The organism is Bacillus sp. AFS015802 (assembly GCF_002561455.1).
Lineage (GTDB): Bacteria > Bacillota > Bacilli > Bacillales > Bacillaceae_B > Rossellomorea.
This window is the reverse complement of sequence record NZ_NTUP01000008.1, coordinates 1-115343: the sequence shown is the minus strand read 5'-3', so window position 1 is coordinate 115343 and position 115343 is coordinate 1. Positions and strand designations below refer to the sequence as shown.

The following is a 115343-nucleotide window of genomic DNA, read 5'->3' as shown; positions in this document are numbered from 1 at the left end:
TATCAAGATCCGCTGCAAGGGACTGTCGGTTATGGATGACCGACGTGTCCTTGTCTCCTACGTGAAGACCCATATTGAAAGAATCAAATGGACCGGCGCTTATTCCGCCACACTTTGTTGTGATGCCCGCGATTAGATTGGGATTTTCTTTCGTCCATTTATCAATGGAGTAATAAGATTCTGTCTCTACTACAAAAGGCTCTTTCGACACGTTGAATCTCCTTCGTTTTTTATTAAGTGTACCATAGACGCTGAAGATTCGTCATGTATCGGGGGATTGTTTCGGTTCCTGAAGCTGTCCTTGAATGTAATGGCTGTCTTTATATCTTACAAGAATCACATCTTCCCCTATCTTTACGATACTGCTCCAAGGGATGACGATATCTTCGTCTTTGCCAAAAAAGCCTAAGATCTTCCCTCCGCTCCCTATCACGATTGCCTCGATTCTTCCGGTGTCCAGGTTGATTTCAATATCACCAATATTCCCTAATTTCCGTCCATCCGAAATACTCACAACATCCTTCACCTGGAATTCAGATATCCGTACCATATTCTTCACCCTCTTTTCATGTTGTTCCTATTGAGTTGATTATATAGTGAATTTGCATAGCTGCCTTCACCTTTTTCGAGTAGTTATTATAAGTGTATGCAGCAAAAAGAAAGGCAGACCTTCCCGAAGGAGATCTGCCTTTCTTTTGTGCTTGTCGGGGCTGAACGAGCCGCCTCCGCTTTTCGTTTTGTCCAGCTCCAGGGCTTAGAGGCTCGAGGTCATAAGTCCAGGGCTTAGAGGCTCGAGGTCATAAGACAAACCATCCAAAAAGGCAAAGAACGCCTTTCCGGATGGTTCGTCTTATGCTTGTCGCCTCTGGGCAAAGCCCTTCCGCTTTTCGTTATTCACTGAATATTTTTGTTCATTTGTTTGATTGCTGCTTTTTCGAGTCTGGAAACTTGTGCTTGGGAGATTCCGATTTCGTCTGCGACTTCCATTTGGGTTTTTCCTTGAAAGAAGCGTTTGCTGATAATGAGTTTTTCACGATCGTTTAACCGTCTCATTCCTTCTTGAAGGGCAATTTCTTCAATCCAATGGAAATCGCGGTTCTTTTCGTCGCTTAGTTGATCCATCACAAAGATGGGGTCTCCACCATCATTATAAATGGGTTCAAACAAGGAAACGGGATCCTGGATGGCATCGAGTGCAAATACGATTTCCTCGTGGGATACATCAAGAACTTTGGCAATTTCTTCTGCAGTCGGTTCCTTCGATGTTTCCCCCATTAATTTCTCTCTTACTTGTAGAGCCTTGTACGCAATATCTCGTAGTGAACGGGACACTCTTATCGGGTTATTGTCTCTTAAATATCGACGGATCTCCCCGATGATCATCGGAACCGCGTATGTAGAGAATCGAACGTTTTGACCTAAATCAAAATTATCGATGGATTTCATTAATCCGATACACCCTACCTGAAATAAATCATCAACATACTCACCACGGTTATTAAAGCGTTGAATTACACTTAAGACGAGGCGCAAATTTCCATTGACCAGTTTTTCTCTCGCGGTGATGTCACCCGCTTGCATTTCCTTGAATAGGATTCTCATTTCATCATTTTTGAGAACTGGCAATTTGGACGTATCCACACCACAAATCTCGACTTTATTACGTGTCATTCTTTCCCCTCCTTGTAGGAGCTGCTGTACAAAATTCAGTATTTCCTTGAAGAGGAAAAATATGCATTTCGTTCTGACAAGCAGTGACGGGAACGTTCCAAACCCCTTATGTAATCTGGATAAATGAGGCGTAAATTTTTTTTGGTTTTAACTCATAACAAAAAGCTGACCTTTTCAATTGAAAAAGTCAGCTTTTAGATTTTTAAACCATTTTATTGAATTCCTTCTTCAAGCGTTTAATAATCCTTTTTTCCAATCGGGAAATGTAAGACTGCGAAATCCCAAGCATATCGGCTACGTCTTTCTGGGTTTTTTCCTCCTCCCCCATTAAGCCGAAACGGAGCTCCATAATTTGTTTCTCACGATCTGTGAGCTGATGCAGGGCATTAAAGAGTAATTTTTTATCGACTGTTGCTTCCAAATCTTTCGTAATGATATCCTCATCCGTACCAAGAACATCTGATAACAGCAATTCATTCCCATCCCAATCGATATTAAGGGGTTCGTCGAACGAAACTTCTGACCGGATTTTGTTGTTTCTCCTTAAGTACATGAGTATCTCATTTTCAATACATCTTGAGGCATAGGTCGCCAACTTGATCTTTTTCTCAGGATTGAAGGTATTGACCGCTTTGATAAGCCCGATTGTACCGATACTGATCAGATCTTCTATATTGATCCCTGTATTTTCAAACTTCCGGGCAATATATACAACCAATCTTAAATTGCGTTCAATCAATAATGAGCGTGCCGCCTTGTCACCCTTAGGCAATTTATTGAGGAGCACTTCTTCCTCTTCCTTCGTAAGTGGAGGAGGAAGTGCTTCACTACCACCTATGTAGTATATTTCATCTGTCTTCAGCCCAAGCTTGATTAACAGTTTGTACCAATAGTATAAAAATTTGAATTTGAATTTTTTCATTGTTGCTCCCCCTTCTATTTCTTTAAATTGTGAGTATAGTAGTAATAATTGATTTACGAAACGTTCAGGACCGGTTTTCGTGACGCCATTTTCGGATGGACGATCGCTTGGAAATGCCCATCGGCTGCAAGAGGTTCTTCCCTGAAGGCAATTAATCCATTGGGTATTGCCCATTCCGATTCATGGTCCTTCAAAATTAATGAATCAGGCTTGATGGCTGCAAGAAGCTGACTATTCCTCCCTACCGATTGTGCAGGGACGATACGCATCCTGTCAGACCAGCGGGTGTCTATATGCTTCTCACCTGAAAAAATTTCATCAACATCATGGCAAAGTGCCTTCATCTCTTCAGGGATTTCCCCCTCTATTTCTGCTATGGATAGAATCATGACCGGACTTTTCGAAATGGGATCTTGAAGTTGATTCCCACTGTCCACAAGACCGCTTACGGTACAGTGAAAATCTTCAATCTGTATGATGACTTCCAGAAGCTGATCGTATTGAAGCTTCACATGCTCAATGCTATCCACCCTTCCTTTTGAGAAGTACCAGGCAAACGGCAGGGCAAGCATGACAAATACCCAGCTTATCGGGTCGCCAAATCCCCGTATGCTTGCCAGCAGCATGGATGATTCCCTGCTTGGATCGAAGCTTATAAAATAATGAGTCCCAATTAAAATTCCGCCCGTAAAGAAAGTGACGAAATAAAACATAAGAAGATTTGATACATAATAGCGTAATCTTCTATAGCCAAAGGCTGTATATACCATAACAATGGAAAATGATAGCTTGAAAAAGGGGTTTCCTGCAAAATGTGCATACGGTGAAAAAGCAAGGAGGATAATGATAGAACCTATCAAACTCCCGATACCGATTCTCCAGAGGGTGTATTGTCTCTTTAAGATGATCCCTGTTAACCATAATAAGAAAAAGTCTACTAACAGATTTAACAACCAGATGACATCTAAATATAAAGTCACACTCTACCCTCCTTTTTTCATCTCACCCAGTTCCACTCCATTCCACTCAGGTATGACTTATCAGAAGTATATCGTACATACCTTTTAAAGGTTGTCATTTTTTGTATGCTTCAACGGAAAACTTTTCGGAGATATGAACGAAAATTGTCAGTAAATATAGATGCAATATCTTCTTATAACGGATGGTTTTCGTATGGGATTTTTAGTGTAGGTTGGTGCATGAAAAAAAGATCCCCCATGGGCATTTTTGCCCTGGGGGATCCTTGCTGTTGTTTGACTATTAACGGCGACGGTTTCTGTTGCGAAGGAAGGTTGGAATATCCAGCGTTTCTTCCGCACCTTGATTGGAAGAGGTGCGCACAGGCTCTTGCTGTTGAGGCTGCTCTTCCCGTTTAGGCTGTTCCCGTTTGACCGATTGGCTTGGGTTTGGACTTTGATTTGGTTTCATTCCACCAAATGTAGGTCGGGTTTGCTTTGGAGGTTGAATGACCTCTTCGTTAAACCCGGTTGCAATAACGGTCACGACGATGTCATCCTTTAAATCTTCATTGATGACGGAACCGAAGATCATGTTCACTTCTTGATCCGATGCAGAAGCTACAATATCAGCAGCCTCCTGAACTTCATAAAGGCTTAATGACGTTCCACCTGTGATGTTCATAAGCACACCTTGCGCTCCATCGATGGATGTCTCGAGCAGCGGACTTGAAACTGCCTTTTTCGCAGCTTCAGTGGCGCGGTTCTCACCGGATGCTGCACCGATACCCATTAACGCTGAACCTTTGTTTGACATGATCGTCTTCACATCTGCAAAGTCGAGGTTGATCAAACCAGGTGTAGCGATAAGATCCGAAATACCTTGCACACCTTGACGTAAAACATTATCCGCTTCACGGAAAGCTTCAAGCATAGGCGTGCTCTTGTCCACGATCTCAAGAAGACGATCGTTAGGAATAACGATGAGGGTATCCACTCCTTCTTTCATTGCAGCGATACCACCGCTTGCCTGATTTGAACGCTTTCTGCCTTCAAATGTAAATGGTCTTGTCACGACACCGACTGTCAATGCCCCGATTTCACGGGCGATTTGAGCGATGACCGGGGCTGCACCAGTACCGGTTCCCCCACCCATTCCAGCAGTTACAAAGACCATGTCTGCTCCTCTAAGTGCCTCTTCAATCTGTTCTTTACTCTCTTCGGCGGCTTTTTTACCTACTTCAGGATTCGCACCTGCTCCTAATCCCCTGGTTAATTTGCCACCGATTTGCATCTTTATTTCAGCTTTTGATAGATTCAAAGCCTGTGCATCCGTGTTGACAGCGATAAATTCAACACCCTGTACGCCGTGCTCGATCATGCGGTTTACGGCGTTGTTTCCTCCGCCACCGACACCAATAACTTTTATTGTCGCTAATGAATCTAAATTTGTATCAAACTCCAACATGACAAATCCTCCTAACTCGTCGAATCTATGGATTCCTTTATTTATTCAAAGAAGTATCCAAAGAACTTTTTCACTTTTGACATGGCCTTTTCATCTTCATGTTCTTCTTCTTTTACCTTTGCAGGCTTTGGCTTTTTATTTACAGGTTTTGATTGACGCTTCTCAGCGGCCTCAACAGGCACTGGTTCAGCACTTACAGACCTTCCTTGCAATCTAGCATTCTTTTGAGCGTATTTAATCAATCCGACTGCTGTCGTATACTGAGGTTCCCGTACACCAATATAATCGGGAATTGCCACACGTACACGATTTTGGAAAACGATTTGTGCTAATTCTAACACACCTGGAAGATTTGCTACACCACCAGTCAGAACATATCCACCTGGCAGGTCCCTGATTCCCAATCGTTTCAGCTCGTGGCTGATGAGGTCCAGGATCTCTTCAAGCCTTGCTTCTATGATATCAGAAATTTCTAATTGATTAAATTGCTGATGTTGATCACTGCCAATAATTGGCACGCTGAACACTTCATCTTCTGACGCGTGGTCATAGAAAGCATGTCCATATTTTGTTTTGATTTTTTCTGCATCGTCTGTCGATGTCCGTAATCCAATCGATAAATCCTTTGTAATATGTTCCCCACCGACAGGAAGCACCGTCGTGGCCTTTAAATGACCTTGCTCAAACACAGCTATGGTTGTAGAGCCGCCGCCAATATCGATTAATGCCGCTCCAAGGTTCTTTTCGTCCTTTGATAGAGCCACCGTACCTGCAGCCAGTGGCTGAAGCACGATATCTACTATTTCAAGACCGGCTTTTTCTACACATCGGAGAGTGTTATGTAAAATCGTCTTAGATCCCGTAATGATCGTGCCTTCCATTTCCAGCCGAACACCGATCATACCCCTTGGATCAGTAATCTCATCCAATCCATCAACGATGAACTGCCTTGGGATTACATTGATGATTTCCCTTTCAGGGGGAATAGAGACAACCTGTGCTGCATCCATCACTCTTAGAACATCTTCGTCGCCAATTTCCCTATTGTCACTCGATACTGCCACCACTCCATGGCAGGATTGAAGTGATACATGGTTTCCTGTAATTCCTACGATGACCTGGCTTATGGATAAACCGACCATCCTTTCAGCTTGTTCAACTGCCTTCTTGATTGTATGAACAGTTTCGTCTATATCTACGATGGAACCTTTTCTGATTCCCTCTGAGTTCACATTTCCTACACCGATTATGTTTAAGGAATCATTTGTCATTTCACCAATGATTACTTTCACTGTGGATGTACCGATGTCTAGGCTAACGTAAATTTCATTGCTGTTCACTCTATGGCACCTCCTTAAAGAATGTTTATTTGGAACAACAATCCTAGAAAAACATGATTCTAAGTATATCTTAATATGATATTCGTCGTAACAAAAACGATTCCCTTTTAAAATTCTAATTTTTTTCTCTTTTTTCTTGATTATTTGACCAATTGCTAATCATTATTCGTCTTATCACTGCAATGTTCTGGAATAATCTCACTCCAAAAGCAAAAACAGCCGCCAAATATAAGTCTACACCAAGATGTACGCCTAGAAAAGCTAAACTTGCTGCTAGTAAAATATTAAAAAAGAATCCAGAAACAAAGACTTTGTCATCATAGATATTTTGGAGGTGGGCACGAATACCGCCAAATAATGTATCCAACGCTGCGAGGACCGCAATCGATAAATAATTTGAATACTCTTCTGGAATTCTAATATCTGTCAGAAGCCCCAGGACGACCCCTACTAGCAACCCTAAGACGGGAAGCCACATATTATTCGTTCCCTCCTCTTTCCTTAACCGGTTCCATAAAACGGATCCGGATTGTATCTTTATACTCTGGGACGGTGAGCTTTTCTAAGGGCTTTGAAATGGTGACCCTGAGGTTATCGATGAAGAAATCTTCCACTGACCTGGAAACCTGCATGCGGTTATACAAGTCCCTGGCTGCTTTAACATCTTTGGTCAGCACCCTGACTTCAAACGGGACCTTCTTAATTGAATTGCCGTCCACCTTCGTTTCCCCGTTAATATCCCTGATGACTGAAGTATTGATTAATCGATGACCATCGATCGCAATATCCTCTGCATCATATTGGTTCAGTTCATTGACAAGTCTTTCCAAAAGTTCCGGAGAAACATTTTGAACCTTTTCCCCGAGCAGGATTTCTTCCATTGCAGGCTCTATTGTCAGAATGAGACCGGGACCGGTTTTCTCTGTGAGGCCCATTTCCGTCTTCAATTCCTCCAAGGTTTGCTTTAATGCCTGTTCGGGACTCGATTGCTGTTCCGTCTTATACTGTTCAAGCTTTGCTTCTACAGAACGCGTTTCGGATAATAAATTGGAATTGACTTCCTTTTCTTTCAATAACGCTTCCCTCAGTTCCCAAATATCTCTGGTATCCCGGACAACTGGCTCTTTGACAGTCTGGAACTGGATGGCAATCATAAACCCGATTATGACCGTAATGACGGTAAAGCTGATTTTAAGTTTGTTGTCCATTTATTGCACCTTACTTTCAAAACTGACCCTTACCCTGAAAACCGCCCGCATCATTCACATATAGCGAAGGTTTTTATGATTCACCGATCGTGGGTTCCAGGATGACCGAATTCTCTTTTTTCATTTCAAAAATGATATTCTCATTGACAAGCTGATCTTTCACCCCGCCTGTGATATTCATGGCGGACGATAATACGTCAGGGTCTCCGATTGCCGTAATTTCGAACGGAGCAGGATATTCGATGCCATCTATCTGGATGACCGGACCGTTACAAAGTATGTAAGAATCATGCTTAAGCCTCTGACCGTTGATGGCAACAACTGAAGCCCCCGCTATATATAATTCATTAATCACCTTAAAGACATGGTGTTCATGGACAATATAATTATTTGCGTTTTCTTCCTCCGGGTCGTATTTCGCATCGGATAAAGTTACCGTTACCCCCGGTCCCTTCACTTTCGTCTTGCCTAAATACATACGGTACTTCTCGGCATCCTCTGCCAGGTTAAAATAAATTTGTTTCTCTTTGGAGAATTCCTTCTCCATATTGCCGACCTTCTCCTGTTTCTCATAAAGCTTTTCCTGAAGATCATTATTCTTCTGCTGATACTCAAGGATTTGATCTCTTAATGCTTCTTCCTGTTTCCATTGACCATTTGTCCGATTCCCAAGCTCTCGTTGTTCTGTGTTTGCCAGACTGAATGAAAAAGCAAGGATGAAACCCAAAACCAGACACACAAGAGAGAGGATCACATGCTTACCTCTCACCCTCATCCTCTTCATTGCTTTGTTCACCTTCCGTTTCGTATGCTCTGAAATAAGAACCAACCTCTAAGTCAATGACCCCTTTTACTGAAGGGTCCAATTGGCTGACGATTGATGGATAATGCACCATCTTTTCTGAGAAGCTTCGGATGGTTGCGCTCACTTCGAACCCATCATTCATAAATAGAGTCAAGTGATATTGATCCGTTTTCTTAGGAACAAGGTTGATCTCGGATATGAGATGTTGAACTTCTTTCGGAAGCTCACCTAATTCCTTCACCATTTTGGCCAGGACCTTATCTTCTTCAAATCCCCTTAATAAAGGTGCATCGACGGGAATCGCCCCGATCCCCTTGTCCAACACCTTTCCGTTTTCCAATATAACAAAAAATTTATTCCCCTTAGAGAGGTACGCTTTTTTATCATATTCCTGAATGGTTATCTCGTAGGAGTTCGGAAAGGACAATTTCACACTCGCATCCTTCACTTCAGGCAGCTTCTTTAATTGTTCCACAGTTGTCTCTCTGTTTACACTCCACACATTCATACCAGCGTCAATTCCACTTTTTTGAAGAACCGTCTTATTTGAAATAAGTTCATTCCCGTGCACCGACACTGTATTCACATGACTCAGAGGCGATTGAAAGTATACAACCGACAAAATCATGAGAAAGAATAAAGAAAGTAAAAACAGAAGCCTCCGATTTGCCTTCTTTTTCCTGTGTTGTTTTAATTTAGGAATACGATCTTCAAGGGAAACAACATTTTCTTTTTTCATTTCGTTCTCCTCAACTTCACTTTGGATTCATTATGCCATGAAGGAGTTGTACTCCTCACGTCTTATAATGAAAGTACTCTTTACATTGGGATACCTTCTATTCTATACGAAGGAATAACATGTTAAAAGAGGAACAGAACGTTATTTTCTGCCATATACCATTTTTTGAAAATAAAATAAAAAAAATGAGTGATGCAGGGTGACTGCAGGGACTACGCAGCCTGTTCCTGGAGAAGGATAAGATTCCCTAAGATGGATTGTTCATACCACTTTTTGCATATGTACTTTCATTCACTTTCCAAAAGAAAGGCCATCCTATGTATTTCACTCTTGAACCCTATTTTAAACAACAATTTAAACATTATGAATGCATGTCATTGAATTGTAAAAGTTTTGGTTAACAAAAGTAACAAACTCTCCTTTATTTTGAAAAGGTATGATTATAATGCATTACGTATATGTAATTTATTGTAACATCGAAAATACAAATATCCTATCGTTATTTCTTTAAAAAGATGGAAATTCTTCCTCATTCTAAAAAAAGAGCCTGACGAGAAAAAAGGGAAAGCTGCGGCATGTGATGATCGTTTACCACCACTCGCTTCTTCCCGCTGTTTTTTCTGACGTCAACCTCTTTAAATGTATTTTTAATTCCTTGAATAGCGACTGATATTCAACAAGACTCCCACAGCCATCAGCATGAGGGTCAAGGATGATCCCCCGTAGCTGAGGAACGGCAGTGTGATGCCCGTCACCGGCATTAAGCCCGTTACCACACCCACATTGATCATTACCTGGATGGCAATCATGGAAACGATCCCTACAGCGAGGAAGCTTCCAAATAAATCTGGTGCACCTAGAGCGATCCTGATACCCCTCCACAAGATAAGTGAAAACAGGATCAATACCAGTGTCCCCCCGATAAACCCTAGTTCTTCTGCTAATATAGCAAATATAAAATCGTTTTGTGGCTCCGGCAGGTAAAAGAACTTCTGTCTGCTCTGTCCGAGGCCCAGTCCGAATAAGCCTCCCGGTCCAATTGCATATAAGGACTGAATAATCTGGAATCCGCTGTTTAACGGGTCCTGCCAGGGATCGAGAAAGGACGTTATCCGTTTAATCCTGTATGGAGCAGAAATGACGAGTCCGACAAAACCCAACACCCCGATCATCCCAAGCCCTACGAAATGTTTGATCCTTGCTCCTGAGATGAAAATCATCACGACGGATGTCCCGACCATAACGGTACCCGTCCCGAGGTCCGGCTGAAGCATGATCATCCCGAATGCTGTAAACACGAGCAGAAGGGCCGGCAGTACTCCTTTTCTAAACGAAGTAATATACTTCTGGTTTTCAGATAAGTATTTTGAAAGAAAGGCAATCATGGCAAGTTTCATGAACTCTGAGGGCTGAATCGAAAAGGCCCCCACTCCTATCCAGCTCCTCGAGCCATTCCGGAGCACGCCGATCCCGGGAATGAGGACGAGTACAAGGAGGACGAAACATATGATGATAATGACCTTTGACCAGTTCCTCCACGTCCAGTACTCCACATTCATGATGAAGAACATGGCGAATAATCCTACACCGGCAAAGAGCACCTGCCTCTTTGCAAAGAAAAAGGAATCATCAAACTTGTAATCTGCCCATACGGCGCTCGCACTGTATACCATGACCAGTCCGATCGCTAGTAAAGTGAGTGTAACCACAATGAGTATAAAATCGGGAGTCGATTTTTTTAAAGGCAATCCTAAACACCTCGAATAGACTAAATTAGAGCCGTTCGAGCACAGGTAACTACTTATACAGGATTGAATGACAGGTTGTGAAAGTATGGATGCTCTATATGGACAAGCCCTTATTAAAGCTTATGCACGGCCTCGATAAAAATGTCACCACGTTGTTCAAAAGTTCGATATTGATCCCAGCTTGCACATGCCGGGGACAATAGCACGACATCCCCTTTTTGGGCGTGCTCAAAAGCAACCGGAACTGCCTTTTCAACATTATCGACAGGAATGATGGTTTGTATCCCCGCTTTCTCCCCTGTTTTCACAAACTTCTCTGACGTTTCCCCGAAGGTGATCAACGTCTTGACATTGGCCATATATGGAATCAAATCATCAAATTCATTTCCCCGATCCAGGCCTCCTGCAAGCAATATGGTGGGAGATTCGAATGCTTTCAGGGCACTTTTCGTAGCCAGGCTGTTGGTTGCCTTGGAGTCATTATAAAACTTGATTCCATCCACTTCCCTTACGAATTGAGTGCGGTGTTTCACTCCTCCGAACGTATTCAATACTCTCCCGATGCTGTCGTTGGATACGCCATAAATTTTACAAGCTGCAATGGCACAGAGGATATTTTCAAGGTTATGGGCACCCGGCAACACGATCGAGTCCAGTTCAACGATCCGTTCGTCCTTGAAATAAATCGCGCGATCTTTGATATAGGCGCCGCCCTCTACTTCTTTTTGGGTAGAAAACCGAATCACCCGGGCTTTCGTAAAGCTGACCGCTTCTTTCACATGCTCCTGGTCCCCATTAATGATCAAGTAGTCGTTTTCCGTTTGGTTTTTCGTAATGTTGGACTTTGCTTTCCAATATTCTGTCCGATCTCCGTGGTAATCAAGATGGGCATCATACAAATTGGTGATAATGGCAATGTGTGGAGCGAAGTCCTCGATTCCCATCAGCTGGAAAGATGAAAGTTCCACTACCATTTTCTCGTCTTCTTTCGCATCCTGTGCGACTTCAGACGCAACCGTTCCGATGTTCCCTGCAATCAAAGGCTTCTGATTATCCTCTTTCAACATTTCATATAGAAGTGTCGTGGTGGTAGTCTTTCCATTTGTTCCCGTAATGCCGATCATTTCCGCTTCGGAAATTAAATAGGCGAGCTCGACCTCTGTTAATACGGGGATATTCTTTTCCATCGCCTTTTGAATCAATGGGTTGTGATAAGGGATCCCCGGATTCTTGACAACATATTGAAACCCTTCATCCAGCAGCTCGATGGGATGACTTCCGCATATGACCTTGATCCCTTCCTGAAGGAGACCCTGAGCTTCAGGGTTTTCTGACAGGGGCTTTTGATCATTCACCGTTACAAATGCTTCTAACTTATGTAGGAGAGAGGCAGCACTTACCCCACTTTTCGCCAAACCCAGTACCAGTACTTTTTTATGTTTGAATTTCGTCAACTTTTTCACTTATAACCACACCTCAATATAGATTCCTAATACGGCAAAAAGCAATCCGACAGTCCAAAAGGTGACCACGACTCGCCACTCCGACCATCCGACCAACTCATAATGGTGATGCAACGGGCTCATTTTGAAGATTCGTTTTCCAGTTGTTTTAAAGCTTGCCACCTGTAGGATGACGGAAAGAGTCTCGATGACGAAAACCCCTCCAATAAGGATCAGAATGATTTCAAGCTTGGTTAAAATGGCAATCGTGGCGATCGCTCCTCCGAGGGCAAGAGAGCCTGTATCCCCCATGAATACTTTGGCTGGATGGGCGTTAAATACAAGGAAGCCAAGTACCGCCCCTACTACCGCCACGCCGAAGATGGCAACATCATATTGCGATTGGTTCCATGCAAGCACGGCAAGGGCACCGAATGCAATCGCACTTGTTCCGGATACCAATCCGTCCAGGCCATCCGTCAAATTGACGGCGTTTGAAAATCCCACTAGCCAAAAGATGATAAATAAGCAATAAAACCAGCCTAATTCAAATGAAATATCCGTCATCGGGATCGACACCGAAGTCGGGAAGTCATTCTGCTTGAAGATAAGATAAAAAATAACCGATATGACAATCTGTCCCAGCAGCTTCTGCTTTGAGGTGAGTCCTAAATTCCTTTTCATCACAACTTTAATAAAGTCGTCGAGGAATCCCAAAAGGCCGAAGCCGACGGTCACCAGGATCATTAAATACGTTTCAGGACCTGGCTCGGAATACTTTCCGGTCATAACAAATGTCGTAATGACAATGGAAACTAAAAACACAATCCCACCCATCGTAGGTGTACCGGTCTTTTTTTGATGTGACTCGGGGCCTTCATCCCGGATGCTTTGTCCAAACTTCAATCTCCGGAGGAAAGGGATGAATACGGGGGCAAGCAATACGGTTATGAGAAAAGCCATTATGATCGTAAAGAGAATCACTTGTTCCATCATCATTATTCCCCTCCTTTTTCACTGACCGTATCCTGTTCATGAGCGGATCCGTTCATTGTTTGATGCTTTTCAGATTCATTGCTAAAAATAAACTTCGTCATAATTTCCCACTTTTCTTGATTGTAATTTTGTTTGTAATTCTCCTGTAAGTCCAAATAGGCCTGGTAAACATCTTCGACCATAAATAATGGAAAGTGATTTGGAACAAATGAGGGTATTGGACGACCCTTCGGCCATAGGGAGGCAATCGCTCCTATTTCAATGCTCCTGAAAAGATTTACTTCATCACCAAAAGGGACATATAGTCCCTTCTCCATTCCCATCCTAGTTGAATTTGAAACTACTAAAAAGGTAAAACCCGGCAGGTGTATTCCTCTTGTTTCGGGAAACAATTCCTTCACATCATCATAAGAGAGCATTCTTACATCCCCTTTATGAAGTGCCGTGCCACTTCCCGGTCATCAAAATCGTATACATTGTTCCCTATGATCTGGTAGGTTTCATGACCCTTCCCGGCAATCAGGACCACATCTTCCGGTTTTGCAAGGTTCAATGCTTCCTTGATCGCCTCTTTACGATCAACGATTAGTTGATATTCTTTACCGAACACTCCCGATTCCATATCCTTCAAGATACCCATGGGATCCTCGGTCCTTGGATTATCAGAGGTGAAAATGGCATAATCACCATAATCACAGGCAATCTCCGCCATGATCGGCCTCTTGATCCTGTCCCTGTCCCCTCCACAACCGACCACTACAATCACCTTGCCTTTTGTGATCGTCCGGATCGTTTCCAGTACATTTTTTAATCCATCTGGAGTATGGGCATAATCAACGATGACCGAAAATGGCTGACCCTCAGAAACCGTCTCAAAACGCCCCCTGACACCTTTGGCGTTTTCCAGGCTCCTGATGCTTTCATCGATCGGGATGCCTGCAGCAAAGGACGCTGCGATGGCAGCCAGGGCGTTGTATACATTAAATTTCCCAGCATACTTTAAAACCATCTCCCGTTCCCCAAATGGGGACACAAGGGTGAAGACGGACTCTGTTGCCCTAAGGACCATTTCTTTGGCATGGAAGTCAGCTGAAGGTGACAGACCATATGTAATGACATGGGCGGCTGTGGATTTGATAAAATAATCAGCTGCTTCATCATCTTTATTGATGATGGCGTATTTAGGGGATTTCTTAAAATAAGTATTCCCTAATTGAGAAAACAATAAGCCTTTAGCGTTACGATAGTCGTCCATGGACTTGTGATAATCGAGGTGATCCTGTGTAAGGTTCGTAAACACCGCGATATCATAATCGCAGCCGTGCACACGTCCCTGATCCAATGCATGGGAGGAAACTTCCATGATGGCGGAACGCACCCCTTTATCGCAAAATCGTTTAAATGTCTGTTGCAGGGTTAAACTGTCAGGGGTCGTATTATGGCTGACTTGCAACTCTTCCCCCACTTTTATATGCAGCGTTCCGATTAATCCTGTCTTCATTCCACTTTGAGTAAAAACATGATCAATGAGGTGGGTTGTGGTGGTCTTCCCGTTGGTCCCCGTGACACCGACCAGGAGAAGCTGATGGGAAGGCTGTTTATAGAAATAGTCTGCAAGAATCGCCATCGCTTTCTTTGAATCGGGAACAATGATGACAGGAACATTCGCATCGAGTTCCCTCTCTGCAAGGATGGCTGCTGCACCATTCTTCTCTGCCACTCCGGCAAGAGAGTGACTATCGACCTCTAAACCGTTAATACAGATAAATAAATCACCATGCTTCACTTTCTTATGGTGGTTCGCGATGTCTGAAATATCTGGATCCCCTTCACCCTGTACTGAGAAAAACGGTAGTACTTCCAGCAAAGTGTACAATCTCATCTTTTCAACTCCTCACAGGTAGAAAGCAACCTTTTTATATTTTACAAAAAAAAACGTATGAAAGCTATCAACCTTTTAACTTAGTTCGATATCTTTATCGCCATCTGAAAGCCGATACGTAAATCCCGGGGCTAAATCCCATGCCAAAGCCCCGGCATAAAGAAAAAGTATATCATGAAACACCCATTCATGTGGACCTATGTCCAACATAATTATTCAGATAGATAAACCCTCACTTTCGAACCCTGTTTGATTTTCACCCCGGGGTCAGGTGACTGACTCACCACTTTTTCCCCGCTTCCGCTTACGTCCAAGTCCAGATTGACCAATTGTTCCTGTAGTTCCTTTTTTGTCAATCCGACTAAGTCCGGGGTCTCGACCATAGGAGTGTCGGTCCACGTCATCTCTTTTTCAATTTGACCTTTACGCTTCGGTACGCCCATCGCTTCCAGACTATCACCTATGATACTCCCTCCGATCGGGGCAGCCACCACACCTCCGAATTGAATCGTCCCCTTCGGATTATCTACCGCCACATATACCACAATTTGAGGGTCATCCGCAGGGGCTACTCCCATAAAGGAAACGATATGATTGTTTTCCAGGTATTTACCATCCTTTGCTTTTTGAGCTGTTCCCGTTTTACCGCCTACCCGGTAACCGTCTACAAATGCTTTCTTACCGCTACCCTTTGCAACAACGCTTTCCAACGCTTCACGAATCTGTTTTGACGTTTCTTCGGATATGACCCTTTTCTTGATTTGAGGAGTCTTTCTCATAACCACCTCTCCCGTTGAAGGATCGATAAGCTCTTTGGCAATATAAGGCTGATACAACACTCCCCCGTTGACCGCTGCAGATACAGCGGCTACCTGCTGTATGGGGGTTACGGCCACACCTTGACCAAATGCGGTCGTCGCCTGCTCTACCGGCCCCACCCGGTCAAGATTAAAGAGAATCCCCTTCCCTTCTCCTTGCAGATCAATTCCCGTCTTTTGACCAAAACCGAAATCATGAATATAACTGAATAGTTTTTCTTTCCCTAATCTCTGACCCAATTCGACAAAACCGGGGTTACATGAGTTCTGTACCACTTCTAAAAACGTCTGGGTCCCGTGTCCCCCCCGCTTCCAGCAATGGAGGGTAGATCCTGCCACTTCGATATGACCTGGATCATGGAATGTTTCTTTGTAGAGATCCACCTTCTTTTCTTCCAGTGCTGCGGCCAGGGTAATGATCTTGAACGTAGACCCCGGTTCATAGGTGCTCCAAATCGGTAAATTACGGTTATATATTTCCTGTGGTACATTGCGGAAGTTTGCCGGATCGAACGTCGGCCGGCTCGACATGGCCAGTATTTCGCCATTTTTAGGGTTCATGGCGATGGCAATGATGCCATCTGGATTATAGGTCGCCTCAGCGATATCCAATTCACGCTCCACGATGGTCTGAACCTTGGTATCGATCGTTAACTTTAAATCCAGTCCATTTTCCGGTTTTTCAAAATCATCTGCCATATCAGGCATTCTCTTTCCTTTGGCATCAGAGAAAAACTTCACATATCCTTTATCTCCACTAAGCTCTTCATCATATGAAAGTTCGAGTCCCATCAGTCCCTGATTATCAATTCCGGCAAACCCAAGCACATGGGATAAATAGCTTCCATATGGATAATACCGCTTAGAATCCTCTCCTAAATAAACACCCTTTAAATTTAAATCCCTTACTTCTTTCGCTTTTTCATATGAGATCTTTCTTGCTTCCTTTATCAGGACCATATTGGCTTTCTGTGTTACATATTTATATGCAGATTCTACTGAAATATTAAGAACGGCCGCCAGTTTATCTGCTGTTCCCTTAGGGTCAGTGATCTGCCGGGGAACGACAAATATTGTTGGTGCACTTTGATTCCCTGCAAGTTCCACTCCATTCCGGTCTACTATTTTCCCTCTCTCGGGTTGAAATGGGATGTTTCGACTCCAGGAGTCTTTTGCCAGGCCGGTCAGCCAGTCCCCTTTAAAAAACTGAACATACCCCAGCCTGATATCTATGATGGAGAATATGAGGACTCCTACAATAAGTGCTACAGCCAACCTCTTCCTTACCGTTACATTGGATACTCTTTTCACAAATGGAACCTCCCCTTCTATGGCTCGTTCCATTATATGCTTGTACTTAATGTGGTATGTTTGAATTCATCGAAAGACTCATGACGGCCATTGCATTTGGGAATCTCTGGTTAACATGATGTTATGACAACATAAATAAAAGGGATGACTAAGATGACAGTCCTCCCTTCTCCTTGCCTGTTTCAAGGGAAACGGGAGAAGGAGGGAGGTTGTATCATCGATTAGTCATCCCTTTTTGCTAATTAAGAGGCTGTTCATTTTCTTCTTTCGGGATCGCTGCTTCTTCAGGGGTCTTGAAGTTGACGACAAGCGGCTCATCTTTCTTGACCTTTACTCCAGGCTGAACGTTTTGGCTGACTGCATATCCATTTCCAACCATATTGATCTTCAGACCGGCGATACCCGCTACCTTAAAGACATCTCTTACAGACCATCCCTTCATATCCGGTATGGTGATGTCTCCGTCGGTTCTGATCACGACTCTCTCACCTTCAAGGATGGCGCTTCCACCTTGAGGGAGCTGTTTGACCACTTCAGAACCATTTCCGACTACAACGGGAGTCACCCCTGCTTTTTCGAGCTCCTTCTTCGCTTCTTCCACACTCATTTTTCCTGTGTCAGGAAGAGACTGTTTTTTCAGGCTCACTTTTTCCTGAGGTTTGATGTTCAGGTATTTTAAGCTATTCTGCATAACTGGATTGAATACGGCCGATACCGGGTCCGAGCCGATTTCAGTCGGCTCCAATTCAGGCTGCTGCACCCCCACATAGACAATTAATTGAGGGTCATCGATGGGAGCCATGCCCATGAAGGAGAAGAGATAATTTTCTTTCCCGACCATATACCGGCCATTGGCAGGATCCGGAATCTGACCTGACCCCGACTTACCGCCGACACGATATCCTTCTATCGCAAACTTCTGTCCTGTACCATGTTCAGAAGTGACGGTCGTTTCAAGATATTCCCTGGTCTTGATCGCCGTTTCTTTCGAGATGGGACTGCCTGAAACTTCAGGCTTTGTCTCTTTGATTACTTTATTCGTGTTCGGATCGACGATTTTAGAAATGACATAAGGCTTCATCATTTTGCCATCATTGGCAATCGCAGACTCTGCCTGGATCATTTGAAGCGGTGTGACGGTTGTACCCTGACCGAAGATGGTCGTGTATTTTTCAATCGGGTAATGATAAAGGATCGACCCCGCTGCTTCATTCGGTAAACCTACATCTGTCGCTTCACCAAATCCAAAATCATGTAAATAATTCTCATATTTCTTGAACCCGATTTTATCCAGGAGGTTGGCAAAGGCAACATTGGAAGATCTTTGTACACCTTCTAAGTATGTAATGGTCCCCCAGCCTTCCCCTCCATTATGGTCGCGGATGGGATTGGGAACATTCTCTACGTAGAACTTACCAGATTCATAGGTTTCATTCGGGTTGAACTTGCCTTCATTCACGGCAGCTGCCAGAGAAAAGGACTTCATCGTTGAACCGGGTTCATAGGTATCTTCGACGATGATATTGGTCCAGTTATCCAATAATCCCTCTCTTGTATCCGGATGAAAGGTGGGTCTTTGACTCATCGCCAAAATCTTCCCTGTTTTCGGGTCGGATACAATGGCAAACATTTTCTTCGGCTTGTATTTTTTTTGAACTTCATTCATGGCCTCTTCAAGGAAGGTCTGAATTTTTTTATCGATCGTCAGATAGAGATCGTCCCCATCTTCAGGCTTAGTCACATGTTCGTCTGCATTCGGCAGAAGATAGCCCCATACATCACTCTTATATTGAACAGAACCATCCTTGCCCTTTAAGACATCATTGAAGCTTGCTTCTACGCCCATTTTCCCCACTGTAGTGGAATCGCCGTCATCATTGGTTGTTTTTTGGGCAAATCCGATCAGATGTGATGCAAAGGAGCCGTTCGGATAAAAACGCTTCGCTTCTTTCCTGAATGTGATACCAGGAAGGTCCGCATCTTTGATTTCAAGCATTTTTTGGTGTGATAAGTCTCTGCCGGGAGCCCCGAATTCCACTTGATATGGTCCTTTTTGATTTAAGCGGTCATAGATTTCGCTCTCTTTCATATCAAGATATTCAGCGAGAACTTTGGCCGTCTTTTCAGGTTCCGTCACGTGCTTCGGTTTCTTCGGATCACTCGTGATGCTTGGATCCAGTATTGCAACTAATGTATAAGCGGACGTATCCTCCGCAATCACTTCCCCTTTACCGTCAAATATCGTCCCTCTATGTGCTTCTAAGATATGACTTTTTATATATTTTTTTGCGGCTTGTGAAGCTAGGACCTTCCCCTCCGCTTCCCCAGTGACCTGAATGGTGACGAAGCGGACCATTAATACAAAAAAGAGCAAGCCGAAAATCCCGAAAAGGATGGCTGCCCCTATGTTCATGCTTGGTCTCTTTTTCATTATTGTTCAACAACCTTAACGTTCTTTTCTTTCAGGTTAAGCCCAAGTTCCTTTGCTTTTTCAAGGATGCGCTCATACGTACTCAATTCGCTTACTTGAAGCTTCAGGTCATTATTCGCCTTTTCTTGTTTTTCAATAGTCGTTTCAACGTGCTGAACCTCTTTGTTTACATCATAGATGGCGGCCTGGGTTGATACAATTTGAACGGCCAGGAAGCAAAATACCATGGCGAAGATGGCCACAAGGATTTTCTCACCCGGTGTGACAACGGATCTTCTTTCCTCATTCAACCTTTTGGGTTTGGCTTGAACGGACTGATAGGATTTCTCAACTTTTTGCTGCTCGTAATTTCTGGCTAGGTTACTCAAAATTCTCCCTCCTGTTTCCTTCTATTTATATATTTTTTTCTGCGATTCTCAATTTAGCCGACCTGGCTCGATTATTCTCTTCCAATTCTTCTTCGCTTGGCAGGATCGGTTTTCTTGTTACAAGTTTAAGTTCTGCCTCATACCCTTCTGGGATAATCGGTAATCCCGGAGGCAGGTCAGGGCCTGACGCTTTCTCTTTGAACATCGTTTTACAAATCCGGTCCTCTAAAGAATGAAACGTTATGACACTCACTCGTCCACCCTTATGAAGAAGCCCGATGGCTTGTTCGAGCGAATCCTCGAAGGCTCCAAGCTCATCATTGACGGCAATTCTGATTGCCTGAAAGACCCTCTTGGCGGGATGACCGCCCTTTCGTCTTGCAGGAGCAGGAATCCCATCCTTGATCAGTTCCACCAGTTCTCCCGTCGTTTCGATTGCTTTCACTTCACGTGCTGCTTCAATCTTCCTGGCGATCTGCTTTGAAAACTTTTCTTCTCCATATCGATAAAAGATCCGGACGAGGTCTTCAAACGACCAGTGATTGACGACATCATAAGCACTCACTTCCCCTTGTAAGTCCATTCTCATGTCGAGAGGGGCATCATGATGATAACTAAAGCCTCGTTCTGGAGTATCCAGTTGAGGTGATGACACACCAAGATCGTATAGAATCCCATCCACACTATGTACTCCAAGATGTTCAAGCTCTTCCTTGATATTCCGGAAATTTGATTGAACGAATGTCACCCTGTCCTGATAGGATGAAAGCTTTTCTTTTGCGTGGCTGATGGCTGTTTCATCCTGATCGAAGCAGTACAGATGTCCCTCAGGCGATAGCTGACTGGCAAGATATTCACTATGCCCGGCTCCGCCTAACGTACAATCGACGTATACTCCATCTTCCTTGATATCCAAGCCATCTACGGTTTCTTTCAATAATACGGTTGTATGTTTAAACATGTTGACTTCACCTTTCCAATCGAACGTTTTGTGGGGGTTAAATATCAAACCCTGCCATATTCTCTGCAAGTTCTGCAAATGAATCTTCAGACTGTGTGAAATAGTCTTCCCATAATGATTTACTCCAAATCTCAATTCGATTGGAAACTCCCAAAATAATGCATTCTTTATCCAATTTTGCATAATTCACAAGTGTAGCAGGAATATTCACCCTGCCCGTCTTATCCAGTTCACTCTCGGTTGCTCCAGAGAAGAAAAACCTTGTGAAGGCTCGGGCATCTTTCTTAGTCAGCGGCAGGGCTTTGAGCTTTTCCTCTAGGGATCGCCACTCATCCATGGGGTAGCCAAATAAGCACTGATCAAGTCCCCGGGTAATGACAAATGAATCTCCGAGGTGATCACGGAACTTGGCAGGTACAATTAAACGGCCTTTATTATCAATGTTATGTTGATATTCGCCCATGAACATATGCACTGCCCCCACTTTCTAACACAAATGTACCACATCCCCCCACTTTTCTCCACTCTTTTCTATATTCTTTCCCTGCAAAATATTTCCTCTATTTTTCATTAGTGTTTTTCCCGCTTTTCCAGACAAATTTCCGGGGGTGAAATTTGTCTTTATCCAACAGAAAAAGGACCAAATCCGCAATTTAAAACGAATTTGGTCCTTTTTTATTGAGTTTATATATAAATCACTTTATGCGTTCCATCAAAAGAATAATCCTGCATGGTCAAATCCCTAATAAAAGTGGGACCGTATTTGTTCAGGAAGTAAAGGACGTTCCACGTTCTCTCCTGTGGGCCCTCATTCGGTCTGATACTGTTTTCCACTTTCATAAATTGAGTGAAAATTAATGAGTGCTTATCTTTCAGTGCTTTATCCACTTTTTTGCGTAAATAATCGAACTGACTCAGATGGAATTCAAGGTTCTTATCGATGATCGGATTTAATCCCTGATCGATCGTTAGGGCTTCTTCCCTGATCCGTCTATATTTGCGTTCGAGGTCATCCTGGAGGTCTTTCATTTCTATCTCTAACCCGGGGCGTTCAAGTGATTTCCAAAAGGCATCCCTGGCAGTTGATACGCCTTCTGTTATCACTCCGTGAAGCGTCAATTGGAGCTCCTGGATCCGTTTGCTTATCTCCCTCTCCACGATGGTGATATTCAGCCGCGGGACGACCGGAGGCATCTTCAAGTCTACGCATTCAAAAGCTTTTTTCAATTCGCCCCAATAAGCGATTTCACCCGGACCAGCAATAAACGCCAGGTTCGGGAATAACCATTCCTGCATCAAAGGCCTGGTGACGACATTATTGCTGAAGGTTTCCGGACTTTCTTCCAAAATCGCCAAAAGCTCCGCAGAGGAATACGTCTTCCCGCTATTTTTCTCAAAGAAAGTATCCCCATCCCTATCCAATAAAGCTCTTTCATTCTGAATTTGAAGAAAGAGATTCGCTGCAGAAGAGGAGATTTCCAACTGGGTATTAAACCCATTTTCCCGGATCTCCTCCTGTTGCTGAAGGACCGCATCTGTGATGGACTGACTGCTTTCTATCAAATGACGGAAATGGGTCGCTTCAAGTCTTCTGAGCGGAGGGTGAGAGGAATCGATGACCAATAACCCGAAATCCTTAAATAAGCTCATAACCAGATGGGCAAATAAGCGAACAATCGTTTCCTCCCGGTCGATCATACTATTGAGCTCAGATGACAGATCATTCGTATAAGACGTTTCCCCGAACATTGCCAGGATGTCTTTCAGCCATTTCTTCATCACTGGTTTTGTATACGAGATATGAGAGGTCATCTTTTTTTCAAGAACTCTTTCAGGGTACCCGATCTTCTCGAGTCTTGATCCCTTTTCTACGTAAATATGGTTCACTTCTTGATAATCGTGATCTTCTCCCGCTATCCAAAAAACCGGTACAACAGGGTGGTTCAGTTCCGCTTCCTGCTGCCTTGCCAATTGGATGACAGAAATGATTTTATGTATGGTATAAAGAGGCCCTGTCAAAAGCCCGGCCTGCTGTCCTGCAACGACGGTTACCGCATCGTTTCCCAATTTCTCAATGGACTCTCCCACTTTATCGGAAGAAGGCAGCCCCTGCATATACGAAGATATACATTCAGTCAGACCTTCCCGGGGGAACTCACGGGAATCTAAATCCTTCATCCGCTCTCGGTAGACTGCAGGGGTGTTGATATTATAGTGAAAAAAAGAAGTGACTGGCTCTTCTTGTTTTAAATATTTAGAGGCAAACTGATTTATTGCTGGAATGTTTAAGCTTTCCAATTCCATATGAATTACTCCTTTTCTGGCTCAAGATATCCTAACGATGAGTATATCATTCCACATAAGGAAAAGGAAAAAACTTGCCTGTTAATTTTAATACAATTCTAAGATGCGGAGGATGAGGCCGGTGATCATCAATGTGATATAGGCAGTGAAAAATAAGAGGAAGTTGACTCTCCAGAAGCCTCTCAATACTTTTGGGTAATGAATCTCACCCTTCGCCTTCCAGTACATGATGGCAAACAGGACCCCTATGGAACAAATCACAAGAAAAATAAGCCACAGATAGGATGTCTGCCAAATGGCGAGGACAATGAAGTGAACGGATACAATCAACAGAAAAGTCGTAATATCAATGGCGAAGTGGACTGCCTTCCGGTGACTTTTCATGATTTCCTTTGCAAGAATAAAGCTAATGAAATATCCCAAAAATGGGATCATAACAAAAATGGCAATGATCGTCGAAAAAATGGAAGCCATTTTATCCCCCCAGACCTTCTCTTTCTATTCCTTTAACTAATCTGTATAGTACATTCATGATGGGTACAAAATGGTTTTCTTTCTGCGCTTTTTCAAGAAGAACGCCCAAGATGGATTCAATTTCCGTTCTTCTATGCGATTCAATATCCTTTAACATGGAAGACCGGTTTTGATATGTATTCCTGCAAATATCGACCACTCTATCGAAAGAGATCGTTCCTTCCATATGAGGGAACAGGAGTAGAAGCTCGCTGAATAACTCCCGTTGCAATAGGTGAAAATGAGGGTTCTCGGTCAGCTTTCCATTCGTCACACCGGTTAAAGCCGTCAGAGGATTGATGGATACATTGACAAACAACTTATTCAGGAGCATCTTCTCGAAGTCATCTTGTATGATAAAAGGGAAGGAATCGATACACTTAGTTACAACTTCTTCCACCACACCCCATTTACCTCTAATCAACGCAATATTCGTCCCAGCTTCCCCTAAATGATGAATGGTCACATCATTCTCTTTCAGTGCCCCATGCTCAACCGAGCCGGCGATCAGATCATGATGTGGCAAAGATTTCACCCATTCAACATGACCGATCCCATTTTGAACGAACAAAAGGGGCACATCGGAACCAATTTTAACGAGTGCGTCCTCAAGTGATGAGAGATCGTATTCTTTCACAGCTACAATCGCAAGGTCTAATTTCTCATGCGCTGCGATACTTTGTACTGCTCTGACTTTCGTTGTGGTCGTGGAGCCTTTTTTATGTATAGTAATCCCATTTCTCATCAGGGAGCGGACCTGGGACTCCCTCCTAACGATAAGAGTCACATCATATACACGGCCCAAATTGCCCGCAAATAAAAGACCGACAGCTCCTCCTCCAAAGATTCCTATTTTCATAAAGACTCCTTCTCTAATCATAGTGTATGACTATTTTACCAAATTTTTCACATAATGAAAATGCTTCGGTTGTAACATCCAATGCCTCATTGAAAGAAAGGGCCCGTTCCAAAGGAACGGGCCCTTATTGATACCCTTAGACAGGATATACAGGATGTTTCCTTTCACTGAAACTTACATCCTTTGTTTCATAAAGCTTATAACGTTGGATCAATACGGATCGCAATTCATTTGGAGCAGTGATTTCATCTACGATTAATTCAGATGCCAATTTGTAAATATCGATATGCTCTTTATATTCCTTCTGTTTTTCCTGCACATACTGAATTCTCTCTTTAGGATCTTCAATTGCCTGTATCTTATTTGAATACACAGCGTTCACTGCCGCTTCAGGCCCCATCACGGCGATTTGCGCCGTAGGGAGGGCGATGCATACATCCGGGTCGAATGCAGGACCGGCCATTGCATATAAACCGGCTCCATAAGCTTTTCTGACGATCACTGAAATTTTCGTTACCGTTGCAGAGCTCATGGCTGCTATCAACTTCGCACCATGACGGATGATTCCGGCTCTTTCCACTTTGGTCCCGATCATGAATCCCGGTACATCTGCCAGGAACAATAATGGGATATGGAAGGCATCACACAGCTGAATGAATTTAGCCCCTTTGTCTGCAGAGTCATGGAAAAGGACCCCGCCTTTTACTTTCGGCTGATTGGCAATGATTCCGACTACGTTCCCATCCAATCGTCCGAAGCCGGTGATCAGTTCAGGAGCGAAGAGCTTCTTCATTTCAAAGAAGCTTCCTTCATCAATCAATGTATCAATGCAGTCATACATATTGAAAGGAGCGTTTTGGTGTTCGGGGATGATATCCTCCAGCAGCTTTTCATGTTTAGGGGCAAGTCCATCCAACACCTTTGGCTTGTGCTGATAATTCGCCGGGAAATAACTTAAGTATCTCTTCGCTTCCTCAATCGCTTCCTCTTCAGATGCAGCAAGAAGGTCTCCACAGCCACTGACGGTACAGTGCATTCTTGCGCCACCCATTTCTTCAAGAGTCACTTTCTCCCCGATGACTTTTTCCGCCATACGCGGAGAACCAAGATACATGGACGCATTTCCATCAACCATGATTACGATATCACAGAACGCCGGGATGTATGCCCCACCAGCGGCAGATGGTCCAAAAAGGACACAGATTTGCGGAACCATCCCGGACATCTTCACTTGATTGTGAAATATTTTACCGGCACCCCTGCGATTCGGGAACATATCCAGCTGATCGGTGATACGCGCTCCGGCAGAATCAACCAAATAGAAGATAGGCACTTTAAGATTCAGGGCTGTTTCCTGGATGCGGATGATTTTCTCTACCGTCCTCGCACCCCAGGAGCCGGCTTTCACCGTGGAATCATTCGCCATGACACACACGGTCTGACCCCCTACTTTCCCGATTGCCGTAACCACCCCGTCGGCCGGCAGATCTTCTGCCTTATTGTTTGCAAACATTCCATCTTCTTGATAATCCCCATGATCGAATAATTGTTGAAGACGATCACGAACAAACATCTTTTTCTGTTCCTTCAATTTCTCATGATACTTAGGCTGACCACCAGACTCGATTCTTTCTCTCGTTTCTTCAAGAGTATTGATGATCGTTTTAGATGTCGACATACTATCCCCTCCGTCGTTATATGTAATCGAATACGATGCCCTTACAGATAAGCCAGAGATCACGAACGATCTCTGACTTATTGTTTACCCACGATGATTAACCTTCCATTACCAGTAATACGTCTCCTTCATTCACGAAGTCCCCTACACTTACTTTAATTTCGGTCACTTTTCCTCCCGCTTCTGCTTCAACAGGAATTTCCATTTTCATTGATTCAAGCATCAGGACAGTGTCCCCGCTGGATACTTCCCCACCTTGTTCCACCAGTACATTTAATACGGTCCCTGCCATTGTTGATGTGATTTCCTTCATGATTGATTCCTCCAGTTTGTCCTCTTAAGTTTGTGTTTGTTATGGACTTACATCCCCGCCTACGTGCGGTTGGCTGTTAAAAAGTCCTGAAGCCATTTCGTCGTATAAGATCCTTCCATAAAGCCGCTGTCTTCAATGATATCCTTGAAAAGGGGGACATTCGTTTTGACCCCTTCAATGGTTACCCCTTCAAAGAATGCCTTCGCTTTATGTAATGCATCCTCACGGCTACTTCCCATAATGATACATTTTGAAATCATGGGATCATAGAACGGTGTCACCTTATTCCCTTCTTCGTATCCGCTATCCACCCGTACACCCTCGCCTTTGCCCCATTGCAATGCCGTCAACTGACCGGGAGAAGGGTAAAAAGTCTTTGGATCTTCTGCATAAACGCGGAATTCAATTGCATGACCGTTCATCTGGATTTCTTCCTGCCTGCAAAGAGGAAGGGGCTCACCATCCGCCACAAGGAGCTGCCATTTCACAAGATCAAGGCCGGTGACCGATTCAGTGACCGGATGCTCCACCTGAAGGCGTGTATTCATCTCAAGGAAATAAAAATTCTCGTTTTCATCCACGATGAATTCTACCGTTCCTGCATTGGTATAATTCACTGCCTTACCGGCCTGCACGGCAGCTTCAAACATTTTCTCTTTTGTTTCTTGAGATAGGGCCGGGGAAGGTGATTCTTCTATCACTTTCTGATTTCTTCTCTGAACTGAGCAATTACGCTCAAAGAGATGGACCAAGTTCCCATGATGATCCCCGAATATCTGAACCTCGACGTGTCTCGCATTTTCGATGCATTTTTCAAGAAAGACTTCCTCTTTCCCAAAATAGGCTTTTGCACGGTTTTTAGTAGAGTCGAAGCTTTGAACGAGCGCTTGCTCATTTTCGCAGCGGATCATGCCGATCCCTCCGCCACCGCCACTCGCTTTCAACATGACGGGATAGCCGATTCCGGCTGCCACCTGCTTGGCCGCGTCAATGGTTTCGACTCCGCCGTCGCTTCCCGGGACTACCGGTACCGACGCTTCCTGCATCACTTTTCTCGCCTCTACCTTGTCTCCCATTTTATCGATGATCTCGTGGGCAGGGCCGATAAAAACGATCCCCTCTTCTGTGACCTGCTTTGCAAAGTTGGCATTTTCAGATAAGAGCCCGTAGCCGGGATGGATCCCATCCACCTTTTCCTTTTTTGCAACATCCAGTATATTGTCTGCTACCAAGTATGATCGATTCACTTGTGATTCACCAATGCGGTATGCAACATCCGCTTCTTTCACAAAGGGCATATCCTGATCTGCATCTGAATAAACCGCGACTGTTTGAATGTTTAACTGTTTACATGTTCTGATGATCCTTGAAGCGATTTCTCCCCTGTTTGCAATTAATATCTTCCGCACAATCTCTCCCCTTTCTTCATGGAACACATCTGTTCATAATACGAATTCTACAAAAATCGTCGAAATCCTTCTTCTCTATTGTAAACGTTTTCTTAATTAAGTGCAGAATTTTTTGTTTTTTTGTTATATAATAATAATAATTAATCGTTCTACCTTTCAATCGATTGCAACCGGATACATGATTTATCATGTTTCCCCAGGTTTATTTTTTAGCATTTTAGGAGGTCATATTATGGCAGTGAAAGTGGAAAAATTAAAAGTAAATTATAAAACTCTAGAGGAGTTTAAGAAATTTAAAGAATATGGTGTCCAGGAATTATCGATGCTTGAGGACTTGCAGGCGAATATTATCGAAAACGATAGCGAATCTCCATTTTACGGAATTTATTTCGGCGATACCCTGGTTGCCAGAATGAGCCTTTACCAGCGCAATGCCCGTTTCGATCAATACTTCGATCCACCGCAGGATTACCTGGAGCTCTGGAAGCTTGAAGTATTGCCAAAATATCAGAACAAACATTACGGAAAAGAACTGGTGGAATTCGCCAAGAACTTTGGTTTACCGATCAAGACCAATTCCCGCATCAAATCACAAGGATTCTGGGAAAAGATGGGCTTTGAAGCCGTTACGTATGAAGTAGAAAGAGATCTCGGGGAGAATCCTTACGTATGGTTCCCTGAAGGAGTCAAAGAACAAAAAATAAGTTAACACACTAAAAAAGGCTTGCTCATTGATCTATGAGTCAGCCTTTTTTCTGTATTCATTTATTCAACCTTTGCAAATTCCCGTTTTTATCCATCTGGAATTTCACTTTGTCTTCGTTTCCCTGCAATAGCGCCATTTTCCTCGCTTTTTCAAAGATGGCTAATAAAGATTTGTGATCTTCTTCAAGGAGGGTGAATTTTTCTTCATAGTCTTTTAATTCCGATTCTGCTCCCTTAAGCTTTTCTTCCAGTTTTGAGATTTGTTCGAGCAGCTGGCTGTTTTCATTCCTTACTTTCTCTTCATTTTGTATGGCTTCTTCAGCTTTTTGGAGGTACTGGATCATACCTCCCATTGAAAATGCTTCAGGAGCCGCAGTTGAGAGAGCCGGTGTACTGTCTTCTTTAGGTACTTCCTTTTGATTTTCCAAAGTTTTGATGACCTGAGAGTGCTTCTTGGAGTGCTTCCTCTGTTTTTTTGCAAGTTCAATTCCGGATTTATATTGTTTACGAACAAACGAGTTCCAGCGAAAGCCGCATGCCGCTGATGTTCTTGATAGTTTTTTTCCTACTTCTTCAAACGCTTGCAGCTGCGTACCACCTTCACGGATATGGCGCAAAACCACTTCCGCTAACAATACATCTTCATCCTGGCTCCAAGCATCCTGTCTATTTGAAGACATTTCCATCCCCCCTGTTTAATCCGTTTCTCCATACATATGCTCTTGCTAGAGAAGATAGAATCAACACCATTATTTTTACAGCATAAAAAAAGGAACAGATGCTGACCTCTGTTCCTTATGGTTCAATCGTATTTAGTTGGAAAGGAATGTATCCACGGCATCGTGGTGTTCGTCACGAGCCCAGAGCTTGGAGCATTGTTTAATTTCTTCTAAAATATTCTTTTCTATTCTTTCCTTATCCCATTTCGTAAGAAGTTGATGCTTATAGGCCTTCAGGACACCTGCAGATTTTGATGAGATCATTTGAATAAGCGGAATATCATGCAATGGTACGATGTCATCCACCAGCTCATCGATAAACCCCATTTCATAAAGGACTTCGGCTCCTTCGACACGCGCTGTCATCAAAAGCGAAAGGGCACTGGACGCAGGTAGCCTCTCCAAAAGCAGGGTCCCTCCTCCCCATCCGGTGGTGATGGCAAGATTCCCTTGGACGAACCCCATTTTTGCCGTTTTTTTCGATACCCTGAAGTCACATGCAGTGGCGATCTCGCATCCCCCTCCAATCGCAGTCCCATTAATGAAGGCTATCGTAGGTTTCGGCAGAAAGGCCAGTCTTGTCAGAAGCCCTCCCATTTTACTGAGCATTTCATAGCTTTCACTTTCCGTTTTAAGACTATGAAACTGTGACAGATCCCCCCCGGAACAGAAAGCATGATCACCGCTTCCTGTTATCATCAGGGCTTTCACATGATCGTTTTGGACACTTTCTTCCAGTGCCCTCTCAAGTCCGTCCATAACTTCATAACTCACTGCATTTCGCTTCTCAGGCCGGTTAATGATGAACTTCAATATACCTTCATCGTTCATATGTATTAGATATTGTCCCAATTCTATAACCCCCTCCTATTTTACTTACAGTGTATGGTTTTCTGATCGGGATGAACAGACCTTTCTCCTCGGAATGACAAAAAAAGCGTGAAGAGCCATGGTCTCTTCACGCTTTTTTGCAGTGGTAAACGATTATTTGTTTACAACTTCTTTTCCTTTATACGTTCCGCACTCTTTACAAACACGGTGTGCTAGTTTCATTTCACCACAGTTCGGGCATGCTACCATACCAGGTACACGTAGTTTGAAGTGTGTACGACGTTGTCTTTTTGCTGTTTTAGATGTTCTTCTAAAAGGTACTGCCATTCTTCCCACCTCCTTAAAAGAGATTCATACTCATTATGAAGCCAGTCGAGCTGGTACTTCGCTTTTAAGAGTTCTTGTTTTGATCAAGAAGTTTAGCTAAGTCAGCGAGTCGAGGATCCACTTTCTTCTCTTCCTCTTGTTCGACCTGATGAGCTTGTTCTTCCGTCATCACTTCCCAGTTCTTTCCGGAAGGCATCTCATCTTGTTCTCTCGCTTCATCACTGATTACTTGCATCGGAATCTCAAGTAGCAGCAATTCTCTGATAGCCGGTTTTAAATCAATAACATCACCTTGGATACGATGTACTTCCTCTTCCTCATACTGATCATAATCAGCCTCATTTAGAAGATACGTCTCAATCGTATTGATGTCAACTGGTAAATCAACATCCACAAGGGTTCTTGAGCAAGGTAATACTAACTTTCCTTCTATATGAAGATGGAAGGTGATTCGGTTTGAACCGATATCCGCTTTTCCAGACACTCGAATAGGTGAGACTTCAATAATTTGGGGATCGATTTCTTTCAGTTCGTCCAAATTAATCGTTTCGTCTATGGAAAGTCCCTTGTCTCTAAATTTTTGTAATTGTATTATTGACCATTTCAATGTCATCACCTCAAGGCAACAAAGGTAATTATAGCTTTCATAATACCGTTTGTCAATATTTTTTCTTTACACTCTTTACAACCATAGTGTTGTAATTATAACGTTTAAATATAACGTCTTTCAAATATTTTATAATAATTGTTATGGTTCTTTCAAAAAAAGAGAGAATCTATATCATTTCCTTATATAATGAACATGGTAGAAGTATTTGAGGATTGTAGAAAGGATGTGGGGTTTGATGAGGGCTACAGGGGTAGTAGTAGAGTATAATCCTTTTCATAACGGACATTTACATCATTTGAGGGAAACGCGGTCCGCGACAGGCGCAGATATTGTAGTCGCCGTGATGAGTGGTCACTTCCTGCAACGGGGGGAGCCAGCACTCGTTTCCAAATGGGCCCGTACCAAAATGGCTTTGGAGGCAGGAGTGGACATTGTCATAGAGCTTCCTTATAGCTTTGCGACACAGCATGCTGAAATTTTTTCAAGGGGAGCCATTTCACTACTTGACCGTTTTGGCTGTGAGAGCTTTTGCTTTGGAAGCGAAGATGGAAATATTGATGCCTTCGGAGATACGATATCGTTCATTCAAAACCATCAGGAACCATATAACAGGTACATAAAAGAATTTATCCAGGAAGGGATGAGCTATCCTTCCGCGCTCGCCGGTGCATTTCAGAAATTGGGGAATGAGGATTCAGTCATCGACCTAAGTAAGCCAAACAATATACTGGGTTTTCACTATATGGAGGCAAGGGACCAGCTTTCTTCATCAATGAAGGCGTATACCATCACGCGGGAATCAGCCGGATACCATGATGAGCATTTTTCATCCCCTTCGATCGCCAGTGCGACCAGCATTCGAAAAAGTATATTCAACAACGGAGAGCAGCAGGAGATTGCCTCTTACCTTCCGGAGAGTTCTGTGGAGGAATTGTACAGGTACAAAAAAGAGTATGGTGGATTTCACAGATGGGAGAATTATTGGACATTGCTTCAATACAAGCTTCTTTCCTCTCCTAAAAACACGCTGAAGGATCTATATGAAATAGAAGAAGGAATAGAAAACAGGATGGTGGAGTTTGCAAAATCCTCCCTTTCCTTTGGGGAATTCATGACAAAGCTGAAGACGAAGCGATACACATGGACACGCCTTCAAAGAATGCTCCTTCATATATTGACCGATACACATAAACAGGAAATGAAGAGCAGGCATCTCTACCCGGATTATATCCGTCTTCTCGGTATGAATGAGAGAGGGAGGGAGTTTATCCATTCCCGGAAAAAGAACCTGCCCCTCCCTTTGATCAGTAAGCTTTCAAGCGCGGACCAACAGGCTGTACAATTAGATGTCAAAGCGGCAGAGATCTATGCATTAGGCTTAAAGGATCCTGCGGCACGAAAACGATTACTTCGACAGGAGTGGTCTCAGCCGCCCATCATGATTTAGTCAAACAATAAACAAAGAGGCTCCCCCGGTTTCGAAGGCAGCCTCTTTGTTTATTTTCCAATCGATTGCAGGAAGGAAAGTGCCTCATCAAATGTTTTGACGGGTATCACTTTCATATCCGTACCAATATCTTCTGCCGTTCTCTTCGCAGCGATATAGTTCGATTCAAGGTCGGGATATTTTTTCTTCATTTCCTTCGTGATGGTTTCATCAGGTGCAAGGAAATATTCCGCTCCCGCTTTGTCAGCCGCAATGATCTTCTGCTCGATGCCGCCGATGCGTCCGACTTCCCCATCTTCAGAGATCGTGCCGGTACCAGCGATCCTGTGACCTTTTGCAAGGCTTTCCTCGATTAATTGATCATAGATTTCCAAGCTGAAAATCAAGCCGGCGGAAGGTCCTCCTATTTCCTCGGTATCAAGCTCCACAGGGGGGTCAGTGATGATTTCTTTATCGTCACTTAAGGTGATGCCCAGACCAATTTTATCAGGCATATCGGGAAATGCTTCAAGCGGGATACTTTCCACCTTCTTTTTGTTATCCCTGACGTACGTGATGTCTACTTTATCCCCTTTTGTCTTCCCGCTTACATAGTCGATGAATTCCTGTGAGGACTGAAATGTTTGACCATCGATGGCCGTGATCCGGTCACCAGGTTTTAGAACCTCTTCAGCAGGCATGGACGGATAGATACTTAATACATAAATTCCTTTATAGTTATATTCGAAAGATTTCCCTGCTTTTGTATACGCCACTTCGATGGCATGGCTTTGGGAGTTATTCATGAGCTGAAGTTGACGAAGATTGTATTCTTCATCACTTTCATGCGGACTCCTGATTTCCTCGACGGGAAAGATATATTCATATTTCCTTATACTCGCCATGAGATAAGCATAAATATTCGCCCTTCCCATTCTGACGGTGGTCAGCATCAGTTCCCCATCATCCTGGTCCCCATTCTTGACATGGACGATCGGATCCAGTTCATGTGCACTTCCAGGTTTCGTTACGTAGAATGGAAGATAATAAAAAGAACCGGCAACCATGATGATGGTCATGATGACCAAGGTTCTTATTAACGTTTTCGTTTTCATAGCCTTTACTCCTTCCAATTGTCTAGGGCATCCTGTATCGAAGGAATAACCTTCTTCGCTTCTTCTTCCCCCATATCGATGATTTCTTCGATGTTTTTAAAGGCTCTCGTGCTATACATTTCCACATGCGGTCTGATCATGAAGTCCGAGGCGAATTCCCGGTGAGCAACAATCTCCAATTGAAGGATATCGATGCTTTGCATGATCACATCATAAATAGTGGTGATTTCTGCATTTCGTTTTACGTGGGAGACATCGACCCCTATGACGATATCGGCCCCCATTTCCTTCACGACGGAAACGGGGACTCGGTCGATCACGCCTCCGTCCACCAAGAGACGGCCATTTATTCTCTCAGGTACAAAGATGCCGGGTATGGCAATGCTCGCCCGTACAGCACTTGAAATGGGGCCGGTGGTAAAGATGACTTTTTCCCCATTCGTAATGTCTGTCGCCACCACGCTGACAGGAATATTCAAATCCTCAATATTTTTATTATGAGTGAAGAGCTGTATGAATTCTTTTATTCTTTTACCCGAAATAAAGCCCATCTTCGGAACGGTAAAGTCTAAATAATACTTTCTTCTGAAGGTGGTGGAAAGCTTGTATAGGTCTTCCATCTTGTGACCCACTCCATAGAAACAGCCAACAAGCGCCCCCATGCTGCTGCCTGCTATCATATCAATCGGAATCTTCGCGTCATCAAACGCCTTCAATACACCTAAATGGGCAAATCCCCTTGCGCCACCCGAGCCGAGGGCTAATCCAATTTTTGGTCTATCCATGCCCTTCCCCCTTTTCCCGAGTCATCGGTCTATTCATCATATGGTCTATTTCGATTATGTATGAGTATATTGAATAATATGAGGACAAGTTGAATTAATCTCATTTTATCATTCTTTTTCCGTTTCACAAGGAATTGAGATAGAAGGAACTATTTTCTTAGGGGAGGAAGTCCGGTTGTACAAATCTAAAATCAAGACCTTGGCTTTATCCATAAGTGTGACGGTATTTGCCACATCTCTCATCCTGATGCCCGGGGAATCACTTGAAGCATCCATCAGGGGCCTGGATATGTGGTGGGAAATCGTCTTTCCATCTTTGCTGCCTTTTTTTATCGTATCTGAAATGTTGATCGGGTTTGGAGTCGTCCGGTTCATAGGCGTGATGCTCGAGCCTTTGATGAGGCCTTTATTCCGAGTCCCTGGTGTTGGCGGGTTTGTGTGGGCGATGGGAATGGCATCGGGATTTCCTGCAGGGGCTAAATTGACGGCTCGATTGCGCCAGGAAGAACAAATTACGAAATTGGAAGCCGAACGGCTCGTTTCGTTCACTAACTCCTCCAACCCTCTATTCATATTCGGGGCTGTATCGGTGGGTTTTTTCCAAAACGCCACACTTGGCATCGTCTTGGCTGCCGCTCATTATATCGGTAACATTTGCGTCGGGGTCGTCATGAGGTTCTATGGTGGAAAAGAAAACGAAGAAAGCAGGAAGAATGTTGCCACATCCGGGAAAAATGGATTCATCCTCAAGGAAGCCTTCACGGCCCTTCACGAGACAAGACTACAGGACAAGCGGCCCATCGGTAAACTGCTGGGAGATGCCGTCACTTCTTCTATCCAGACCTTATTGATGATAGGTGGATTCATCATCCTGTTTTCCGTTATTAATAAAATGCTGTACCATCTGAATATCACGACCTTTTTTGCAGAAGGCTTATCGGCTTTGTTCCTGCTGCTTCAATTACCGGATCAGTTAAGCATTCCTTTTATCTCAGGGATGTTCGAAATTACATTAGGATCCAAGCTGACAAGTGGGGTAACGGAAGCAACTCTCCTTCACCAAGCGATTATCACAAGCTTCATCTTAGGCTTCAGCGGATTCAGCGTCCAGGCACAGGTGGCAAGTATCCTGGCAGAGACGGATATACGTTTTAAGCCTTTCTTCTATGCACGCCTGGTTCACGGACTGGCAGCATCGGTCACCACCATCATCATTTGGAAACCCATTTATAAGCGATTTTCAGATGAACAGCTTTCCAATGCCATCCCCGTATTCGCCAGGCACAATGACGCATTTTGGACCGACATGCTTTTTTGGTTCAAGACAGCGGGTCCCGTTATTACAATTTCCAGTCTCGTCGTGTATATGATCCTCTATACGATGAGAACACGCGCATAAATAAAAAAAACAGGGTTGATCCACATAGACCAACACCCTTGTCACAGAAGTGATAAGGCAAGGTCACACAGTTGGATCAGCCCTGTTAATTTATTACCTTTGATATTTCTTCTTTAACGATTCTTCTACACGCTTAGGTACGAGCTCAGAGATATCGCCTCCGTATTTAGCCACTTCTTTCACAATACTTGAGCTTAAGAACGAATACTGATTATTCGTCATGATGAAAAACGTCTCGATCTCATCGTCAAGCACCCGGTTCATGGACGTGATCTGCATTTCATATTCAAAGTCTGATACCGCGCGCAATCCCCTGATGATCGCTTTCGCGTTAACATTCTTGGCATAATCCACCAATAAGCCCTGAAATGAATCGACTACCACATTTGGTATGTCCCTGGTGACTTCCCGGATCAATTCAATTCTTTCCTCTACCGAAAAAAGTGGTTTCTTGGAAGAGTTATTTAATACTACTACGTAAATCTCGTCAAACACTTTGGCACCCCGTGTAATAATATCCAGATGCCCATATGTAATGGGATCGAAGCTTCCCGGACAAACTGCTATACTTGGCATTGTGTTACCTCCTGGCTTTTATCTTATTCTTCCACCATTCATCCCTTTGAAAAAATGGAGATTCGGATGATTCCATACGTTTCTTCCCTTACCTTCTTCAATCTTCCCGTTCTATCTTCCAACGTGATTTCCGATCCATGTTCACACATGACGTAACCGCTTTCATTTAGAAGGTTGTGTTCATCGATGAATTCCAGGAGTTGCTGGAGCTTTTGCTGTTTATAAGGGGGGTCAAGAAAGATATAGTCAAAGACTATTCCTCTTTTTAATATCGCCTTTAACGCTCTAGTGGCTTCATTACGGTAAACCTCACTTTGCTCCAGCAAATCACAGTCTTTAAGATTGGCTTTTATGGTTTGAAATGCCTTTTGATCCCTGTCAACAAAAATGACGGAATCAAGTCCGCGACTTAACGCCTCAATGCCCAGTCCACCGCTTCCTGCAAACAAATCCAACCCTTCCCCGCCTTCAAAATAGGGACCTAACATATTAAATATCGATTCTTTCACCTTATCTGTAGTGGGCCGGGTTCCACTCCCCGGAACAGCCTTCAATGGCCTGCCCTTTAATGTACCTGATATGACTCTCATAATCATCCACCATATATGTATTTTTTCTTCCCTATCCTATCATATCCCGACATATATCGCCACATCCTAAATTTGTTCCAAATAGGTATAAAATCATTTAGTTGGGTGATAATGAAGGTAACAGCATCCTAACTGATGTTGTTGCCAACCGCGGAGAAGACTTACGATTCCCCATAAGTTCTTCCTCCGGTTTCTCCTCTCCCTTTGCCTTCTTTCCAGAGATGGATATAGAAGGACCCTGCAGAAAGTTCTGCAGGGCTTTTTACATTTCTTTTAAAATCTCGATACTGTTTTCCTTTTCTATGACTTCCACATTGAACAATTTCTCAAACCAGTCGACATCCATATAGACGGTGTCCCCTACCGTTTGGACCGGCTTTATGAGTAAACCGTAATTCTCTTCATTATAAATAAAGTAGTCTTCGTTTACATAGAACCTCAATGTATTCCCATTTATCGCAGTGAAGTATACACCGGGCCCGAGCTCCTTCACTTCAAGACCCAAAGCCTTGACTGTTTCGGGGAACTGGATGAATTTCTTTTGTTTAAAGGAAATATAAGACAGCTGACCTGGTTTCCGGTTGATCATAATAGGCTTATTTGCCTTAAGAATAAGCAGAGGCTTCTCTTTCCCTTTCAACCTTTCACTGAAAAAAGAAGAGGTGAAACCTGTCACTCTGCTCACTGCGTCATCGAGCATGACCCGGTCCACCGGTTGACCCTTGACCTTTTGTCTCAGATCCTCCCACTCAGCGGGACTCAGACCTTCTTTCAACTGCTGATATATCCATGCCGGTTTGGCGTTATAGGGGGGTTCATTAAAAAGAATACCGACAACCAATTCCTTCAACCATCCATCCTCATCTTTTGCCGACAATGTTTGATACATCAAACTTTGCCTGATCCCTTTCAACTGCTCGCCGGATGCATCATTCATCACGATCAGATGGGGAGATTGAAAAGGTTTGATTTTTTTTGTCAGGATGATGGTCACGAAACCGGTATGTGATTCAAATGGACCCAGTTTATCAAATCCGGCCGATTCCCCTTCCTCAGTCAACACTCTTACAGCTGAAGACTTTTTCTCTTTCCACGCTTCTTTCGTCCACACTAAATCTGACGGTTCACCGTGTCCACTGAAAAAATAATAATCGATATAATCCAGTTTCTTATGACTTGAAGATTGATACCCTGCTATCCATTTTCCGTTCCTAAGACTCTTTTCCGTTAACTGAATATCTGTATTCACCGTTGAAATATCAGAAAGGACAGGGTACCAGTTCTTTAATAGTACAGTTTCAGCTTCAGTCGACTGCTTTAAAGAATAGGTGATGGTGATTTCCCGGAGATCAGGATAGGTGGAGTTCACATAGAATTCACCGTTTTCTTTCGTCAAACAACTCTTTTCTTTATCATCCTTACAGGTAAAGTCCTCAGACCCCTCCGGCCATCGAATCGTCATGGGAGCAGTGACCGGTGCTTCTAAGCGGAGCGTCTGGGTAACATTAAACCGTCCGTCCTGATGGATGATGGAATAAGATTGATTCACCTCGACTCCACCCGCTTCCCCGGCACTTTCAGTCGTGAAGCCCAACCATTGGAAGAATAGGAGGCCAGAACTTATAAAAATCAGCAATAAACCGAATGTAATTAAAAAACGTTTCATACCATACCCCTTCACTCCGTTTGCTACTTCAAGAATAGCAGAAGTAAAAGGAGAATAGTGGCACATTTTTGTGAAATGACCAATATTTCCACAAAAGGCATAATCATATGATCCAATAATCCATGTGAGGTATTTTAGAATCTTTACTTATGGGTGGATGTTTGAAATAATAAGGAATTGATTAACTCGGTAGGAAAAGGGGAATAAAACAATGATTCAACGATTTATTGAATTAGGAGAAGGATATTCTGATATTTATGAACTTATGGAGCTTGCAACAGCCAATAAAGAACGTTTACAGCATATGATGGCATTCCATACGATCGTGAAAGATCGCGCTGTAACCTCTTTGGCTCTAGTGATGAAACCGACAGAACAAGGGAAATTCCAAGCCATCTATGTGTGCAGAGAGGGAATTCCAAACCCGAATATCACACCAAACCAGCGCTACTCATTATTTGAGGAAACGGCCGGTAAGCTTGACAAAGCCATCATCCAGATGGATGTAAAGCCCTCCACCCTATTTCCCGAAAATGCCCTGTATTATCAGCACCTGATTGCGATATTGCGGTTAAATCATTACATACTGCCTTTACAATAATCGCCCCCGGCCAGGGTGTGATATTCATTCCAATGAAAAAAGCTGCCAAAATAACATTATTTGGCAGCCATCTTTAAAATCCCATCTTGTAATCATATTCCTTCGCTTTATCCGGTCGGGAATTTTCAAAAACGGACTTAATGAAGGGTTTAAAGGAAGGATCTACTCTTTTCACATAAGAATATGTAGAGATTCTATCCATCACAGAGTCAATTTCATCCTGATTACAATATAACACAACATATTTCATTTTCTTCGATACATAGTGGACATTCCCAAATCGTCTAAGGGACTTGGCATGCTTCAAACTATGTAACCAAACAACTAAACCTTGTCTTTCTGTTAGCATATAGTTTCCCCTCTAGGAATCACTTTTTTTTAAGTCTAGCATAATCTTGTGGGCGGAAGCAATACGAAAACTTTTAAATAGAGCGTATAGTGAATACTATATACTAAAATAGAGAACGGAGGGCCTCCATGGATTTAAACGTGATTTGGGACTATTTCATCGAACACCTAATGGGGGAGGAAGGGATCGAAGAAGCATATGTCAAATGGAGCGCAGGTATTCCCTTCATCTATATTCGCTCCGTGAAAGAGAAAAATGAGATCGAGTACTTCATTAAGAAATGGTCGGCTAAGGCGATGCGGGGAAAGAGACTGCACTCTGATACCATTTTTTTCAGAGAAGAAGGATCTCTATACGTTTATCGCCACCGGTTCTATGTCCCCCAGGAAAAAATGTTTTGCTGCGGCAACCTCTGTGTGGATTGTGTCCGCCTAAAACAGTAGGTTTTGCTCCATTCAAAAAAAGAAGAGCGGGACATCCGCTCTTCTTTCGTATGATTCACGCTGAACAACCGCAACTTCCACCTGAACCACAGCCTCCCCCGCATGATCCTCCGCTTGAGAAGAATGGATTCCCTGAAGGAACCTTTACATTTTTAGAAACTGAATGACCAATCAACAGGCTCACCTGATCAAGGAGATCCTGCAGCTCGTTTTCGGCTCTGCGGAATTCTGCCACATTCTCATCAAGATCCATTTCTCTCTTTACTTCGCGGATTTCTTTCATGATGGTTTTGTAGTCCGGATGATACCGGCCGAAGCGCTGTACTTCTTCGTAACTCTCTTTCATTCGGGAAAAGGTTTGTACCTTTCGTTGAGTTTCAGAGTTATTGCGAAGTTTATATAAAGACTTACGATAATTTTCTGCCACATCGGATTCTAAAATCCACTGAGATAATTCGTCAGCTGAATCCAATATTTCCATTCTTTCTATAGTAGCAAGCATAGTGCCCACCTCCGTAACGATATTTTAACATGTTTCACAGAAGGAAGCGAATAGGCAGACGGTAATTTTCTGATTCATCCACTTATGACTTGAATTGCAAACAAAAAAATACCGCCGCAAATGTTCGCGGACGGTATACCTATACCTGGGATTATTGAATCGTTACATAAAATTGTTTTTTCATCCCCAGTGACTTGTTATTCTTCCCTACGATTTCGACGTCCAGAAGGTGGACACCTTTGGGCAATCCTTTTACAACGAAAGCGGCCGTATGATATTCCTTATACAAATTCCCTGTCCCTGATCGAACGACAATTTTCCCCTTTTTAGCTCCCTTTTTTTCTGAAGTAAAGGTAACACCAGGCACGATGCACTCTATATACACTTGACTGCCTTGAACCATATGTTTAATGGAAAGCGCTTGTTGCCCCGAATTGGCAGCTTCCACTTTTTTAGTGAACGTAAAGCTTTCCGGTTCAGGCATCTTTTCTTTGCAGCCGCTTAATAAAATCAGTGAACCAATGGTTAACAGCATCATTTTTTTCATCGTCTACACCACTCCTTACCTATAGCGTTGCCCAACCAAAGCAATTTCTACTCAAAATAATGAATGGAGTGAGTGTGTGCTGATTGCAAAAAAAATAGCACCTTAATTATCGGCACTATTCATGGATTGGAACATACTGATCATCATGGAAGCCATTTGGACTCCATTGGAGAATTTCTGCACCCGATGGGGGATGGTTTTCTGAAAATGATTAATGGATGCAATCTCGAATTTTTCCAATTCGTTGGGATTCCTGGAAAGGGTACGGTACCACTGGGGTTGATCCCTCAGGAATAACTTCAAATCTTCTTTAGCATAAATATATTCAATAATGTCTGGTCTCAATATGTCTACCCCCTAATCTTTTCGGAAAGAGAAGGGATGGGAAGGTTTGGCTGGAGCTTCCGTCTTGGTCGCGGTCCCTGATCCCCTGGCGTTTCCGGATTGAAACTGGCTGAGTACTCCCTGGACGGCCCCAAGTGCTTCACTTAAGCTGTTAATATGCTGCTGCAACTGATTTGCGTCCATTTTCTTCACCATTTCTCCCACTTGATCCATCCATCCCCCCTTGCTTTCCGTATTCGTTGAGGGCTTTTCTTTTGCTGCTTCGTCTTTGTACTTATCCCATCTGGTGTCATCTTCCCCAAGCAAATACCAGTCTTCAAAGAGATCTTGCCAATTGGCATCGCCATTCCGGACCTCTTTAACGATTTTCGGGTGTTTTTTCACAAACCCTTTAAATTCTTTGACTTTAGGATGCAATGATTTTCCCATTTTATGAACACCTCCATTACAGGCATCTACCTATTACACTTTATGAAGAAATGAAAAGAATGGTGATACATTCCTTTTTGTAGTAATATTTACATGTATATTGGCGCAACCGTTTACCCAACAGGTTGTAGAAGGCCATGAATACTAAAAAAGGATGTATGAGAATGAAAGAACAGGTACAAAAATTATTCAATGAATGTTTGGCAGGAGCTACTGATGACGACCTCCTGATTGTGAAACAGTTGCTCGAAGGAATACAGCGTAAGAAAAAAAGAAAAAATGAATCGATTATTGGCGGGATTTTCGGTATGGACGGGGAAATGGAGGACGGAAACTTCACTGTGAGCCTTCCGATTACTCCCGTTACCCATAATTCCCTGGAGATCGTGCACGGGGGTGTAACGGCTACCCTCGTGGATACAGCAATGGGAACCTTGGCGAATATGATGCTTCCCGAAGGATACGGAGCTGTAACGACAAATTTAAATGTTCATTATCTGGCACCCGGTGTGGGTGAACGCCTAACTGCTCATGCGACAGTCGTTCACCACGGAAGCAAGACGATTGTAGTGGACGGAAAGGTTGTAAGTTCCGAAGGTAAGATCGTGGCACACTCTACAGGTTCCTTTTTTATATTCAAAAAGAAGCAATGAACAAATAGGCGGATTCCACAGATTGTCTCTGGGGATCCGCCTTTATTATTCTTCAACTTCCATTTTCTCAATGAAATTCTGGGTATAGAATCGTTTGTATACCCCTACGCCAAGATGCGTAAAATTCTGCTCCAAAAGAATCTTACGGTGGCCGTCCGAATTGAGCCAGCCATGCACGGCTTCGGGGGCATCCGTATACTGAGATGCAATGTTTTCCCCCGCTGTCTTAAACCGTACACCTTCCTGATCGAGACGTTGAGACAGATCCCCAAGGGTGGGTGAGTCATGGGAGAAGTAATCCTCTTCATACATTTCTTTACTGTGTCCTCTCGCTACCTGGGCCGTTTCCTCATCCCACTCGAGAGTGCCTTCATCGAACTGATGTCTGATGACATTTGTAATGTCAAATATCTGTTGTTCACTGGCAGTGTTCACCTTATCCCACTCATCTTCACTCGGCTCCACTTCCTCAGCCAATTCACCTCGATACATCATTTCATATGGATGCATTTCGATCAGTGTCGGTCCATCCAGAAAGCGGATGCTCGTCAGCCTGCCTGAGAATTTATCCAGATAAAGCTGAGCATAGATTTTTCCGAGTGGTACTAAGAGACGGGTATTTAAATCTTCTTCGTTCAATTCAAATTGATAGGAGCCTGTATCGTCGTTTACTACAATTTCGGAATCGACTATGGTAAACCGATATATGTCCTCCAAGCGTTGACCAAGCTTATAAGGGGCCACATCCACTTGATTCCCTATTGCATAGAGGGTGACCACTTTTTGATTCATAACGCCCATTTGTATGTATTGTTTATTCGAAATCGGGTAGACCCACCATTCATAACCATAGGAACTTGGTTCGACTCTTTTGGGTTCTCCAAAAGCTTCCTTTACCTTTTTCGTGTCTTTTCCTATCCATGTGGATAAACCGGAAGTTGGTCTTTCCCCGGGTGTTTCGATTGTTTGATTCAATTGGTTATCTTTGTTTTCCTTAAGAGTTTGGGTTTCTGGGCCTTTTAAAGGTTCGTTTTCCTGCTTTTGACCTTGATAAATACCAATAATTAAAATAATGACAAGGATGATCAAAATACGCAAAACCGTTCTCAGAATTTTCCCTCCTCTCTACTTCCTCAGGTGAAGAATTTACCACCGTTTCTAGATATATTATACCACTAAATTGATTCTAAAAATTATGTATATACTAAAGGATAGCATATTTTCCTTCGTTCTAAAACTGACGCACTCTCCCACACTCATCATCCCTACAAAAAAGGGGATGATCATGTCTTATCAGATGATCATCCCTTAATGATTAAAATGGTTTATTCCTGAAGTTGGATTCCGAGATATTCTCCAGTGCCACATAAGCCTGCTTACCCAACGATTCCCTGATTGCAAGATCTCCTAAGGAAATCATACCTACCAAATGCTCACCTTCTACGATGGGAAGCCTCCTGATCTGATTTTCAGCCATGATATGGGCAGCTTCCTCAGCCGAAGTTTCAGGTGTAGCGGTAATTAGGTGCTTACTCATAATATCCTCAACCTTTGAGGAAGCCGGATGCTTTTCAGCGATACAGCGTAGGACAATGTCCCTGTCTGTCATGACTCCCACGATTTTGTCTCCATCCACAATGGGGATAGATCCAATATTATGTTCTTTCATTTTAAGTGCGACCTCATAGACATTGTCTAATAGTGAACATGTCTCAACATCCTTGGTCATAATATCCTTAAGATTGGTCATCTTGATCCTCCTCCTGCAATGAGCATTTCTCTTCTATTTTTCAGCTTTCTCATAAATGATATTCACCTTTTAAAAAAATCGCCTAATTCAAACGATTCAAGACATTGCAAGATATAGTTTTTTCCACTATTATTAAGAATGAGAATTACCGCATTTAGTATCATGTACATACACCGATATGAATGCTTCTACCATACGGACAGCATGGGGGTGACGGAACCTCGGATGTCCTCATGCAAGCCAATATAGGAGGAAAATATTATGCGTTTTGAAGCAACTGAATTTGAAAGCTTAAAAGTCGATTTAAACCGTTTGGACGAAATCATGGAATCTCATGGACTGGTCCGTGCAGGCCAATGGGATTACGAGCGGGTGACCTATGACCGTAAATTCGAAATCAGAGAAGGCATTTTCTATCTACGGATCCAGGGTCTTGCCGTCGAAGGAGACATCGGTAAGCACGACGCCGTCATCCAATTGATGACCCCGCTGCTCGGGAAACATTATTACCCCCATGGTGTGGAGTATGGTGAAGGTGAAGAATTCCCTAAACACCTTATCACTTCTTGTGAAAAGGTATTGGCGGATGTTAAGAAAGACGCAACCAACTTTGCATGGTAATGCACTCCTTTTAAAAAAAGACTGTCTGTCTTACAGACAGTCTTTTCTCTATGCTCCTCCAAGCACTATATGCCATGAATAAATGGATACAAAACCTTCAAAATTTCACTTTCTTCCCACTGTTCATTCTTCTCTGACTCTAATATAATAATAGTAAGAGGTTCCTGTTAGAAAGGGGTACACAATTGTCCAAGTTTTTCACTAAAAAAGTATTAATGATCTCGATGATCATCTTACTGATAGCATTAATCGCATTTTTTATCCTGCCTGTTTCCGTCACCTTGATCACTGCGATCATCACCGCTCTTTTTCTGGAACCTGCCGTAGGTTTTATTCAAAAACGCTTTTCAACAAAACGCAGATTCGCGGTTCTTTCCGTTTTTATTTTGTTTTTACTACTTATTAGCGTCTCCTCGTTTTTCGTCACCACTAAAGTGGTTGGTGAAGGAATTAAGCTTATCGAAGATGCTCCAAAATACGTTAATCAGTTAAGCGATATCTGGCTGGATTATGAAGACCGATTGCTGAATGCAACCGAGGACCTTCCCGATGAACTGGTGAAGAGCTTCAGCGAAGACGTTCAGAGCTTTTTAAACAGCGGGAAAACAAAGATCCTTAATTCATTCAACATTGAAAGAATAAGCCTTTTTTTATCTTATATCCCAAATTATCTGGTAAGCTTTCTAGTTTACTTGATCGCTCTATTTCTTTTCATGCTGGATTTACCCCGAATCAAGAAATCCATTTACGGTCACCTGACAGAAAAAACAGCGGAAAAGGTTACCTTCATGACGTCAAGGCTCACCTATGTCATTTTTGGATTCTTTAAAGCGCAATTTCTGGTCAGTATCATTATTTTTATCGTTTCCTTGATCGGACTTCTTTTCATAGCTCCCGAGGTGGCAATTGTGATGTCGATCATCATTTGGGTGATTGATTTCATTCCACTGATCGGGTCCATAGTAGTTCTGGCTCCTTGGGCCATCTTCCATCTGTTGGCCGGAAATATCGCCCTGGGAACCCAATTAGCCGTATTGGCCGCCATACTGTTGATCATCAGAAGAACCGTTGAACCAAAAGTGATGGGTAGCCATATCGGATTGTCTCCCCTTGCTACACTGATTGCCATGTACCTCGGCCTGAAGCTTTTTGGCGTATTAGGATTCATCATCGGTCCACTCTTACTCATTGTGTTTAACTCAGCAAAAGAAGCGGGTATCATAAAAACCAATTTCAAACTGTAAAAGGCCAAATCCCACTCGTTGGGGATTTGGCCTTTTTTTAAACTCCTTCTTCAAAAACAAAAAACCATTATGTGTGAATACACATAATGGTTTTTTGTTTAATAGCCCAGGATGGCCCTGATGACGGATGTCGTTTCTCCACCCTTATAGAAAACGTAAAGAAGCAGATAGACTGCAACGCCTGTGATGGCCGTGAAAAACCATATAAAGCTCGTTATCGGCCCAAGCTTGCGGTGCCTCTTCAGTTGGTCTTTATAACCTGTCCAGAGGCTTAAAATGCCAAATACGGCACCTGTTGTAGCTAAAGTGATATGAAAGACCAGGAAAATCGTATAATAAACCTTGATGTCATCGGGCCCACCGAATGAGGTGTTCCCGACAAAGATCGTCCTGCTTAAATAGATAACGAAAAAGATAAGGGCAAAGATTCCCGCAAGTGTCATCGTTTTCTGATGCTGTTCGATCTTCCTCTGTTTAATCTGCCACCATCCTATCGCAACAGTGACAGCACTCAACACGATAAAGCTCGTGCTAATGGTAGGTAAAATAGGTAAATCCATCTCGTTTCCTCTCTTTTCTAAAAAATTCTATCAAGTGTTTTTGACTGTTGACATAAAACCTTTCTGCTACAGGATCAGATTAAATGAAAACTATGTACATACAGGAATAACGGCATTCGACGATATCCCCGTATCCTTTTTATTGCTCAGGCAGAGTCGACTCTGACATTGGATCATAGGAGAGCTTCTCTTGCTGCTCCTGGTCCTTCCTATACCACTGGAAGAACAAATTGAAAAGGACAACACCAAACACAATTTCCTGTACGATCTTCATCAGGACCCCGCCGAGCTGTTGATCGTTAAGTGTGGACATAGAAGTGAATAATTCCGGCCCGGTCAGCGTCAAACCTTCAAGTGTATCAACAGGAACACAAAGAGATAACGATTTGAGCCACTCATTTGGATCATAATAGGTTGCATACATCGGGTGTTCGGCGAAGATGATCAAACCGCATGCCGGGGTCAATAACACGGCACTTCCCAGTATATATCCAATTCGTTTTAATCCACTCAATTCAATATCTTCATCCACTGGGTTGATCAGTGGCCACCACATAAATACTGCAAGGAAGAATAATATGAAGGTGGTCAATCCGTGTAGTGTGACATCGGTACGAACATTGTCAAACACCAACGGGATATGATAAATCGAAAAAACGATATTGAAAGACAATAGGGAGATCAGCGGCTTTGTCATAAAGTTAAAAATCTGTTTGATGACCGGCAGCTTAACTGTTGCTTTCCAAACCCAATCCGGTATCCCCAGGATCAATAACGGAGTGAAGACGAGATATAAAAATGCCATCTGCATCATGTGTGCAGAAAACAATATCCCACCGAGAACTTCGACAGGCGATCCCTTGATGGCGTAAAGCAGTACCATTGATACAATAAAAAATGCTGCTTCTTTGCCAGTCAGTTTCCTGTTATCTTTAAAACTGCCCCTCCACTTTATCGTGATCAAAAAATAGAGTACAGTCATAAACACCAACGTCATGAGAAAAAACGGGCTCCATAACGCCATAAAACCAAAAATACCCAAAGGCATCTTCTCACCTCATTTCACAATTAACACCTACCACCATTATACTGACAACCCACCCCCACTTCAATGCGAGGTCATGACAAGTTCTTGAACAATTAGAAAAGCGGAAGCGGCTTGAACATGCCCGACAAGCATAAGGCGAACCTGCTGGAAAGGCGTCCTTTGCCTTTTTGGCAGGTTTGACTTATGACCTCGAGCCTCTAAGCCCCGGAGCTGGACAACGAAAGCGGAAGCGGCTTGAACGCGCCATCCTTTTATTCACACAAAAAAGCCAGCCATATGGCTGACTTTTTCATTAAATCCATACAATTGTTAAAAATGTTAGCACCGTGATAAATGCAACAAGTGCACCAGAATACAGGAACAACGAAGGTGCTTCATGACCTTTATGACTCATGTGCATGAAGTAATAAAGTTGAAAAATCAGTTGAACGACTGCAAGTAAGAGAATGAACGGTACAATGAAGTACTTATCGAAATCTCCTGCCACTGCAATGAACGCCACTAATGTCAAGAAAATCATTAACATGAAGGATGTTAACTGCATTCTCATGTCTTCTGCATTCTTCTTACGACGATATTCGTAATCTACACTTGGGTTACCTGAATTTGATTGTTGATTCGCCATCAGTTTATCCCACCATTCCCATTAAGTATACTACTGTAAAGATAAATACCCATACAACGTCGATAAAGTGCCAGTATAGAGAAGCCAAGTAGAACTTTGGAGCATTGTACAGATTCAATCCACGTTTAGCATTACGAAGCATCAAGCTGACGATCCAAAGAAGGCCGAAAGCAACGTGTCCCCCGTGGAAACCTACAAGTGTGTAAAAGGCTGAGCCAAATGCACTACTAGTAAAAGTATGCCCGTATTCATGTACGTAATGATTAAACTCGTAAATTTCTAATCCAAGGAAACCTGCACCAAGAAGCACGGTGATTAATAACCAGGCCTGCATACGTTGGAAATTATAGTTTTTCATGTGATACATCGCGTAAACGCTTGTCAGTGAGCTTGTTAAAAGAAGCATCGTTGCTAAAAACGACAGCGGTAAATCAAAAAGATCCGTTGTAAGTGCATGACTGTCACTAGGTACTCTGTTTTTCAGAGCTAAGTACGTTGCGAAAAGAGATCCGAAAAGAACCGTTTCTCCACCAAGGAAAAACCAGAATCCCATAAATTTATTTTTCCCCTCAAGGGTAGCCTTTTCAGGGGAGGCCGGCCAGGTCTTCGGCGTGAATTTTTCTTCAGCGTGCATTATGCCTTACCCCCTTTATCGTCATCCAATAAATCTTCCTTATGAACATGATATCCATGATCATCTATAACAGAACGAAGGAACATGGATCCCAGCGTGATCAGCATACCGATGATCAGTACAGGTAATGCCCATGCCTTATCATCAACGTGATACATGGCACCAAATGCCGCAATGAATAGTCCAAGTGAAATAAAGAAAGGCAGAATGGAATTATTCGGCATATGGATATCCCCGACAGGCTCGGCTGGTGTCAATCCTTTGTTCCCTTCCATTTTCTCTAACCAATAAGCGTCCAACCCACGGATGAGCGGAGTTTGCTTAAAGTTATAGAAAGGTGGTGGTGACGGGATTGCCCATTCAATGGTACGACCGTCGCCCCAAGGGTCATTGGAAACTTTCACACCTTTAACCTGTGTAGCGATGATATTGATCACATATACAATGACGGCTACACCCATGAAACCGGCACCGATGGAACTGATTAAGTTAGCTGTCTCGAATCCTTGACCAGGCAAGAACGTCCAGACACGACGCGGCATTCCCATAAGTCCAAGGAAATGCTGGATGAAGAATGTTAAATGGAATCCGATAAAGAATAACCAGAAAGCGATTTTCCCTAAGAAATCATTCAACATTGTTCCAAACATTTTAGGCCAGTAATAGTGTGTTCCAGCTAATAGGGCAAATACTACACCACCTACGATAACGTAGTGGAAGTGAGCAACAACGAAATACGTATCATGGAACTGGTAGTCTGCTGCGGCAGATGCCAGCATGATTCCCGTTACCCCACCCGCTACGAAAGTAGGGATGAATGCTACCGCATAAAGCATAGGAGTCGTAAATCGCAAGCTTCCTCCCCACATAGTAAGGAGCCAGTTAAAGATCTTGATACCTGTAGGAACGGCAATAGCCATTGTTGCAACCGCGAAGATTGCGTTCGCTATCGGCCCTAAACCGACTGTAAACATATGGTGAGCCCAAACCATGAAGCCTAAGAAACCGATCAATACGGTCGCAAATACCATGGATGAGTAACCAAATAAGCGTTTTCTAGAGAAGTGTGGAATAATCTCTGAGAAAATCCCGAATGCCGGTAATACAAGGATATATACCTCAGGGTGACCGAAGATCCAGAAGAAGTGTTCCCAGATGATCGTGTTCCCTCCGTTAGCTACATCGAAGAAATTCGCTCCGAACATACGATCAAATAGCATTAGGAAGAGTCCTACTGTTAATGCCGGAAATGCGAAAAGAATAAGTGCAGATGTCACAAATACTGTCCAAGTGAACAACGGCATACGCATATATGTCATTCCTGGAGCTCGCATATTGATAATGGTAACAAGGAAGTTGATACCACCTATCAACGTACCTGCACCGGCTATCTGTAACCCTAATACATAGAAGTCGATTCCGTGACCAGGTGATGCCATTGATAGAGATGCGTATGAAGTCCATCCTGCATCTGGAGCCCCTCCCATAAACCATGAAAGATTCAGGAATACTCCCCCTAAGAAGAATAACCAGAACCCTAATGAGTTGACGAAAGGAAACGCAACGTCACGAGCACCGATCTGCAATGGTACAACCGCATTCATAAATGCAAATATTAGTGGCATGGCAGCCAAGAATATCATCGTCGTACCGTGCATGGTTAATAATTCGTTGTATAAACCCGCACTAACAAAATCATTGTTAGGAACAGCAAGTTGTATACGAATGATAAGAGCTTCCAGTCCTCCTACGAGGAAGAAAAATCCTCCTGCCATTAGGTAAAGGATGGCGATCTTTTTATGGTCCACTGTTGTCATATAGTCCCATACAGTCGCGCCGAAGCCTTTTTTCTGTGCATAGCTACTCACGATTAAACCTCCCTTTTACTAATCCCCAATTAATCTTGAACCTTTAAGCCCATTAAATACTCTGCAAGTGCATCAATTTCATCTTCCTGCAGGTTACCGTATGTACCTGTCATTTTATTACCCGGTTTATACTGCTCAGGATCAGAAATCCAACTTTTCAATTCTTCTTTATTATGATCCAATACCCCTGCGATACGTGAACGCTCACCGAAGTTAGCTAAGTTAGGAGCAAGTCGGGCTGATTCTGGTCTTCCATCCTGTGGTGATACTGCGTGACAGCTTAAGCATTTTTTGTTGAAGATTTCTTGTCCTTGTTGAGCTAAATCAGAAGCCGGTTTCGGTTCTCCTGCATTTTTCATATCTTCAACCCACGCTGTGAATTCTTCTTGAGGAAGCGCTTTAACTTTAAAGTCCATTAGAGCATGGGAAGGACCGCATAGCTCAGCACATTTCCCGTAGAATATTCCGCCTGCTTCTTCGGATTTATATCCGTCGAACTCAAGGAAGAATGTATTCACACCATCTACGTTGGTATCAATCTTACCTCCTGCAGCAGGAATCCAGAATGAATGTTTTACATCTGAAGCCGTCACATTGAAATATACCTTTTGATCGGTAGGGACAACTAAATCTTGAGATGTAATGATCTTTTCATCGGGATATTCGAACTCCCACCAGTAAAGGTTGGCACGGACATTTATAACCAATGCTTCACGATTTCCGTCTGCATCTTTTTTATCCATAGCCTTGGTATCGGCTAACTGAAATGTTGCGGTTACAGTCGGCACTGCCAGGATTAAAAGAAGGATGATAGGAATGACTGTCCACACGATTTCAAGTGTGTGACTACCTTCTACTTGTTTAGGGATTTTTGTATCCCCTTTCTTTCTACGGAAACGAATGATCGCAACCATATAGACGACCATGACGACAATGATGACCAACACCATAATTAATGTAGCAAGTATCATCAGATCATATTGTGTCTGTGCTACTTCACCAGCTGGCTGCAGTGTGGAGAGAAATGGCTCTCCACAGCCAGAAAGAACTAGCGCTAACATTGCTACAATCGAGAATAAGCGCCACTTTGATAGCCTTGCTTTCATAGCTTAATCAAACCCCTCTTTCATGTAATGTACTGTTGAATAATACAAGGACCCATAAAAATATCTATTTGGATTTCTTATCAGAAAGAATTCCCACTAATCTTAAAGCACTGTAACGATGACCATCGCTACGAACAAGATAGTCAAGTAATTCAATGAATAAACAAACATAAGCTTTGACCACTTAATATCGTCTTTCATTTTGTAACCCGCAAGTCCGAGTGCGAGCCAGCCGATGTTGAAGGCCGTCGCCAGGATAAAGAAGAACATGCCGAGATCCATCAAGAAGAATGGAAGCGGCAACAGTGCTGCAACCCACGCTACGATATGGTGCTTTGTCGTTGCGAAACCTTTAACTACCGGGAGCATTGGTATATTAGCAGCTCTGTATTCTTCGACTCTCTTCATCGCTAATGCGTAGAAATGAGGCGGCTGCCAGATAAACATCATAAGGAATAGTACCCAAGCGATGACATCAAGGTTAGCATCCACGGCTGCCCAACCGATTAATGGCGGGACCGCACCTGAAATACTTCCTACAATCGTGTTGCTGACATATTTTCTCTTTGACCACATTGTATATAATACTACGTAACTAAATACCCCGATCAGCCCAATGACACCTGCCGTGATCGTCGTCATGAATAACATGATGAGACCGACCGCAATCATGATTAACCCTAGGGTCAATGCCTTTGGTCCATTGATCTTACCTGTTACGGTAGGTCGTTCCTTCGTTCTCTCCATCAAGTGGTCGATGTCCCGATCATATACATTATTGATCGAACAGGAGCCCGCAATAATAAGGGAAGAGCCTATCAATGTAAGAAACATGATATCCAGGGAATTCAGAAAGTGTGTATTCGTAAAGTAAAAAGCTAACCACATACCCGTAAAGGTTGTAATTAAATTAGAATTAACGATTCCAATTTTGATGAGTGCTAAAAAATCTTTCCAAGCAGTTGAAGCTGTCACATCTGCTTTTTCAACGTCTGTCACTATTTGACTGTTAGACATTTTCTCTCTCCTCTCTATAAAAAGCAAGAGGTTTACTGCCACCTCTATACTATATAGGAAATGATTAACTATTTCTATATTCATCTGTAAATTCATCCACAGATAAGAAATAGTATATATGCTATCAATATTATATTAAACCATATATTTTTTCCTTTTTGGGGGAGAATTAGACAATTATGTGAAGAAATTGTGAAGAAAGGAAGGTGCAGAAGGTTCTTCATATTTCTACAAACATTTTAATCCCATCATACCACAAATCAGAGCTAAGCGCTTACAGATTTTGTTTTTATGCAAATTAGTCCTTCCCTACTATTACTATTCTCTATTCTCTTAAGATAAATGCTCATAATTCTGTAACATTTTATCGGTTGAGTTTTACAGACCTTTTCTGTATTATCGTAGTGGCATATATATTTTTCTACTATATTTATTTTATAGAAAGTGTGTAGAGTCTATTAATTAAGAAGGTGAATAGATTGCATAAAGGTGTTCACAAAGGATTAAAGTGGCTTGCCGTTTTAACTACATTGGGTATGTTATTTGTTTTATTAGGCGGAGCACTGGTAACGAAGACAGAATCCGGCATGGGCTGCGGGCGATCTTGGCCCCTTTGTAACGGACAGTTAATACCTACTGATATAACATTTGAGCTGGTAATAGAATTAGCCCACCGTGTCGTATCCGGCGGTGTAGGTCTATTGGTCCTCGCATTATCGATATGGTCATGGAGAGCGATTGGATATAAGCGCGAAACGAAATTCCTTGCGGCACTCTCTTTCTTTTTCCTTGTATTGCAAGGTCTCATCGGAGCAGCGGCTGTTCTGTGGGGTCAATCTGATTTCGTCCTTGCCCTGCACTTCGGTATTTCACTTATTTCCTTTGCTTCTATATTATTACTGACACTCTTGATTTTTGAGGTGGATCAGAAATTTGATGCGAACTCATTAGTCATCAACAAACGGATGAGATTTCATACGGTCGGAGTGACGATATACAGTTATCTTGTTGTGTATACCGGTGCTCTGGTAAGACACACGGAGTCGAGCTTAGTGTGTAAGGATTGGCCTTTATGCGTCAATTCCTCGCCGAGTCTTCCGACAAACCTGTACGAATGGATTCAAATGGGCCACAGGGCAGCGGCCGGCTTCATTTTCTTATGGATTGCATACATCACTTACATTGCCATAAAAGAGCATAAGCACCAGAAAGTGATTTACTGGGGATGGATCATTGCCTTTACCCTGGTTTGTCTCCAAGTGATGAGCGGTGCACTCGTCGTGTTCACCAGATTGAATCTGGCGATTGCTTTAATGCACGCTTTGATTATCGCTTGTCTGTTTGGATTATTATGTTACTTCAACCTCCTCTCTTCAAGAAGTAAGCGGAAGGAATAGAAAAAAGGATTCCGGGTCAATGTCCCCGGAATCCTTTTTATTACGCTTTATTCACTTCGATCAATAAATCTCCAGGGCTTATGGCATCACCATTTTGTACGTAGATATCTTTCACCACTCCTGCAAACGGAGCCTGAACGGTCGTTTCCATCTTCATGGCTTCCGTTATCATTAGATGATCTCCCTTTTCAACCGTTTCTCCTTTTTCTGCAATAACCCTTATAACGGTCCCAGGCATGGAAGCCCCGATGTGATTTTCATTCTTCACATCAGCCTTCACCTTGGCTGCCACTGTAGATTTAATACTCTCATCCTTAATGACCACTTCCCGCGCCTGGCCATTCAGCTCGAAATAAACAATTCGTGTACCATCAGCCTGAGCCTGGCCAATCGAAACAAGCTTCACAATGAGGGTCTTCCCGGTTTCAATTTCCACTTCGATTTCTTCACCCAGCCTCATCCCAAATAAGAATGTCGGGGTGTCGAGAACTGAAATATCTCCGAATTGGTCCATTGTTTGTGCATATTCCATGAATACTTTCGGATATAGGGCATATCCAAGGGCATCAAAGCTCGTGACGGGACGCTGCAGATCCTCGAAGAGCTTTTCTTTGAGGGCTGTGAAGTCCACATCATCCAGAAGCTCTCCCGGCCTCACTGTCAACGGGGTGCGCCCTTTCAGGATCACGTTCTGCAATTCTTTCGGGAAGCCGCCATGCGGTTGTCCCAGATGTCCTTCGAATAATTCCACCACTGAATCAGGGAAATCAATCTTTTCACCCTTTTCGATTACATCTTCTTCTGTCAAATCATTTTGAACCATGAACAGCGCCATGTCACCGACGACTTTAGAAGAAGGAGTCACTTTGACGATGTCCCCGAAGAGTTGGTTTACCCTTGCATACATGTCTTTTACTTCTTCCCAACGAGGCCCGAGTCCCACAGCTTTTGCCTGTTGCTGCAGATTACTGTATTGTCCCCCTGGCATTTCATGTTTGTACACTTCAGAATGTGGTGACATCATGCCACTTTCAAAGTCTGTATAATATTTCCTGACGTCTTCCCAATAGTGGGAGAGGGTTTCCAGTGAATCGATGTTTACATTCGGTTCTCTTTCCGTCCCTTTTAACGCATAATATAACGTGTTGGCACTAGGTTGAGATGTCAGACCGGACATGGTGCTCAGCGCTGTATCGACAATGTCTACTCCCGCTTCGACGGCTCTTGCGTATGTGTAGATTCCGTTCCCGCTCGTATCATGTGTATGAAGATGAATCGGGAGGCTGACTGTATCTTTCAGTTCCGAAATCAACCGGTAGGCTGACTGAGGCTTTAGGAGTCCTGCCATATCTTTGATTGCCAGGATATGTGCTCCGCTAGCTTCAAGCTCCTTTGCCATATTCTTATAGTAATCGATACTATATTTTGTACGGGTCGGATCATCGATATCACCGGTGTAACAAATGGCTGCTTCTGCTATTTTCCCGCTTTGTCTGACGGCATCAATCGCTACTTCCATCCCTTTGATCCAGTTTAAGCTATCAAATATCCTGAAAACGTCGATACCTGCAAACGCTGATTTCTCGACGAATTCCCTTATTACATTATCTGGATAGTTCTTATACCCTACCGCATTGGATGCCCTGAGGAGCATCTGGAATAATACATTTGGAATCCTCTCTCTCAAAGTCAATAATCGGTTCCACGGGTCTTCCTTAAGGAAGCGGTAGGCTACATCGAAAGTCGCTCCACCCCACATTTCATAGGAGAACATATCCGGCAGCAGTTGTGACGTAGGTTCCGCTATCTGTTTAAGATCATTCGTCCGTACACGTGTAGCCAGTAATGATTGATGGGCATCCCGAAAGGTTGTATCGGTGAGCAGTACAGAGTTCTGTTCCTTCACCCAGTTCACAAGACCTTCTGCCCCATGCTGATCAAGGATTTGTTTTGTACCTGGTTGGAACTCTTTCTTCAAATCAAGGGACGGCACCCTTGGTTTTGAGAATACAGGCTTTTTCTTCTTCTCGATCCCCGGGAATCCATTAACGGTTACGTTTCCGATATATGCAAGCATCTTCGTTCCACGGTCTTTCCTTTTCGGGAAAATGAACAGTTCAGGAGTCGTATCGATGAATGATGTATCGTATTGACCCGTAATAAAATTCTCATGCTTCACGACATTTTCTAAAAACGGGATATTCGTCTTGATCCCCCGTATTCTAAATTCTTGAAGATTTCTGACCATTTTGGATGCAGCTTGTTCAAAAGTAAGAGCCCATGTAGAAAGCTTTACGAGAAGGGAATCGTAATAAGGCGTGATGACCGCGCCCTGGAATCCATTACCTGCGTCCAGACGGACACCGAATCCTCCACCTGACCGGTAGGCCATGATTTTCCCGGTATCAGGCATAAAGTTATTCAATGGATCTTCCGTGGTAACACGGGACTGGATCGCAAATCCATTTGTCCTGATGTCATCCTGAACAGGGATCCCAAGCTTGTCGCTATGAAGGGCATGACCCTCTGCAATCATCAATTGCGACTGAACGATGTCTACACCTGTCACCATTTCCGTAATCGTATGTTCCACTTGAACCCGCGGATTCACTTCGATGAAGTAGAACTGATTGTTTGCTACAAGGAACTCGACGGTACCGGCATTCACATACTTCACGTTATCCATCAACCTGACGGCGGCTTCACAAATATCTTCCCTCAGCTGATCACTCAAGGATACGGATGGCGCTATTTCCACTACCTTTTGGTGACGCCTTTGGATGGAACAATCACGCTCATATAAGTGAACGATGTTGCCGTCATGGTCCCCAAGGATCTGTACTTCGATGTGCTTCGGATTTTCGACAAATTTCTCTACATAAATTTCATCATTTCCGAATGCTGCCTTCGCTTCCGATTTTGCCCGCTCATAAGCTTCTTTTAAGCTTTCAAGGTTACGGACGATACGCATCCCGCGTCCCCCGCCACCCAATGATGCCTTAATGATGATCGGGAAACCATGGTCTTTTCCAAAGCTGATGACTTCTTCCAGTGTCTCTACAGGTCCATCTGTGCCTGGAATGACCGGAATATTCGCCAGCTGTGCCTGGTGACGTGCCTTTACTTTGTCACCAAACATATTCAAATGCTCTGAATGGGGTCCTACAAAAGTGATTCCTTCTTCTTCACAGCGTCTTGCAAAATGAATGTTTTCAGACAGGAAGCCATATCCCGGGTGGATGGCATCGACATCGGCATTTTTTGCAATCCGGATGATCCCCTCTATATCTAAATACGCATCAATAGGCTTTTTCCCTTCGCCTATCAAATAAGCTTCATCAGCCTTATAACGATGATATGAACCTGAATCTTCCTTGCTGTAGATCGCAACCGTTCGAATATTCAGTTCAGTACACGCTCTGAACACACGGATGGCAATTTCCCCGCGATTTGCTACCAGTACTTTTTTGATTTTCTTCACTACTCTCTCTCCTTTAGGCTATTCATGTTTGAATTTTCTATTATGCAGTCTATGAAAAAAGGGCTGACCCGAAAGATAATTAAGAAGTATCTTAGGGGGCAGACCCTAGACTTAGAGTTTTAGATACTCTATCAAAGTGACCTACATTTTTACACCATATATTTTTTTGCTATTATCCATATTCTCCGAAGGATAGTCATTTTCCTTCTTTTTTTTATATTTTTCTTCATATTTTACAAACATCGACACATTTACGAGGACACCCATCGACAAAGATAGCACTAAAAGGGATGATCCTCCGTAGCTGATGAATGGGAGGGGAACCCCTGTAATCGGGATCAATCCTGAGACACCGCCAAGATTGATGAAAGCCTGTATACCGATCATACAGGAGATTCCGATCGCGAGCATCGTGCCGAACGGGTCCTGACATTTCACACCGGTATAAATCCCCCTGAGTACAATATAGGAAAGTCCGAGGATGACAAAGCTAACCCCGAAAACGCCTAACTCTTCGGCAATGATCGCCATGATGAAATCAGTCTGCGGTTCCGGTAAATAACCAAGTTTTTGGACACTCTGCCCTAAACCAAGGCCTTTCACTCCCCCGGATCCGATGGCCAGGTACGAGTTCACAAGATGATACCCTTCCCCCTGGGCATATTTAAATGGGGAGAGATAGGCTTCGATCCTGCTGAGCCTTTCCTTTGTGAAGATAAAGCCCCTTGCCAGGTAGATGACCGGTGAGAGGACGATCAAAAAACCGACTCCCAATCCAGCCAGCTTGAAAAACGTCTTATAACTGATCCCGGAACAGGAAATGACGATGGCTCCGATGGCAAAAATGATGGCTGCCGTACCAAAATCCGGTTCTAAAAATACCAAAAAGCAAATAAAGCCAAGAAACAGCAATGGCGGTGCGAGACCTTTATTAAAATCATCTATGTATGCCTGTTTCTTGGAGTATACAGAACCAAGATAAATAATGACGGCTAGCTTGGCAAATTCCGAAGGCTGTATGGGCATGAAACCCAGGTTGATCCAGCTTTTCGCATTATTCACTTCATACCCGAAAATATGTACGGCAAGTAACAAACCAATGATCACAATCATAAGACCCTTAATGATCTTACCGACTTGAAAGGCTTTATAAGGAAACCAGGCCGCTGCCGTAAAGGCAATGAAACCGATGATGATATTGATCATCTGCCTTTTATAAAAATGGTCGCTATCCCAGCCAAAACGTTCTACGGCCATGACCATACTGGCACTATAAATCATTACAAGGCCAAATAAACAAAGGAAAACATACACAGCGATTAACGAATAATCATATGACTTTGCTATTTTTTTAATCATGACATTTCAATCCTTTTTCTCTTATATCATTTTCATCACTCTAAGGCATTCGTTCCACTTAACAAAAAAACTCAAACAACAGATCTATGTATTGTTTGAGTTGTCATGACTATTTTACTTTTTTGTAGATGCTTCATGGAGGGCAGAAAGTTGCCTTTCCAAGGAATCAATCAAATCTTTTCCATCTTGATCATCTACAAGCCCTAAACGGACCGCAAATTCTATTTCACGAGATAATCCGAACATTTGGGTATCCAATACTTCCTCATATAGAGGACATTGGGGCATCGTTAAATTATCCATTTGCACTTTAATAAGTTGTAAAATCTTTTCTGCGTCGGCCTTTAACAGCTCATAGGCTTTTTCTCGATGATTAATTGTCATTTCTGACGCCACAGTGATCCCCCCATTCCGAACAAATAACCTTCCTGTCTTAAAATTTTATCGTTAAACCCGAGAAATTGCAAGAAAAATAAGTGTTTTCCACGGGATTCAATGACAGATTTTCGAATTATTACGGAAGGGAATATAAGGGTTATTTTCCCATCGGAAAGTGACCTGATTCTTTTCATGCCTCCTAAAAAAAGAGTTCCGTTAAAAGATACTCCACGAGTATTCATCACTGAGCATTTCAAGAAGTTTCAGCCCTGCACTGCTATTTCCGACATCATCGAGTGCCGGTCCAAAGATGCCGATTCCGCATTTGCCCGGTACAGATCCCATAATCCCGCCTGATACACCACTTTTGGCAGGGATCCCTACTTTGATGGCGAACTCGCCGGATGTATTATACATTCCGCATGTCACCATAAAGGTTTTACACACTCTTGCCACATCCCTGGTAATCAGTTCACGGCCGCTTTCCGGATCGATTCCGTCATTGGCGAAGACTGCCCCCATCTTCGCGAGATCGACACAGCTCATCTCCACGGCACATTGCTTTGTATAGAGAACGAGCAGATCTTCAACGTTTCCTGTGATCACCCCGTGCTGCTTCATGAAGTAGCAGAGAGATCTGTTCAGGTTGGCCGTTTGCAATTCAGAATAGGCCACGTCTTCATTGTAGGAGACCGTTTCCCCGGTCATATGGTTAATGAATTCAATTAATCGCTGCCATTTTTCCATTCCGGTATTTCCCTTGATCATATTCGTCACAGCAAGGGCTCCTGCATTGATCATCGGATTAAGGGGCTTCGACGGTTTGTGGGTCTCGAGTTTGGCTATGGAGTTAAACGGATCTCCTGTCGGTTCCATTCCAACCTTCGAAAACACATACTCTTCCCCATAGTCCATTAGTACAAGGGCGAGGGTGATAACCTTTGAAATGCTTTGAAGTGTGAATTTCTTCAGATGATCCCCTGCGTAACAGGAGTTATTATCCAAGGTGTAGATACTGATTGCCAGGTCATTGGGGTTTTGATCCTTCAATGCAGGTATGTACTCCGCTACCTTTCCATCCGCAGCAAAGGGTCTCGCCTTTTCAACCAACTCTTCCAGCCATTCCTGAGTTTTTATCATTGTTCCAACAGCTCCTTTTCACCTACTTATAGTTTCCCTATTTTCTTTCATTGAAAACGCTGAAAATGCTTTCAACTGAATGTGACAAACCTGGTTAGAACATATATACTGATACTATCAGCGTGAGGAGGAATCTGAAGTGGAAAGTATTATACCGATTAAAGGAAAAGTAAAATTTTCGATAACATTGGATTCAGGAGTATGGATATTTGATGATCGAAAAGTGGATTTAACTACATATTTTGAAGATAAAACAGAAAAAGTTGATGAATTAGAAGAATATACAAAGGCGGTTTCCAAGCATTGGTCCCGGGAAATCCAGGAAGGCGCTACCTATCCACCTACTTTGAAAACCGAGAAGAAGTACGAGAAAGAAAAGATTCTTAAAGGGACGTTCGCCATTCCTTTTGCACCTTTCCTAAAGAATGCAGAACCCCATTCTGATGCAACTTCTGTCGTGATTGAAACCGAAACCGGGGATCATACCCTGGATTTATCACAGGCAGATGAGCTATTGATCGGATTTTCTAAAGACGGTAAGCCGCTCAGGGAAAACGGGCCTGTCCACATTTATTACAAGGATGGTTCAAATAGAGATCAGCCGATAACCAACGTCAGGGCATTTCGAGTGGAATAATCTTAAAACAAAAACCGGTCCAGGAACATCTGAACCGGTTTTTTCATACGTTATAATCGTGCGATATTTCCAATTGTTTACAAAATATCCGCAGCCAGCTGAGCTAAGCCCGATCTTTCACCTTTCATGAGTTTTACATGTCCCGCTAATTTTTGATCCTTGAATTTTTCCACAACATACGTCAGCCCATTGTTATATTCATCGAGGTAAGGATGATCGATTTGAGCCGGATCCCCCATCAACACGATTTTGCTCCGTTCCCCTACGCGGGTGAGAATCGTTTTCACCTCATGCTTCGTCAGGTTCTGGGCTTCGTCTATGATGATATATTGATCAGGTATGCTTCTGCCCCTTATATACGTCAGGGCTTCCACCTCGATCGAACCCATTCCTGCAAGGATGTCATCAAGTTCCCCCGGTTTTTTCGTATTGAACAGATATTCGAGGTTGTCATAGATCGGCTGCATCCAAGGTCTCAATTTTTCTTGTTTTTCACCCGGAAGATAGCCTATATCTTTTCCTACCGGAACGATCGGGCGGGCAACGAGTAATTTATTGAATTTATTAAAGTCTTCGGTCTGCAATAGCCCTGCAGCGAGGGCAAGCAGCGTTTTTCCCGTTCCTGCCTTCCCGATCATGGTCACTAACGAAATATCATCCCGAAGTAATAATTCCGTAGCCATTGTCTGTTGGACATTCCGCGCTTTAATTCCCCACATATGTTCTTGGTCATACACCAATTTCTTCACCTTCAGGCCAGTGGCATCCACCATCCCCAATGCCGATGCAGAGCTTCCGAGGGCATCCTTCATGATGAGGAATTGGTGGGAATAAAATCGTTGTTTCGTTATATCAGAAAGGGTCAGTTCCCCTTTATCATAAAATTTATCCAAACTTTCTCTCTCGGTGTATAGTTCAATGAATCCGGTATAAATGTCATTCACTTCAATGACCCTGTCACTCAGGAAATCTTCCGCCTGTAAACCCAATGCGTCTGCCTTGACCCTTACAAGGGTGTCCTTGCTGACCAGAATGACCATTTTCCCATCCTTCTTTGTTTCTTCCTCAAGTGATAGATTTTTAGCTACAGCGATAATTCGATTATCATTTGTTTTCTCTATAAATATATCCTGGAGTTGCTGAAAGGAGCGGTGATTTAATTCAATCCTCAATGATCCTCCTGTATATAGGGGGATTTTTTCATGGAGCTTTCCCTCTTGCCGCAGATTATCTATCAGCTTCGATACATGTCTTGCGTTTCGTCCGATTTCATCCATATAACGCTTTTTGGAGTCCACTTCTTCTAAAACGACTGCAGGTATGACCACCTCATTATCCTGAAAAGAAAAGATGGCTTGTGGATCTTGTAATAAGACATTGGTATCTAATACATAAATTTTTTTCAAATCGATGCCTCCTGCTCCTGATTTCTTATTACTATTGTATGTAGCCAATGATGTTCCGGTTATTCCCAGCTACTCAAATAGGACGGCCCGTTTCTTAAAATATATGAATAAACGTATAAAGATAGAAGAAAATTACACAATAAGAAAAGATATTGATTCTAAATCGGGAGGTATTGACATGAAAAGACTCATCTCTCTAGTTATGGTGACCATCATGCTCGGAGCTTGCGCCAACAAAAATGAGGTCGGATATAAAAACGATGCGAACAGTAAAAACAATAAACCGATTACTGTCCAGGATAGCAACATTCAACATGTTCAACGAAAGTCCGGGCAACAAATCTCAAAGCATCTGGTCGACCTTACCACTTCTGTACCAGACGTAAAGGATGCAACGGCTGTAGTCATCGGTAAATATGCGTTTGTAGGCATTGATATCGATTCGGACGTAGAGCGTTCCCAAGTGGGATCGATTAAATACTCTGTAGCAGAAGCCCTTCAGAATGATCCCTACGGTGCTGAGGCGATGGTTATTGCCGACCCGGACCTGTATGCCCGCTTAAAGGAAATCAGTAAAGATATCCAAAGGGGCGAGCCGGTCCAGGGTATCATGAATGAGTTGTCTGACATATCGGGAAGATTGATGCCTGAAATCCCTAAGTCTTTAAAGCAGCCAGATCCCGAAAATGCACCAAATGAGCCGAAGAAAAAAATGAATGACGCGAAAGAAAAACAGCTTAGAAACAAACAAGAAGATCAAACATACGATAAAATCGATTGATTAAACCCTACATGCTAATAAGAAAAAGCCATGAAAAAGCTTAGGTATCTAAGCTTTTTTCATGGCTTCTATTACTTGGCGATCCAAACGGTCAGCGGCCGTTTTATCATATGTCTTCTCATAAGCGGGCTCAGTGGAAATTTTAGAACCATAAAACATGACATCCCTCACTTCATGAATGACAAGTTGAACAAGGGTGAGCTTCAAAGGCACTCCGGAAAGGTTTTCTTGAGTCACGGCAGCCTTCCCGCCAATCGAATAAGTTGATTCATTTGCAATTAAGTTCACAACAACAAGCGGATTACCCTTAATATTCTTAACGATTCTTGAGCGTTGATCCACAGCGAACAATAACGTTTGTTCGTCTTTGGCAAGGATCCAGGATATTGCACTTACATTAGGTCCCAGTGTTTCATGATCAACGGTAGAGAGTGTAACGAATCGCTCTGATTGCAGTTCTTCAAACAATGCAGGAATTAAGCTGGGTTCGACTTGATTAGCCATACAATCCCCCCCTGGTGACATTTTTCTAAGCGTTCTTATTTCATACGTGATTCATCTTGATTATACTATACCAAATTCCATTGTTAAAAGCATTCAGGAAAGTTAAATAAAGCGTTCGGCTATACTACATGATATACTAATGAGACTAGACTTATGATTAGAACAAGTAGAGGTGTACAGAATGAGAGTAAAATGCGCTTTATGTGAAGTAATTGAAAACATTGATGACTATTCCCTCCAGGCGAAAAAGTTGCGTAACAGACCCATTCACACGTATATGTGTGAAAAATGCCACGACCGGATCAAAGAGAAGACGGAAGAGCGAGTCTCAACGGGAAATTTCCGATTTTACCGTTCCCCTCAAGTGGAAGATGACTTTTAAACAGATCAGAGCCGGTACGGCCGTCGGAATTATTTCAGGTATCATATTAGGTTTATTCCTCAAATGGATGCAGGGACTCACAGGTATTAAAGTATATATCTTATTATTGAATGTGGATTTCATCCCGGTGTTTGCATCAAAACATCTGCCGGAATCGCTGGAGTTTTTCTTTCACTTGCTTATCTCCTGTGTCATCGGTGTGGCATTTGTGTACCTGCTGGAAAAGCTGACCATTTCAAGTAAGGGAGCATGGCTTCTTTCCCTGCTGTTAACCTTCCCCACTGTGTTCCTATACTTTCCCCTTTCTTATATGGCAGTGAAGGAAGTACCCGGTATGCTGAATGGTACTGCGATTCTTTTATGGACAGCCGGACATCTCGTATACGCCTTGAGCCTGCCTCCACTGTATAAGTTCACCACAGGATGGAAATCGGACTAAAAAAAGCTGTAGCCCCTTTGAGAGGGACTACAGCTTTTTTGCTTAAAACGTGCCTTTTTTCTTTTCGTTTGTCAGTCGGATCTTGTAAACCACCAAGATCAGAGCTGCCACGACCAATCCTTCCGCTACAGGCAGAAAGATGCCGAGAAAAGTCAGTACCGTACATCCAAGAATGAGAAACGTATAAATCAGGATGGATTTCATGACAGGCAGCTTTTTCGCAAAACCAAGCTTATAAACTAAGATCGAGAGCCCAACTATGGTTATATAAAGCAACCACATACCCATTTCCGCGTTTTGATCCACACGGTAAAGGGATGCGAAAAAGGACAAACGCTCCGTTACATCCATTTCCTACTCCCCCTTCACTTAGTTTATTGAGTAACCTTGTTTTTCTTTTCTGCTCTTTCACGTTCATTCTTATCAAGAATCTTTTTACGAAGACGGATCGATTCAGGTGTTACCTCGCAATACTCGTCATCGTTCAGGTATTCAAGAGACTCTTCCAATGTCATGATTCTTGCTTTTTTAATGGTAACGGTTTGATCTTTATTCGCAGAACGTACGTTAGTCGCTTGTTTCAGCTTCGTGATATTAACAGTGATATCATTTTCTCTCGTATGTTCCCCGACAATCATACCGCCATAAATTTCTGTACCGGATTCAACGAAGATAATCCCGCGATCTTCCACCTGCATGATACCATATTGAGATGCTTTCCCTGTTTCCATAGAAACAAGTACACCTTGGCGACGTCCGCCAACGCGGCCTTTTTGCAGTGGTTGATAGCCTTCGAATGTGTGGTTGATGATACCATATCCACGAGTAAGGGTCATAAACTCCGTTGAATAACCGATCAATCCGCGTGCAGGAACCATAAACATTAAGCGGACCTGTCCGTTACCGTTGTTTACCATATCCAGCATTTCACCTTTACGTTGACCCAGTGATTCAATAACTCCACCCATATATTCTTCAGGAATATCAATTTGAACACGTTCTACAGGCTCACTCTTCACACCATCTACTTCTTTAATGATAACCTGTGGTTTTGATACCTGTAATTCGTACCCTTCACGACGCATGTTTTCGATCAGGATGGAAAGGTGAAGCTCTCCACGTCCCGATACCGTCCATGCATCAGGTGAATCGGTCGGTTCAACACGTAAGCTTACATCCGTTTGAAGCTGAGCCAATAAACGTTCCTCGATTTTTCTTGAAGTAACAAATTTACCTTCTCTACCTGCAAATGGACTGTTGTTCACTAGGAACGTCATTTGAAGTGTTGGCTCGTCAATACGAAGGACCGGAAGTTGATCCTGATGTTCAACCGGACAAACCGTTTCACCGACGTTGATATCTTCCATTCCGGAAACAGCGATTAAATCACCGGCTTTTGCTTCCTGGATTTCTTCACGCTTTAATCCGAAGAACCCGAAGATTTTTGTTACACGGAATTGTTTAACCGAACCGTCAAGCTTCATTAACGCCACCTGCTGGCCAACTTTCATCGTCCCTCTGAATACACGGCCGATCCCGATACGCCCGACGTAATCATTGTAATCAAGCAGTGCAACCTGGAATTGAAGAGGATCTTCAGAGTTGTCGACTGGTGCAGGAATGTGTTCAATGATGGAATCATACAAACACTGCATGTTTTCGTCCTGTTTTTCAGGATCCGGATCTGTGCTCGCCGTACCATTGATGGCTGAAGCATAGACAACCGGGAATTCAAGCTGCTCATCATTCGCATCCAGTTCAATGAATAGTTCCAATACTTCATCGATGACTTCTTCAGGACGTGCTGAAGGTTTGTCGATTTTGTTTACCACCACGATCGGTGTAAGGTTTTGCTCAAGTGCTTTCTTAAGAACGAAACGAGTCTGAGGCATACAGCCTTCGTACGCATCCACTACCAGTAAAACACCATCTACCATTTTCATGATACGTTCTACTTCCCCACCGAAGTCAGCATGCCCTGGAGTATCAAGGATATTGATGCGGGAATCTTTATATTGAATCGCCGTATTTTTTGCAAGGATTGTAATACCGCGTTCTCTTTCTAAATCATTTGAATCCATCGCACGTTCTGAAACTGTTTCATTCTCGCGGAAGATTCCGGATTGCTTTAAAAGCTCATCTACTAATGTCGTTTTCCCGTGGTCAACGTGAGCAATGATAGCAATATTTCTAAGGTCATTTCTTAATTTCATATTTCCACTCCTGAATATTGGATTTCTTTATAAGGTTAAAGATGCTATTTTTCAGTTCAACTAGACCATTATATCACAGCATTGACAAAAGCCCTAATAAATATTTCACACTACCTATTCAATCCCACTAAAAGTTTCCATAAACATTTTATTCGTTCTTCCTCTTTGTCTCCGTTAGCCATTGCGCATTATTGAATTGATAGGTACACTTTAAGAAGACGGGCAGTGAGGATCTCCCGGACAATCTGTATGGTTAAGAATCATTTCATTGGGGGCTATAGAATGGCAAATATAAAGTGGATTTTCGTACTTTTTTCGGTATTAGCGGCGGTGTCGTTAATGGGCATTGCAATTTCAATCAGCTTACAAAGCATATTGCTCGCAGCGGCAAGCATCATTTGTTTATTCATTGTGATGGGATTCGGCTTTAAGACAAAGAAGAAGTACAGGGAAGAAGGAAGATTGTAGGAAGTAAAGAAGGAGTGGACGCTGTCATTTCATCAGCGCCCACTCCTTCTATTATTTATTCCTGTGAAGATAATCGTTCAGGATTGTTTCATGCAGGCCGGGCTTACCGACGAAGACCGAGCTTTTATTCAAAGGATTCAAAGGGTTTCCATCAAGGTCCGTCACAACTCCGCCAAGCTCTTCGATCATAATCTTTCCTGCTGCGAAATCCCAAGGGGCAAGGCGCATCGTCAAATATGCGTCCAGCCTTCCTGAAGCAACGTAAGCAAGTTCCATCGCCGCTGATCCATACGACCGAGTTCCCCGTACATCTTGAACCAGAGGAGCAAGGATGGAGGAATCAATCCGCTTATTCTCCGTCACCCATAATGCATTCAATGCGACAATCGCATCTTGAACAGGAACAGGGTCTAGTTCCGGAAGCTTGACATCATTCATATAGACTCCCTTGCCTTTGCTCGCAAAGTAAAGTTCGTCATGGACCACATCATATATGTATCCTAACTTCCCATCGTCTCCATCATAAATCCCGATTGAGATGGCAAAGTTCCGTTGTTGATGCACAAAATTCATCGTTCCATCAATCGGGTCGATAATCCAGGTGATTCCCGATAACTCCTTAAAGTCATCGCCATAGCCCTCTTCACCCAGGATTTGGTGATCAGGATATGTGCTCCGGATGTTTTCCGTAAAGTATCGTTCTGTCGCTTCATCCATATCTGTGACCAGATCATTCCGGTTCGATTTCGTTTTGATGTTCAATTCGGTTTTAAATGACTGACGAATCCTCTCACCGGCTTCATGTATCCATGTTCTAACATTTTGATCTAATTCAGTCCAATTTGTCATGTATTATTAGCCTCCAATGTGCATAACGAAAATCAGTATAGCTATAATATGGTCTATTCAGATAATCTTAACTCCTATATCCGATTCATTCAAGAAAAGAGACTCCATCATGAAAGATGAATTTTCCCCATAAAAAAGCGAACTCCGAAAACCACCATGAGCTCGCGTTCAAAAGTAGATTTTGTTATCAGCATACTTCAAACCGTTGAAAGATTAAAGCTTTATAGGGCCTTCATTTTCATAAGTTCTTCCCTGATGCTCATTAGTTTCTGTTTGGACTTGGTTTGGGTTTCTGTATTCTTCGTTTGAATTGCTTCGAACAATACGGCTAATTCATAATCCATTTCGAGTCTTAGTACATTCATTCTCTGCTGCTGGACATCACGTTTTTTAGAAGTGTTCATTACTTGTTTCATGACCATACACCCCTTCCGAGTTTTCGATTTATCTGATTGTTCTGATAATATTTACTACATGTTATGAAATATCCTCTCATCTTGTAACTAAAATGTGCAGACACCCATGGATAAATCGACTGACTACAAGCTTGTATTTCTTTATGGTAAGATATTGATGGAAATAAGGAGGCTACAACATGACATTTAAAGGTTTAACAAAAGAAGATTTCAACGTTTTTAAGATTGGCGGGCTCGAAGCTCGGATGAATTCCATCCAAGAACAGATCAGACCCAAATTAGACTACCTGGGTGAACATTTCGCCCCCACTCTTAGTGCCATGACAGGTGATGAGATGTTTTATCATGTTGCGAAACATGCCAGGCGCTCAGTAAATCCTCCTGATGATACCTGGGTTGCATTCGCGAATAACAAACGCGGTTATAAAAAACATCCTCATTTCCAAATCGGACTATGGGAAACCCATGTATTTATTTGGTTTGCAATGATCTATGAAGCTCCAGGAAAAGCGGAATTCGGTAAAAAAGTTGAAGAAAATGCAGATAAGATCAGATCATTGATTCCTGGTCATTTTGTTTGGTCAGGTGATCACACAAAACCAGAAGCTGCACCCTTCTCTTCTCTGTCAGAAGATGAATTCAATGCTTTGAGTGAAAGAGTTCAAAAAGTAAAAAAAGCTGAACTTCTTTGCGGGCTTCACTTAGATCGGGACACAGCCATTAAGCTTAATGGAGATGAATTAATCCAGGAAGTTGAAAGTGCCTTTGAAACACTTTTACCCCTTTATAAAATGAACTAAACCATATAACTGTAGGGAATAATGCAGAAAGGACGACTGCCGTTTAGGGCAGTCGTCCTTTTATTTCATCGATATTTTTTCAGCGTCCTGAAATTCCTTCATTTTTTTCACTACACGATAGGAAGAATAGCCGCTGGATTCTTCAAATTCATTGCATATCCTTTTCTCTTCTGCTTTCCCGGGTACAATTTCTTTAAAGCGCTTATACCGATTCATCAGGACCTCTCTTGAAACCCCTTTTTCATACGCCTTTTCGATTGCTTCAAAGAAGGCGATGACATCAATGACTTCTTCCGTCGACCAGTCTATATCGAAAGGGTATTGATATTCCATATTGTTTTGCAACTCCTTTGACGATGTATTAATTCCACTTCTTACGAATGTCTTCCCCTTGTGAAATCATTCGCTCGATCAGCTCTTTTACTGTAGGGATGTCCTGGATAAGCCCCATCACTTGTCCTGCCCATGCAAACCCCTGGTCTGCCTCGCCATCGTAAATGTACCGCTTATTCGCCTCACCGCTTATGTATGATTTTAATCCTTCATAGCCTTGGTTCGAAGTTTCAGCATCCAGTATCCGATCGGTCCAGGTGTTTGATATGGCTCTCGCAGGGGCCCCTAAAGATCGTTTAATGACTACTGTACCACTCTCTTCTCCCTCAATCAAGGCACGTTTATACACTTCTGATGCGTGAATGCATTCTTCTGTGGCGATGAATCTTGTTCCCATCTCCACTCCTTCCGCCCCGAAGCTGAGGGCAGCCATTAAGCCTCGTCCGTCTCCCACGCCTCCTGAAGCGATGACGGGTATGGAAACGGCGTCGACCACCCGGGGGATCAGGACGAATGTTCCGATATCATCTTTTCCCAAATGACCTCCCCCTTCCTGTCCAACGACCATGACGGCATCAGCGCCGAGTTCTTCCGCTTTCTCTGCCTGTCTTTTCGAGGCGACCAGAACAAGCTTGACGATATCCTTCCCCTGAAGTTGTTGAAACAGGGGTGTGGGGTTTCCTCCCGTTACGGAAACGACCGGTACATTCTCTTCAATGGCAACGTCGAGAAATCCGCTGAACGGACGCCCGTGTTGACCGATGGCAAAGTTCACTCCGAACGGTTTATCCGTTAAAGACCTGACCTTTATGATTTCTTTACGAAGCTGTTCGGGATTGTCCAGGGACATGGCCGTGATCTGGCCTAGTCCACCTGCATTCGACACTGCCGCAGCAAGGTCCGCATATGCCAGATGAGCAAGCCCTCCTTGTATAATGGGATATTGAATGTTCAATAACTCTGTTACCCGTGTTTTCCAATTCATTTGAATCCCTCCATGCATTCCTTTATTCTCGATGGAGTGGGGAAAATCCTTTTCATGTGCTTGTATAAGTAAAAAGAGATACGATTAGTCTCACATGTAAGCTTTTATCGTTCAAATAGTATGTAGTGTAGATTTTTGGCTCATTCGGGTGAAACGTACGTTTCACCCGAATGAGCCAAAAATCATCGATATCTCTTCTTTGGTTGGTGCTATGAAAAACAAATTACACAATGATGGGCGTATGACTCTATGCAAAGATTTTCTTAAGTGCTATAATTCATTTGTTTGTTGAAAAAATCGTAAGAAAATGTATGAATTTGTGGTCAGAATCCTATATAATGATATCTTTAGCATGTCTGTTGATTTATTGTGCTATGAAAGAATATAAAAAGGTGTTGAATGAATTGTCTCAGAATGAAACGCCGTTGTTTACCGGCTTGATTGAACATAGTAAAAGAAATCCCGTCCAGTTCCATATTCCCGGCCATAAGAAAGGTGCAGGCATGGATCCTGCATTTAAGGAATTCATCGGGGAGAATGCCCTTTCCATTGATTTAATAAATATCGGTCCTTTAGATGATCTCCACCAACCTAAAGGAATGATCAAAAAAGCCCAGGATCTGGCTGCCGAGGCGTTCGGAGCCGATCATACCTTCTTCTCCGTTCAAGGAACAAGCGGAGCGATCATGACAATGGTGATGAGTGTATGCGGTCCCGGAGATAAGATCATCGTTCCAAGAAACGTCCATAAATCCGTTATGTCTGCGATTGTATTCTCTGGAGCCACTCCCATCTTCATTCACCCGGATATTGATGAAGATCTTGGGATTTCTCACGGGATCACGACCGATGCTGTCGCGACAGCGCTGGAGCGGAACCCTGATGCCAAAGGGGTCCTTGTGATCAACCCGACTTATTTCGGGATTTCCGCTGACCTTAAAAGAATCGTGGAAATCGCCCATTCATATAATGTCCCGGTTCTTGTTGATGAAGCACATGGCGTGCACATCCATTTCCATGACGAGCTTCCCTTATCCGCCATGCAGGCCGGTGCTGATTTGGCAGCTACCAGCGTTCATAAGCTCGGGGGATCCATGACACAAAGTTCCGTTCTCAATATGAAAGAAGGGCTTGTTTCTGCAAAACGCGTGCAAACCATTTTAAGTATGTTAACAACGACTTCAACCTCATACTTGCTGTTGGCTTCCCTCGATGTTGCCAGAAAACGACTGGCCACCGAGGGACGGGAGCTCATCACCCAAACGATCGAACTCTCTCAGAATATCAGAAGGCAAATCAATGAAATAGATGGGCTATACTGCGTCGGGGAAGAAATCCTGGGGACGAAAGCCACCTATGCTTATGATCCGACGAAGCTGATTGTTTCTGTTAAGGATCTCGGGATCAGTGGGTTCGATGCGGAGAAGTGGTTGCGAGAGGCTCATAATATCGAGGTTGAAATGTCCGACCTTTACAATATCCTTTGTATCATCACACCTGGTGACACCGAGCGTGAAGGAAACCAATTGGTTTCAGCTTTAAAAGAGCTCGTGACAAGCCTTAAGAAACATGGGGAGATGGCGCCGGTTAAAGTGATGCTGCCTGATATACCTGTCCTGTCCATCACACCGAGGGACGCCTTTTATGCCGATACCGAAGTCATACCAATCGATGAATCCGTAGGAAGAACCATTGCTGAATTCATTATGGTCTATCCCCCAGGCATTCCGATTTTCATTCCTGGTGAGATCATCACTCAGGAAAATATCGATTATATCAAAACCAATATAGAAGCAGGCCTTCCAGTACAGGGACCTGAAGATTATGATTTACGACATTTAAGAGTCATTAAAGAGCACCGTGCCATTCGATGAACAGAAAAAGGATGAAGAAGGCAACCCCCTTCTTCATCCTTTTTATTTATAAGAACCCCTTATAGACACTATTCATACCCACTCCCCTAAGCAGGCATCAATCGTCTAATTCTTTATCGTCGTTGCAATCACAGCAGTTAGAGAATAAAACAGAAACCTTCTCATCTTCATAATGCTCAATTGTGCTAAGGCATGATTGACATACAATTGTTCCCATCTTTTTTCCTCTCCTTCACGTTGTTTTTTGTAAACGCTTTATCTTATCTGCTTCTATAATAATATAACACATTTAAAATATCAAGCCTAAATTGTATAACATATTTAACTTTTTTTACTCATAATCAACCATACTATTAATCATAAAAACTTATGTAAGCGCTTTTTAAATAATGACCACAAAAATGAAAAAAACTGCATAAATGAATGTATTCTCCTATGCAGCTCTTATTATTATTCAATTGTTTTTATCCTGTTTGGATCCAGTGTTTCGTATCCCTTGGCACGCAGCCCCTTGACGATATCTGGTAATGCTTCACTTGTCCACGTACGATCGTGCATGAGCAAATTTGCCCCATTATTAAGAAATGGGCTATTCACCATAATATCCGTAATGGCTTCCTTGTTTTGATACTGTTTCTCCCAATCATATCCGTATGTCCAATTCATCAAGGACATTTTTTCATCTGCTGCAACCTGACGGCTGTAATCCGTGTTTTGCCCGAATGGCGCCCGGAAGAATTTCGGTCTTTCTCCAGTGATGGACTCCACAAGGTCGCTGACAGACAGGATTTCCGTCTTTTGTTCTTCCGGTGAAAGGTCTCTCAAACTGCTATGACTATAGGTATGATTACCAATCATGAATCCCATATCATGGATCTTTTTTAATGTCTCCTTCTCCTCCGGTGTATCAAGGAAATGCCCGTTCACAAAGAAAATGGCCGGCGCATTCAATGCTTTTAAATCTTTTGCCATTTGAAGTGCTTGCCGGTCAGGTGCATCATCAATTGTCAGCAGTACGACTTTAGGATTGGCATCGCCAATTGGAGTGATGCTCCAATTAGCCTCATTTATCTTATAGTCCTGTGTTTGCACCACTTCTTTTGAAGGTTTCACGTCCGTCTCACTTTGGTTCTCTTCTGCTTGTGCACTTTCGCTCGGTTTCTGACTGTCTTCCTTCACTTCAGTCTGGTCAGGTGCCTTCGTCTCCTGGGTGGTGCCGGTTTGTTCACTGCCGCATGCTGTAAGGAGCAGTAGGGTTAATCCGGATGCTAAAATCTTTTTCATGTCTCTCACCTTTCCGTATTCACTTTGAATATTTTAACATATTCTAAAGGGAAACTGGGAAAGAATTAAAATATTTCCATCATATTTTCAAATGCGATTCTGAAAACAAAAAAGCAGGTCAGACTGAACGAGGTAATAAATAATGTAAGCTTTCTTGATTGAACGATTCTTTTTGCTGCCATGAAGGCAAGATAAAAAAACAGGACAAACATAATCCATTTATACTCTACGTGATCCTTCTCAGATATCCATTCCGCTACAGAAAATACACTCCATAATATCATCTGAACCAAAAAAGCAATATACGATTTCATCACCATACATCCTTTGACAGATTAATTTATTTATTCTTTTTCTATTTACCCGTTACAACAAACAAAAACCTCTTGAATCACTCGTATATTGAAATGTTCTCTTAGATCGTTGTATTAACATAGTATATTCTTTAACGATCACTTTCATTATGTATGTCTTTTCAGTTTTGTAACATTTTAATGACTTGGCCCTTTTTCCATTTTCCCTATGATAAAATGTGACGTAAGAACAGATAAATAGTCATTAATTTACAAATTCCAAGCCACCGTTCATAGCATCGTTTTAAGAAAAGAGGATGATGTATGAAACATATATTAACTTTTTTAATACTTAGTGCCCCGATGCTGTTTTTGACTTCATGTGATGATATTTCTTCGAATAAAGTAGTATTGGCAGAGGATCAATTTATTGAAAAACAGGTTATCTTTTTTACGGATGAGGGAAATGTTTCAAGAGAAATACCCTATTACGATGCGATCATTGAGCTTAAGAAACAATACCCTGAGCACTTCAAGAAGTTGAAGGTCGTCAGCTTAAACAAGGAAACCACAAACCGTATCACTGATCATCCCCCCGCTTCCCCGGCCATTGTGGTCGTTGAAAACAATCAAATTATATGTAAAGTAGAAGGGACTATGTCCAAAGAAAGGATTATAAAACCCGTTTCAAGCGCAATAAAAAACTGGGGTCAGTGATATGGGCATTTAAAAAGGACGGTAGCTTAAAATAAGCTACCGTCCTTTTTAGGCGCAAAAAAAGATGATCCCCCCTGAGGAGGATCATCTTCTATTCTTACTATTATTTAATAATATGGATCGGGCTTCCCATAGCAACTTCTGCTGCTTCCATGGAAATTTCACCTAAAGTTGGATGAGCATGAATGGTCATCGCAACATCTTCGGCTGTCATTCCGGATTCAATTGCAAGTCCTAATTCAGCGATCATGTCTGATGCTCCAGAACCAACAATCTGAGCCCCGATGATTAAACCGTCTTCTTTACGGGTCACAAGCTTCATGAAACCGTCACTGGCATTAAGGGCCAATGCACGTCCATTAGCAGCGAATGGGAATTTAGCAGCAGTTACTTCGATGCCTTCTTCTTTCGCTTGAGCTTCAGAATAACCCACTGTTGCCAATTCAGGATCTGTAAAGCACACAGCCGGAATACCAAGGTAGTCGATTTCTGCCGGTTCACCTGAGATGACTTCAGCAGCGATTTTACCTTCGTAAGATGCTTTGTGAGCAAGTGGCGGTCCATCTACGATATCACCGATCGCGAAGATGTTCGGGATGTTTGTGCGGCATTGCTTATCAATTTTGATAACTCCGCGGTCTGTCATCTCGATTCCAACTTCTTCAAGACCGATCTCATCTGTGTTTGGACGACGGCCAACCGTTACTAGAACGTAATCAGCTTCAACTGATTTCTCTTCGCCTTTAACCTCATATTTCACAACGACTCCGCTGTCACTTTCTTCAACGCCTTTAGCCATAGCTTTCGTGACAACTTCAACGCCTTTTTTCTTGAGTTCTTTTTTCACGACCGTTGTCATTTGCTTTTCGAATCCGCTTAGGATATCGTCAGCACCTTCCAGGATCGTTACTTCGGATCCAAGGTTAGCATAAGCAGTACCAAGCTCAGTACCAATGTAACCTCCACCGATGACCACTAGCTTGCTTGGAATTTCTTCCAGGGCAAGAGCACCTGTAGAATCAAGTACACGCTTAGAGAACTTGAAGCTTGGGATTTCAATCGGACGTGAACCAGTTGCAAGAATCAAGTTATTGAACTTATACGTCTGAGCAGAATTGTCATCCATCACGCGAAGTGTATTAGCATCTACAAGGTAAGCTTCACCGCGAACGATTTCTGCTTTGTTTCCTTTAAGTAGACCTTCTACACCCCCGGTTAATTTCTTAACAACTCCGGCTTTCCACTCTTGGACTTTATCGAAATTCACTTTTACGTTTTCAGCAACGATCCCCATGTCATCAGAATGTTGCGCCTGATGAAAACGGTGACCTGCCGTGATAAGAGCCTTAGATGGGATACAACCAACGTTTAAGCATACTCCACCCATGTTTTCTTTTTCAATGATTGTCACTTTTTGTCCGAGTTGTGCAGCGCGGATTGCAGCTACATATCCCCCGGGACCTGATCCGACTACGATTGTATCTGTTTCGATTGGGAAATCTCCTACTACCATTGTATTACGCCTCCATTAATAATAGTTCTGGATCGTTCAACAAACGCTTGATATGGTTAAGTGCATGTTGAGCAGTAGCTCCGTCAATCATGCGGTGATCGAAGCTCAATGATAATGCTAACACAGGTGCCGCTACAATTTCACCATTTTTAACCACTGGTTTTTCTGCAATGCGTCCAACACCAAGGATGGCAACCTCAGGATGGTTGATGACCGGTGTGAACCATTGTCCGCCGGCAGAACCGATATTCGTGATCGTGCATGATGCACCTTTCATTTCATCGCCTGAAAGTTTACCGTCACGCGCTTTACCAGCCAGTTCGTTGATTTCGTTTGAAATTGAGAACATAGATTTGCGGTCTGCATTTTTCACAACAGGTACTAATAGACCTTTGTCAGTATCCGCTGCGATACCGATGTTGTAATAATGTTTTTGTACGATTTCACTTGTAGAATCGTCAATAGAAGTGTTTAGAGCCGGGTATTCACGTAAAGCACTTGTTAATGCTTTTACGATGTATGGTAAGAACGTTAATTTCACACCTTTTTCAGCTGCAACTTCTTTAAACTTCTTACGGTGTGCCCATAGTTTTGTCACATCGATTTCGTCCATCAATGTTACGTGTGGAGCCGTATGCTTGGAATTTACCATCGCTTTTGCGATCGCTTTACGCATTCCACTCATTTTCTCACGAGTTTCTGGGTATTCACCCTCAGGGGCTTTAGGTGCAGCCGCTTTTGAATCTGCTGCTGGAGCTTTTTCTTCTGCTTTAGCTTCTTCTTTCGCTTCAGCAGGTTTAGTGTCTCCGCTTAGGAATGCATCGATATCTTCTTTCACGACACGTCCATTTTTACCTGAACCGGATACTTGACGGATTTCAACGCCGTTTTCTCTAGCGTATTTACGTACTGAAGGCATTGCGATTACTCGCTTATTAGGGTCGACTTCTGCATCGGACTTCTCTTCAGCAGCTTCAGGAGAAGCATCTTTCTTTACATCCTGGCCTTGTTCCGCAGTTGCTTGAACTTGACCTTCCGTCTTCTCTTCGGCTTTTTCTTCTTTCTTGTCTTCTTCCCCGCCTTTGAATTGCAGATCTTCATAACCAGGTGCATCGAACTTGATAAGAGTATCGCCTACAACGGCTACAGTTCCTTCGTCAACAAGAAGTTCTTCAACCGTTCCTGCAACTGGAGAAGGGATTTCAACAACAGCTTTATCGTTTTGCACTTCACATAGTACATCGTCTTCTTCCACTTTATCGCCCGGTTTCACAAACCATTTGACGATTTCACCTTCATGAATACCTTCACCAATGTCTGGTAATTTGAATTCGAATGACATGGACTCGACCTCCTGTATTGAATAATGATTAAAATAGATGAATGTGTTTGTTATATCTGTCTCTGGTTCTTTTATCTATAATTGGAAAAGAGAAGGGTGGAATGCCCTTCTGTTTTCACTTGAATATCAAAGGGGAGCTTGTTTGCCCCACCAATTAGAAGTTAAGTACTTTTTTCGCCGTTTCGATGACGTCTTTGTGGTTTGGTAACCAGATTGGTTCTGCTTGAGAGAAAGAGAACACTGTATCCGGTGCAGCTACACGAAGTACTGGTGCTTCAAGGCTAAGAATCGCACGGTCATTGATCTCTGCAACAACATTCGCTGCGATACCTGCTTGTTTTTGAGCTTCTTGAACCACGATGGCACGGTTTGTTTTTTCAACAGATGCCATGATCGTGTCAATGTCAAGTGGACTTACAGTACGCAAATCGATGACTTCAACTGAATGACCTTCTTTTTCAAGCTCGTCTGCAGCTTTCAATGATTCGTGTACCATAGCTCCGTAAGAGATGATGGTAAGGTCTGTACCTTCACGTTTCACATCTGCCTTACCGATTTCAATTGTATATTCCTCTTCAGGGACCTCTTGACGGAATGAACGGTATAATTTCATATGCTCTAAGAAGATGACTGGGTCATTATCACGGATGGATGAAATTAAAAGTCCTTTAGCGTCGTATGGAGTTGATGGAATAACCACTTTAAGACCTGGTTGTTGAGCCATCAAACCTTCTAAGCTGTCCGCATGAAGTTCTGGAGTATGTACTCCACCACCAAATGGGGAACGGATTGTGATTGGTGATGTATACGTACCACCTGAACGGTAACGCATACGCGCCATTTGTCCGCTAACTGAATCCATTACTTCGTATACGAAACCGAAGAATTGGATTTCCGGTACTGGACGGTACCCTTCTAATGCTAAACCGATTGCTAATCCACCGATTCCTGATTCTGCTAGTGGAGTATCGAATACACGGTCTTCACCGAATTCTTTCTGAAGCCCTTCCGTTGCACGGAATACACCACCGTTTAGACCTACGTCTTCCCCAAAAACTAAAACGTCTTCGTTGTTGCGTAGTTCTGTGCGCAGTGCATCAGTGATCGCTTGAATCATTGTCATTTGCGCCATGGCTTATTTCGACTCCTTCTCTTTGTAGATTTCTAATTGTTCTTTTAAGTTATAAGGAAGCTCTTCATACATGTTGTTGATGAAGTCCGTCACTTTTTGTTTAGGAGCGCTGTCTGCTTCCTTGATCGCTTTTTTGATATCTTCTTTCGCTTCTTCGATTACTTCGTTTTCTTTCTCTTCACTCCATAGGCCTTTGCCTTCAAGGAATTTACGGAAACGTACCAATGGATCTTTCTTTTCCCAATCCGTATCCATTTCTGAAGTACGGTAACGAGTTGGATCATCACCGGCCATTGTATGTGGACCATAACGGTAGCACAGTGTTTCAATCAGTGAAGGACCTTCACCATTCACTGCACGGTTACGGGCTTCCAACGTTGCAGAATAAACCGCTAACGGATCCATACCATCCACTAAGATACCAGGGATACCTGCAGCAACCGCTTTTTGGGCAATCGTGCGTCCTGCTGTTTGCTTGTCGCGAGGAGTAGAGATTGCGAATTGGTTGTTTTGTACGACGAAGATCGCAGGAGCTGCATAAGAACCTGCAAAGTTGATTCCTTCATAGAAATCACCTTGTGACGATCCACCGTCTCCTGTATACGTAATGGCAACTGCTTTCTTACCACGTTTCTTAAGGCCAAGTGCCACACCGGCAGTCTGGATGTATTGAGCACCGATGATGATTTGTGGTGATAATACATTTACACCTTCTGGAGCCTGGTTCCCTTGGAAATGTCCACGTGAGAATAGGAATGCTTTCGCAAGTGGAAGTCCGTGCCAGATGATTTGTGGAACATCACGGTATCCAGGAAGAATCCAGTCTTCCTTCTCAAGCGCGAAGTGAGAAGCGATCTGAGACGCCTCCTGTCCAGCTGTTGGTGCATAGAAACCTAAGCGTCCTTGACGATTCAATGAAATTGAACGTTGATCGAGAATACGAGTATAAACCATACGGCGCATTAATTCCTGAAGATCCTCATCAGAGATCTCCGGCATAGCGTCTTCGTTTACTACTTCGCCTTCTTCGTTCAAAATTTGGAACATTTCAAACTTGTCTTCAATTTGTTCGAGCGTCTTAACTGCATCGAATTGTGCCTTCTTTGATTTAGAAGCCATCGAAGTCACCTATCCTTTCTTTATACATTTATTTTGGTTTTTTTACATACGTAGTTTAGATTACCCAAATTCAGTATGACCTACCACAATACTTGCGGAATACACACACTATTGATAGTTTTCCACAAATACTAAGAAAGAAAACCCGAAATTACATTCGAGTTTATCTGTATCAGTCGAAAATCAATATCGACTAATACAATCATGAATACCTTTCCTAGTTTACAATAAAAAAATTCAGTTAGTCAACGACAAAGTATTATTAATTCGTGTTTCTTAACAATCTCTATCAAACCTTTTACCATTTATTTTCAAAACTGTATCAATACTCAGCTACTCGCTGTTATATATAAACTTAGAACAGGAATACATCTGTTATAGAGTAATGGGATTCATCGCATATAAAAGAAGAAGGAGGGCCCCAGGCCCTCCTTCTTCTTTTATGTACCTGTTTATTCTGACTCTTTGACATCCAGTTCTGCCTTTGAGTAAAATTCTTGTTTTTGTTTGTTGAATTCATCAGTCTTCTTATTATAGTCCTCATTGAACTTCACAATTTTTTCGTATTGTTCATTAATGGAAGCGATTTGTTCCTCAAGCTCATCCATTGTAAGGTCTTTCTTTTTGAACATATTATAAAGTTCTTTATCGAGAGACAAGGCCTCTAAATAAGAAGAGGTTAGCTTTTCATGAAGCTGATAGCGTTCTTCCATCGTTTTTTTGAGCTTTTCAGCTTCTTTTTTAAGATCTTCATTTTCTAACTTATCAAAATAACCGTCTGCTTTCGCAAACTCTTTCTTGGCTTCACTCATGGACTTACGTTCTTTTTGGATATAATCTTTTCTTTTGTCGATGTTGTCCAGAGCTTCATCAGAAAGCTTTACAATTTGGTCAAACTCTTTCATTCCAAGATCCATGATTTTCGTATAAATCTCTTTTTCCTTTTCTTCTAATTCTTGAAGAGGCTTTTGAACGTCAACATATTGACTTTCCTTGGCCACGGTTTCTTCAAGAACATTATACACATTTTCTTCGGGTGAAGAACCACCGACACAGCCCATCAGAACAAAAATAGCGGCTCCTAAAATGAAAGCAAAACGAAATTTCGACACAACTTGATCCCCCTTAACTATTTACCACCTTCTACTATATCTATGTCTACATCTTTTGACAATAGGGATTTACAACTGTGGAAAAAAATGTCGATTGGACTATTCTTCCTATTAAAATAATTATGTCTTTTTGCCTTGGATTATTCCAGTTACGATCGAATCTCATTCATTAACTTTTTCAAAGGAAAATGATAGACTATTATCATACATAATAGATTATCTTAATACGTAAAGTAGAGAAGGGATCATCAAATCGGCCCTGTCTTTTTTGTGTTATGAGAGACATGGCCTAGCTATATTTCTATCTCTATTGTACCTGAGGAGGAAAAACAATGATTACGATGAATGACATCATCCGTGAGGGTCACCCCACTTTAACCATGGTGGCCAAGGAAGTGGTACTCCCGCCATCTGAGGAAGACCGGGAAACACTGAGAAGCTTATTAGAATATGTCATAAATAGCCAAGATCCAGAAACGGCAAGCAAATATGGTCTACGACCTGGAATAGGACTTGCTGCACCTCAGATCAACGTTTCAAAACGGATGCTTGCTGTCAACGTCACGGACAACCAAGGAAAGTTATACAGCTATGCCTTATTCAATCCGAAAATCATCAGCCATTCCATAGAGAAAGCCTATTTAACTTCCGGGGAAGGCTGTTTATCCGTTGATCGGAATGTACCGGGCTTTGTTCCCAGGTATGCGAGAGTGACGGTGAGGGGATGGGATATGGACGGTAATGAAGTGAAGCTTCGTCTTAAAGGACTGCCGGCCATCGTATTCCAACATGAAATCGATCACTTGAACGGAATCATGTTCTATGATCACATCAATCAGAATAATCCATTCGAACCGATTCCGGATGCCATTGCCATTGAGAGATAAACCAAAAAAAAGCCTCCCGCCACCGGGAGGCTTTTTGAATGACCTAAATTAATTCAAGTTTTTTCAAACCGTGATATATGCCATCATCATCCACATGTTTTGTGATTAGATCTGCATGCTTTTGGACTTCCTGTACGGCATTTCCCATGGCAACGCCGGTCCCGACCGATTGAATCATTTCAATATCATTCAAACCGTCCCCGAATGCATAGACGTCTTCCATGTTGAATCCGAGCTTTGCAATCATTCTTTTGATCCCCTCGGCCTTTGATCCACCTTTTGGAAGGATATCCATGGAGAACTGATGCCAGCGGATGAAGGTGAAATCTGTGTACTTCTCCCGATAAAATCCTTCTTCTTCCTTTGTGCAGAACAATAAAGATTGGTAAATGTCTCTTCCTTTATAAAAATCAGGGGCAAACCCTGGATGAGGAAATTTCAGACTGTTCATACTCTCTTGGATATACTCATGATGCTTATGGTTTGATTTCATCGTTTGATGATTCAAATGCACGACAGGATGCTCTTTCGTGTAGGTATCCTCCAATAACTCTTCGAGCAGTTCAACCTTCAACGGATTGGTGTAGATGACTTCATTTTCAAACACCACATATTGACCATTGAAAGAAACGAAGGATTCGATTCCCAGTTCTTCTCTCAAACTCTCATACATAAAAGGAGCTCTTCCAGTGGCGATCGCAACATACGTCCCGTTCGCCTGCAGTGTCCGGATGGCTTCTTTTGTTGCCTGGGGCAATTTCTTATCGTGATCAAGCAGCGTACCGTCTATATCAAAGAAAACTATTTTAGACATGACCGTTCTCCTTTTCAAAGTATTCAATTCTGAATCTATTTTACCCGTTGTTTAAGGTAATCCTTTACGATATAAATGTCAATGAAGACACCCAAACCGAACGATTTACCAAACTTAACCATGTAAGAGATTCGATAAATTCCGTACAATATAAGTAACACAACAGAGACGTCTGTATTATTGTTCCTTTACTTCAAAGGAAAATCTCGGTAAACTATTGATAAGGAGTGATCCACCATGTTAAAGAAGCTCAGAAAGAAGCTTTTAAAACAGTGGAAAGAATTGCTTAGAAAAAAAACGATCGCATAAAGAAGAGGTCGACTTCAGGCATACTCACTACTAGAATGCAGGTTTCTTGGATATACTGACAAACATTACTGAGGTGCATAAGGGACTGACGCCACTTGTGAGCTTTTCATCTCCACTGGCATTGGTCCCTCTTCTATCTTTCGCATGAGTTAGTATGGGATTATTCAAAAACTTTATTTACATGAGAGAATCCTTTATAATTTATTACATACATAAATTAGATGATTCATTCCTATTTGAATGATAGGCTATTATATAAGAGTTTGAAGCACTGCCGGTCATGGATCATTCTGGTGAAACCCGTTTTCACCCGCCCTTCATCCTGAAAGGTCGCCCTGTGTTAAGGAAATGATTCCCTGATGAAAGATCGTTTTTTTACCACAGGGCGAAAATGAGCCATAACTGAACATCGTCATGTTCAGACCGCACAGGTATGCTCCAGCATCCGGCCCCCACTGTCATGGAACAACCTCCCGGAAAGAAGGAGCTTTGTTTTCATGACGCCCGTGGGCCTAAGATGACCCTTATGTTATGTAGTTGATAACTTTTTTATCATAGATGAAAGTTAGATTTTTTGAAAACGGATAAGGAGAGAGAAAAATGATTTTTAAAGTATTTTATCAAGAAAGTAAAGCAGAAGTGCCTGTTCGCGAATGCACTCAATCTCTTTACATGGAAGCAGAATCAGAACGTGAAGTACGCCTGAATTTAAAAGACAAACCGTATAACATCGAATTCGTACAAAAGCTTGAGGGCGCTTTTTTAGAGTATGAACAAAACCACCATTCTTTCGAGTTGGAGCAATAATTCATGAAATTTGTTAAGAATGACCAAACCGCTGTATTTGCCCTTGGCGGTTTAGGTGAAATCGGTAAAAACACATACGGCGTACAATTCCAAGACGAAATCATCCTGATCGATGCAGGAATCAAATTCCCTGAGGACGAACTGCTCGGTATCGATTATGTTATCCCAGATTACACATATCTCGTGAAAAACGTGGATAAAATCAAGGGTCTATTCGTCACTCACGGACACGAGGACCATATCGGTGGAATCCCCTATTTACTTCGCGAGTTAAATATCCCAATATACGGTGGGAAGCTTGCACTGGGTCTTATCAAGAATAAGCTTGAAGAGCACGGATTATTACGTAATGCGAAACTAAACGTCATCCAGGAAGATGATATCATTAAGTTCCGCAAAACATCAGTCACCTTCTTCAGAACAACACACAGCATTCCTGATTCTTACGGAATCGTTGTCAAAACACCACCTGGTAATGTTGTGCACACCGGTGACTTCAAATTTGATTTCACGCCGGTTGGTGAACCCGCGAACTTGACCAAAATGGCTGAAATCGGAAAAGAAGGCGTCCTTTGTCTTCTGTCTGACAGTACAAACGCTGAAGTTCCAAACTTCACCATGTCAGAGCGGAAAGTCGGAGAAAGCATCAATGACATTTTCCGTAAAGTGGATGGTCGGGTCATCTTTGCTACATTCGCTTCGAATATCCACCGTCTTCAACAAGTGGTCGAAGCGGCAGTGTTCCATAACCGTAAGGTCGCTGTTTTCGGAAGAAGCATGGAAGCGGCCATCACGATTGGACAGGAATTGGGCTATATCAATGCGCCTAAAGATACATTCATTGAGCACAACCAGATCAATCGCCTTCCAGCGAATGAAGTAGCCATTCTATGTACAGGTTCCCAAGGTGAACCGATGGCGGCACTCTCAAGGATCGCAAACGGCACCCACCGTCAAATCCAGATCCAGCCTGGTGATACTGTTGTATTCTCTTCTTCACCAATCCCGGGGAATACAATCAGCGTAAACCGTACGATCAACCTTTTATATCGTGCAGGTGCTGAAGTCATCCATGGACCGTTAAGTGATATCCATACATCCGGTCACGGTGGACAACAAGAGATGAAGCTGATGCTCCGTCTGATGAACCCAACCTTCTTCATGCCGATACACGGTGAATTCCGTATGCAGAAGATGCACGCTCAGCTTGGGGTGGATTGTGGAGTGCAAGAGGAAAACTGCTTTATCATGGATAACGGTGAAGTCCTTGCACTGAGCAATGATTCAGCACAGGTAGCCGGGAAGATCCCATCAGGGAATGTCTATATCGACGGAAGCGGAATCGGTGATATCGGGAATATCGTCCTTCGTGACCGCCGTATCCTTTCAGAAGAAGGACTTGTGATTGTCGTTGTCAGCATCGACATGAAGGATTTCAAAATCGCTTCCGGCCCGGACCTTATCTCAAGAGGTTTCGTTTATATGCGTGAATCAGGTGATCTGATCAATGAAGCACAGACTCTCATTTCTAAACACCTGAACAAAGTTCTTGAAAGAAGAACATCGCAATGGTCAGAAATCAAGAATGAAATCACGGATACACTGGCTCCATTCTTATATGAAAAAACAAAACGACGTCCAATGATCTTACCAATCATCATGGAAGTGTGATAATAAAAGAAGAGGCTGACCACTATGGTCACGCCTCTTCTTTCGTTTTATAAAACCTTTTTCTCAAATCGGTTAATATCCGTATCGGCCCCGATGACAATAAGAATGTCCCCTACACGGATTTGTTCGTCGGCTTGAGGAGAAACAATGATATCCTTTTCCCTTTTAATCGCCACGATGTTGATCCCGAATTGGGCCCTGATATCTAAATCGATCAGGGAGTTTCCACTCAGATTTTCATTGGCCACTATCTCCACGATCGAGTGTTCATCTGACAACTCAAGATAATCGAGTACATTATTGGAAATGATATTATGAGCAATCCTTCTTCCCATGTCCCTCTCCGGATGGACCACTTGATTCGCTCCAATTTTACGGAGGACCTTTTCATGATAATCATTTTGTGCTTTCACCGTAATTTTCTTTACGCCGATTTCCTTTAACATGAGCGTCGTTAATACGCTCGACTGGATATCGTCCCCAATCGCGACGATCACGTGATCGAAATTACGGATCCCCAGGCTCTTCAAGACGGACTCATCGGTCGAATCCGCAACCACCGCATGTGAAGCGATGGAAGAAAATTCATTCACCTTGTCCTCATCATGGTCGATGGCCATGACCTCCATGCCTTGATCTGTCAAAGATCGCACAATGCTGCCTCCGAATCGGCCCAGACCTATAACTACAAACTCTTTTTTCACCATTTATCCCCCCGCACTCTCTATGACTATATTTTAGCATAAAAAAAAGGAGAAAATGAAATTTCTCCCTTTTCTTTTCTGTATTTCATTCAAGTCCCATTCGCGCTACTTGTTTCCTTTCACATAATCGGCATCGAACAAGAATAGCCTCATTAATAGATAAAGGGAAGGGATCAGTAACAGCAAACCGGCAATAAACACAATGACCAGGGCCATCCCCATCGTCGGGTTTGTGACACCCGTTTCAATCGTGATGAACGGCTTGAGGATGTATGGTAAATGCGATGCCCCATAGCCGAAGAAGGCAAAGAAGAATTGCAGCATGACCAGGGTGAACGCAAGTCCATGATGCTTCCTCCTATATATGAAAAGGGACGCTCCGAGAAAGCAGACAAGGGATAAAGCGAACATCCACCATATATCAATGGCACTGGTAAAATGCTCGGGATTATGTTCTCTCAAAGACACGAACACCAATAAACTTGCTAAAATCGTCGGAGGGCTCCAGAATAGTGAAAACTTCCTCAGTTCCTCCCTCGAATCCATATCCCCTGCGCGATTCGCATAGTAGGTCAAAAATGTCGCACTGATAAATAAAACTGATACAATCGACAGGACGACTACGCTCCATGAATAAGGACTCGTAAACAGTTCACGGGCCAGGAAAACGACCTTATCACCCTGCTCCTCCAAAAAACCGCCCTCTGATATGGTCAATGCCGTTGATAATGAAGCAGGAATCAATAACCCCGTGGCTCCATATAAAAACAAGTAGACGATATTGTCTTTAGAACCATAGTTTCCGAAAGCATAAAAGCTCCCCCTGATGGCAAGCAGGATGATCGCGATACTCCCCGGAAGCAATAATGCCGTCCCATAATAATAAGCTGCATCTGGAAAAAAACCGACCAAACCGACAAAAAAGAAGACAAAAAAGACGTTCGTCACTTCCCATACAGGAGAAAGATACCGACTTATCAATACGTTCAACGTATGCTCTTTCCCTTTTATTCTACCGTAAAAGGCGAAGAAGCCGGCTCCAAAATCAATCGAAGCCACTATCAGATACCCGTACAGGAAAATCCACAAGACCGTGATCCCCACGATTTCCAAGCTCATACCCATTCCTCCCTCTACAAACTCAATTCGTAAGGGCACCTTCCGTGGAAGGCGCCTATTAGACTAATTAACTCGCTTTCTTTGGAAATCGTTGTTCCAACTCAGCCTCTGCAGGCCTATTTTTAAACATTTTAATCAATACAACGACGCATAGGATACCTAGAAGAACGTAGAGACCTACAAACAGCGCGAACGTTAAGCCCACTCCATCTGCCTTTGTTGCTGCCTCCGCCACTTTCATATATCCTCTCAAAATCCATGGCTGGCGTCCGACCTCTGCATAAATCCAACCAAATTCGATTGCGAGCATCGCCAGGGGTCCACTCGCAACAATTCCCCATAACAACGGCTTGTTCCATTCATTCCGTTTTTTCCATTTCCAAAATAAGATGTATGCCGCTGCAATGAAGATGCTGTAAAACCCGATTGAAACCATAAGGTCGAATAAATAATGGACCCATAAGGGCGGCCGCTCATCTTCAGGAAATTCATTCAGTCCAATGACCTCTGTATCGAAGGAACTACCTGCCAGGAAGCTCAGGAATCCCGGCAACCGAATCTCATTATGGACTTCATTATTTTCATCTAGGGTTCCAAACACAATCAAATCGGCGTTCTCTTCCGTCTCGAAATGCCACTCAGCCGCCGCAAGCTTTTCTGGCTGGTACTCAGCCAGGAACTTGGCCGACAGATCACCGGCAATGGCTGTGGCAAATGCAAAGATGAGCGCGGAAACCATCGTTAAACGAAGGGCCTTCTTATGATAGTCCCCTCCCTTTTTACGGAGAATCGCAAATGCCGTAATCGCGGCAAGGATGAGGGCTGAAGTTAAGTACGCAGTCGTTAATACGTGAAACACTTTTGTTGGTGTCGCAGGATTTAACATCGCTGCAATTGGATCGATCTCAATCGCTTTTCCATCTTTCAATTCAAATCCCTGTGGCGTATTCATAAACGCATTCACCGTTGTAATGAATAGTGCGGAAGCCGAAGAACCGATCATCACGGGAATCGTCAGCAGCCAGTGAATCCACTTATTCTTGAATCGGTCCCACGTATAAAGGTAAATCCCCAAGAAAATCGCCTCAAAGAAAAACGCAAAAGTTTCCATGAATAAAGGCAGGGCGATCACCTGTCCGGCCACCTGCATGAACGATGGCCATAACAGGGACAGCTGAAGTCCTATGGCTGTACCGGTCACAACCCCGACTGCCACCGTGATGGTAAATCCCCTCGCCCATCTTCGGGCAAGCAAAAGGTAATGAGGATCATTCCGCTTGATACCCATAAACTCGGCTATCGAAATCATGACAGGAACCCCCACCCCAATCGTTGCAAAAATAATATGGAATGCAAGGGTTGTCGACGTAAGCATCCTACTTAAAATCACACTATCCAACACCATTCTATACTCCCCCTACCGAATTACTTTTTATCGTAAACAGCTCTTTCCTACTGTTTATCACTTATTGTCCATTATAAAACCTGGGATTAAGTTTGTGAAGTATTGAACATGAATATTTTGTGACATATTTCACAAATAAAATTTCGCAAATACCCATGTTCCCCTATCCAATCAAATTCCAACACAAAAAACCCCACACACCAGTGTGGGGCCAAAACATGTTATTTACATCGCTTCAAGCATCCTGAACTGCGATTTAACCAACTCATAATAATCTCCCTGCTGCTCCATCAGTTCGTCATGGTTCCCGGACTCTTTGATTCTTCCATTTTCGAGGACAAAGATATTGTCGGACTCACGAATGGTGGATAGGCGGTGGGCGATGATGATCGCGGTCCTGCCGTTCAGCAATTTCTTCAGTGCGTTTTGTATCTTCACTTCTGTCTCTGTATCGATGGATGCGGTCGCTTCATCCAGGATGATGATGCGCGGATTCGCCAAAAGGGCACGTGCAAAGGACAATAATTGTCTTTCACCGACGGATAACACATTTCCCCGTTCCTCGACTTCGGTTTCGAAGCCGTTTGAGAGCTTCTCGATGAATTCATTGGCACCGATCGCTTCGGCTGCCTTCATGACCTCTTCATCCGATGCATCCGGGCGTCCGAATCGGATATTATCCATGATCGTTCCTGAGAAGATGAATGTATCCTGCAGGACGATACTGATTTGACTTCGTAAACTTGAAACGGACGCATCCCGTAAATTCACTCCATCAATTTTCACCACCCCATTCGTCGGATCGTAAAACCGGCTGATCAGGTTGGCGATCGTCGTCTTTCCTGATCCTGTATGACCGACCAGTGCCACGGTTTGACCGGCCTTCATTTCAAGGTTGATATTCTGGAGTGCTTTTCGTTTATCATCATAAGAGAATTCAACATTTTCGAATTGAACCCTTCCTTTGATGTCCGTCAGATTCAATGCATTCTCCTTTTCATTGACAATCGGTTGTTCATCCAGGAATTCGAAGATACGCTCTGACGAAGCCATCCCGATCAGGAGCTGATTGTACACCTGCCCGAGTCTCGAGATCGGCTCCCAGAACATGCCCAGATAAAATGCAAACGAGACGAATTCACCAAGTTCCAGTGAACCATTTTGAATCAGATGGGCACCGAACCAAATGAGTACGGCTGTTCCGATTGCGTTCGTTAATTCAACCAGTGGACGGAACATGGCATTTTTCTTTGTCGCCGTTCGCCAGCTGTCGAAATTCTCTGTATTGACCCCATCAAAGAACACCATATTTTCTCTTTCCTGTGTAAATGATTGGGTCACCCGGATTCCCTGGATGCTTTCATTCAGATGGGAATTAAGCTTTGATTGCTTGAGCCTGACCAACTGCCAGGATTTCCGTATGTTTTTCCGCAAGCTTGTAGAGATGAAGAACATGATCGGCAAGATGACCATGACGGCCAGCGTCAATTCCGGACTTAACGTAAAGAGAATCACGATGATTCCAATGAGCAGGATGATGTCCATCAGGAGATTGATGACACCATTTGTAAACAGCTCTTGCAGGGAATTGATGTCATTCATGATCCGGACAAGGATGGAACCTGCGCTCCGCTGATCAAAGAAGCGGTGGGAAAGCCACTGGACATGACTGAATAAATGCTTTCTCAGATCATATATGACCCCCTGGCCCAATTGATTCATCCATCTTATCCGGAGGACATTGGCCACATAATTCAGAACATACAGTCCCGCTATGACTCCGACTAAGGTGAATAAGAGATTCCCATCTTTCTGCCTGATGGCCTTGTCGAGGGTGTACACCCCGATCAGGATCGGAATGATCAAACGGACGGCCGTTGTAATCAGAACGGTGATGATGGAAAGTGGCAGCAGTTTTTTGGAATATGGTTTTAAATAGGTCAATAACCGATAGAGCTGTTCCCAGTTGAATGGTTTATCGATTATTTGATCGGTTGAGTAGTGGAATCTGCTCAGTATATTTTTATTCACTTTATTTTTCTTACTCAATTCCCTTCACCTACCCTTCCTGAGTTTGTAATATTTTTTTTTGATCTTTGTATTGGATATCATAAATCCGTTGATAAGGTCCGTTATTCTTCAGTAAGAAATCATGGACCCCTCTTTCAACGATTTTCCCGTTTTCAAGGACAAGGATTTCGTCTGCATGCTTTAATGAAGATATCCGGTGTGCGATGATAAAGGTCGTTCGATCGGACATGACCTCTTTCATCCCTCTTTGAATCCTGAATTCCGTTTCCATGTCCACAGCGCTTGTGGCATCATCCAGAATCAGGATCGACGGGTCTGCACAAATGGCCCTCGCGATGGCAATCCGTTGTTTCTGACCACCTGAAAGACCCAAGCCCCGTTCTCCCAGTCTTGTATCATACCCATCAGGCAATTCCGAAATGAAATCATGGGCCTCGGCACGTTTCGCTGCCTCGATGATTTCCTCCATGGATGCTTCAGGACGGCCATAGGAAATATTGGCTTTGATGGTGGAGGAGAATAAGAATGATTCCTGCAGGACGAATCCGATATTTTGACGGAGTGATTGTAACGAATAATCTTTGACATCCCTTCCATCAATGAGGATTTCACCTTCTTCCGGCTCATAAAAACGGGTGATAAGCTGGGTGATACTTGTTTTACCTGAGCCTGTGCCCCCGATCAGACCGATGACCTTACCAGGTTCTGCTTTAAAGGAAATATCCTCAAGGGCTGCTTCGTCATGCACCGTGTAATTCAGTGATACATGTTTGAACTCCACTTCGCCTTTCAATCGGTCAACGTGAATGACATCCCCATGATCCTTAATCTTTTCATCCACTTCGAGAATCTCCAATAATCGCTCCCCTGATGCCTTGGATTGAGAGAAGAGATTGATCGTGAATCCGAGATTCATGATCGGCCAGATGATATACCATACCAAACTGTAAAACGCGACAAGCTCACCCGGCTGAAGGTTGCCGTTCATCACCAGGTAACCTCCATATGCAAGGAGTGTCACGACACTTATATTTCCCAGGAATTCCATCAATGGAAAGTATTTTGCCCAAATATCCGAGGTGAAAAGGTACTTATCTTTATAATCACCGTTTGAACGGTTGAATTTATTGATTTGGAAATCTTCACGGGACAATGATTTCACCGTATTGATTCCAGAGATATTTTCTTGTACATTCGTATTCAGCTTTCCAAAGGACTTCCGGATCCCGCGGAACGCAGGATGCACTGCCTTATCGAATTTGTACACGGCGATAGCCAGGAATGGCAGCGAAACCAGGGTGACAAATGTCAAAGAAGGAGAATAGTAGAACATCACCCCGAAACTGACCGTCACAAGCATGAAGAAGCGGAGCAGCTCCGAAAAACCAAAGGATAAGAAAAAGCGGAAAGCTTCCACATCAGCCGTCAAGCGGGACATCAAATCCCCTGTTTTGGCGTTATCATAGTAACTGAATGGGAGAAACTGAAGCTTCTCATACAATTCATTTCTCAGTCGGTAGACAGAGGTGATACCGAAAAGGTCCCCATTATATTGTTGAATGAACGTGGCGATCCCTTTCACCACCATGATGCCGATAAAGCCGAATGCCAAGTACGGGATCCACTCATATTTCCCCTGCAAAATAACATCATCAATCGTTATTTGTAAGATCATCGGATAGACCACTGTAATGCCCGTAACAAAAATCAAGAAAATCATTGAAACGATAAAATGCCTTTTATATGGCCAATAAAAGGCTTTCAATTTTTTAAAAGTATCCATAATTCCTCTCCCTTCCATCTTCCATAAAAAAACAACGTACTACTAAATATATCGGCTTTCGAAATATTTATCTACCCTTTTTTTAGAATTTTTTACTTTTTATGAATTCTCCCTTAAGTCTTACTATTCATATTCATTGTAAAAATGTTCCCACAAAAAAAGATCGGTCTTTTGACCGATCTATCCTCCACATTATGTTTGAACTTTATTCGCTTTTTTCCATTTCATCCAGTACACGGTTGACACGCTTTTCGAGCATTTTCATTCCGCTTCCCCCAGCCTGGAAGTGACGAAGATTCCCCTCTTTATCGAATACATAATAAGCTGGTACATATTGATTCTCAAAAGCATCTGTCAGTTTATGCTCACTGTCCACAAAGATCGGCTGAGTGATGTCATGCTGAGCTGCGACCTTCTTGATTTCCTCTAGGTTTAAATCATCTTCAGATCGTGGCATATGAACAGCCATTACATTCAGTTTATCGCTGTAACGATCACGAAATTCGTTTACTTGTGGCATGGCTTCTTTGCAAAGGTGACAAGAGATGGACCAGAAGTGAATGAGGGTCGGTTTTTCCCCTACCAGATCCTCTTTTGTCACTTCTCCATTCAACCATTCAGTAGCGCCCGTCAATTCTGGCATAGGTGTACGAAGCTTCATTAATATAGCCTCCTTCAATCAATATGGTTTCTATTATTTACGGGATGTGATAACAAAAAGGCCTAACAAACGGTTAGACCTTTATTCATTTGGAAATTATAAAGTTTTTTGACCAGGCTTCCAGTTTGCAGGGCAGAGGCCGCCGGTTTGAAGCGCTTGAAGTACACGCAGAGTTTCTTCAACATCACGGCCGATGTTGTTGTGAAATACTGCCTGATATTGAAGTTCACCCTCTGGGTTGATGATATAAAGGCCACGAAGAGCAACACCTTCTTCTTCAATCAGGACACCATATTCACGGGATACGGAATGGTTTGTATCCGCCGCTAATGGATAGTTTAATTCTCCGATACCGTTCTCTTTGCGGTCGGTGTTGATCCATGCTAAGTGTGTATGAATAGTGTCTGTAGAGACACCAATGATTTCTGCATCTAAATCTTCGAACTCATCGTAACGGTCTGACATTGCTGTAATTTCCGTCGGACATACAAATGTGAAGTCCATTGGATAGAAGAACAATACTGTCCATTTATCATTTTTCATATTTTCCTCTAAAGATACTTTACCGAATTCTTTGTTTGGCATTACAGCGTCCATTTCAAAACGTGGAGCTTGTTTACCAACCATGCGTTCTGCCATGAATAAATCCCTCCAATGAGTGTTTGATGAAATATTTTGTGAAAGGCAGACATCGAAGCCTGTCCTTTTCAATCACAATTTTCATTATATAGGATTGGGTTTTATTAGTCAATTATACTAAATATAACATTATAATCATTATAATGTAATTGAATCATCCCTTATTTGTTTTTCCCTATTCAGCAGGAATCTACTCTCTCCATCGAGGAATTAACATCGGATAAAAGGTTATCATCTGCTTACCTTGGGAATATATCAATATGCTTTAAAGGGAGGTCTCCTTTGACATAACCCATGGAGTATTGTGTATACTATAATGGTCATCATTTAATAGGAAAGGATGTTTTGGTTTGGAATACATATTTGGTCTTACCGCTTTAAGTGATCGACTTTCCAATTTTAATTGGGGCGGTCTTTTAGTGACGATCGGAATAGGTGCCTTGCAAATCCTGGCGATTTGGATCGCTTTTATCATTGTAAAGGGAGCAGCCAACAAAGTGATCGAAAGGATCTTTGACAAGTATCGAAAAAGGAACGATGTGTCTGAGGGACGTGCGCAGACATTACAGGGTCTTTCCAAGAACATAGTCGGTTATATCCTGATATTCGTTTTCTTCGTTACGATTCTACAAATCTTCGGTATAGAGGTAACGGCGATCCTTGCCGGGGCAGGGATTGTCGGACTGGCCGTCGGGTTCGGTGCGCAAGGGCTGGTAAGCGATGTCGTTACAGGATTCTTCATTCTTCTTGAGAAGCAAGTTGACGTCGGTGATTATGTGTCGACGGGGAGCTTCTCTGGAATCGTGGAAGAGGTCGGTTTACGGACGACGCATATCCGCGGATTCGATGGAACCCTTCATTATGTTCCGAACAGGGAAATTACGAGTGTCAGCAACCATTCCCGTGGAAACATGAGAGCACTTGTCGATATCGGGATTTCATATGACGATGACATCGATAAGGCAATGGTCGTGCTTCAGCAGGTATGCGATACGATTGCCAGGGAAGATGATAATATTGTCGATGGTCCAAATGTGCTGGGCGTTCAGACACTTGGTGCCTCCGATGTTGTTCTCCGGGTATTATGCAAAACGAAAAACATGGAGCAATGGGGAGTGGAAAGAAAGCTTCGAAAGGCACTGAAAGAAGCTCTCGATCAAAATGGAATCGAAATACCTTATCCTCATCAGGTTTACATTGAGAAAAAAGAAGACTGATGAAAGTTGAAAGAGAAGGCAATCGCCTTCTCTTTTTATTTATCTCTTCTCTTTTTGGCTTCAATCAGCCGTTTCAGTCGTTCGTCATCCCCATTTGACACAGGTGCTGCTTTCTCCGGCTTCACTTTCTTCACAGGTTGCTTTTTATCATGGGTCACTTCAGACGAGGTCATACTGTCAGTTTTCTTCCACTCATCCTCCCGCCGTTCTCTTTCAATTTTTCTGCCAAGCTTTTCAACATTTGTCTTCTCCTTCACCACACTTGAAGTCTTGCGGGGTTTAGCCAGGTCATACACTTTCTTTAATGGGCCAAGCCCGAATCTCCTTATGAAAATCTCACTATAGAATAATAGGAAGCCTGTGATGATCAGCATGCTTTGAATGGACTGTTCTTTAAAAGATGGGGTCATTAGCTCCCTGAATGCTTCTTTCGTGGAAGAAGATTTCCTTCCACCCGTTTCCTCTACGATTGTGTCCAGTGACTGGACTCCCCCCTTGAAAGAATATTCTTTGGAATAAGGGACTGAGAAGCCTGTCTGAAATGAGCTTCCAGCCTCCTCTCCCTTATTGGAAATAGTCATATTGTACAGACCGGGTGCTAAACGATCTTCAAATACAACCTCATAGTCCCCCGGTGCCTTTATCCTGGTCGTTGCAGGGATCGTTTCTCCTTCTTCAGACAGGACCGACACCTCAAGCGGCGATACGTTTCCCTCGGAAGATGACAGCTTTAATCGTGTATTTTCGCCGCCTTCCTTCATATCGATGGAAAATGGATTGGACCGGATGTCAGGAAACGAACGGGTAACAAGCTCATTCACGAACTTCGGCCAGCCTTCCCACCGCGCAAAATCACCCGTCCATTTCCCACTCGTATCCGACGTAAAAGCAAACGACCTTCCTAGGCCGTACCTCCAGGTAGCCAGGACAGGATCTTTCTTTCCGCTCTCCATTTCCATCCGGGCAGACCCTTTCAGGGAGGTCGCAATATAAGCATTCATCTGGGGAGCCCCGTTTTTAAACAAGCTGGACCATTCGGAAGATTGGAAGCTTGGATAAAACGGTTGATCTTCTATATAGGTTCTGGTCGTGATCACGGTCTCCCTCGTTAAGATGCTCGGTATCACACTGGCATCGTTGACATCATAGAATCTGCCTTTCCCCCACAGAGACAAATCGTTCAGCAGTTTCCTGTCCGCACCTTCTCCGATTGAAACGGTCGATAAAGTGATTTGTTTATCATGGCCGTCTTCCACAAGCGTCTGGTAACTCTCCGTCGTGGCTGATTGCCCGTCTGTCAGAAGGACGATATGCTTTCTCTTCAGAGGGAGATTCTCAAGACTCGCATACGCCTGTTGTAAGGAGGTGAAGATTTCTGTCCCACCCCCTGAAGAAATCGAACGGATCTGCTCTTCAACTTTTTTTCGATTCGTGAGAGGCTTGGTCTTGACGATTTCCCATGGACGGTCATCGAAGGCAATGACTCCCAATGTATCTTTGTCCCTTAGGAGAGAGACCGTCCTTGCAGCAGCTTCTTTTGCCAGGGCGATCTTTTGGCCATTCATACTGCCTGAACGGTCGAGGACGATCACAAGGCCCAGGGACGGTAATTCCTTCTTCCCTTTCACTTCCATATCCACGGGGAGTAATCGTTCGATCGGTGTTTTAAAGTATCCCCCAAGGGCAAAGCTGTCACTTCCTCCGAACATAATGAATCCTCTCCCGAATTCTTTCACACTTTTTTCCATTAGAAGCATTTTTTCCTCAGGGATGGTGGTGGCAGCTACATTATCAAACAGGATGCTTTGATATTGCAGATAGGATGTCAGCTTCCCCGGCAATTGTTCCGGCTTATAGACATCGACGGTAAACCCGGCAGCGTTTAGTAATGGTGTTAATGCACTTTCACCGGATGCGTTTTCCACCAGCAGGACTTTCGCGGGTCCTTCCGAGCGTGCCAGATGGTAGAGTGAATTGTTTTCTGGACTTTTATCTCCCTTAGAAAACACTTCTGCCTTATATACCAGCAAGCCTGATTCACCTACTTCATGCCGGAACTGAAACTCATTGTCGCCTTCCTGCACCTGAAGGTCTTTCTTTATGATCACTTGATCATTCAGTGCGATGCGCATTTCTACCTCTTTTTGTGTCGTGCTATACGTATTGACCGTGATGGTTGTTTCTTCTCCTTCATATTGGATAGAGGGCGCAGATACATTCACTACGGCTACGTCTTCCTTCGTATCGGATTCAAGGGGCACCCAGTCAACCTCGATCTTCTTCCCCTTTAATAAAGGAATGACATCTTCCCCTGTCCCCATCGTTTCCTTCCCGTCGGTCACGGCGATAATCCTCCCTCCATTCGAAAGAAGATTCGATGAGTATTCCAATCCTTCCTCAAGGTTTGTATTCCCCTCCTTGATTTCTCCTGCAAACTGCTCCGCATCCTCCATCTCACCAGCAACCGTCTGTTCAATTTCCGCGTTCTCACCAAATGAAACAATCCCGTATCGGTCCCGATCATTCTTGGTAGCAGCACCTTGGTTGATCAAATCAAGAATATGGTCCTCCTGAATCGAAACCGAAGCTGAACGATCCGCTAAAAAGATGACCGGCTTAGCCTTTTCAGGAAAAACGAGAGACGGAGTGGCAAGGGCCAGGATCAATAGGATCATGGCCCACCCTCTTAGGACGAGAATGGTTATCCTTTCTTTCCTTTCCATTCCCTGTTTTGCATAGAGAAAGAGAACGAATCCAAGTGGAATCAGGAGCAAAAGCCAGAGAACTTCTTCAAACTCGATTCCCACGTCTGTATACCTCCCACTCTATAAATAAGATCAGTATCGCCAACAGGAGAAACCAGAAAGACAGGGTTTGTGGAATGGTTTCTCCCCCCTCCTCCCCCTTTTCGTCCGTTGGTTTCAAAGAAAACGACTCGCCGCCGGGCTGTTTTTCTCTGTCGTCAAGTACGACGCTAAAGTATTTCATCACATTTCCTTGTACTGCTTGATATACTCCGGGGATATGCGGAGCTTTAAACCAATCCCCCTGGTCCCATTCTTTAATAAATTCATCGTCACTTGAGTATATGTCCCATTTCCCTGTGGAAAGTGGGACAGACCTTTCTTCTCCCGGCTGAAAATACCCGATGAATCCTTGATCTTCTGATAAGTACTGATAGGCATTGTGAAGAAAGATCGGAAATCCCGGGTGAAGGGGGAAATCCGTGTCCTTCATGTGGAAGTTCAGGACCACCATTTTTGCCCCTTTTTGTTCACCCTTCTGTATAATCGGTACGGAACCACTGTGAGCGGTTGAATCCAAGTCTTTCATTTCAATGGTACCCGCTTTTTCCACATACACTTTTTCTAAGTCGACATGCTTTAAAAGCGGGTCGTCTCCTTTCACTTCAATGCCGGTTGTAAGGACCGTGGACTTTCCGGATTGTCCAGGTATGATCATGGCAGGATTGGTGACGGATAGCTCTCTCCACTTCTCATTTGTGGTCACGATGATTTCATCACCCGTTTTCACCTGATCCTCTTCGACAGTCTTCATATTCACGCCAAGTGATTGAAATCCCTTTAATATGAAAGGATTGATTTCCCCAATCACTTGGATGGCCGGTTTTGACGTGGCCTGAACACTGGTAAGCACGTCATCTCCACTGTAATCATCCTGAAAGTCAATCTTCGCCTTAAGTACGGGACCTTGCGGTAATTCATCAAGTGGAATAACGGCTTCCTTCCCGGCATCGATTGTGAGCCGCTTAGACGTTACTTCTTTGTTTTCATCGTAAATGGTGATCATCCCGGTCTGTAATTCATGGCTTTGATTTTCGATTACGGCGACTCCCTTGTATAAAGACCCCACTTGTTCCACCCCGAAGCTTGTAAGGGAAACATTTCGAGGATCTTGTATGAGGTTATGTACCTGAATTGGTGTATGTATAATCTCATTTGTGAAATCGGCTTTTTTTAACGAGTCAGAATAGACGTGAATGATGGATTTGGACCCCTTCCCAAGTGCTTCACCGAGGCGAAGAGCTTTCTTCATCTCCTCATGATCGTTTGTTACTTGCATCGTTTCCAACTTCTTGAACACCGCTTGATCGTTCGATTCTTCTGAAACGACGGTGGAGATGGAATTCCCCACTCCTAAGAGGGTGATGTCCCCATCACTTTCTTTTATCAATGATTGAATGTCTTTTTTCGCCAGTTCCAAATGGGATACCCCTGTCACTGAGGCATTCATCGATGCAGAGGTATCCAATAAAATGATGACATGATCTTTCTCCGCCAATTCATCGAGGGTATACGGCTTCACCAGGGCGAGCATCAAGAAGAGCAGAATGAGCACCTGCAGGAGAAGCAGGAGATTTTTCTGTAATCGATGAAACCATGGTGATGCTTGCCATTCTTTCATCACCTCTTCCCATAATAAATTAGAAGGCACAATGTGATCCCGGTATCGCTTCCGAAAAAAGTACATAAGTATAACGGCTGCTATAAAAAAAGAAAAGAAAAAAAAGGTCGGATTTCCTATTCCCATACCATCACCTCAGCGGATCCATCCATTTTCTTTGAATTTCTTAAAAAACACTTCGTTCAATGATGTAAGGCAGGTTGTTCGGACATAGCCGAATCCCCACTTTTTGCACAACGATTCGACCATTGCGTTGTGTCCCATTAAGCGTTCCTGATACTTGGCCACCAAATCCGGGTTCAATGATACGTCCACTTCCCGACGGTTTTCACTATCAATCAATTTCACATCACCCTGGGACGATGGTGAAAGCTCTTCCTCGTCCAGCAGTTGAATAAAATAGGTCATTTCTTTTTTTAGAGACAGCTTTTTAAGGGCATCCTCAATACCTGAAATGGGTTCGAGGCCGTCCGAAATGATAAAGGTTACTGAGCTCTTATCCCGGACGCCTTTTATCATTTCTCCAAAAAATGAGGTGCCCCCTCCACTTTCAGGCGAAAGCTGCCCGATATCAAAGAGAATGCCTTTTGCGTCCCGGGAACCTTTTTTCATGAAACTCTTTTGAGCTCCGACGCAGTGGAGGGTGAGCCGGTCGTCATTCGACAGGGCTAAGAAGGAAAGGGCTCCGGCCAACTCTCTCGCTCTTTTCCACTTTCTATCTCCGGTTATCATGGAGTTGGTGCAATCAAGGTAAATATGAATCTTACATTCCCTCTCATCCAAATACCTTTTAACATAAACTTTTTCCGTTCTGGCATACACATTCCAATCGATCTGCCTGACATCGTCACCAATTTCATACAGTTGGTAATCAGAGAATTCAAGGGAACTGCCTTGATAGCTTGCCAGGCGCGCTCCCTTATGGTGTCCCATCCTCAATCTTCCCCCACTGATCCTGTGCCTTTTTAACTGAGCTAAAAACTGGCTGTGAAAGTTCAACGTTGAACACCCTTTTGAACAAAATCGATTAATTCATGGATAAGATCATCGGTTTTCACATTCATGGCTTCTCCTTCAAAGTTCAGGATGATCCGGTGTCTCAGAACGAGAGGGGCCACCTTTTTGATATCTCCTGTTGATACATGGTATCTTCCCAGTGTCAACGCTCGGGCTTTTGCCATCAGGATGATGTTCTGAAGTCCTCTGGGACCACTCCCATACTCGACAAATTGTTTGATTCCTAAGGTGGTATCGTCACCAGAGGGGTGAGTCGCGTCAATGAGGTCGATGGCAAAGTCAATCATTTCTTCTGTCACGATGATTTCTTTCACAAGCGCCTGAATGCTCAAAAGCTCCGTATGACTCAGCTTTTTCTCAAGAAAGACGGCGTCGGTTCCCGTTGTCCTCTTGATGATCTGTTTCAACTCTTGTTTCGAAGGATAGGAAACGAGTAATTTACTCATGAAACGATCAACCTGTGCTTCCGGGAGAGGATACGTCCCTTCAAGGTCAATCGGATTCTGAGTTGCCAGGACAAAAAACGGCTTCTCCAACGTCATCGTTTCTCCTACCACCGTCACCGTACGCTCGGCCATCGCCTCGAGCAAGGCACTTTGGGTTTTGGGCGTTGAACGGTTGATCTCATCCGCCAATACCAGGTGATGAAACAATGGACCTTCATGAAAGACAAAAGGATGTTGATCATCACGGGCTTGTTTCATGACCATTGTGCCAGTTATATCTGTAGGCATCAGGTCGGGTGTGAATTGGATGCGGGAAAAGCTAAGATCCATCACCTCGGAAAGAGAGCGTACGAGCATTGTTTTCCCTACCCCTGGCAGCCCTTCCAGCAGAGTATGTCCTCCCGCCAGGATGGTCCAAAGCACAGCCTCTACTATATCCCCTTGTCCGACGATGAACCTCTGAACCTCTTCCTTTACCTCCGCGATTCTTTTAGAGGCCTCCTTGAACTGTTGTTCCTTTACTTCTATATCCATCCACTTCACTCTCCTGGATCAATTTCACTAAAATACGATTCGATGATATGCTCTAAATCTTTCGGGATGGTAGCTCGATCCTTCCCGCTCCGGTACGAGGAATAGTACTCTTGATACACTTCTTCATACGGCCTAAGGGATCCTTTTTGAACCGGTCCATTTGCCTTGAACTGGTCTCCCTGTTTTCCTTCGCCCAATTTCCCCGAATCAAGTTCTACACGACTTTCCCCTCCTGTTTTTTCAGGAACCGAAAGCATTTCACGGGACCCCTGACCACGGCCTGCACCGTTTCCAGCTCCGCTGCCGCTTCCACTGCCATTCCCGCTGCTGCCGTTTCCGCTTCCTGAACCGGCACCGGCTCCTTTTCCATTTTGTCCTGTTGAGCTTTGTGTACCGCTTCCCTGACCACCTTTTTTAGTAGGTGCAGTCTTATCATTTTCTTTCGAATGGCTGTTCGGCTGCTTGGAAGAAGCTGCACCATTTTGATTCGATGCCGTATGTTGAAGAGATGACCCGGGATCTTGCAAACCGCTCTTCCCCATGGCTTCCTGTAAGATTTCTGCTTCCTGCTGCATCTCCTCCTGAAGTGCAGCCAGTTGCTGAACTTGTTCAGCTTTTTCGGCTTCCTTCAGCAGCTCTTTTAATTCTTCCATAGAGGTGATATCTTGACTTTTCAACGTATTGATCATCTTGTTTTTCTGTAGTTCCGACAATTGATTGAACACCTGCTGTAGCTTTTTACTGTCAGTATGTTGAATGGCGGTATTGATATCGGGTAAGTTTAAGCGACCAAGCTCTTTCTTCACTTCCCGAAGCTTAGCGAGTTGTTTTTCCATCGTCTTCTTTTGAAGATCGAGTTCCTTCACTTTTTTGGTTATTTCTTCATAACGCTCTCTTGCCAGCTTCTTTTTCTTGAGCTTTTCATTTTCCTTTAACAATCTTTCTTTAATCGCCGCATTCTCTTTCTTTTTCGCCTGGTTGCTTATTCTTTTAGTCGACTCCGCTATGATCTCCTTATCCTTTTCCATTCGTTTTGCTTCTTGAAATGTGACATCACGTTGAGTGAAAATCAGCAGGCATAAAAGAACGAGCACAGTGGTGAATATCAACGACCGGGGCTGAATGATCCTCTTTCGATACCGCTTGATCTCAGGGATGGCATCTATCATTTTCCCCAGGGCATCACGGATGACCAATGGAGACAATGCATGTTCACTGTAAAGGCTGCTATATGCGGCGGTGACGTGATTGTCCTCGATGAACCGGTCAAAGAACCGGGCACTATCCTTCAAGGTAGCCCTTCTTTGATAAGACACCACTCCACCGCTGATAAATAGGAAGGTGACACCGATCCATAAAAACCTATCCCAATAAGGGATGGCAATGATCGAAGCCAATGTTGTGATGAATAGAGCAAAGGCTCCTGCATAAACAAGCAGGAGCTGGATGGCATACCCTAATTGGCTGATCAACAATTTTTTTCTTATTTGTTTCAGTAGTTGAAGAAATTGTTGCGATTCCATCTTCTCACCCTTTATTTTGTGCTCTTCACTTTCATGCTTGGTCTTAATTTCATGATACTTAGGAACAGGGCAAGCACTGCAAGTAACGTGTATATACTCAGGAACGAGATCCACAGTGGGAACTTGATCCCGCTGCGTGTATAGATTTCATCGATCGCCATCGGTTCAAAGTGCCCCATGATGACAATGGCAGGGTTGAACATAGCAATCAGATAGGGTACTGGAGTGGTCTGGTTCTGATAAGGACCGTTTCCGATTGCCATGGAAAGCATAAAAAGAAACAACGTCCCCCCTACCAGAAATAGAACCGTTGCATAGGTTGTGACCATTGAAACGATCGTTTTCCTTATGACCGTTGAATAAAACACCCCTATTGAACCGAATGTAAAGACGAGAAATAAACTGTAACCGAACACAGTGAGTAAATCTGAAGGAGATACGCCACCGAATAAGAAAACAAAGCTGTATAGAGGCAAGCTTGATATCACCAGCAAAAGTAAATAAGAAACGGATGAAACAAGCTTACTCAGGATGATGCTCATGGAGCTTTGTTCTGTCGTCAACAGCATGCTTAAGGTTTGTTTCTCCCTTTCTCCGCTGATCACGCCCCCAGTTAAACCAGGGGTTATGAATAATACGAGAGCAAGCTGCAAGAATGAGAGGATCATAAACATCACCCGGCTCTCTTCAGGGCGAAAATAGCCTGTATTTGAAAATCTGGTCTGCATATAGATGAAGCCGATCACCACAATCCCTACGGCAAGCAGGTAGCATAACATCCCGATAAACGCTTTGAACGATCGGAAGCGAAGCTTGAATTCTTTATTTAACATCGGATTAATGAGTAATTGTTTCATGAAAGGGTCACTCCTTTCGTGATTTCCATAAAGACATCCTCTAAATTCGTTTCGGTTTCTTTGAAACTCAAGATGGGAATATCATTCAGGACGGCTTTTTTCAGCAATTCGGTTTGCTCGGTTTCTTCACCCTTATAAAGGAATTGAAGAGTTCTGTTTTCTTCATTCACCTGGATCTTCGTAACGAAAGGATCATCTTCAAAAAACGCCACAGCGCTTTCAACCAAGCCTCTTACTTTCACTACGATCAGCTTATCAGCCTGAAGTTGAAATTGGATATCCGATACAGAACCATGGGCCACAAGCCTTCCATTATCGATGACTCCGATTTCATCGCACATTTCTGCAAGCTCAGGTAGGATATGGGACGAAATCAATATGGTTTTCCCCATTTTCTTCAATTCCTTTAGAATTTCCCTCATCTCGATTCTTGCCCTCGGATCCAGTCCGGAAGCAGGTTCATCGAGTATCAGTACCTCCGGATCGTGTATGAGGCATCTGGCTAGACATAGACGCTGCTTCATCCCCCTGGAAAGAAGGTCCACATACGAATCCTTTTTATGAGAAAGGTTCACAAGTTCCAGAAGCTGAGGTATGAGCTTCTTTCTTTGATCAGTGGGAATCTTATAGCTGGCTCCGTAGAAGTCCAGGTACTCCTCTGCTTTCAATTGATCATACACACCGAAGAAATCGGGCATATAGCCGATTTGTCTACGGACCATCTTCGGTTCTTTACTAATATTGTATCCATTGACTGTAGCTGTTCCCGCCGTAGGGGCGAGAAGTGTGGCGAGGATGGAAAATGTGGTCGATTTCCCTGCTCCATTTTGACCGACAAACCCAAATACGGTTCCTTTTTCAATGGATAGATTCAGATCATCCAGCGCCAGGAATGATCCATAACGTTTAGATAAATTATGAATTTCGATCATGGTTGAACCTCTCCTTTCAATACTATGGCAGGAAGACGAACAAACGGATCGCCTTGTGAGCGTTTTTCAAACTCAAATACGATTTCCCCATAGTCATTCATATACTTGTTCAAATCTTCTTTGACTTCTATTGAGTTGGCCGATGTCTCATTTAACAGCACCTTCTCCTCCGTGTGAGGGTCCACTAACGAGAACTGAAGGACCCCTCCTGTGTGGAGCGTCATATTCAACGAATGGAGAGTGACCTTTGACAAATCGATTTGCTTTGGAATTTGAATGGTCATTTCATACGTTCCATCCTCAAGTCCCATTTCATCTGCCCCATTATGGGAATAATGCTCGATGATTTGTCCCTTTACTGGTTTCACATCAAGTGCCAGCTGCTCGCTTCTGAGGGTAAAGGCGCCTTTATAATTCCCAAGAGAAGGAAAGTGCTGATAAAGCAAAGAGAAGTTTTCAGATTTCGTTTCTTTGTTCTTGATGCTCATCTTGAAAATCTCTGCGTCTGTATACCCGAAAATGACCGGTGAGTTATTTTCGTTATCCGCAGAAATCATTTGTGATGCGAAGTTTTCCAAACGTTCCTTTTTCTGCTGCTTTATATTTTGTAGATTCGGAAACGGTGCTGACATGTTTGGATTCCCGATCGGGGAAGATAAATAATCCGTCGATAGCTTCTTATCAATCGTCAGGGTTTCCCCTGCCTTCACTTCCCCCAATCGATAGATGCGTGATCCCGACCAGATGTATACATCGGTGAAATCGTATGGGAAATCATTCTGAATCGTGCCCGTCAACGTTTTATCCTTGAGGACTAATTCAGGGGAAAAATTCCCTACTCCTTCTCTTTCACTGGTTCCCAAAACGGTTCTCGTCGACCAGTACTCTACATCCCTGAAGGTAATCTTCCGTTTATCCCCTGTAGATTCTTCGATGGCAAATTTATACTGATTCCCACCACCTGGATTATTTCTCATCCTTGCCGGTGTAAGCTTCAAATGGTTCTTGTCGGAAACAAAGTCATAGTCTCCACCGGTGTTTGAAAGGGCTGTAAATGCCGAAATGCCATGAACGCTTTGATCATCCTCCACCTTCAGGATGCTCATTTGATTTAAATGGGGCTTAGAAATCCTGTCTTTCGCACCTGTGATGAAAATTCCTGAAGAAACAAGGATCGAGATGGCAGGGATGATCCACCATGCCTGTTCCCGTTTGTCCAGTTTCCTTAATAGGAAATACAGGAGAGGGACAAGGACAATCAAGTAAACAATCAATATGATTACTAATGTACTAACTTTGAAATTGGTTGATGGAAATAGTTCATTACTATCGGCGACCTCATAATAAATCCTTTCCAGGAAGCTTTGATCACCGTTATTCTGCCCCAGTAAAAAGGAGGATTCTGTTTTCGTTAGCATGTATGCAAACCATTCATCATAGTGTTCCCATCCGTTCAAAGCGGGATCTCCCAATGAGAAGGAGGTTTGCCATACTTCACCGAGCCCACTTTCATTCTTTACGACCATAGGGATATCTCCTTGGACGGCAATGACTTCTGAATCGGGCTTCACCTCTCCTTTAAAGACTGATAAAGAGCTGAAAGACGCCTTTATGCTTTTCTTCACATTAAAGGAGGAAGTATCGGAAAGTGTTACTTCTTCCTGTTCTGTCATAGGGGCCATGCCGGCTAAAGGACCAAGAGTATCATCCAGATGAGGGGATGCCCCAATGAATAGTACCCCTCCATTGTCCACCCAGCTCTTTAGGACCAGCTGTTGATCCTGACTGAGCCCTGAAACGTTGAATTGGTCGATGACGATATAATCAAGCATCTCCAGTCCGCTCTTTTCCTCAGGGAAGGTATCCTTGGTGAGAGTCAATGCCTCTACACGGTTGCCCCCCATGGTTGATCCTTTGATCCCCTTCAAGCGGTCGGGATTTTCACTTAATAAACCGATCGTTGTATTATTGCTATAAATGAAATTAGGTGTTAATCGTTTATCTCCTTTAAATTTCACTTCTTTTCCATCTTTCCATGATCCTTCAAACAGATGAATGGTCTCAAGACTTGCATTGTGCCGAATTTCATCATTGAACCCGGGTATGGAAAATGTGTATGTACGCTCTGAATTCTGAGGAACGTCAATGGACAGTGCCCTCGCTCCACCTGTTTGATAAGACGGGGCATAATCAAACAAAAGGTCCCCCTTAAAATCGGAACCGGTGTTTTCTATCGTCACTTTAATAGGAAAGCCTCGACCTTCCTTTACTTTCCCGTCGATCCCTTCTTCCACTGAAACTTTTATTTGTCCTTGTGCTAGTGATGTATCCTGCATGAACAGAAACATCAACAAGCCCAGGAATAGAACAAATATTGCTTTTCCCCACCTATTCACTTGCATTCCCCTTTCTCTTTCTTTCTCATATTCTCTTTCTCTCTAAAACATAGACGAAGCGGAACAGGAAAAAGTTTCTTTTTTTATTTTTCCCTTAATTACCCAACTACTCTAAGTGTAATTTTACACTAATGTCATTTTTTCTCAAGATGAAATTTGAAAGTCATGACATTTCATTTTCTTTAATGCCTTTTACACATAAAAAAATCACGGAAGGCATCCAAAGGTATGCTTCCGTGATGTGCGACTAACTATTTTAAAGTACTTATATAATCGGTAAGGAGAGAAATGGCAAAGTCAATGGCTTCTTCATCTGGATTGAGTTTAGAATGATGAAGCCCATATGGGGAGTCGACTCCCAGCCAAAACATAAAGCCGGGTATTTCCTCAAGCATATAACCAAAATCTTCCCCAGTCATCGCCTCTTTACAGATGATTAGGTTCCGGTTCGTATCCTTCAGGAATGACATAAAATGATTTGTCCATGCGGGATCGTTGAAGACCTGGCGGTACATGCTGCCATAATTCACTTCAATTTCACACTCATAGCTGATCTTCATTCCTTCGATCAACGATTCCAGCCGCCTTTTTACACCCTCCATCGACTGTGCTGACAGGGTACGGATGGTCCCTTCCAATCTGGCTGTTTCTGCAATGATATTCTGGACCGTTCCACTTTCCATTTTCCCGACAGTGATGACCGCACTGTCTAGTGGATCGACATTCCGGGAAACGATCGACTGCATTTGTGTGACAAAGGAAGAGGCTGCGACTATCATGTCCCTGGTATGATGGGGATAGGCGGCATGGCCGCCTTTTCCCTTAAAGTCGATAAATAATTCGGAGGTATTGGCAAAAAGGAGCCCCTCTTTAACGGCAACCGTGCCTACTTCATACTCTGGGGCAATGTGAAGGGCGAATATGCAATCCGGCTTCCATTCTTTCATGATATCACTTGCAAGCATCGGCTCTGCCCCACCTGGTCCTTCCTCTGCGGGCTGAAAGATGAACAGGAGATCATCTTCTATCGGGTGATGAACGAAATGGGTAAGGACCCCAAGTTCTATCGACATATGAAAATCATGTCCGCAGGCATGCATCCTTCCTTCATGTGACGAAGGGAAATCCAATCCTGTTTCTTCCTGTATCGGCAGGCCATCAATATCCCCACGGTACCCGATCGTCCTTGTAGGATTGGTTCCATGAACTTTGACGAAAAGACCCGTCTTCCAAGGTTTGATCTCTAATCGGTCAGCAGGCAGGCTTTTCATATAATTCAGTAAGTATTCCTGTGTTTTAAACTCTTGAAACCCAAGTTCCGGTATTTGGTGGAGATCTCTCCTGATCGACTTAAAGTCTACTGTAGACATGGGAATCCTCCTTAATTGAAAAATAGAGTGATGGATTATGAAAATGAGAACCTACAAGAAAAGAACAGACGTCAGCCGCCCGTTCTTTCAGAGGTCATCTATTGCACAATGAATTACAGTTGACGTAATTCCTGTTTGATTTCCGTTTTTGATTTTGTTTTGTCATCAATGTCTTTCAATTTCTTAGCTGGGGTACCGGCTACAACCGTGTACGGAGCCACATCATCCACGACAATCGCCCCGGCTGCCACAACTGCCCCTTTTCCAACCGTTACACCTTCAAGGACAACGGCGTTGGCGCCAATGACTACATCGTCTTCAATGACAACCGGTTTTGCAGATGGAGGTTCAATGACCCCGGCAAGCACTGCACCGGCACCGATATGACAATTCTTTCCTACCGTAGCGCGGCCACCGAGCACGACGTTCATATCGATCATCGTTCCTGCACCTACTACAGAACCGATATTGATCATGGCCCCCATCATGATCACCGCATTGTCACCGATCTCTACTTGATCACGGATGATGGCGCCCGGCTCGATGCGTGCCTTGACCCCTTTTAGATCCAGCAGTGGGATGGCTGAATTGCGACGGTCATTTTCTACCACGTAGTCTTCGATTTTATCTTTATTTTCTTCAAGAACAACGGAAAGCTCACTCCACTCCCCGAAAACCACTCCGGAATTTCCTTGAAGGAAATTCTGGGATGAACCGAAGTCGACCCCGTCAAGATCCCCTTTAACATAAACCTTCACAGGTGTTGATTTTGTACTATTTTGAATAAAAGAAATAATTTCGTTTGCGTCCATCATTTTCATAAGAATTCCCTCCGTAATTATGTATAAATTCAGAATTCGTTTCTTGAATTACTTTATCAAATTAAAGGGTGGAAGACAACCCATAAACGTGATTCCTATGAGTTTTCATGAATGAATTCGTTTACAACTTCTAGAAATGCCCTCACTTGTCTTAATTGAAAGGCAGACTCATAACCGAGCAGCCATGTATCCCTGTGTATGAGGGAATCATGTTCATCGATTAAAGGAATTTTATATATATCCTCTTCCATGCCGTCCAATGTGATGGCCGGCAAAATCGCGTAGCCGATCCCGTTCAAGGTCATCTGCTTACACGTTTCAATTTGATCGACCACAATCGTCCGCTTGGGGGTTGTCTGGAATTGACGATGCCACCAGTCCTGTATTTCCTGATAGTAATTAGAGTCACTCTTAAATTGAATAAAGGGACGATCCGTTTTCATGACTTCATCAATCGATTGAATTTCTCTATCCACCAAGTACAGCGTATCCTGGAAGAGATGATGTTTTGGTCCCTTCCAATCAGGTGTCCCCCTGATGATCCCGATATGTACTTCATCTTCATAGATGGCTTTGAGGATTTCACTGCTCCATCCGGTCATTAAAGAGATTTTGGCATGTGGATACGTCTCGACGAACCGTTTGAGTACTTTAGGTAGCCAATTCTGACCCACGATGGAAGCACAGGCAATCTTCAATGTTCCGTGCACCTCGAACTCAAGGGCCTGTATGCGTTCCTTTACACTTTCTTCCTTCTGAAGCATCTCATCAGCCAGCTTCACGACAAGCTCTCCGGCCGGAGTCAGTGACAGGCCTTTCTGGGACCTGAGAAACAATTTCGTTCCCCACTCCTTTTCAATCGTCTGGAGTCTCTGGGACAAAGCTGGCTGAGATACGAATAACCGTTCAGCAGCTTTCCTCATATTCATTTCCTGTGCAAGTACGTGTAACAGTTGATATTCAGAGAATGCCATTTCTTTCACCTTCATAAGTTTTTCTTATATTATATCTTAAATTATATAAAATTTCATTATTAGCGGAAATCGAATACACTGAGGGTAGATGGAAAAGAGGTGTAGATCAATGGAAGTCATATTATTTTTCACTGGTTTCATTGTAGCTCTTATAGGTACGCTGGCAGGAAGCGGTGGACTGATCGGCATGCCCGTGATGCTTCTTGTGGGGTTACCCATTCATACAGCCATCGCGACGGCTAAATTTTCGAATATAATCAGTTCGTTTTCGAGCTTTATTTATTTAGTCAAAGACAGGAGAGTTGTCTGGAAGGAGTGTTTACCGATTCTTCCCATCGCCTTGGCCGGGGGACTGTCGGGGGCCTTTCTATCAGATAAGATCCCGCCATCCCTGCTTGAATGGATGGCTTTTTTCTTCCTGCTCATTGCTCTGTTATTAAGTCTTCTCAAGGGGTTTCAACCTAAAGAAGATAAACAGAAGCATTATAGGGTTTTCGGGCTTCTGTACCTCATCAGTACGTATGACGGATTATTCGGACCGGGTCAGGCGACCATGCTTATGTATACTCATTTATTTCACGGACAGTCCTATTTAAAATCAGTGGCCCTTACCCGTTTTCAAACCTTTGTCAGCTGTTTAGGGGCATTCACTGTTTATTTTCACAATGGTCACGTCGAGTGGAGTGTCGCCATTCCTTTTGCATTCGGTGCGCTCTTGGGCGCTCAATTGGCAGTCAGGCTCGCATCCAGGCTTTCTTTGAAACATTTACGTATCCTTTTAAACATTTTGACATTCATACTTATCCTTCAGCTGGGTAAAAACCTATTTTTCTAAGAAAAGGAAAGCGATGAACAGGATGGCGCTACTTACAGGCCGTCCTATATATTTTTGAACGAAAAATAAAGAAGATGACAAAGATGCCATCTCCTGTGATGTTGATTATTATGTAACTGCCATGAAGGGTTTAGTCCCTTTTGAACAGCTGTCGTTGAAGCTGCTTTAACACAACACGCCTCGTCATGATCCCTTCGAAATAGCCATCATCGGACACCACGCATAAAAATGGGTGGTCGACCAGTAATTCCAACGCTTTCTTGAAATCCGATTGTAAGGAGACAATCGGAAAATCCGTCGTCATGACTTCCTCTACCTTTTTTGCTTCCAGCTTTTCAAACTCAAAGCGTTCGAGTCCCAGAATCGAATCGGTTATTAAACTTGAACTGATCAACCCCTGGAAACGAAACGTCGGATCGAGTACAGGGATGGCTGAGTAACCACTTTTTGTGAGCAATAGTAACGCATGTTCCAGGGAATTTCCTACTTGTACATGAGCGACCTTCTCAGAAGGAATAATGAAATCCTTAATATTCGTTTCTAATAATTCCTTGCTACTCAATGAAATCATGTATAATCCCTCATTTTTAAAAATAAAAATTTTCTTGACGATCTTATTCCTAAGAAACGGACACTTTCCATTTTAACATATTGAAAAGAAAATGTATGTTTTGGAGCTTGGTTTGAAGACTAAAAAAGATAACCTATTGGTTACCTTTTGAATACATCAATCCTGTTGTGCTTCTTGTAGGAGTTCAAAAATTTCTATCGCTGTAATGTCTATGTTATCAAAAGGAAAGCTGTTTCCTTTTTCATTCATGACTTCGATTTCAAATGTATCCTGCTTGGGCAGATACTTGACCTCACAGATTTTCTTGCCATTGTATTCGAAGAATCGTTGTTGTGTTTCCCCTTGTTCACCTTGTTCTTGTAATGATTTTAATCTCTGTATAATTCCAAGAAGCTGAGACATATTCACTCTCTCCTTTCCTGATCTAATTCTTGGTCATAGCTTTTGCATTGTACCAGATTCTATCCTGTTAAATCTAATGTTTTGTCCTTTTTCTACAAAAATTCCTTTATAATGAAAGGGTATAAATATCTTCTTTCAAAGAAAGGATTGATTCGATGAGTATTTACCGTATAGATTCCCGGATATCATTAGTGGATCTAATGGATTTATCATTAAAGGAACGCACAGGTAGTTATATATTGAACGAAGAGGCCCTGACCATTATCGAAACATCTGCCAGTCCTTCTATACCTCATCTAAAAAAAGGTCTCTCTAAGTTAAACATTAATCCTGAAGATATTCAATACATAATTTTAACCCATATCCATCTTGATCATGCTGGAGGTGCAGGTCTTTTTCTTAAAGAGTGTCCCAATGCAGAGATCATTGTGCACCCGAAAGGCAAACGTCATTTAATCGATCCCTCCCGGTTGATTTCAGGCGCCAAAGCCGTATATGGAGAAAAATTCGATGAACTGTTCCACCCGATTATCCCGATTCCTGAAGATCGCATCCTGGTGATGGGACAAGGAGAGAGTTTAAGCATCGGGGATACCTGTACGTTAACGTTTTATCATACACCAGGACACGCCAACCACCACCTGAGCATCCATGATTCCGTTTCAAACGGGATGTTCACCGGTGATACGTGCGGGATTCAATATACGATAGGGTCGAAGCGTTTTTATTTCCCATCCACTTCCCCAAATCAATTTGATCCTAAACAGATGAAGGAATCCATCCGGATGTACAGAAACCTTCATCTCGACCGGTTATATTTTGGACATTATGGTGTAACGGAGGAAGTTTCATTTGCCCTTTCAGAAGTAGATAAATGGCTGGATCTTTTCATGAAAAAGAGTGAGGAAATGTACTCATCCCATGTTACAATGAAGGAGAATGTAAGTACCATCACATCTGCACTATTTGATCTTACAAAGCATGAATTGGTACAAAAAGGGATCGATCCCCTTAACCCTGTCTTCTCATTACTAGAGCTTGATATGAACGTTTCTGCAATGGGGATCGTTGATTATTTCATAAAGTTACAAAAAGGAGATCACACATCATGAAGGAAGTCACTCTATATTCTCAACCGGAATGCCCCCCCTGTGAAGTGGTAAAGATGTTTCTGAAAGAACATGCTGTAAAATATAACGAAATCAATATAAAGGAAGACGAACAAGCGAGACACTATCTTATCAACCACTTGAAATCTTTTTCCACCCCTACGATAACCATTGGCTCGGAGGTCATTTCCGGCTTTAATTTGGAAGCCCTGAGAGCTGCTTTACACATTTAAGTGTTTGGTGGTTTACATTTAAAAAAGTTGGCCCATATCCCTGTACTTTTCAAGCCTCGGGAACCGGACCAACTTTTTTCTTGTTTATCGGGATTGAATGTCTTCAGGTAAATCGTACGTGATGGAAGAAACCTTCCATGTACCCTCTTCTTCACTTAACACTACAGCTTCAATACCATTCGTGCTTGAAAACGGACCGTCTTCTTGATTCTTTCGTTCCTCCCAAACATACCAATGACCATCTATGTATTTTACCCTGGTAGATTCATCATAATCAAAAAATGGAACATAGTGAGAGGCGAAATCAGAGCCAAATGTAATGTACCCACCATCTACCTCATATAGATTTTCGCTCATGAAGCTTGTTGTAAGACCCTCTGTAAGATACTTTGACAGCTTTTCTTCTATCTGCTTCTTCGATTGTGGTTCTTCACTCAAGGATACTTGAGTACGAAAGGCATCTTCTACAAGATTCAGTGCATTTTCCTTTTTGAATTCCGATGCTTGTGTTTGACTGACTTGTCCACAAGCAGCTGTAACAAGACCTAATATAAAAAATAATAGCCATAACTTTTTCTTTTCCATTTGCTTTCCCTCCCTTAATCACTAGATGAAATTATTGTAGCAACGGAAAAATGTCGATGGGCTACGATCTTTTCGTTAAATCGCAACAATGACTGACATATTTTTTGGTTTGGTTGTAAAATTCCCCCTGTTCCTGCCGGTTAAACACGTTTTCTGATGGTACATTTAACCAAAAAAAGATGCTGCATGATGTTCATACAGCATCCTTCACTTATGATTAATTATGTCAAATAGCGAATGGACCAATAGATTATGAATAATGTAATCAGTATGGTTCCAATCAATATAGACAGGAATACAGGATTCCGAATATAAGAGTGCTCCTTCACAACGTCGGGAATATCCGTATCATACTCACCCTTCAACCTTTTCTCCTGTCCCGCTATCCTAAAGGTATACACAAGTGAATAACCCGCAATCGCCAATACAATCAAGGCAAGCACAATCATAAATATACTCATTACAGCCCCTCCTTACATTATGTCCTTTAGGATAATTTGTCCTAACAACAGGAGGTTATGCAAGAAAAGCGGAGGCGGCTTGCCCAGGCCCGACAAGCATAAGGCGAATCAACCGGAAAGGCGCCCTTTGCCTTTTTGGTTGATTTGACTTATGACCTCGAGGGACTAGCCGCCGGAGCTGGACAATTCGAAAAGCGGAGGCGGCTCGCTCAGGCCCG

General features: G+C 43.1%; 117 protein-coding genes (1 of these 117 running past the window's edge). 24 read left to right on the top strand and 93 right to left on the bottom strand.

Translation table 11 applies throughout. From position 1 onward, the window contains the following. The 27 genes from pgeF to CN378_RS05535 all read right to left on the bottom strand — a co-directional run. On the bottom strand, window positions 1-211 hold the beginning of the coding sequence (gene pgeF / locus CN378_RS05665; RefSeq protein WP_098350951.1) for a peptidoglycan editing factor PgeF. The gene continues 611 nt to the left of window position 1, outside the view; the window shows 211 of its 822 coding nt (coding positions 1-211); its start codon is at window positions 209-211; its stop codon lies off the left edge, out of view. 51 nt (window positions 212-262) lie between these two features. Next, window positions 263-550 carry a YlmC/YmxH family sporulation protein gene (locus tag CN378_RS05660; RefSeq protein ID WP_098350950.1) on the bottom strand — a complete coding sequence of 96 codons (288 nt, stop codon included), beginning with the start codon at window positions 548-550 and terminating at the stop codon, window positions 263-265. A 344-nt stretch (window positions 551-894) separates the two neighbouring features. Continuing rightward, window positions 895-1671, bottom strand: a complete 777-nt coding sequence (gene sigG, locus CN378_RS05655) for an RNA polymerase sporulation sigma factor SigG (RefSeq protein WP_098350949.1) — start codon at window positions 1669-1671, stop codon at window positions 895-897. Between the two features lie 202 nt (window positions 1672-1873). After that, window positions 1874-2593, bottom strand: coding sequence for an RNA polymerase sporulation sigma factor SigE (sigE, locus tag CN378_RS05650; RefSeq protein ID WP_079531515.1), 720 nt, complete (start codon window positions 2591-2593; stop codon window positions 1874-1876). A 53-nt stretch (window positions 2594-2646) separates the two neighbouring features. Next, on the bottom strand, window positions 2647-3573 hold the full coding sequence (gene spoIIGA / locus CN378_RS05645; RefSeq protein ID WP_098350948.1) for a sigma-E processing peptidase SpoIIGA: 927 nt from the start codon (window positions 3571-3573) through the stop codon (window positions 2647-2649). Between the two features lie 280 nt (window positions 3574-3853). After that, the gene (ftsZ, locus tag CN378_RS05640; protein ID WP_061809828.1) at window positions 3854-5017 is read right to left on the bottom strand and encodes a cell division protein FtsZ; all 1164 of its coding nucleotides are present in this window, start codon (window positions 5015-5017) and stop codon (window positions 3854-3856) included. Between the two features lie 41 nt (window positions 5018-5058). Further along, window positions 5059-6357 carry a cell division protein FtsA gene (gene ftsA / locus CN378_RS05635; RefSeq protein WP_061809829.1) on the bottom strand — a complete coding sequence of 433 codons (1299 nt, stop codon included), beginning with the start codon at window positions 6355-6357 and terminating at the stop codon, window positions 5059-5061. A gap of 115 nt (window positions 6358-6472) precedes the next feature. Continuing rightward, a complete protein-coding gene (locus CN378_RS05630) occupies window positions 6473-6835 on the bottom strand; it encodes a small basic family protein (protein WP_034755840.1) in 363 nt (120 codons plus the stop codon). Window position 6836: 1 nt separating this feature from the next. Then, window positions 6837-7565, bottom strand: a complete 729-nt coding sequence (locus tag CN378_RS05625; protein WP_098350947.1) for a DUF881 domain-containing protein — start codon at window positions 7563-7565, stop codon at window positions 6837-6839. Window positions 7566-7638: 73 nt separating this feature from the next. Continuing rightward, the gene (locus CN378_RS05620; RefSeq protein ID WP_257141026.1) at window positions 7639-8340 is read right to left on the bottom strand and encodes a DUF881 domain-containing protein; all 702 of its coding nucleotides are present in this window, start codon (window positions 8338-8340) and stop codon (window positions 7639-7641) included. Next, window positions 8324-9109, bottom strand: coding sequence for a cell division protein FtsQ/DivIB (locus CN378_RS05615; RefSeq protein WP_098350945.1), 786 nt, complete (start codon window positions 9107-9109; stop codon window positions 8324-8326). Before CN378_RS05615 ends, CN378_RS05620 begins: the two co-directional genes overlap by 17 nt. 647 nt (window positions 9110-9756) lie before the next feature. Beyond that, window positions 9757-10857 carry a stage V sporulation protein E gene (spoVE, locus tag CN378_RS05610; protein WP_098350944.1) on the bottom strand — a complete coding sequence of 367 codons (1101 nt, stop codon included), beginning with the start codon at window positions 10855-10857 and terminating at the stop codon, window positions 9757-9759. A 113-nt stretch (window positions 10858-10970) separates the two neighbouring features. Continuing rightward, a complete protein-coding gene (gene murD, locus CN378_RS05605) occupies window positions 10971-12320 on the bottom strand; it encodes a UDP-N-acetylmuramoyl-L-alanine--D-glutamate ligase (RefSeq protein WP_098350943.1) in 1350 nt (449 codons plus the stop codon). After that, window positions 12321-13295, bottom strand: a complete 975-nt coding sequence (mraY, locus tag CN378_RS05600) for a phospho-N-acetylmuramoyl-pentapeptide-transferase (protein ID WP_098350985.1) — start codon at window positions 13293-13295, stop codon at window positions 12321-12323. It abuts the gene before it with no gap. 2 nt (window positions 13296-13297) lie between these two features. Beyond that, entirely contained in the window at window positions 13298-13714 is a 417-nt protein-coding gene (locus CN378_RS05595; protein WP_098350942.1) for a hypothetical protein, read from the bottom strand. 2 nt (window positions 13715-13716) lie between these two features. Then, the gene (locus CN378_RS05590; RefSeq protein WP_098350941.1) at window positions 13717-15177 is read right to left on the bottom strand and encodes a UDP-N-acetylmuramoyl-L-alanyl-D-glutamate--2,6-diaminopimelate ligase; all 1461 of its coding nucleotides are present in this window, start codon (window positions 15175-15177) and stop codon (window positions 13717-13719) included. Window positions 15178-15389: 212 nt separating this feature from the next. Next, a complete protein-coding gene (locus CN378_RS05585; RefSeq protein WP_257141023.1) occupies window positions 15390-17306 on the bottom strand; it encodes a stage V sporulation protein D in 1917 nt (638 codons plus the stop codon). A gap of 238 nt (window positions 17307-17544) precedes the next feature. Further along, window positions 17545-19737 carry a penicillin-binding protein gene (locus CN378_RS05580; RefSeq protein WP_098350939.1) on the bottom strand — a complete coding sequence of 731 codons (2193 nt, stop codon included), beginning with the start codon at window positions 19735-19737 and terminating at the stop codon, window positions 17545-17547. Further along, a complete protein-coding gene (ftsL, locus tag CN378_RS05575) occupies window positions 19737-20105 on the bottom strand; it encodes a cell division protein FtsL (protein ID WP_098350938.1) in 369 nt (122 codons plus the stop codon). Before ftsL ends, CN378_RS05580 begins: the two co-directional genes overlap by 1 nt. Before the next feature lie 25 nt (window positions 20106-20130). After that, window positions 20131-21066 (bottom strand): 16S rRNA (cytosine(1402)-N(4))-methyltransferase RsmH, encoded by a 936-nt coding sequence (rsmH, locus tag CN378_RS05570; protein WP_098350937.1) that lies wholly within the window; start codon window positions 21064-21066, stop codon window positions 20131-20133. A 37-nt stretch (window positions 21067-21103) separates the two neighbouring features. Continuing rightward, window positions 21104-21535, bottom strand: a complete 432-nt coding sequence (gene mraZ / locus CN378_RS05565) for a division/cell wall cluster transcriptional repressor MraZ (protein WP_098350936.1) — start codon at window positions 21533-21535, stop codon at window positions 21104-21106. A gap of 215 nt (window positions 21536-21750) precedes the next feature. Beyond that, window positions 21751-23370: a bacillithiol biosynthesis cysteine-adding enzyme BshC gene (bshC, locus tag CN378_RS05560; protein ID WP_098350935.1), complete on the bottom strand. Its 1620-nt coding sequence runs from the start codon at window positions 23368-23370 to the stop codon at window positions 21751-21753. 87 nt (window positions 23371-23457) lie between these two features. After that, window positions 23458-23844 (bottom strand): DUF3397 domain-containing protein, encoded by a 387-nt coding sequence (locus tag CN378_RS05555; RefSeq protein ID WP_098350934.1) that lies wholly within the window; start codon window positions 23842-23844, stop codon window positions 23458-23460. A gap of 1 nt (window position 23845) precedes the next feature. After that, a complete protein-coding gene (locus CN378_RS05550) occupies window positions 23846-24742 on the bottom strand; it encodes a 2-dehydropantoate 2-reductase (RefSeq protein ID WP_179884818.1) in 897 nt (298 codons plus the stop codon). Window positions 24743-24878: 136 nt separating this feature from the next. Further along, window positions 24879-26420, bottom strand: a complete 1542-nt coding sequence (locus tag CN378_RS05545) for an acyl-CoA carboxylase subunit beta (RefSeq protein ID WP_098350932.1) — start codon at window positions 26418-26420, stop codon at window positions 24879-24881. Window positions 26421-26517: 97 nt separating this feature from the next. Next, a complete protein-coding gene (locus tag CN378_RS05540) occupies window positions 26518-26733 on the bottom strand; it encodes a biotin/lipoyl-binding carrier protein (RefSeq protein ID WP_098350931.1) in 216 nt (71 codons plus the stop codon). Window positions 26734-26792: 59 nt separating this feature from the next. Next, window positions 26793-28142, bottom strand: coding sequence for an acetyl-CoA carboxylase biotin carboxylase subunit (locus CN378_RS05535; RefSeq protein WP_098350930.1), 1350 nt, complete (start codon window positions 28140-28142; stop codon window positions 26793-26795). Between the two features lie 232 nt (window positions 28143-28374). Between CN378_RS05535 and CN378_RS05530 the strand changes: the two genes are divergently transcribed. Next, window positions 28375-28851 (top strand): N-acetyltransferase, encoded by a 477-nt coding sequence (locus tag CN378_RS05530; RefSeq protein WP_098350929.1) that lies wholly within the window; start codon window positions 28375-28377, stop codon window positions 28849-28851. 52 nt (window positions 28852-28903) lie between these two features. Here the strand turns inward: CN378_RS05530 and CN378_RS05525 are convergent, their stop codons facing one another. The 4 genes from CN378_RS05525 to CN378_RS05510 form a co-directional block, all read right to left on the bottom strand. Continuing rightward, window positions 28904-29527 (bottom strand): RsfA family transcriptional regulator, encoded by a 624-nt coding sequence (locus CN378_RS05525; RefSeq protein ID WP_098350928.1) that lies wholly within the window; start codon window positions 29525-29527, stop codon window positions 28904-28906. Between the two features lie 132 nt (window positions 29528-29659). Next, on the bottom strand, window positions 29660-30418 hold the full coding sequence (locus tag CN378_RS05520) for an enoyl-CoA hydratase/isomerase family protein (protein WP_098350927.1): 759 nt from the start codon (window positions 30416-30418) through the stop codon (window positions 29660-29662). A gap of 132 nt (window positions 30419-30550) precedes the next feature. Continuing rightward, entirely contained in the window at window positions 30551-30724 is a 174-nt protein-coding gene (gene rpmF / locus CN378_RS05515) for a 50S ribosomal protein L32 (protein ID WP_044337494.1), read from the bottom strand. 64 nt (window positions 30725-30788) lie between these two features. After that, a complete protein-coding gene (locus tag CN378_RS05510; protein WP_098350926.1) occupies window positions 30789-31331 on the bottom strand; it encodes a YceD family protein in 543 nt (180 codons plus the stop codon). 238 nt (window positions 31332-31569) lie between these two features. Between CN378_RS05510 and CN378_RS05505 the strand changes: the two genes are divergently transcribed. Next, window positions 31570-32781: a nucleotidyltransferase gene (locus CN378_RS05505; protein ID WP_098350925.1), complete on the top strand. Its 1212-nt coding sequence runs from the start codon at window positions 31570-31572 to the stop codon at window positions 32779-32781. 50 nt (window positions 32782-32831) lie between these two features. Here the strand turns inward: CN378_RS05505 and CN378_RS05500 are convergent, their stop codons facing one another. Further along, window positions 32832-33875 (bottom strand): SepM family pheromone-processing serine protease, encoded by a 1044-nt coding sequence (locus CN378_RS05500; RefSeq protein WP_098350924.1) that lies wholly within the window; start codon window positions 33873-33875, stop codon window positions 32832-32834. 5 nt (window positions 33876-33880) lie between these two features. Next, complete coding sequence (locus CN378_RS05495) at window positions 33881-34660, bottom strand: patatin-like phospholipase family protein (protein WP_098350923.1); 780 nt, start codon at window positions 34658-34660, stop codon at window positions 33881-33883. Between the two features lie 175 nt (window positions 34661-34835). Here CN378_RS05495 and ylbJ point away from each other — a divergent pair, with 175 nt between their 5' ends. Next, entirely contained in the window at window positions 34836-36059 is a 1224-nt protein-coding gene (gene ylbJ, locus CN378_RS05490; RefSeq protein WP_098350922.1) for a sporulation integral membrane protein YlbJ, read from the top strand. Window positions 36060-36152: 93 nt separating this feature from the next. Here the strand turns inward: ylbJ and coaD are convergent, their stop codons facing one another. The 3 genes from coaD to CN378_RS05475 form a co-directional block, all read right to left on the bottom strand. Continuing rightward, window positions 36153-36635 carry a pantetheine-phosphate adenylyltransferase gene (gene coaD, locus CN378_RS05485; RefSeq protein WP_098350921.1) on the bottom strand — a complete coding sequence of 161 codons (483 nt, stop codon included), beginning with the start codon at window positions 36633-36635 and terminating at the stop codon, window positions 36153-36155. A 38-nt stretch (window positions 36636-36673) separates the two neighbouring features. Beyond that, entirely contained in the window at window positions 36674-37225 is a 552-nt protein-coding gene (gene rsmD, locus CN378_RS05480; RefSeq protein ID WP_098350920.1) for a 16S rRNA (guanine(966)-N(2))-methyltransferase RsmD, read from the bottom strand. Window positions 37226-37487: 262 nt separating this feature from the next. Then, window positions 37488-38891: a hypothetical protein gene (locus tag CN378_RS05475; protein ID WP_098350919.1), complete on the bottom strand. Its 1404-nt coding sequence runs from the start codon at window positions 38889-38891 to the stop codon at window positions 37488-37490. A 211-nt stretch (window positions 38892-39102) separates the two neighbouring features. Between CN378_RS05475 and CN378_RS05470 the strand changes: the two genes are divergently transcribed. Beyond that, window positions 39103-39492 carry a DUF7147 family protein gene (locus CN378_RS05470; protein ID WP_098350918.1) on the top strand — a complete coding sequence of 130 codons (390 nt, stop codon included), beginning with the start codon at window positions 39103-39105 and terminating at the stop codon, window positions 39490-39492. A gap of 73 nt (window positions 39493-39565) precedes the next feature. On the opposite strand, the gene CN378_RS05465 is transcribed toward CN378_RS05470, so the two are convergent. Further along, window positions 39566-39841, bottom strand: coding sequence for a YlbG family protein (locus CN378_RS05465; RefSeq protein ID WP_098350917.1), 276 nt, complete (start codon window positions 39839-39841; stop codon window positions 39566-39568). A 128-nt stretch (window positions 39842-39969) separates the two neighbouring features. Between CN378_RS05465 and CN378_RS05460 the strand changes: the two genes are divergently transcribed. Continuing rightward, the gene (locus CN378_RS05460; RefSeq protein WP_098350916.1) at window positions 39970-40284 is read left to right on the top strand and encodes a hypothetical protein; all 315 of its coding nucleotides are present in this window, start codon (window positions 39970-39972) and stop codon (window positions 40282-40284) included. 55 nt (window positions 40285-40339) lie between these two features. On the opposite strand, the gene CN378_RS05455 is transcribed toward CN378_RS05460, so the two are convergent. From CN378_RS05455 to CN378_RS05440, 4 genes are all read right to left on the bottom strand, one after another. Beyond that, entirely contained in the window at window positions 40340-40786 is a 447-nt protein-coding gene (locus CN378_RS05455; protein ID WP_098350915.1) for a YlbF/YmcA family competence regulator, read from the bottom strand. Window positions 40787-40937: 151 nt separating this feature from the next. Continuing rightward, on the bottom strand, window positions 40938-41333 hold the full coding sequence (locus tag CN378_RS05450; RefSeq protein ID WP_098350914.1) for a hypothetical protein: 396 nt from the start codon (window positions 41331-41333) through the stop codon (window positions 40938-40940). 102 nt (window positions 41334-41435) lie between these two features. Further along, complete coding sequence (locus CN378_RS05445; RefSeq protein ID WP_098350913.1) at window positions 41436-41678, bottom strand: YlbE-like family protein; 243 nt, start codon at window positions 41676-41678, stop codon at window positions 41436-41438. Between the two features lie 12 nt (window positions 41679-41690). After that, window positions 41691-42107 (bottom strand): YlbD family protein, encoded by a 417-nt coding sequence (locus CN378_RS05440; protein WP_098350912.1) that lies wholly within the window; start codon window positions 42105-42107, stop codon window positions 41691-41693. A gap of 164 nt (window positions 42108-42271) precedes the next feature. Here CN378_RS05440 and CN378_RS05435 point away from each other — a divergent pair, with 164 nt between their 5' ends. Beyond that, window positions 42272-42760 (top strand): PaaI family thioesterase, encoded by a 489-nt coding sequence (locus tag CN378_RS05435; RefSeq protein WP_098350911.1) that lies wholly within the window; start codon window positions 42272-42274, stop codon window positions 42758-42760. A gap of 45 nt (window positions 42761-42805) precedes the next feature. On the opposite strand, the gene CN378_RS05430 is transcribed toward CN378_RS05435, so the two are convergent. Then, window positions 42806-43858, bottom strand: a complete 1053-nt coding sequence (locus tag CN378_RS05430; RefSeq protein ID WP_257141022.1) for a CAP domain-containing protein — start codon at window positions 43856-43858, stop codon at window positions 42806-42808. Between the two features lie 217 nt (window positions 43859-44075). Beyond that, window positions 44076-44510 carry a CBS domain-containing protein gene (locus CN378_RS05425; RefSeq protein WP_098350909.1) on the bottom strand — a complete coding sequence of 145 codons (435 nt, stop codon included), beginning with the start codon at window positions 44508-44510 and terminating at the stop codon, window positions 44076-44078. Between the two features lie 261 nt (window positions 44511-44771). Here CN378_RS05425 and CN378_RS05420 point away from each other — a divergent pair, with 261 nt between their 5' ends. Together CN378_RS05420 and ytvI are read left to right on the top strand one after the other, a co-directional pair. Further along, window positions 44772-45131 carry a YugN family protein gene (locus tag CN378_RS05420; RefSeq protein ID WP_098350908.1) on the top strand — a complete coding sequence of 120 codons (360 nt, stop codon included), beginning with the start codon at window positions 44772-44774 and terminating at the stop codon, window positions 45129-45131. 185 nt (window positions 45132-45316) lie between these two features. After that, complete coding sequence (gene ytvI / locus CN378_RS05415) at window positions 45317-46375, top strand: sporulation integral membrane protein YtvI (protein ID WP_098350907.1); 1059 nt, start codon at window positions 45317-45319, stop codon at window positions 46373-46375. A gap of 98 nt (window positions 46376-46473) precedes the next feature. Here ytvI and CN378_RS05410 read toward each other — a convergent pair whose 3' ends face one another. The 7 genes from CN378_RS05410 to cyoE all read right to left on the bottom strand — a co-directional run bounded on the left by CN378_RS05410 (window position 46474) and on the right by cyoE (window position 53233). Continuing rightward, window positions 46474-46935: a DUF420 domain-containing protein gene (locus tag CN378_RS05410; protein WP_098350906.1), complete on the bottom strand. Its 462-nt coding sequence runs from the start codon at window positions 46933-46935 to the stop codon at window positions 46474-46476. A gap of 139 nt (window positions 46936-47074) precedes the next feature. After that, window positions 47075-47983: a cytochrome c oxidase assembly factor CtaG gene (gene ctaG / locus CN378_RS05405; RefSeq protein WP_098350905.1), complete on the bottom strand. Its 909-nt coding sequence runs from the start codon at window positions 47981-47983 to the stop codon at window positions 47075-47077. A gap of 292 nt (window positions 47984-48275) precedes the next feature. Further along, entirely contained in the window at window positions 48276-48608 is a 333-nt protein-coding gene (gene ctaF / locus CN378_RS05400; protein ID WP_098350904.1) for a cytochrome c oxidase subunit IVB, read from the bottom strand. Between the two features lie 4 nt (window positions 48609-48612). Beyond that, on the bottom strand, window positions 48613-49242 hold the full coding sequence (locus CN378_RS05395; protein WP_034755953.1) for a cytochrome (ubi)quinol oxidase subunit III: 630 nt from the start codon (window positions 49240-49242) through the stop codon (window positions 48613-48615). Then, window positions 49242-51059: a cytochrome c oxidase subunit I gene (gene ctaD / locus CN378_RS05390; protein ID WP_483295054.1), complete on the bottom strand. Its 1818-nt coding sequence runs from the start codon at window positions 51057-51059 to the stop codon at window positions 49242-49244. Before ctaD ends, CN378_RS05395 begins: the two co-directional genes overlap by 1 nt. A gap of 80 nt (window positions 51060-51139) precedes the next feature. Further along, window positions 51140-52216, bottom strand: a complete 1077-nt coding sequence (coxB, locus tag CN378_RS05385) for a cytochrome c oxidase subunit II (protein ID WP_098350902.1) — start codon at window positions 52214-52216, stop codon at window positions 51140-51142. A 102-nt stretch (window positions 52217-52318) separates the two neighbouring features. After that, the gene (cyoE, locus tag CN378_RS05380; protein WP_098350901.1) at window positions 52319-53233 is read right to left on the bottom strand and encodes a heme o synthase; all 915 of its coding nucleotides are present in this window, start codon (window positions 53231-53233) and stop codon (window positions 52319-52321) included. Between the two features lie 479 nt (window positions 53234-53712). Here cyoE and CN378_RS05375 point away from each other — a divergent pair, with 479 nt between their 5' ends. Beyond that, window positions 53713-54630: a COX15/CtaA family protein gene (locus CN378_RS05375; protein ID WP_483295053.1), complete on the top strand. Its 918-nt coding sequence runs from the start codon at window positions 53713-53715 to the stop codon at window positions 54628-54630. A gap of 40 nt (window positions 54631-54670) precedes the next feature. On the opposite strand, the gene pyc is transcribed toward CN378_RS05375, so the two are convergent. The 4 genes from pyc to glsA all read right to left on the bottom strand — a co-directional run bounded on the left by pyc (window position 54671) and on the right by glsA (window position 60988). Further along, a complete protein-coding gene (gene pyc / locus CN378_RS05370) occupies window positions 54671-58111 on the bottom strand; it encodes a pyruvate carboxylase (RefSeq protein ID WP_098350900.1) in 3441 nt (1146 codons plus the stop codon). A 141-nt stretch (window positions 58112-58252) separates the two neighbouring features. Continuing rightward, a complete protein-coding gene (locus CN378_RS05365; RefSeq protein WP_098350899.1) occupies window positions 58253-59470 on the bottom strand; it encodes an FtsW/RodA/SpoVE family cell cycle protein in 1218 nt (405 codons plus the stop codon). Window positions 59471-59584: 114 nt separating this feature from the next. Next, the gene (locus tag CN378_RS05360) at window positions 59585-59866 is read right to left on the bottom strand and encodes an Fpa/YlaN family protein (protein WP_034755973.1); all 282 of its coding nucleotides are present in this window, start codon (window positions 59864-59866) and stop codon (window positions 59585-59587) included. Between the two features lie 198 nt (window positions 59867-60064). Next, window positions 60065-60988, bottom strand: a complete 924-nt coding sequence (gene glsA, locus CN378_RS05350; RefSeq protein WP_098350897.1) for a glutaminase A — start codon at window positions 60986-60988, stop codon at window positions 60065-60067. 139 nt (window positions 60989-61127) lie between these two features. Between glsA and CN378_RS05345 the strand changes: the two genes are divergently transcribed. Then, the gene (locus CN378_RS05345; RefSeq protein ID WP_098350896.1) at window positions 61128-61625 is read left to right on the top strand and encodes a hypothetical protein; all 498 of its coding nucleotides are present in this window, start codon (window positions 61128-61130) and stop codon (window positions 61623-61625) included. A gap of 77 nt (window positions 61626-61702) precedes the next feature. Here CN378_RS05345 and CN378_RS05340 read toward each other — a convergent pair whose 3' ends face one another. Beyond that, on the bottom strand, window positions 61703-63031 hold the full coding sequence (locus CN378_RS05340; protein WP_098350895.1) for a PhoH family protein: 1329 nt from the start codon (window positions 63029-63031) through the stop codon (window positions 61703-61705). A gap of 178 nt (window positions 63032-63209) precedes the next feature. On the opposite strand from CN378_RS05340, the gene CN378_RS05335 reads away from it, so the two are divergent. Further along, window positions 63210-63812: a YhcN/YlaJ family sporulation lipoprotein gene (locus CN378_RS05335; RefSeq protein ID WP_098350894.1), complete on the top strand. Its 603-nt coding sequence runs from the start codon at window positions 63210-63212 to the stop codon at window positions 63810-63812. Window positions 63813-63860: 48 nt separating this feature from the next. Here CN378_RS05335 and CN378_RS05330 read toward each other — a convergent pair whose 3' ends face one another. After that, entirely contained in the window at window positions 63861-64316 is a 456-nt protein-coding gene (locus CN378_RS05330) for a pyridoxamine 5'-phosphate oxidase family protein (RefSeq protein WP_098350893.1), read from the bottom strand. Between the two features lie 181 nt (window positions 64317-64497). Here CN378_RS05330 and CN378_RS05325 point away from each other — a divergent pair, with 181 nt between their 5' ends. Both CN378_RS05325 and CN378_RS05320 read left to right on the top strand, forming a co-directional pair. After that, a complete protein-coding gene (locus tag CN378_RS05325) occupies window positions 64498-64698 on the top strand; it encodes a YlaI family protein (protein WP_060669973.1) in 201 nt (66 codons plus the stop codon). Then, window positions 64688-65137, top strand: coding sequence for an HAD family hydrolase (locus CN378_RS05320; protein ID WP_098350892.1), 450 nt, complete (start codon window positions 64688-64690; stop codon window positions 65135-65137). Before CN378_RS05325 ends, CN378_RS05320 begins: the two co-directional genes overlap by 11 nt. Before the next feature lie 42 nt (window positions 65138-65179). Here the strand turns inward: CN378_RS05320 and CN378_RS05315 are convergent, their stop codons facing one another. Continuing rightward, window positions 65180-65488, bottom strand: coding sequence for a YlaH-like family protein (locus CN378_RS05315; RefSeq protein ID WP_098350891.1), 309 nt, complete (start codon window positions 65486-65488; stop codon window positions 65180-65182). Between the two features lie 23 nt (window positions 65489-65511). Continuing rightward, window positions 65512-67350, bottom strand: coding sequence for a translational GTPase TypA (gene typA / locus CN378_RS05310; protein ID WP_098350890.1), 1839 nt, complete (start codon window positions 67348-67350; stop codon window positions 65512-65514). A gap of 282 nt (window positions 67351-67632) precedes the next feature. Between typA and CN378_RS05305 the strand changes: the two genes are divergently transcribed. Then, the gene (locus CN378_RS05305) at window positions 67633-67818 is read left to right on the top strand and encodes a YlaF family protein (RefSeq protein WP_098350889.1); all 186 of its coding nucleotides are present in this window, start codon (window positions 67633-67635) and stop codon (window positions 67816-67818) included. A 51-nt stretch (window positions 67819-67869) separates the two neighbouring features. On the opposite strand, the gene CN378_RS05300 is transcribed toward CN378_RS05305, so the two are convergent. Next, complete coding sequence (locus CN378_RS05300; protein WP_098350888.1) at window positions 67870-68667, bottom strand: inositol monophosphatase family protein; 798 nt, start codon at window positions 68665-68667, stop codon at window positions 67870-67872. Between the two features lie 221 nt (window positions 68668-68888). Continuing rightward, complete coding sequence (locus tag CN378_RS05295; RefSeq protein WP_034756016.1) at window positions 68889-69083, bottom strand: hypothetical protein; 195 nt, start codon at window positions 69081-69083, stop codon at window positions 68889-68891. A gap of 179 nt (window positions 69084-69262) precedes the next feature. Here CN378_RS05295 and CN378_RS05290 point away from each other — a divergent pair, with 179 nt between their 5' ends. After that, the gene (locus CN378_RS05290; RefSeq protein WP_098350887.1) at window positions 69263-69883 is read left to right on the top strand and encodes a YktB family protein; all 621 of its coding nucleotides are present in this window, start codon (window positions 69263-69265) and stop codon (window positions 69881-69883) included. Between the two features lie 60 nt (window positions 69884-69943). On the opposite strand, the gene CN378_RS05285 is transcribed toward CN378_RS05290, so the two are convergent. Both CN378_RS05285 and CN378_RS05280 read right to left on the bottom strand, forming a co-directional pair. Beyond that, complete coding sequence (locus tag CN378_RS05285; protein WP_098350886.1) at window positions 69944-70216, bottom strand: UPF0223 family protein; 273 nt, start codon at window positions 70214-70216, stop codon at window positions 69944-69946. Window positions 70217-70244: 28 nt separating this feature from the next. After that, window positions 70245-71201, bottom strand: coding sequence for an NAD(P)H-dependent flavin oxidoreductase (locus tag CN378_RS05280; RefSeq protein WP_098350885.1), 957 nt, complete (start codon window positions 71199-71201; stop codon window positions 70245-70247). A 404-nt stretch (window positions 71202-71605) separates the two neighbouring features. Between CN378_RS05280 and CN378_RS05275 the strand changes: the two genes are divergently transcribed. After that, a complete protein-coding gene (locus CN378_RS05275; RefSeq protein ID WP_098350884.1) occupies window positions 71606-73075 on the top strand; it encodes an aminotransferase class I/II-fold pyridoxal phosphate-dependent enzyme in 1470 nt (489 codons plus the stop codon). 97 nt (window positions 73076-73172) lie between these two features. Here CN378_RS05275 and CN378_RS05270 read toward each other — a convergent pair whose 3' ends face one another. From CN378_RS05270 to CN378_RS05260, 3 genes are all read right to left on the bottom strand, one after another. Further along, window positions 73173-73292 (bottom strand): GapA-binding peptide SR1P, encoded by a 120-nt coding sequence (locus tag CN378_RS05270; protein WP_079531615.1) that lies wholly within the window; start codon window positions 73290-73292, stop codon window positions 73173-73175. Window positions 73293-73525: 233 nt separating this feature from the next. Further along, window positions 73526-74359, bottom strand: a complete 834-nt coding sequence (locus CN378_RS05265; protein ID WP_098350883.1) for a polysaccharide deacetylase family protein — start codon at window positions 74357-74359, stop codon at window positions 73526-73528. A gap of 65 nt (window positions 74360-74424) precedes the next feature. Further along, window positions 74425-74673 carry a hypothetical protein gene (locus CN378_RS05260; RefSeq protein WP_098350882.1) on the bottom strand — a complete coding sequence of 83 codons (249 nt, stop codon included), beginning with the start codon at window positions 74671-74673 and terminating at the stop codon, window positions 74425-74427. A gap of 303 nt (window positions 74674-74976) precedes the next feature. On the opposite strand from CN378_RS05260, the gene CN378_RS05255 reads away from it, so the two are divergent. After that, window positions 74977-75369, top strand: coding sequence for a hypothetical protein (locus CN378_RS05255; protein WP_098350881.1), 393 nt, complete (start codon window positions 74977-74979; stop codon window positions 75367-75369). A 103-nt stretch (window positions 75370-75472) separates the two neighbouring features. On the opposite strand, the gene lpdA is transcribed toward CN378_RS05255, so the two are convergent. The 5 genes from lpdA to CN378_RS05230 form a co-directional block, all read right to left on the bottom strand. After that, window positions 75473-76882, bottom strand: a complete 1410-nt coding sequence (gene lpdA / locus CN378_RS05250) for a dihydrolipoyl dehydrogenase (protein WP_098350880.1) — start codon at window positions 76880-76882, stop codon at window positions 75473-75475. A 4-nt stretch (window positions 76883-76886) separates the two neighbouring features. Further along, window positions 76887-78224 (bottom strand): dihydrolipoamide acetyltransferase family protein, encoded by a 1338-nt coding sequence (locus tag CN378_RS05245; RefSeq protein ID WP_098350879.1) that lies wholly within the window; start codon window positions 78222-78224, stop codon window positions 76887-76889. Between the two features lie 154 nt (window positions 78225-78378). After that, window positions 78379-79356, bottom strand: a complete 978-nt coding sequence (locus tag CN378_RS05240; RefSeq protein ID WP_098350878.1) for an alpha-ketoacid dehydrogenase subunit beta — start codon at window positions 79354-79356, stop codon at window positions 78379-78381. Between the two features lie 3 nt (window positions 79357-79359). Further along, window positions 79360-80475, bottom strand: coding sequence for a pyruvate dehydrogenase (acetyl-transferring) E1 component subunit alpha (gene pdhA, locus CN378_RS05235; protein ID WP_034756042.1), 1116 nt, complete (start codon window positions 80473-80475; stop codon window positions 79360-79362). 452 nt (window positions 80476-80927) lie between these two features. After that, on the bottom strand, window positions 80928-81587 hold the full coding sequence (locus CN378_RS05230; RefSeq protein ID WP_257141019.1) for a YkyA family protein: 660 nt from the start codon (window positions 81585-81587) through the stop codon (window positions 80928-80930). Window positions 81588-81919: 332 nt separating this feature from the next. Here CN378_RS05230 and def point away from each other — a divergent pair, with 332 nt between their 5' ends. Continuing rightward, on the top strand, window positions 81920-82474 hold the full coding sequence (gene def / locus CN378_RS05225; RefSeq protein ID WP_098350877.1) for a peptide deformylase: 555 nt from the start codon (window positions 81920-81922) through the stop codon (window positions 82472-82474). 43 nt (window positions 82475-82517) lie between these two features. Here the strand turns inward: def and CN378_RS05220 are convergent, their stop codons facing one another. Continuing rightward, the gene (locus CN378_RS05220) at window positions 82518-83288 is read right to left on the bottom strand and encodes a Cof-type HAD-IIB family hydrolase (protein WP_098350876.1); all 771 of its coding nucleotides are present in this window, start codon (window positions 83286-83288) and stop codon (window positions 82518-82520) included. A 909-nt stretch (window positions 83289-84197) separates the two neighbouring features. Between CN378_RS05220 and CN378_RS05215 the strand changes: the two genes are divergently transcribed. Further along, window positions 84198-84404 (top strand): DNA-dependent RNA polymerase subunit epsilon, encoded by a 207-nt coding sequence (locus tag CN378_RS05215; RefSeq protein ID WP_098350875.1) that lies wholly within the window; start codon window positions 84198-84200, stop codon window positions 84402-84404. 3 nt (window positions 84405-84407) lie between these two features. Further along, on the top strand, window positions 84408-86075 hold the full coding sequence (gene rnjA / locus CN378_RS05210; RefSeq protein ID WP_098350874.1) for a ribonuclease J1: 1668 nt from the start codon (window positions 84408-84410) through the stop codon (window positions 86073-86075). 47 nt (window positions 86076-86122) lie between these two features. Here the strand turns inward: rnjA and CN378_RS05205 are convergent, their stop codons facing one another. The 7 genes from CN378_RS05205 to CN378_RS05175 form a co-directional block, all read right to left on the bottom strand. After that, a complete protein-coding gene (locus CN378_RS05205) occupies window positions 86123-86779 on the bottom strand; it encodes a potassium channel family protein (RefSeq protein ID WP_098350982.1) in 657 nt (218 codons plus the stop codon). A gap of 105 nt (window positions 86780-86884) precedes the next feature. Next, on the bottom strand, window positions 86885-87898 hold the full coding sequence (locus CN378_RS05200; RefSeq protein ID WP_098350873.1) for a cytochrome d ubiquinol oxidase subunit II: 1014 nt from the start codon (window positions 87896-87898) through the stop codon (window positions 86885-86887). A 67-nt stretch (window positions 87899-87965) separates the two neighbouring features. Continuing rightward, window positions 87966-89303, bottom strand: coding sequence for a cytochrome ubiquinol oxidase subunit I (locus CN378_RS05195; protein ID WP_098350872.1), 1338 nt, complete (start codon window positions 89301-89303; stop codon window positions 87966-87968). A gap of 225 nt (window positions 89304-89528) precedes the next feature. Further along, window positions 89529-91352: an ABC transporter ATP-binding protein gene (locus tag CN378_RS05190; RefSeq protein ID WP_098350871.1), complete on the bottom strand. Its 1824-nt coding sequence runs from the start codon at window positions 91350-91352 to the stop codon at window positions 89529-89531. Between the two features lie 10 nt (window positions 91353-91362). Beyond that, window positions 91363-93117 (bottom strand): ABC transporter ATP-binding protein, encoded by a 1755-nt coding sequence (locus CN378_RS05185; RefSeq protein WP_098350870.1) that lies wholly within the window; start codon window positions 93115-93117, stop codon window positions 91363-91365. Window positions 93118-93322: 205 nt separating this feature from the next. Continuing rightward, complete coding sequence (locus tag CN378_RS05180) at window positions 93323-93778, bottom strand: TlpA family protein disulfide reductase (RefSeq protein WP_098350869.1); 456 nt, start codon at window positions 93776-93778, stop codon at window positions 93323-93325. 96 nt (window positions 93779-93874) lie between these two features. Beyond that, on the bottom strand, window positions 93875-94417 hold the full coding sequence (locus tag CN378_RS05175) for a peroxiredoxin (RefSeq protein WP_098350868.1): 543 nt from the start codon (window positions 94415-94417) through the stop codon (window positions 93875-93877). A gap of 350 nt (window positions 94418-94767) precedes the next feature. Here CN378_RS05175 and CN378_RS05170 point away from each other — a divergent pair, with 350 nt between their 5' ends. Beyond that, entirely contained in the window at window positions 94768-95634 is an 867-nt protein-coding gene (locus CN378_RS05170) for a mechanosensitive ion channel family protein (RefSeq protein WP_098350867.1), read from the top strand. A gap of 35 nt (window positions 95635-95669) precedes the next feature. Here CN378_RS05170 and CN378_RS05165 read toward each other — a convergent pair whose 3' ends face one another. From CN378_RS05165 to CN378_RS05115, 11 genes are all read right to left on the bottom strand, one after another. After that, window positions 95670-98441: a vWA domain-containing protein gene (locus tag CN378_RS05165; RefSeq protein WP_098350866.1), complete on the bottom strand. Its 2772-nt coding sequence runs from the start codon at window positions 98439-98441 to the stop codon at window positions 95670-95672. Continuing rightward, window positions 98425-100185, bottom strand: coding sequence for a vWA domain-containing protein (locus CN378_RS05160; RefSeq protein ID WP_098350865.1), 1761 nt, complete (start codon window positions 100183-100185; stop codon window positions 98425-98427). The genes CN378_RS05165 and CN378_RS05160 overlap by 17 nt, the downstream gene beginning before the upstream one ends. A 9-nt stretch (window positions 100186-100194) precedes the next feature. After that, a complete protein-coding gene (locus CN378_RS05155) occupies window positions 100195-100992 on the bottom strand; it encodes a DUF58 domain-containing protein (protein WP_098350864.1) in 798 nt (265 codons plus the stop codon). A gap of 62 nt (window positions 100993-101054) precedes the next feature. Next, complete coding sequence (locus CN378_RS05150) at window positions 101055-102056, bottom strand: AAA family ATPase (RefSeq protein WP_098350863.1); 1002 nt, start codon at window positions 102054-102056, stop codon at window positions 101055-101057. Window positions 102057-102061: 5 nt separating this feature from the next. Continuing rightward, window positions 102062-103579, bottom strand: coding sequence for a hypothetical protein (locus CN378_RS05145; protein ID WP_098350862.1), 1518 nt, complete (start codon window positions 103577-103579; stop codon window positions 102062-102064). An 11-nt stretch (window positions 103580-103590) separates the two neighbouring features. Then, entirely contained in the window at window positions 103591-104436 is an 846-nt protein-coding gene (locus CN378_RS05140; protein ID WP_098350861.1) for an ABC transporter permease, read from the bottom strand. Continuing rightward, on the bottom strand, window positions 104433-105368 hold the full coding sequence (locus CN378_RS05135; RefSeq protein WP_098350860.1) for an ABC transporter ATP-binding protein: 936 nt from the start codon (window positions 105366-105368) through the stop codon (window positions 104433-104435). The genes CN378_RS05140 and CN378_RS05135 overlap by 4 nt, the downstream gene beginning before the upstream one ends. Beyond that, window positions 105365-107764 carry a hypothetical protein gene (locus tag CN378_RS05130; protein WP_142323578.1) on the bottom strand — a complete coding sequence of 800 codons (2400 nt, stop codon included), beginning with the start codon at window positions 107762-107764 and terminating at the stop codon, window positions 105365-105367. The genes CN378_RS05135 and CN378_RS05130 overlap by 4 nt, the downstream gene beginning before the upstream one ends. 251 nt (window positions 107765-108015) lie before the next feature. After that, complete coding sequence (locus CN378_RS05125; protein WP_098350858.1) at window positions 108016-109134, bottom strand: N-acetyldiaminopimelate deacetylase; 1119 nt, start codon at window positions 109132-109134, stop codon at window positions 108016-108018. 113 nt (window positions 109135-109247) lie between these two features. Continuing rightward, the gene (dapD, locus tag CN378_RS05120; protein WP_098350857.1) at window positions 109248-109955 is read right to left on the bottom strand and encodes a 2,3,4,5-tetrahydropyridine-2,6-dicarboxylate N-acetyltransferase; all 708 of its coding nucleotides are present in this window, start codon (window positions 109953-109955) and stop codon (window positions 109248-109250) included. A 95-nt stretch (window positions 109956-110050) separates the two neighbouring features. After that, window positions 110051-110929, bottom strand: a complete 879-nt coding sequence (locus CN378_RS05115; protein WP_098350981.1) for a transcriptional regulator CcpC — start codon at window positions 110927-110929, stop codon at window positions 110051-110053. 109 nt (window positions 110930-111038) lie between these two features. Here CN378_RS05115 and CN378_RS05110 point away from each other — a divergent pair, with 109 nt between their 5' ends. Further along, complete coding sequence (locus tag CN378_RS05110; RefSeq protein WP_098350856.1) at window positions 111039-111764, top strand: sulfite exporter TauE/SafE family protein; 726 nt, start codon at window positions 111039-111041, stop codon at window positions 111762-111764. A gap of 130 nt (window positions 111765-111894) precedes the next feature. On the opposite strand, the gene cbpB is transcribed toward CN378_RS05110, so the two are convergent. After that, window positions 111895-112335 (bottom strand): cyclic-di-AMP-binding protein CbpB, encoded by a 441-nt coding sequence (gene cbpB / locus CN378_RS05105; RefSeq protein ID WP_098350855.1) that lies wholly within the window; start codon window positions 112333-112335, stop codon window positions 111895-111897. 156 nt (window positions 112336-112491) lie between these two features. After that, complete coding sequence (locus tag CN378_RS05100; protein ID WP_034756109.1) at window positions 112492-112737, bottom strand: YkuJ family protein; 246 nt, start codon at window positions 112735-112737, stop codon at window positions 112492-112494. A gap of 155 nt (window positions 112738-112892) precedes the next feature. On the opposite strand from CN378_RS05100, the gene CN378_RS05095 reads away from it, so the two are divergent. After that, complete coding sequence (locus CN378_RS05095; RefSeq protein ID WP_098350854.1) at window positions 112893-113849, top strand: MBL fold metallo-hydrolase; 957 nt, start codon at window positions 112893-112895, stop codon at window positions 113847-113849. Beyond that, window positions 113846-114079, top strand: a complete 234-nt coding sequence (locus tag CN378_RS05090) for a glutaredoxin family protein (protein WP_098350853.1) — start codon at window positions 113846-113848, stop codon at window positions 114077-114079. The genes CN378_RS05095 and CN378_RS05090 overlap by 4 nt, the downstream gene beginning before the upstream one ends. Before the next feature lie 84 nt (window positions 114080-114163). On the opposite strand, the gene CN378_RS05085 is transcribed toward CN378_RS05090, so the two are convergent. Beyond that, entirely contained in the window at window positions 114164-114664 is a 501-nt protein-coding gene (locus CN378_RS05085) for a DUF3993 domain-containing protein (protein ID WP_098350852.1), read from the bottom strand. 221 nt (window positions 114665-114885) lie between these two features. Next, window positions 114886-115125, bottom strand: coding sequence for a hypothetical protein (locus CN378_RS05080; protein WP_257141018.1), 240 nt, complete (start codon window positions 115123-115125; stop codon window positions 114886-114888). Window positions 115126-115343 lie beyond the last annotated feature (218 nt).

Bases quoted from the DNA above. Each gene is read 5' to 3' on its own strand.
- coxB (WP_098350902.1), bottom strand. From the start codon at position 52,216: ATGAAAGCAAGGCTATCAAAGTGGCGCTTATTCTCGATTGTAGCAATG.
- CN378_RS05410 (WP_098350906.1), bottom strand. From the start codon at position 46,935: ATGGATTTACCTATTTTACCTACCATTAGCACGAGCTTTATCGTGTTG.
- rpmF (WP_044337494.1), bottom strand. From the start codon at position 30,724: ATGGCAGTACCTTTTAGAAGAACATCTAAAACAGCAAAAAGACAACGT.
- CN378_RS05285 (WP_098350886.1), bottom strand. From the start codon at position 70,216: ATGGAATATCAATACCCTTTCGATATAGACTGGTCGACGGAAGAAGTC.
- CN378_RS05555 (WP_098350934.1), bottom strand. From the start codon at position 23,844: ATGGCTTCCATTTTTTCGACGATCATTGCCATTTTTGTTATGATCCCA.
- CN378_RS05425 (WP_098350909.1), bottom strand. From the start codon at position 44,510: ATGACCAATCTTAAGGATATTATGACCAAGGATGTTGAGACATGTTCA.
- CN378_RS05220 (WP_098350876.1), bottom strand. From the start codon at position 83,288: ATGTCTAAAATAGTTTTCTTTGATATAGACGGTACGCTGCTTGATCAC.
- CN378_RS05505 (WP_098350925.1), top strand. From the start codon at position 31,570: ATGAGGGCTACAGGGGTAGTAGTAGAGTATAATCCTTTTCATAACGGA.
- CN378_RS05550 (WP_179884818.1), bottom strand. From the start codon at position 24,742: ATGAAAATAGGAATCTTTGGAGGAGGAGCTGTCGGTCTTTTATTTGCG.
- CN378_RS05545 (WP_098350932.1), bottom strand. From the start codon at position 26,420: ATGTCGACATCTAAAACGATCATCAATACTCTTGAAGAAACGAGAGAA.
- CN378_RS05280 (WP_098350885.1), bottom strand. From the start codon at position 71,201: ATGAATTGGAAAACACGGGTAACAGAGTTATTGAACATTCAATATCCC.
- CN378_RS05395 (WP_034755953.1), bottom strand. From the start codon at position 49,242: ATGCACGCTGAAGAAAAATTCACGCCGAAGACCTGGCCGGCCTCCCCT.
- CN378_RS05145 (WP_098350862.1), bottom strand. From the start codon at position 103,579: ATGGAATCGCAACAATTTCTTCAACTACTGAAACAAATAAGAAAAAAA.
- def (WP_098350877.1), top strand. From the start codon at position 81,920: ATGATTACGATGAATGACATCATCCGTGAGGGTCACCCCACTTTAACC.
- CN378_RS05255 (WP_098350881.1), top strand. From the start codon at position 74,977: ATGAAACATATATTAACTTTTTTAATACTTAGTGCCCCGATGCTGTTT.
- CN378_RS05525 (WP_098350928.1), bottom strand. From the start codon at position 29,527: ATGTCTTCAAATAGACAGGATGCTTGGAGCCAGGATGAAGATGTATTG.
- CN378_RS05495 (WP_098350923.1), bottom strand. From the start codon at position 34,660: ATGGATAGACCAAAAATTGGATTAGCCCTCGGCTCGGGTGGCGCAAGG.
- mraZ (WP_098350936.1), bottom strand. From the start codon at position 21,535: ATGTTCATGGGCGAATATCAACATAACATTGATAATAAAGGCCGTTTA.
- CN378_RS05455 (WP_098350915.1), bottom strand. From the start codon at position 40,786: ATGCTTGCTACTATAGAAAGAATGGAAATATTGGATTCAGCTGACGAA.
- CN378_RS05420 (WP_098350908.1), top strand. From the start codon at position 44,772: ATGCGTTTTGAAGCAACTGAATTTGAAAGCTTAAAAGTCGATTTAAAC.
- CN378_RS05470 (WP_098350918.1), top strand. From the start codon at position 39,103: ATGATTCAACGATTTATTGAATTAGGAGAAGGATATTCTGATATTTAT.
- CN378_RS05365 (WP_098350899.1), bottom strand. From the start codon at position 59,470: ATGATTAAAAAAATAGCAAAGTCATATGATTATTCGTTAATCGCTGTG.
- CN378_RS05200 (WP_098350873.1), bottom strand. From the start codon at position 87,898: ATGAGCTTGGAAATCGTGGGGATCACGGTCTTGTGGATTTTCCTGTAC.
- rsmH (WP_098350937.1), bottom strand. From the start codon at position 21,066: ATGTTTAAACATACAACCGTATTATTGAAAGAAACCGTAGATGGCTTG.
- CN378_RS05325 (WP_060669973.1), top strand. From the start codon at position 64,498: ATGAGAGTAAAATGCGCTTTATGTGAAGTAATTGAAAACATTGATGAC.
- CN378_RS05095 (WP_098350854.1), top strand. From the start codon at position 112,893: ATGAGTATTTACCGTATAGATTCCCGGATATCATTAGTGGATCTAATG.
- CN378_RS05465 (WP_098350917.1), bottom strand. From the start codon at position 39,841: ATGCTAACAGAAAGACAAGGTTTAGTTGTTTGGTTACATAGTTTGAAG.
- CN378_RS05290 (WP_098350887.1), top strand. From the start codon at position 69,263: ATGACATTTAAAGGTTTAACAAAAGAAGATTTCAACGTTTTTAAGATT.
- typA (WP_098350890.1), bottom strand. From the start codon at position 67,350: ATGAAATTAAGAAATGACCTTAGAAATATTGCTATCATTGCTCACGTT.
- ctaG (WP_098350905.1), bottom strand. From the start codon at position 47,983: ATGCCTTTGGGTATTTTTGGTTTTATGGCGTTATGGAGCCCGTTTTTT.
- CN378_RS05320 (WP_098350892.1), top strand. From the start codon at position 64,688: ATGACTTTTAAACAGATCAGAGCCGGTACGGCCGTCGGAATTATTTCA.
- CN378_RS05460 (WP_098350916.1), top strand. From the start codon at position 39,970: ATGGATTTAAACGTGATTTGGGACTATTTCATCGAACACCTAATGGGG.
- ftsZ (WP_061809828.1), bottom strand. From the start codon at position 5,017: ATGTTGGAGTTTGATACAAATTTAGATTCATTAGCGACAATAAAAGTT.
- CN378_RS05175 (WP_098350868.1), bottom strand. From the start codon at position 94,417: ATGGCAGAACGCATGGTTGGTAAACAAGCTCCACGTTTTGAAATGGAC.
- CN378_RS05240 (WP_098350878.1), bottom strand. From the start codon at position 79,356: ATGGCGCAAATGACAATGATTCAAGCGATCACTGATGCACTGCGCACA.
- CN378_RS05110 (WP_098350856.1), top strand. From the start codon at position 111,039: ATGGAAGTCATATTATTTTTCACTGGTTTCATTGTAGCTCTTATAGGT.
- rsmD (WP_098350920.1), bottom strand. From the start codon at position 37,225: ATGAGAGTCATATCAGGTACATTAAAGGGCAGGCCATTGAAGGCTGTT.
- CN378_RS05090 (WP_098350853.1), top strand. From the start codon at position 113,846: ATGAAGGAAGTCACTCTATATTCTCAACCGGAATGCCCCCCCTGTGAA.
- bshC (WP_098350935.1), bottom strand. From the start codon at position 23,370: ATGGAATTGGAAAGCTTAAACATTCCAGCAATAAATCAGTTTGCCTCT.
- rnjA (WP_098350874.1), top strand. From the start codon at position 84,408: ATGAAATTTGTTAAGAATGACCAAACCGCTGTATTTGCCCTTGGCGGT.
- CN378_RS05305 (WP_098350889.1), top strand. From the start codon at position 67,633: ATGGCAAATATAAAGTGGATTTTCGTACTTTTTTCGGTATTAGCGGCG.
- CN378_RS05195 (WP_098350872.1), bottom strand. From the start codon at position 89,303: ATGGTGTTGGATAGTGTGATTTTAAGTAGGATGCTTACGTCGACAACC.
- cyoE (WP_098350901.1), bottom strand. From the start codon at position 53,233: ATGTCTAACAGTCAAATAGTGACAGACGTTGAAAAAGCAGATGTGACA.
- lpdA (WP_098350880.1), bottom strand. From the start codon at position 76,882: ATGGTAGTAGGAGATTTCCCAATCGAAACAGATACAATCGTAGTCGGA.
- CN378_RS05185 (WP_098350870.1), bottom strand. From the start codon at position 93,117: ATGGATACTTTTAAAAAATTGAAAGCCTTTTATTGGCCATATAAAAGG.
- CN378_RS05315 (WP_098350891.1), bottom strand. From the start codon at position 65,488: ATGGATGTAACGGAGCGTTTGTCCTTTTTCGCATCCCTTTACCGTGTG.
- CN378_RS05085 (WP_098350852.1), bottom strand. From the start codon at position 114,664: ATGGAAAAGAAAAAGTTATGGCTATTATTTTTTATATTAGGTCTTGTT.
- CN378_RS05440 (WP_098350912.1), bottom strand. From the start codon at position 42,107: ATGGGAAAATCATTGCATCCTAAAGTCAAAGAATTTAAAGGGTTTGTG.
- CN378_RS05590 (WP_098350941.1), bottom strand. From the start codon at position 15,177: ATGAGATTGTACACTTTGCTGGAAGTACTACCGTTTTTCTCAGTACAG.
- dapD (WP_098350857.1), bottom strand. From the start codon at position 109,955: ATGAAAATGATGGACGCAAACGAAATTATTTCTTTTATTCAAAATAGT.
- ctaF (WP_098350904.1), bottom strand. From the start codon at position 48,608: ATGGCGAATCAACAATCAAATTCAGGTAACCCAAGTGTAGATTACGAA.
- CN378_RS05595 (WP_098350942.1), bottom strand. From the start codon at position 13,714: ATGCTCTCTTATGATGATGTGAAGGAATTGTTTCCCGAAACAAGAGGA.
- CN378_RS05500 (WP_098350924.1), bottom strand. From the start codon at position 33,875: ATGAAAACGAAAACGTTAATAAGAACCTTGGTCATCATGACCATCATC.
- CN378_RS05180 (WP_098350869.1), bottom strand. From the start codon at position 93,778: ATGAAGCTTCGTACACCTATGCCAGAATTGACGGGCGCTACTGAATGG.
- CN378_RS05135 (WP_098350860.1), bottom strand. From the start codon at position 105,368: ATGATCGAAATTCATAATTTATCTAAACGTTATGGATCATTCCTGGCG.
- mraY (WP_098350985.1), bottom strand. From the start codon at position 13,295: ATGATGGAACAAGTGATTCTCTTTACGATCATAATGGCTTTTCTCATA.
- CN378_RS05125 (WP_098350858.1), bottom strand. From the start codon at position 109,134: ATGTCTACAGTAGACTTTAAGTCGATCAGGAGAGATCTCCACCAAATA.
- CN378_RS05300 (WP_098350888.1), bottom strand. From the start codon at position 68,667: ATGACAAATTGGACTGAATTAGATCAAAATGTTAGAACATGGATACAT.
- cbpB (WP_098350855.1), bottom strand. From the start codon at position 112,335: ATGATTTCATTGAGTAGCAAGGAATTATTAGAAACGAATATTAAGGAT.
- CN378_RS05100 (WP_034756109.1), bottom strand. From the start codon at position 112,737: ATGTCTCAGCTTCTTGGAATTATACAGAGATTAAAATCATTACAAGAA.
- CN378_RS05625 (WP_098350947.1), bottom strand. From the start codon at position 7,565: ATGGACAACAAACTTAAAATCAGCTTTACCGTCATTACGGTCATAATC.
- coaD (WP_098350921.1), bottom strand. From the start codon at position 36,635: ATGCCAAGTATAGCAGTTTGTCCGGGAAGCTTCGATCCCATTACATAT.
- CN378_RS05140 (WP_098350861.1), bottom strand. From the start codon at position 104,436: ATGAAACAATTACTCATTAATCCGATGTTAAATAAAGAATTCAAGCTT.
- pdhA (WP_034756042.1), bottom strand. From the start codon at position 80,475: ATGGCTTCTAAATCAAAGAAGGCACAATTCGATGCAGTTAAGACGCTC.
- CN378_RS05270 (WP_079531615.1), bottom strand. From the start codon at position 73,292: ATGGGAACAATTGTATGTCAATCATGCCTTAGCACAATTGAGCATTAT.
- sigE (WP_079531515.1), bottom strand. From the start codon at position 2,593: ATGAAAAAATTCAAATTCAAATTTTTATACTATTGGTACAAACTGTTA.
- CN378_RS05660 (WP_098350950.1), bottom strand. From the start codon at position 550: ATGGTACGGATATCTGAATTCCAGGTGAAGGATGTTGTGAGTATTTCG.
- CN378_RS05115 (WP_098350981.1), bottom strand. From the start codon at position 110,929: ATGGCATTCTCTGAATATCAACTGTTACACGTACTTGCACAGGAAATG.
- CN378_RS05620 (WP_257141026.1), bottom strand. From the start codon at position 8,340: ATGAGGGTGAGAGGTAAGCATGTGATCCTCTCTCTTGTGTGTCTGGTT.
- CN378_RS05475 (WP_098350919.1), bottom strand. From the start codon at position 38,891: ATGAAACGTTTTTTAATTACATTCGGTTTATTGCTGATTTTTATAAGT.
- CN378_RS05155 (WP_098350864.1), bottom strand. From the start codon at position 100,992: ATGGGACACCATAAGGGAGCGCGCCTGGCAAGCTATCAAGGCAGTTCC.
- CN378_RS05080 (WP_257141018.1), bottom strand. From the start codon at position 115,125: ATGAGTATATTTATGATTGTGCTTGCCTTGATTGTATTGGCGATTGCG.
- sigG (WP_098350949.1), bottom strand. From the start codon at position 1,671: ATGACACGTAATAAAGTCGAGATTTGTGGTGTGGATACGTCCAAATTG.
- CN378_RS05630 (WP_034755840.1), bottom strand. From the start codon at position 6,835: ATGTGGCTTCCCGTCTTAGGGTTGCTAGTAGGGGTCGTCCTGGGGCTT.
- CN378_RS05215 (WP_098350875.1), top strand. From the start codon at position 84,198: ATGATTTTTAAAGTATTTTATCAAGAAAGTAAAGCAGAAGTGCCTGTT.
- CN378_RS05530 (WP_098350929.1), top strand. From the start codon at position 28,375: ATGGCAGTGAAAGTGGAAAAATTAAAAGTAAATTATAAAACTCTAGAG.
- CN378_RS05260 (WP_098350882.1), bottom strand. From the start codon at position 74,673: ATGAAATCGTATATTGCTTTTTTGGTTCAGATGATATTATGGAGTGTA.
- CN378_RS05245 (WP_098350879.1), bottom strand. From the start codon at position 78,224: ATGTCATTCGAATTCAAATTACCAGACATTGGTGAAGGTATTCATGAA.
- CN378_RS05450 (WP_098350914.1), bottom strand. From the start codon at position 41,333: ATGAAAAAAATGATGCTGTTAACCATTGGTTCACTGATTTTATTAAGC.
- CN378_RS05160 (WP_098350865.1), bottom strand. From the start codon at position 100,185: ATGGGAATAGGAAATCCGACCTTTTTTTTCTTTTCTTTTTTTATAGCA.
- CN378_RS05330 (WP_098350893.1), bottom strand. From the start codon at position 64,316: ATGGCTAATCAAGTCGAACCCAGCTTAATTCCTGCATTGTTTGAAGAA.
- CN378_RS05435 (WP_098350911.1), top strand. From the start codon at position 42,272: ATGAAAGAACAGGTACAAAAATTATTCAATGAATGTTTGGCAGGAGCT.
- CN378_RS05580 (WP_098350939.1), bottom strand. From the start codon at position 19,737: ATGAAAAAGAGACCAAGCATGAACATAGGGGCAGCCATCCTTTTCGGG.
- CN378_RS05150 (WP_098350863.1), bottom strand. From the start codon at position 102,056: ATGGATATAGAAGTAAAGGAACAACAGTTCAAGGAGGCCTCTAAAAGA.
- ctaD (WP_483295054.1), bottom strand. From the start codon at position 51,059: ATGACAACAGTGGACCATAAAAAGATCGCCATCCTTTACCTAATGGCA.
- CN378_RS05335 (WP_098350894.1), top strand. From the start codon at position 63,210: ATGAAAAGACTCATCTCTCTAGTTATGGTGACCATCATGCTCGGAGCT.
- glsA (WP_098350897.1), bottom strand. From the start codon at position 60,988: ATGATAAAAACTCAGGAATGGCTGGAAGAGTTGGTTGAAAAGGCGAGA.
- CN378_RS05265 (WP_098350883.1), bottom strand. From the start codon at position 74,359: ATGAAAAAGATTTTAGCATCCGGATTAACCCTACTGCTCCTTACAGCA.
- CN378_RS05615 (WP_098350945.1), bottom strand. From the start codon at position 9,109: ATGAAAAAAGAAAATGTTGTTTCCCTTGAAGATCGTATTCCTAAATTA.
- CN378_RS05540 (WP_098350931.1), bottom strand. From the start codon at position 26,733: ATGAAGGAAATCACATCAACAATGGCAGGGACCGTATTAAATGTACTG.
- CN378_RS05295 (WP_034756016.1), bottom strand. From the start codon at position 69,083: ATGAAACAAGTAATGAACACTTCTAAAAAACGTGATGTCCAGCAGCAG.